101 protein-coding genes, 1 tRNA gene and 1 other RNA gene (2 of these 103 cut by a window edge) are annotated in these 115,343 nt (G+C 54.6%); 40 read left to right on the forward strand and 63 right to left on the reverse strand.

The genetic code is table 11. From position 1 onward, the window contains the following. Nucleotides 1-263 carry the 5' portion of an AsmA-like C-terminal region-containing protein gene (locus O2N63_RS11000; protein ID WP_271054318.1) on the reverse strand. 3,157 nt of this gene lie to the left of the window's left edge, so 263 of the gene's 3,420 nt are visible here — the first part of the coding sequence; the start codon lies at nucleotides 261-263; the stop codon falls past the left edge of the window. A gap of 210 nt (nucleotides 264-473) precedes the next feature. Here O2N63_RS11000 and bcp point away from each other — a divergent pair, with 210 nt between their 5' ends. The 4 genes from bcp to O2N63_RS11020 all read left to right on the forward strand — a co-directional run bounded on the left by bcp (nucleotide 474) and on the right by O2N63_RS11020 (nucleotide 3,842). Next, nucleotides 474-968: a thioredoxin-dependent thiol peroxidase gene (gene bcp, locus O2N63_RS11005; protein WP_271054319.1), complete on the forward strand. Its 495-nt coding sequence runs from the start codon at nucleotides 474-476 to the stop codon at nucleotides 966-968. Between the two features lie 2 nt (nucleotides 969-970). After that, on the forward strand, nucleotides 971-1,813 hold the full coding sequence (locus tag O2N63_RS11010; protein ID WP_271054320.1) for a ferritin-like domain-containing protein: 843 nt from the start codon (nucleotides 971-973) through the stop codon (nucleotides 1,811-1,813). Nucleotides 1,814-2,041: 228 nt separating this feature from the next. After that, entirely contained in the window at nucleotides 2,042-3,355 is a 1,314-nt protein-coding gene (locus tag O2N63_RS11015) for a M23 family metallopeptidase (protein WP_271054321.1), read from the forward strand. After that, nucleotides 3,345-3,842 (forward strand): bactofilin family protein, encoded by a 498-nt coding sequence (locus tag O2N63_RS11020; RefSeq protein WP_271054322.1) that lies wholly within the window; start codon nucleotides 3,345-3,347, stop codon nucleotides 3,840-3,842. Before O2N63_RS11015 ends, O2N63_RS11020 begins: the two co-directional genes overlap by 11 nt. A 74-nt stretch (nucleotides 3,843-3,916) precedes the next feature. Here the strand turns inward: O2N63_RS11020 and O2N63_RS11025 are convergent, their stop codons facing one another. From O2N63_RS11025 to prfB, 3 genes are all read right to left on the reverse strand, one after another. Continuing rightward, nucleotides 3,917-4,705 carry a DUF2189 domain-containing protein gene (locus O2N63_RS11025; protein WP_271054323.1) on the reverse strand — a complete coding sequence of 263 codons (789 nt, stop codon included), beginning with the start codon at nucleotides 4,703-4,705 and terminating at the stop codon, nucleotides 3,917-3,919. A 172-nt stretch (nucleotides 4,706-4,877) separates the two neighbouring features. Next, nucleotides 4,878-5,315: a GNAT family N-acetyltransferase gene (locus O2N63_RS11030; protein ID WP_271054324.1), complete on the reverse strand. Its 438-nt coding sequence runs from the start codon at nucleotides 5,313-5,315 to the stop codon at nucleotides 4,878-4,880. 77 nt (nucleotides 5,316-5,392) lie between these two features. Continuing rightward, a complete protein-coding gene (prfB, locus tag O2N63_RS11035; protein WP_271054325.1) occupies nucleotides 5,393-6,520 on the reverse strand; it encodes a peptide chain release factor 2 in 1,128 nt (375 codons plus the stop codon). Nucleotides 6,521-6,792: 272 nt separating this feature from the next. Between prfB and O2N63_RS11040 the strand changes: the two genes are divergently transcribed. Beyond that, a complete protein-coding gene (locus tag O2N63_RS11040) occupies nucleotides 6,793-7,449 on the forward strand; it encodes an NnrU family protein (RefSeq protein ID WP_271054326.1) in 657 nt (218 codons plus the stop codon). Nucleotides 7,450-7,675: 226 nt separating this feature from the next. Here O2N63_RS11040 and O2N63_RS11045 read toward each other — a convergent pair whose 3' ends face one another. The 3 genes from O2N63_RS11045 to O2N63_RS11055 form a co-directional block, all read right to left on the reverse strand. Next, nucleotides 7,676-8,494 carry an ATP-binding cassette domain-containing protein gene (locus O2N63_RS11045; RefSeq protein ID WP_271054327.1) on the reverse strand — a complete coding sequence of 273 codons (819 nt, stop codon included), beginning with the start codon at nucleotides 8,492-8,494 and terminating at the stop codon, nucleotides 7,676-7,678. Nucleotide 8,495: 1 nt separating this feature from the next. Then, on the reverse strand, nucleotides 8,496-9,620 hold the full coding sequence (locus O2N63_RS11050; protein WP_271054328.1) for an ABC transporter permease: 1,125 nt from the start codon (nucleotides 9,618-9,620) through the stop codon (nucleotides 8,496-8,498). A gap of 114 nt (nucleotides 9,621-9,734) precedes the next feature. Further along, nucleotides 9,735-10,685, reverse strand: a complete 951-nt coding sequence (locus O2N63_RS11055) for a sugar ABC transporter substrate-binding protein (RefSeq protein WP_271054329.1) — start codon at nucleotides 10,683-10,685, stop codon at nucleotides 9,735-9,737. A 196-nt stretch (nucleotides 10,686-10,881) separates the two neighbouring features. Here O2N63_RS11055 and O2N63_RS11060 point away from each other — a divergent pair, with 196 nt between their 5' ends. Further along, the gene (locus O2N63_RS11060; protein ID WP_271054330.1) at nucleotides 10,882-11,889 is read left to right on the forward strand and encodes a LacI family DNA-binding transcriptional regulator; all 1,008 of its coding nucleotides are present in this window, start codon (nucleotides 10,882-10,884) and stop codon (nucleotides 11,887-11,889) included. An 84-nt stretch (nucleotides 11,890-11,973) separates the two neighbouring features. Here O2N63_RS11060 and O2N63_RS11065 read toward each other — a convergent pair whose 3' ends face one another. Genes O2N63_RS11065 through O2N63_RS11075 form a run of 3 tightly spaced genes read right to left on the reverse strand, consistent with a single transcriptional unit; the run spans nucleotide 11,974 to nucleotide 15,147 of the window. Continuing rightward, on the reverse strand, nucleotides 11,974-13,107 hold the full coding sequence (locus O2N63_RS11065; RefSeq protein ID WP_271054331.1) for a Gfo/Idh/MocA family protein: 1,134 nt from the start codon (nucleotides 13,105-13,107) through the stop codon (nucleotides 11,974-11,976). Nucleotides 13,108-13,119: 12 nt separating this feature from the next. Beyond that, on the reverse strand, nucleotides 13,120-14,013 hold the full coding sequence (locus O2N63_RS11070; RefSeq protein WP_271054332.1) for a TIM barrel protein: 894 nt from the start codon (nucleotides 14,011-14,013) through the stop codon (nucleotides 13,120-13,122). 18 nt (nucleotides 14,014-14,031) lie between these two features. Continuing rightward, nucleotides 14,032-15,147 carry a Gfo/Idh/MocA family protein gene (locus O2N63_RS11075; protein ID WP_271054333.1) on the reverse strand — a complete coding sequence of 372 codons (1,116 nt, stop codon included), beginning with the start codon at nucleotides 15,145-15,147 and terminating at the stop codon, nucleotides 14,032-14,034. A gap of 122 nt (nucleotides 15,148-15,269) precedes the next feature. Between O2N63_RS11075 and iolD the strand changes: the two genes are divergently transcribed. The 4 genes from iolD to O2N63_RS11095 are packed head-to-tail and all read left to right on the forward strand — an operon-like array spanning nucleotide 15,270 to nucleotide 19,810. Continuing rightward, nucleotides 15,270-17,138: a 3D-(3,5/4)-trihydroxycyclohexane-1,2-dione acylhydrolase (decyclizing) gene (gene iolD, locus O2N63_RS11080; RefSeq protein WP_271054458.1), complete on the forward strand. Its 1,869-nt coding sequence runs from the start codon at nucleotides 15,270-15,272 to the stop codon at nucleotides 17,136-17,138. Beyond that, nucleotides 17,138-18,118, forward strand: a complete 981-nt coding sequence (gene iolC, locus O2N63_RS11085; RefSeq protein WP_271054334.1) for a 5-dehydro-2-deoxygluconokinase — start codon at nucleotides 17,138-17,140, stop codon at nucleotides 18,116-18,118. The genes iolD and iolC overlap by 1 nt, the downstream gene beginning before the upstream one ends. Nucleotides 18,119-18,140: 22 nt before the next feature. Beyond that, nucleotides 18,141-18,983 (forward strand): 5-deoxy-glucuronate isomerase, encoded by an 843-nt coding sequence (locus O2N63_RS11090; RefSeq protein ID WP_271054335.1) that lies wholly within the window; start codon nucleotides 18,141-18,143, stop codon nucleotides 18,981-18,983. Then, nucleotides 18,980-19,810: a class II fructose-bisphosphate aldolase gene (locus tag O2N63_RS11095; protein WP_271054336.1), complete on the forward strand. Its 831-nt coding sequence runs from the start codon at nucleotides 18,980-18,982 to the stop codon at nucleotides 19,808-19,810. The genes O2N63_RS11090 and O2N63_RS11095 overlap by 4 nt, the downstream gene beginning before the upstream one ends. A gap of 221 nt (nucleotides 19,811-20,031) precedes the next feature. On the opposite strand, the gene O2N63_RS11100 is transcribed toward O2N63_RS11095, so the two are convergent. Further along, nucleotides 20,032-20,973 (reverse strand): carbohydrate kinase family protein, encoded by a 942-nt coding sequence (locus O2N63_RS11100; RefSeq protein WP_271054337.1) that lies wholly within the window; start codon nucleotides 20,971-20,973, stop codon nucleotides 20,032-20,034. A 121-nt stretch (nucleotides 20,974-21,094) separates the two neighbouring features. Here O2N63_RS11100 and O2N63_RS11105 point away from each other — a divergent pair, with 121 nt between their 5' ends. From O2N63_RS11105 to O2N63_RS11120, 4 genes are all read left to right on the forward strand, one after another. After that, the gene (locus tag O2N63_RS11105; protein ID WP_271054338.1) at nucleotides 21,095-21,778 is read left to right on the forward strand and encodes a D-lyxose/D-mannose family sugar isomerase; all 684 of its coding nucleotides are present in this window, start codon (nucleotides 21,095-21,097) and stop codon (nucleotides 21,776-21,778) included. A gap of 624 nt (nucleotides 21,779-22,402) precedes the next feature. Beyond that, nucleotides 22,403-24,337, forward strand: coding sequence for a PrkA family serine protein kinase (locus tag O2N63_RS11110; protein ID WP_271054339.1), 1,935 nt, complete (start codon nucleotides 22,403-22,405; stop codon nucleotides 24,335-24,337). Nucleotides 24,338-24,356: 19 nt separating this feature from the next. Further along, nucleotides 24,357-25,700: a YeaH/YhbH family protein gene (locus O2N63_RS11115; RefSeq protein ID WP_271054340.1), complete on the forward strand. Its 1,344-nt coding sequence runs from the start codon at nucleotides 24,357-24,359 to the stop codon at nucleotides 25,698-25,700. After that, nucleotides 25,697-27,244 carry a SpoVR family protein gene (locus tag O2N63_RS11120; RefSeq protein WP_271054341.1) on the forward strand — a complete coding sequence of 516 codons (1,548 nt, stop codon included), beginning with the start codon at nucleotides 25,697-25,699 and terminating at the stop codon, nucleotides 27,242-27,244. The genes O2N63_RS11115 and O2N63_RS11120 overlap by 4 nt, the downstream gene beginning before the upstream one ends. Nucleotides 27,245-27,321: 77 nt before the next feature. Here O2N63_RS11120 and O2N63_RS11125 read toward each other — a convergent pair whose 3' ends face one another. From O2N63_RS11125 to O2N63_RS11155, 7 genes are all read right to left on the reverse strand, one after another. Continuing rightward, nucleotides 27,322-28,032 (reverse strand): Hint domain-containing protein, encoded by a 711-nt coding sequence (locus tag O2N63_RS11125; RefSeq protein ID WP_271054342.1) that lies wholly within the window; start codon nucleotides 28,030-28,032, stop codon nucleotides 27,322-27,324. A gap of 485 nt (nucleotides 28,033-28,517) precedes the next feature. Then, entirely contained in the window at nucleotides 28,518-28,727 is a 210-nt protein-coding gene (locus tag O2N63_RS11130; protein ID WP_271054343.1) for a hypothetical protein, read from the reverse strand. A gap of 19 nt (nucleotides 28,728-28,746) precedes the next feature. Further along, complete coding sequence (locus O2N63_RS11135) at nucleotides 28,747-28,929, reverse strand: hypothetical protein (RefSeq protein WP_271054344.1); 183 nt, start codon at nucleotides 28,927-28,929, stop codon at nucleotides 28,747-28,749. Nucleotides 28,930-29,469: 540 nt separating this feature from the next. Continuing rightward, nucleotides 29,470-29,838, reverse strand: coding sequence for an Hpt domain-containing protein (locus O2N63_RS11140; RefSeq protein WP_271054345.1), 369 nt, complete (start codon nucleotides 29,836-29,838; stop codon nucleotides 29,470-29,472). A gap of 10 nt (nucleotides 29,839-29,848) precedes the next feature. Then, nucleotides 29,849-30,841 (reverse strand): response regulator, encoded by a 993-nt coding sequence (locus O2N63_RS11145; protein ID WP_271054346.1) that lies wholly within the window; start codon nucleotides 30,839-30,841, stop codon nucleotides 29,849-29,851. 60 nt (nucleotides 30,842-30,901) lie between these two features. Then, nucleotides 30,902-32,011 carry a response regulator gene (locus O2N63_RS11150; RefSeq protein ID WP_271054347.1) on the reverse strand — a complete coding sequence of 370 codons (1,110 nt, stop codon included), beginning with the start codon at nucleotides 32,009-32,011 and terminating at the stop codon, nucleotides 30,902-30,904. Between the two features lie 245 nt (nucleotides 32,012-32,256). Continuing rightward, a complete protein-coding gene (locus O2N63_RS11155) occupies nucleotides 32,257-33,006 on the reverse strand; it encodes an acyl-homoserine-lactone synthase (RefSeq protein ID WP_271054348.1) in 750 nt (249 codons plus the stop codon). 301 nt (nucleotides 33,007-33,307) lie between these two features. On the opposite strand from O2N63_RS11155, the gene O2N63_RS11160 reads away from it, so the two are divergent. From O2N63_RS11160 to O2N63_RS11180, 5 genes are all read left to right on the forward strand, one after another. Beyond that, entirely contained in the window at nucleotides 33,308-34,672 is a 1,365-nt protein-coding gene (locus tag O2N63_RS11160) for a sensor histidine kinase (RefSeq protein WP_271054349.1), read from the forward strand. Between the two features lie 89 nt (nucleotides 34,673-34,761). Further along, nucleotides 34,762-35,826: a PAS domain-containing sensor histidine kinase gene (locus O2N63_RS11165; RefSeq protein ID WP_271054350.1), complete on the forward strand. Its 1,065-nt coding sequence runs from the start codon at nucleotides 34,762-34,764 to the stop codon at nucleotides 35,824-35,826. A 70-nt stretch (nucleotides 35,827-35,896) separates the two neighbouring features. Continuing rightward, the gene (locus tag O2N63_RS11170; RefSeq protein WP_271054351.1) at nucleotides 35,897-36,280 is read left to right on the forward strand and encodes a response regulator; all 384 of its coding nucleotides are present in this window, start codon (nucleotides 35,897-35,899) and stop codon (nucleotides 36,278-36,280) included. A gap of 286 nt (nucleotides 36,281-36,566) precedes the next feature. Then, nucleotides 36,567-38,282, forward strand: a complete 1,716-nt coding sequence (locus tag O2N63_RS11175) for a type I secretion system permease/ATPase (RefSeq protein ID WP_271054352.1) — start codon at nucleotides 36,567-36,569, stop codon at nucleotides 38,280-38,282. A 4-nt stretch (nucleotides 38,283-38,286) separates the two neighbouring features. Further along, complete coding sequence (locus O2N63_RS11180; protein WP_271054353.1) at nucleotides 38,287-39,597, forward strand: HlyD family type I secretion periplasmic adaptor subunit; 1,311 nt, start codon at nucleotides 38,287-38,289, stop codon at nucleotides 39,595-39,597. Nucleotides 39,598-39,815: 218 nt separating this feature from the next. On the opposite strand, the gene O2N63_RS11185 is transcribed toward O2N63_RS11180, so the two are convergent. Next, complete coding sequence (locus O2N63_RS11185; RefSeq protein ID WP_333780735.1) at nucleotides 39,816-41,003, reverse strand: polysaccharide biosynthesis/export family protein; 1,188 nt, start codon at nucleotides 41,001-41,003, stop codon at nucleotides 39,816-39,818. Between the two features lie 88 nt (nucleotides 41,004-41,091). Beyond that, nucleotides 41,092-41,790, reverse strand: coding sequence for a sugar transferase (locus O2N63_RS11190; protein WP_271054354.1), 699 nt, complete (start codon nucleotides 41,788-41,790; stop codon nucleotides 41,092-41,094). Nucleotides 41,791-42,466: 676 nt separating this feature from the next. On the opposite strand from O2N63_RS11190, the gene O2N63_RS11195 reads away from it, so the two are divergent. Together O2N63_RS11195 and O2N63_RS11200 are read left to right on the forward strand one after the other, a co-directional pair. After that, nucleotides 42,467-42,628, forward strand: a complete 162-nt coding sequence (locus O2N63_RS11195) for a hypothetical protein (RefSeq protein ID WP_271054355.1) — start codon at nucleotides 42,467-42,469, stop codon at nucleotides 42,626-42,628. After that, nucleotides 42,621-46,544: an Ig-like domain-containing protein gene (locus O2N63_RS11200; protein ID WP_271054356.1), complete on the forward strand. Its 3,924-nt coding sequence runs from the start codon at nucleotides 42,621-42,623 to the stop codon at nucleotides 46,542-46,544. The genes O2N63_RS11195 and O2N63_RS11200 overlap by 8 nt, the downstream gene beginning before the upstream one ends. A gap of 125 nt (nucleotides 46,545-46,669) precedes the next feature. Here the strand turns inward: O2N63_RS11200 and O2N63_RS11205 are convergent, their stop codons facing one another. From O2N63_RS11205 to O2N63_RS11225, 5 genes are all read right to left on the reverse strand, one after another. After that, nucleotides 46,670-47,986, reverse strand: a complete 1,317-nt coding sequence (locus tag O2N63_RS11205) for a lipopolysaccharide biosynthesis protein (RefSeq protein ID WP_271054357.1) — start codon at nucleotides 47,984-47,986, stop codon at nucleotides 46,670-46,672. Continuing rightward, nucleotides 47,973-49,166 carry an O-antigen ligase family protein gene (locus O2N63_RS11210; protein ID WP_271054358.1) on the reverse strand — a complete coding sequence of 398 codons (1,194 nt, stop codon included), beginning with the start codon at nucleotides 49,164-49,166 and terminating at the stop codon, nucleotides 47,973-47,975. Before O2N63_RS11210 ends, O2N63_RS11205 begins: the two co-directional genes overlap by 14 nt. A gap of 433 nt (nucleotides 49,167-49,599) precedes the next feature. Further along, nucleotides 49,600-51,843 (reverse strand): GumC family protein, encoded by a 2,244-nt coding sequence (locus O2N63_RS11215; RefSeq protein ID WP_271054359.1) that lies wholly within the window; start codon nucleotides 51,841-51,843, stop codon nucleotides 49,600-49,602. After that, entirely contained in the window at nucleotides 51,840-53,207 is a 1,368-nt protein-coding gene (locus O2N63_RS11220) for a hypothetical protein (protein WP_271054360.1), read from the reverse strand. Before O2N63_RS11220 ends, O2N63_RS11215 begins: the two co-directional genes overlap by 4 nt. A 50-nt stretch (nucleotides 53,208-53,257) precedes the next feature. Continuing rightward, entirely contained in the window at nucleotides 53,258-54,802 is a 1,545-nt protein-coding gene (locus O2N63_RS11225) for a hypothetical protein (protein WP_271054361.1), read from the reverse strand. A 429-nt stretch (nucleotides 54,803-55,231) separates the two neighbouring features. Between O2N63_RS11225 and O2N63_RS11230 the strand changes: the two genes are divergently transcribed. Further along, nucleotides 55,232-56,035, forward strand: a complete 804-nt coding sequence (locus O2N63_RS11230) for a WecB/TagA/CpsF family glycosyltransferase (protein ID WP_271054362.1) — start codon at nucleotides 55,232-55,234, stop codon at nucleotides 56,033-56,035. A 392-nt stretch (nucleotides 56,036-56,427) separates the two neighbouring features. On the opposite strand, the gene O2N63_RS11235 is transcribed toward O2N63_RS11230, so the two are convergent. Genes O2N63_RS11235 through O2N63_RS11255 form a run of 5 tightly spaced genes read right to left on the reverse strand, consistent with a single transcriptional unit; the run spans nucleotide 56,428 to nucleotide 60,528 of the window. Continuing rightward, nucleotides 56,428-57,216, reverse strand: coding sequence for an ABC transporter permease (locus tag O2N63_RS11235; RefSeq protein ID WP_271054363.1), 789 nt, complete (start codon nucleotides 57,214-57,216; stop codon nucleotides 56,428-56,430). Next, the gene (locus tag O2N63_RS11240; protein ID WP_271054364.1) at nucleotides 57,213-57,923 is read right to left on the reverse strand and encodes an ATP-binding cassette domain-containing protein; all 711 of its coding nucleotides are present in this window, start codon (nucleotides 57,921-57,923) and stop codon (nucleotides 57,213-57,215) included. The genes O2N63_RS11235 and O2N63_RS11240 overlap by 4 nt, the downstream gene beginning before the upstream one ends. Further along, on the reverse strand, nucleotides 57,920-58,357 hold the full coding sequence (locus O2N63_RS11245; protein ID WP_271054365.1) for a cupredoxin domain-containing protein: 438 nt from the start codon (nucleotides 58,355-58,357) through the stop codon (nucleotides 57,920-57,922). Before O2N63_RS11245 ends, O2N63_RS11240 begins: the two co-directional genes overlap by 4 nt. Before the next feature lie 10 nt (nucleotides 58,358-58,367). After that, nucleotides 58,368-59,336 (reverse strand): YVTN family beta-propeller repeat protein, encoded by a 969-nt coding sequence (locus O2N63_RS11250; protein WP_271054366.1) that lies wholly within the window; start codon nucleotides 59,334-59,336, stop codon nucleotides 58,368-58,370. A 4-nt stretch (nucleotides 59,337-59,340) separates the two neighbouring features. Next, complete coding sequence (locus O2N63_RS11255; RefSeq protein ID WP_271054367.1) at nucleotides 59,341-60,528, reverse strand: ABC transporter substrate-binding protein; 1,188 nt, start codon at nucleotides 60,526-60,528, stop codon at nucleotides 59,341-59,343. Nucleotides 60,529-60,646: 118 nt separating this feature from the next. Here O2N63_RS11255 and pedF point away from each other — a divergent pair, with 118 nt between their 5' ends. After that, nucleotides 60,647-61,354, forward strand: a complete 708-nt coding sequence (gene pedF / locus O2N63_RS11260; protein ID WP_271054368.1) for a cytochrome c-550 PedF — start codon at nucleotides 60,647-60,649, stop codon at nucleotides 61,352-61,354. Nucleotides 61,355-61,359: 5 nt separating this feature from the next. Further along, complete coding sequence (locus tag O2N63_RS11265; RefSeq protein WP_271054369.1) at nucleotides 61,360-62,271, forward strand: substrate-binding periplasmic protein; 912 nt, start codon at nucleotides 61,360-61,362, stop codon at nucleotides 62,269-62,271. Here the strand turns inward: O2N63_RS11265 and O2N63_RS11270 are convergent, their stop codons facing one another. Genes O2N63_RS11270 through O2N63_RS11290 form a run of 5 tightly spaced genes read right to left on the reverse strand, consistent with a single transcriptional unit; the run spans nucleotide 62,272 to nucleotide 67,552 of the window. Continuing rightward, on the reverse strand, nucleotides 62,272-63,156 hold the full coding sequence (locus O2N63_RS11270) for an FAD:protein FMN transferase (RefSeq protein WP_271054370.1): 885 nt from the start codon (nucleotides 63,154-63,156) through the stop codon (nucleotides 62,272-62,274). Further along, entirely contained in the window at nucleotides 63,156-65,237 is a 2,082-nt protein-coding gene (locus O2N63_RS11275) for a 4Fe-4S binding protein (protein WP_271054371.1), read from the reverse strand. Before O2N63_RS11275 ends, O2N63_RS11270 begins: the two co-directional genes overlap by 1 nt. Beyond that, on the reverse strand, nucleotides 65,234-65,839 hold the full coding sequence (locus O2N63_RS11280) for an ABC transporter ATP-binding protein (RefSeq protein ID WP_271054372.1): 606 nt from the start codon (nucleotides 65,837-65,839) through the stop codon (nucleotides 65,234-65,236). Before O2N63_RS11280 ends, O2N63_RS11275 begins: the two co-directional genes overlap by 4 nt. After that, complete coding sequence (locus O2N63_RS11285; RefSeq protein ID WP_271054373.1) at nucleotides 65,826-66,536, reverse strand: ABC transporter permease; 711 nt, start codon at nucleotides 66,534-66,536, stop codon at nucleotides 65,826-65,828. Before O2N63_RS11285 ends, O2N63_RS11280 begins: the two co-directional genes overlap by 14 nt. 56 nt (nucleotides 66,537-66,592) lie before the next feature. Next, complete coding sequence (locus O2N63_RS11290) at nucleotides 66,593-67,552, reverse strand: ABC transporter substrate-binding protein (protein ID WP_271054374.1); 960 nt, start codon at nucleotides 67,550-67,552, stop codon at nucleotides 66,593-66,595. Between the two features lie 149 nt (nucleotides 67,553-67,701). Between O2N63_RS11290 and O2N63_RS11295 the strand changes: the two genes are divergently transcribed. The 4 genes from O2N63_RS11295 to O2N63_RS11310 all read left to right on the forward strand — a co-directional run bounded on the left by O2N63_RS11295 (nucleotide 67,702) and on the right by O2N63_RS11310 (nucleotide 73,627). Next, a complete protein-coding gene (locus O2N63_RS11295; protein WP_271054375.1) occupies nucleotides 67,702-69,453 on the forward strand; it encodes a PQQ-dependent methanol/ethanol family dehydrogenase in 1,752 nt (583 codons plus the stop codon). 74 nt (nucleotides 69,454-69,527) lie between these two features. Next, nucleotides 69,528-70,220 (forward strand): response regulator, encoded by a 693-nt coding sequence (locus tag O2N63_RS11300; RefSeq protein WP_271054376.1) that lies wholly within the window; start codon nucleotides 69,528-69,530, stop codon nucleotides 70,218-70,220. 31 nt (nucleotides 70,221-70,251) lie between these two features. Then, entirely contained in the window at nucleotides 70,252-71,397 is a 1,146-nt protein-coding gene (locus tag O2N63_RS11305) for an FIST N-terminal domain-containing protein (protein WP_271054377.1), read from the forward strand. Further along, a complete protein-coding gene (locus tag O2N63_RS11310; RefSeq protein ID WP_271054378.1) occupies nucleotides 71,390-73,627 on the forward strand; it encodes a hybrid sensor histidine kinase/response regulator in 2,238 nt (745 codons plus the stop codon). The genes O2N63_RS11305 and O2N63_RS11310 overlap by 8 nt, the downstream gene beginning before the upstream one ends. A gap of 104 nt (nucleotides 73,628-73,731) precedes the next feature. Here the strand turns inward: O2N63_RS11310 and adh are convergent, their stop codons facing one another. Next, nucleotides 73,732-75,252, reverse strand: a complete 1,521-nt coding sequence (gene adh, locus O2N63_RS11315) for an aldehyde dehydrogenase (protein ID WP_271054379.1) — start codon at nucleotides 75,250-75,252, stop codon at nucleotides 73,732-73,734. Between the two features lie 219 nt (nucleotides 75,253-75,471). On the opposite strand from adh, the gene O2N63_RS11320 reads away from it, so the two are divergent. From O2N63_RS11320 to O2N63_RS11330, 3 genes are all read left to right on the forward strand, one after another. Continuing rightward, entirely contained in the window at nucleotides 75,472-76,098 is a 627-nt protein-coding gene (locus O2N63_RS11320; RefSeq protein WP_271054380.1) for a pyridoxamine 5'-phosphate oxidase family protein, read from the forward strand. 260 nt (nucleotides 76,099-76,358) lie between these two features. Then, complete coding sequence (locus O2N63_RS11325) at nucleotides 76,359-76,775, forward strand: c-type cytochrome (RefSeq protein ID WP_271054381.1); 417 nt, start codon at nucleotides 76,359-76,361, stop codon at nucleotides 76,773-76,775. Between the two features lie 133 nt (nucleotides 76,776-76,908). After that, nucleotides 76,909-77,256 carry a DUF779 domain-containing protein gene (locus tag O2N63_RS11330; protein WP_271054382.1) on the forward strand — a complete coding sequence of 116 codons (348 nt, stop codon included), beginning with the start codon at nucleotides 76,909-76,911 and terminating at the stop codon, nucleotides 77,254-77,256. A 259-nt stretch (nucleotides 77,257-77,515) separates the two neighbouring features. On the opposite strand, the gene O2N63_RS11335 is transcribed toward O2N63_RS11330, so the two are convergent. From O2N63_RS11335 to O2N63_RS11395, 13 genes are all read right to left on the reverse strand, one after another. Beyond that, nucleotides 77,516-77,605: transfer RNA gene (locus O2N63_RS11335), tRNA-Ser, on the reverse strand. An 89-nt stretch (nucleotides 77,606-77,694) separates the two neighbouring features. Continuing rightward, on the reverse strand, nucleotides 77,695-78,411 hold the full coding sequence (locus O2N63_RS11340) for an alanyl-tRNA editing protein (RefSeq protein ID WP_271054383.1): 717 nt from the start codon (nucleotides 78,409-78,411) through the stop codon (nucleotides 77,695-77,697). After that, nucleotides 78,404-80,923, reverse strand: a complete 2,520-nt coding sequence (locus O2N63_RS11345) for a DUF3772 domain-containing protein (protein WP_271054384.1) — start codon at nucleotides 80,921-80,923, stop codon at nucleotides 78,404-78,406. The genes O2N63_RS11340 and O2N63_RS11345 overlap by 8 nt, the downstream gene beginning before the upstream one ends. Further along, nucleotides 80,923-81,957 carry a cysteine synthase A gene (locus O2N63_RS11350; RefSeq protein ID WP_271054385.1) on the reverse strand — a complete coding sequence of 345 codons (1,035 nt, stop codon included), beginning with the start codon at nucleotides 81,955-81,957 and terminating at the stop codon, nucleotides 80,923-80,925. The genes O2N63_RS11345 and O2N63_RS11350 overlap by 1 nt, the downstream gene beginning before the upstream one ends. A gap of 65 nt (nucleotides 81,958-82,022) precedes the next feature. Continuing rightward, nucleotides 82,023-83,147 carry an NUDIX domain-containing protein gene (locus O2N63_RS11355; protein WP_271054386.1) on the reverse strand — a complete coding sequence of 375 codons (1,125 nt, stop codon included), beginning with the start codon at nucleotides 83,145-83,147 and terminating at the stop codon, nucleotides 82,023-82,025. A gap of 40 nt (nucleotides 83,148-83,187) precedes the next feature. Beyond that, entirely contained in the window at nucleotides 83,188-83,631 is a 444-nt protein-coding gene (locus tag O2N63_RS11360; protein WP_271054387.1) for a TrgA family protein, read from the reverse strand. 70 nt (nucleotides 83,632-83,701) lie between these two features. Next, nucleotides 83,702-84,907, reverse strand: a complete 1,206-nt coding sequence (locus tag O2N63_RS11365) for an SAM-dependent methyltransferase (RefSeq protein ID WP_271054388.1) — start codon at nucleotides 84,905-84,907, stop codon at nucleotides 83,702-83,704. Nucleotides 84,908-85,014: 107 nt separating this feature from the next. Further along, nucleotides 85,015-86,253 carry an aminotransferase class V-fold PLP-dependent enzyme gene (locus tag O2N63_RS11370; RefSeq protein ID WP_271054389.1) on the reverse strand — a complete coding sequence of 413 codons (1,239 nt, stop codon included), beginning with the start codon at nucleotides 86,251-86,253 and terminating at the stop codon, nucleotides 85,015-85,017. Nucleotides 86,254-86,511: 258 nt separating this feature from the next. Further along, the gene (locus tag O2N63_RS11375) at nucleotides 86,512-88,092 is read right to left on the reverse strand and encodes a BCCT family transporter (protein WP_271054390.1); all 1,581 of its coding nucleotides are present in this window, start codon (nucleotides 88,090-88,092) and stop codon (nucleotides 86,512-86,514) included. A 244-nt stretch (nucleotides 88,093-88,336) separates the two neighbouring features. Continuing rightward, entirely contained in the window at nucleotides 88,337-89,329 is a 993-nt protein-coding gene (gene acuI, locus O2N63_RS11380) for an acryloyl-CoA reductase (RefSeq protein ID WP_271054391.1), read from the reverse strand. An 11-nt stretch (nucleotides 89,330-89,340) separates the two neighbouring features. Next, nucleotides 89,341-90,429: a dimethylsulfoniopropionate demethylase gene (locus tag O2N63_RS11385; RefSeq protein WP_271054392.1), complete on the reverse strand. Its 1,089-nt coding sequence runs from the start codon at nucleotides 90,427-90,429 to the stop codon at nucleotides 89,341-89,343. 37 nt (nucleotides 90,430-90,466) lie between these two features. Next, nucleotides 90,467-91,099 (reverse strand): DUF1326 domain-containing protein, encoded by a 633-nt coding sequence (locus tag O2N63_RS11390; RefSeq protein ID WP_408629812.1) that lies wholly within the window; start codon nucleotides 91,097-91,099, stop codon nucleotides 90,467-90,469. 11 nt (nucleotides 91,100-91,110) lie between these two features. Beyond that, the gene (locus O2N63_RS11395; protein WP_271054394.1) at nucleotides 91,111-91,902 is read right to left on the reverse strand and encodes a DUF2182 domain-containing protein; all 792 of its coding nucleotides are present in this window, start codon (nucleotides 91,900-91,902) and stop codon (nucleotides 91,111-91,113) included. A gap of 142 nt (nucleotides 91,903-92,044) precedes the next feature. Here O2N63_RS11395 and O2N63_RS11400 point away from each other — a divergent pair, with 142 nt between their 5' ends. Next, entirely contained in the window at nucleotides 92,045-92,776 is a 732-nt protein-coding gene (locus O2N63_RS11400; RefSeq protein ID WP_271054395.1) for a FadR/GntR family transcriptional regulator, read from the forward strand. A 50-nt stretch (nucleotides 92,777-92,826) separates the two neighbouring features. Here the strand turns inward: O2N63_RS11400 and O2N63_RS11405 are convergent, their stop codons facing one another. After that, the gene (locus tag O2N63_RS11405) at nucleotides 92,827-93,417 is read right to left on the reverse strand and encodes a hypothetical protein (RefSeq protein WP_271054396.1); all 591 of its coding nucleotides are present in this window, start codon (nucleotides 93,415-93,417) and stop codon (nucleotides 92,827-92,829) included. Between the two features lie 189 nt (nucleotides 93,418-93,606). Between O2N63_RS11405 and ssrA the strand changes: the two genes are divergently transcribed. The 4 genes from ssrA to fumC all read left to right on the forward strand — a co-directional run bounded on the left by ssrA (nucleotide 93,607) and on the right by fumC (nucleotide 96,793). Continuing rightward, nucleotides 93,607-93,959: a transfer-messenger RNA gene (gene ssrA / locus O2N63_RS11410) on the forward strand. Nucleotides 93,960-94,108: 149 nt separating this feature from the next. Beyond that, the gene (locus tag O2N63_RS11415) at nucleotides 94,109-94,531 is read left to right on the forward strand and encodes an ester cyclase (protein ID WP_271054397.1); all 423 of its coding nucleotides are present in this window, start codon (nucleotides 94,109-94,111) and stop codon (nucleotides 94,529-94,531) included. 175 nt (nucleotides 94,532-94,706) lie between these two features. Then, entirely contained in the window at nucleotides 94,707-95,231 is a 525-nt protein-coding gene (locus tag O2N63_RS11420) for an SspB family protein (protein WP_271054398.1), read from the forward strand. Between the two features lie 167 nt (nucleotides 95,232-95,398). Further along, a complete protein-coding gene (gene fumC / locus O2N63_RS11425; protein ID WP_271054399.1) occupies nucleotides 95,399-96,793 on the forward strand; it encodes a class II fumarate hydratase in 1,395 nt (464 codons plus the stop codon). 53 nt (nucleotides 96,794-96,846) lie between these two features. Here fumC and O2N63_RS11430 read toward each other — a convergent pair whose 3' ends face one another. After that, complete coding sequence (locus tag O2N63_RS11430) at nucleotides 96,847-97,161, reverse strand: hypothetical protein (protein WP_271054400.1); 315 nt, start codon at nucleotides 97,159-97,161, stop codon at nucleotides 96,847-96,849. A 137-nt stretch (nucleotides 97,162-97,298) separates the two neighbouring features. Between O2N63_RS11430 and O2N63_RS11435 the strand changes: the two genes are divergently transcribed. Continuing rightward, nucleotides 97,299-97,484 carry a DUF4169 family protein gene (locus tag O2N63_RS11435; RefSeq protein WP_271054401.1) on the forward strand — a complete coding sequence of 62 codons (186 nt, stop codon included), beginning with the start codon at nucleotides 97,299-97,301 and terminating at the stop codon, nucleotides 97,482-97,484. Further along, entirely contained in the window at nucleotides 97,481-97,708 is a 228-nt protein-coding gene (locus tag O2N63_RS11440) for a ribbon-helix-helix domain-containing protein (RefSeq protein WP_271054402.1), read from the forward strand. Before O2N63_RS11435 ends, O2N63_RS11440 begins: the two co-directional genes overlap by 4 nt. Before the next feature lie 30 nt (nucleotides 97,709-97,738). Here the strand turns inward: O2N63_RS11440 and O2N63_RS11445 are convergent, their stop codons facing one another. The 4 genes from O2N63_RS11445 to O2N63_RS11460 all read right to left on the reverse strand — a co-directional run bounded on the left by O2N63_RS11445 (nucleotide 97,739) and on the right by O2N63_RS11460 (nucleotide 101,564). Beyond that, a complete protein-coding gene (locus O2N63_RS11445; protein WP_271054403.1) occupies nucleotides 97,739-97,894 on the reverse strand; it encodes a hypothetical protein in 156 nt (51 codons plus the stop codon). 223 nt (nucleotides 97,895-98,117) lie between these two features. Next, nucleotides 98,118-99,503, reverse strand: coding sequence for a cytochrome P450 (locus O2N63_RS11450; RefSeq protein ID WP_271054404.1), 1,386 nt, complete (start codon nucleotides 99,501-99,503; stop codon nucleotides 98,118-98,120). Beyond that, complete coding sequence (locus tag O2N63_RS11455; RefSeq protein WP_271054405.1) at nucleotides 99,500-100,741, reverse strand: hypothetical protein; 1,242 nt, start codon at nucleotides 100,739-100,741, stop codon at nucleotides 99,500-99,502. The genes O2N63_RS11450 and O2N63_RS11455 overlap by 4 nt, the downstream gene beginning before the upstream one ends. A gap of 70 nt (nucleotides 100,742-100,811) precedes the next feature. Then, nucleotides 100,812-101,564 carry a cytochrome c biogenesis CcdA family protein gene (locus O2N63_RS11460; RefSeq protein ID WP_271054406.1) on the reverse strand — a complete coding sequence of 251 codons (753 nt, stop codon included), beginning with the start codon at nucleotides 101,562-101,564 and terminating at the stop codon, nucleotides 100,812-100,814. 78 nt (nucleotides 101,565-101,642) lie between these two features. On the opposite strand from O2N63_RS11460, the gene O2N63_RS11465 reads away from it, so the two are divergent. After that, a complete protein-coding gene (locus O2N63_RS11465; protein WP_408629813.1) occupies nucleotides 101,643-101,906 on the forward strand; it encodes a sulfurtransferase TusA family protein in 264 nt (87 codons plus the stop codon). An 88-nt stretch (nucleotides 101,907-101,994) separates the two neighbouring features. On the opposite strand, the gene O2N63_RS11470 is transcribed toward O2N63_RS11465, so the two are convergent. Both O2N63_RS11470 and O2N63_RS11475 read right to left on the reverse strand, forming a co-directional pair. Then, nucleotides 101,995-105,003, reverse strand: a complete 3,009-nt coding sequence (locus O2N63_RS11470) for a ribonuclease E/G (protein WP_271054407.1) — start codon at nucleotides 105,001-105,003, stop codon at nucleotides 101,995-101,997. Between the two features lie 652 nt (nucleotides 105,004-105,655). Next, nucleotides 105,656-108,196: a penicillin-binding protein 1A gene (locus O2N63_RS11475; RefSeq protein ID WP_271054408.1), complete on the reverse strand. Its 2,541-nt coding sequence runs from the start codon at nucleotides 108,194-108,196 to the stop codon at nucleotides 105,656-105,658. A gap of 245 nt (nucleotides 108,197-108,441) precedes the next feature. Between O2N63_RS11475 and O2N63_RS11480 the strand changes: the two genes are divergently transcribed. Continuing rightward, on the forward strand, nucleotides 108,442-110,265 hold the full coding sequence (locus tag O2N63_RS11480; protein ID WP_271054409.1) for a M3 family oligoendopeptidase: 1,824 nt from the start codon (nucleotides 108,442-108,444) through the stop codon (nucleotides 110,263-110,265). Nucleotides 110,266-110,341: 76 nt separating this feature from the next. Here O2N63_RS11480 and O2N63_RS11485 read toward each other — a convergent pair whose 3' ends face one another. From O2N63_RS11485 to O2N63_RS11510, 6 genes are all read right to left on the reverse strand, one after another. Next, nucleotides 110,342-110,734, reverse strand: coding sequence for a nuclear transport factor 2 family protein (locus O2N63_RS11485; protein ID WP_271054410.1), 393 nt, complete (start codon nucleotides 110,732-110,734; stop codon nucleotides 110,342-110,344). A gap of 301 nt (nucleotides 110,735-111,035) precedes the next feature. Then, entirely contained in the window at nucleotides 111,036-111,701 is a 666-nt protein-coding gene (locus O2N63_RS11490; RefSeq protein WP_271054411.1) for an SMI1/KNR4 family protein, read from the reverse strand. Nucleotides 111,702-111,743: 42 nt separating this feature from the next. Continuing rightward, nucleotides 111,744-112,013: a DksA/TraR family C4-type zinc finger protein gene (locus O2N63_RS11495; RefSeq protein ID WP_271054412.1), complete on the reverse strand. Its 270-nt coding sequence runs from the start codon at nucleotides 112,011-112,013 to the stop codon at nucleotides 111,744-111,746. Between the two features lie 104 nt (nucleotides 112,014-112,117). Continuing rightward, nucleotides 112,118-113,683, reverse strand: coding sequence for a sulfatase-like hydrolase/transferase (locus O2N63_RS11500; protein WP_271054413.1), 1,566 nt, complete (start codon nucleotides 113,681-113,683; stop codon nucleotides 112,118-112,120). 62 nt (nucleotides 113,684-113,745) lie between these two features. Further along, the gene (gene rpoH, locus O2N63_RS11505; protein ID WP_271054414.1) at nucleotides 113,746-114,639 is read right to left on the reverse strand and encodes an RNA polymerase sigma factor RpoH; all 894 of its coding nucleotides are present in this window, start codon (nucleotides 114,637-114,639) and stop codon (nucleotides 113,746-113,748) included. 268 nt (nucleotides 114,640-114,907) lie between these two features. Beyond that, nucleotides 114,908-115,343: the 3' portion of a sugar O-acetyltransferase gene (locus O2N63_RS11510; protein WP_271054415.1), read on the reverse strand. Its footprint extends 122 nt past the window's final position; 436 of the gene's 558 nt are visible here — the last part of the coding sequence; its start codon lies beyond the right edge, outside the window; its stop codon occupies nucleotides 114,908-114,910.

Raw genomic sequence — 115,343 nt, forward strand, 5'->3', positions numbered from 1 at the left:
CCGGTCAGGGACATCGACAGCATGACCAGAAACAGCCCGCCCAGCAGGATCAGCATCACACTCCAGATGCTCAGATGCCATTTCAGACGACGTCGCCTGCGTGCCTTGCGGGCGGCAATGGGACACATGGGACCATCAGGCCCCGGAACCACGCGGGCTGCTGCGGTCGCCGTACCAATGCTGTCTTTGCCGGTAGGTCCTTCACCATCCGGCAGCTCTGGCGGCAAGGATTGCCTGTCCAGCTGATGCGGATCTTCATCCATTTTGCCTTTGGCGCCCTTTTCTCTGCCCGGTCATTCAGCCCAACTTTGCTGGCCCTATTCTCTTCATATTGACAGGCCAGCTTCTTGTGTCGGACGGCACTGGTCAATTTCGCCTTGAACCTGTTGTAAGGCATGGTTTCATATTGCGGTGTTTACCCGTAAAACGAAAGCCTTGATATTGCTAATTCGCATGGGGAAGGAAGCCAAGCAATGGATGCAAAACCTTTGGAAACAGGCTCAAAAGCGCCCGAATTCACTTTGCCACAGGATGGTGGTGATCCGGTCACTCTTGCCCGACTCACCAATGATCCATCAGTCGGACCGGTAATCCTTTTCTTCTACCCAAAAGATAGCACTCCGGGCTGCACCACCGAAGCCAGGGAGTTCTCGACGCTCCTGCCAGAGTTCCACGCCCTTGGCGCACAGGTCTTTGGCATTTCCAAGGACAGCCTGAAACGACATGAAAACTTCCGCGCCAAGCAGGAACTGACCGTGCCGCTCCTGTCCGATGCCGATGCGCAAATCTGCGAGGCTTATGGCACCTGGGGTGAAAAGAAAAACTATGGGCGGACCTATCTGGGGATCACCCGCACCACCTATCTTATTGATAGCAAAGGGGATATCGCGCAGGTTTGGAGCAAGGTAAAGGTCAAGGACCACGCACAGGCTGTGCTGGACGCCACCCGCGCTCTGGTTGGGGCATGACCATGCCCCTAAAACCCCTTGCCCAAATGGCCGAAGAGGTGCTGCGCACCGCAGATGGCCGCGAAAAATGTGCCCTGTCCCGCCGCTATGCCGCCGACTGGTTTGCCGCCCGTGCAGATGGCACTCTGCCCGAAATTGGCACGGCCTCTCCGCCTGACTTTCCCGCGCGCCCCGAAAAACCCGAACTGAAAGATCCCCGTGGCGTGCCAAGACGCCGCCCCGGCAGCCCGGAGGGGCGGATCGCCCTTTTGCACGCTGTGGCCCATATCGAACTGAACGCGGTTGATCTGCACTGGGACATCATCGCCCGGTTCTGCAACGTCAAAATGCCAGCCGGCTTCTATGATGACTGGGTTAAGGCGGCTGACGAAGAAAGCAATCATTTCAACCTTGTATCCGACCGACTTGAAGCACTGGGCAGCCATTACGGCGCTCTTGCAGCCCATGCGGGCATGTGGCGGGCGGCTGAGGACACCAAGGATGACTTCATGGGCCGCCTGGCCGTGGTGCCGATGGTATTGGAGGCCCGCGGGCTGGATGTCACCCCGGGCATGATCAATGTTTTTCGCTCGGCAAAAGATACCGACACGGTGGCGGCTCTTGAGGTGATCTATGCCGAAGAAGTGGGCCATGTTGCCTATGGGTCCAAGTGGTTCCATTTCCTCTGCGGTCGCCATGAGCTTGACCCGAAAGAGGAATTCCACCGCTTGGTGCGCACCTATTTTCACGGCGCGTTAAAGCCGCCCTTCAACGAAGAAAAGCGCGCTGAGGCGGGGCTCCCCCCCGATTTTTACTGGCCACTGGCGGAAGAAACCCCCAAGCGCCCACGCGGCTCTCCGGGTTGATCCGGTCATAATCGTCCACGCGAGGATGCTTCATCATCGGCAGCATCCCGCGTGTTTTGCGCCATAACGTCCCGGCAGACCGAAAATTCTTGCGTGATCGCAGGGTGCAGGGTAAGCACTTCGCGTGCGCTGAAAAAGGGTCCAGCAGAGATTGCAGAGCGGACAAAGGCAGAATGGGAATGGGGGCCCACACAGTCGATAACTGTGGGGCGACAAACGAGGTCTAGTTTGAAGACACGCCTGATAGACAAGTTGAACCACGCGCTTGAACGGTTCTTTCCGGAACAACGCCTGTTCCTTCGCTCAGACGACGGTACGCGATTCATTCGCCTGACACCCCTGGCGCAGTCGGTCGGCTGGACCGGCTCTGCCGCCTTTATCGCATGGTCGATCATTGCCACGGCTGTTCTTTTGATGGACAGCATCGGATCAGGCAACCTGCGCGATCAGGCGCGGCGAGAAAAGCAGCTTTTTGAGGAACGCCTGCAAACCCTTTCCTCTGAACGCGATGCCCGAACCGCAGAAGCCGCTGCTGCACAAGCCCGCTTTACCAAGGCACTTAACGAGATTTCCGAGATCCAGAGCGAGCTGCTGACGTCTGAGGAGCGGCTGCGCGAGTTGGAAACAGGTATCGGCGTCATTCAGGGCACCCTGCGACGTACCCTCGCGGAACGAGACGAAGCCCGCAACACCCTGACGACTGTGATTGCGGAAAATGAAGGAGAGGCCGAAAAGAACGCCCCCCTTTCCCCTGAAGCACGCGACACGATGTCCTTTCTGACCGCCGCGCTTGAAACCACCGCTATTCAACGTGACATGCTGGCCGAGAAATCTGCCGAAGCAGAGCAGTATGCTCAGGAAATTTACTACGAAAACCGCCTGCGCGACGAACGCAACGATCAGATCTTCCGCCAGCTCGAAGATGCCGTGTCGATCTCGATGGAGCCGATGGACAAAATGTTCCGCCAAACCGGCATGTCTGTCGATCATATTCTCGGCCAGATCAAAAGCGGCTATTCCGGCCAAGGTGGCCCAATGACACCATTGATCCTCTCGACCCGAGGGGGGGAACCCGACGCTGACGGGATGCGCGCCAATGAGATCCTGAACAAGCTGGATCGCATGAACCTTTACCGCATTGCGGCGCAAAAGATGCCCTTTGATATGCCGGTCAAATCCGGCTTCCGCTTTACCTCCGGCTTTGGCAGCCGCTGGGGGCGGATGCACAACGGCACCGATTTCGCCGCCGCCGTCGGCACACCGATCTATGCCCCTGCGGATGGGGTGGTCACATTTGCAGGGTGGAGCTCGGGTTATGGCCGTCTGGTCAAGATCCAGCACCAGTTCGGGATTGAAACCCGCTATGCGCACCAATCTGCCATTCGCGTAAAAAAAGGCCAAAGGGTATCGCGCGGTGACAGAATCGGTGATATTGGAAACTCTGGGCGCTCCACCGGTCCGCATTTGCACTATGAAGTGCGCGTCGGTGGCAAACCCATCAACCCGATGATCTACATCAAGGCAGGACGAGATGTTTTCTAAATCCAAGATCAATGAACCGGGCCCAAAAGCCGGTGAAAACGAAGTGAAACCGGCAGCCTCTGAGAAACCGGCAGTTCCGACCCCGTCGGCCCCTCCGGCAACGCCGAAGGCCAAACCCCCGGCATCGACCCTGTCTTCTGATCTGGTGATCAAAGGCGACATCCGCTCGACCGGCGACATCATTGTCGAAGGCACTGTGGAAGGTGACATCCGCGCCCATCAGCTGACCATTGGCGAAGGCGCCACGGTCAAAGGCGAAGTGATTGGCGATGACGTGGTCATCAACGGCCGCATCATTGGTCGTCTGCGCGGCCTGAAGGTGCGCCTGACGTCGTCGGCGCGTGTTGAAGGTGATATCATTCACAAGACCATTGCCATCGAAAGCGGAGCGCATTTCGAAGGCTCGGTGCAGCGTCAGGACGACCCGCTTGCCAAAGGCAGCCGCACCCCCGTGGCGCCTGCTCCGAAGGCCGCCGCCAAAGAATAATCCACCACAACGTGGAAATGAAAAGGCCGCCTCAACGGGCGGCCTTTTCTGTTGGGGCCTCACATTGTCGAAGATCAGTCGTCAAAGCTCATGGTGCGGCGATAGAGATGCCATGTGGCGTGCCCCAGAACTGGAAGCGCCACAAACAGCCCAAGGAAAAATGGCAGCATGCCGAGCACCAGCGCCACGCTCACTACTCCCCCCCAGATCAACATCGGAACCAAGTTCTGCATCACCGCCTGGAAGGAGTGGATCATCGCCGAAATGAAATCCATCTCGCGATCCAAAAGCATCGGCAGACTGCAGACCGTGATTGAGAACGCCACAAAAGCCATCGCCCCGCCCACGATCGTGCCCACCACCAACATGCTTATCCCATTGCGGTTAAGCAACGCGTCTTGCCAGTTTGACATGATGTTTGTCATCGGCTGCAACCCCATGAACAGCATGAAGACGATATGGGCCACAAAGATCCAGAACAGGAATCCCATGATCAGAACCATCGCAATGGATGGAAACTGCCGGTCTTTCTGGTTGAACACCGACCCAAGGATCGCAGCCCAGTCAAGATCGGCACCGCGTTCCAGCCTGCGGCTTACTTCGTAAAGCCCCACCGCAAGAAACGGCGCGAGAAAGGGAAACCCAAAGGCCACCGGAATGATCCAATAGCTTTGCCCCATCACCTCAAACTCGAGATAGAGCACAATCCCGCCCAAGACGTAAAATAGTGCAAAAAACAGACCAAAGGCGGGTGCTTTCAGAAAATCTGCCCACCCTGCCTTGAGCGCGGCGGTGACATCTCCCGTGGTGATTTGATTGATATTCGGAGGGGATGATGCCTCTGGATGTGTTGCGTCACTCATGCTTTCTCCCTGCATGTTTTTATATTTTTTTCGCGCGCAAGAAGAGTGTCGCGGGTGAAATCGCTTCCGTCAAGTTCCTGAACATGTGAATTTGTGGAAGATGGGCAATGTCTTGCAGTTTAAGCGGCATATACGGGGTCCACCATCAAGGCAGGAGCCCTCAACTCCACACTTAAATATCATCCATCATGCCATCCCAATCAAATACCCGAATGTCCGGCGTCTCGCGGCCTTGCAACGAGCGATAAAGACAACGGGCGGGTTGGTTGTCTCCCTCGGTTGCCAACCAGATCCCCTGCGCGCGCCCGCGACGCGCTTGCGACAAAATCCTCGATACAAGCTGCTTCCCGATCCCCTGTTGTCGATGGCTCCGCTCCACGCCCACTTCGTTGATGAAAAACGCAGCCGGTTTGTCTGGATGCAGCAAAAAGCAGCCAGAGGCAAAACCGATCACTTGATCGTCCTTGACTACAAAAATCATTTCATGACCGGGATCGGCCACAAAAGCGGCGAGCTGCGCCGGATCTACAGGGTTGTCAAAAACGGTGGCCCCCAAAAGCAGCTCAGCGGTCTTTTCGGACAAAAGGTAGAAAGACAGTCCAGAATTCATGCCCCAAGACTGAAGCGGCCCGAGGTTGGTTTCAACCTCGGGCCGCCAATTGTCTGTCGACTTTCTGACAATCAGGATCAGTCTTCGGCGTTTGCCTCAGCCCGCGACTTGCCCGCCACATCCTGTGCCAGCACCGCAGCCATGAACGCATCCAGATCACCATCCAGCACACCTTTGGTGTCGGAGGTCTCATGACCGGTGCGCAGGTCTTTCACCATCTGATAGGGCTGCAACACGTAAGAGCGGATCTGATTGCCCCAGCCTGCATCACCCTTGTTTTCATGCGCTTCGTTGATCGCAGCGTTCCGCTTATCCAGCTCCATTTGGTAAAGACGCGATTTCAGCGCCTTCATGGCGATGTCGCGGTTCTGGTGCTGCGATTTCTCTGAACTGGTGGTCACGACGCCGGTTGGAAGGTGGGTGATCCGGACCGCCGAATCCGTTGTGTTCACGTGCTGACCACCCGCACCGGACGACCGATAAGTGTCGATGCGAATATCCGCTGGGTTCACCTCAATCTCGATATTGTCATCCACCACCGGATAAACCCACACCGAGCTGAAAGATGTGTGGCGTTTGGCGGCACTGTCATAGGGCGAAATGCGCACCAGACGATGCACGCCGCTTTCCGATTTCAGCCAGCCATAGGCGTTATGCCCCGAGATCTTGTAGGCGGCGGACTTGATGCCAGCCTCTTCTCCAGAACTTTCAGATTGCAATTCAACCTTATAGCCATGTTGCTCAGCCCAGCGGACATACATACGCGCCAGCATCGACGCCCAGTCACAGCTTTCCGTGCCCCCGGCACCCGAGTTGATTTCAAGAAAGGTGTCGTTGCTGTCGGCCTCACCATCAAGCAGCGCTTCAAGTTCTGCTGCGGCGGCCTTTTCGGCCAGCACCTTCAGACCGGCTTCGGCCTCTTCAACAACTTCGTCATCCTCTTCCATCTCCCCCAATTCAATGAGGTCCACATTGTCCTGCATCTCCTGCGCCATGGCTTTGTAACCATTAACGGAATCCAAAAGGGTCTGGCGATCTCGCATCAGTTTCTGGGCGCGCTCGGGGTCATTCCAAAGATCGGGATCTTCGGTCATTGCATTGAACTCTTCCAGCCTGTGTTCAGCCGTTTCCCACCCGATCCGCTCGCGCAGCAGGGCCAGGGATTTCTCAATGGCTTCTACGTTTTTCTGAGCTTCTGCCCGCATGGGTTTGTCCTCGGTTCAAGAATTCGTCCCTCGCAATATCAATCACGGCGGAAATGGGCAAGTTATCATACGTCCGGTGTCACCAGCTTTCTGATAATAATGGGCTTGTCCGAGGTCTGGAACCGGCACCAGCGGTGCAGCCCAACAGCATTCCGCCACTCGCAGGCTGACGGCGGTTGGCCCGAAGCATGTGCTTCAATTCCCTCTTGCCCTCGTCCAGTATCAAGCAGACAACTGCGGACAAGAATAAACCAGTGAGGGATTAGGGGAAGATGCAGGATTGGGGCGGGTATATCCTTGGATTCATCTTTTTCTTTGCAAGCCATTCGATCCCCACACGCCCCGGGGTAAAATCCAGATTTGTCGATGTTCTGGGGGCCAGAGGGTTCACCCTGGCATATAGCGCCCTGTCCACATTCGCTTTGGCCGTGCTGATCCTCTCTGCCCGAACCGCGCCGCAAATTCCCCTGTGGCATTGGGCCGAATGGCACAATCACCTCGCGCTGACCCTCATGCTGGTCGCGATGATCATCGTCGCGCTGGCGCTGGGTCGTCCCAATCCCCTGTCCTTTGGCGGATCACAGAATGACAGGTTCGACCCCAAACAGCCGGGACTGATTGGATGGCTGCACCATCCGCTTCTCGCGGCCCTGTTCCTGTGGTCCCTCGCTCATATGATCGCCAATGGAGATCTGGCGCATGTGATCATGTTCGGCTGTTTCGCCCTGTTTTCATTCTTTGGTCGCAAGATCATCAACCGTCGAAAAATCCGGCAGTTGGGAGAGGAGGAGTGGCAGCGACTGGCGGCAACACGTCGAGAGATCCTACCCAGCATGAATGGGATGATCCGAGTTTGTTTGGGGGTTCTCCTCTACGGGCTGATCCTGTGGGCACATGAACCGGTGATCGGGATCTCTCCCCTACCCTGAATGGGGAGTTGAAGCCCCTGTTTTTCAGAGGGGCGGCTACGCCGCGCTGGTGTGTTTGATGAAGGGGCTCTGCCCCTCGGGCTGCGCCCTCACCCCGGGATATTTTTGGCAAGAGGAAAAGGGAGCGGGCAGTCTTTCCACGTGACGCTCGCAAATGACCTTTGTCGGAAATGCAAATGCCCCGAGGTCACGACCCCGGGGCATATCGCGTCTTCTTTGTAGCGTCTTATACGGTGCCGCCGAGGCTGCCTTCCAGCTGGACAAGCTCTTGTCCGCCGGCCATCAGGTCCTGCAGTTCTTCGTGCTCGATTTCACCGCGTTTGGCCGTTCCGAGTGTCTTGCCGCGATTAAGCACGGTGAAACGGTCGCCCACCGCCATGGCATGGCGCACATTGTGGGTGATGAAGACCACGCCGATGCCCTGCTTACGCACCTTGTCGATAGTGGCCAGCACATTGGCCGTCTGACGCACACCAAGCGCCGAGGTCGGTTCGTCCAGGATCAAAACCTTGGCCCCGAAGTGAACCGCACGGGCGATGGCAACAGTCTGGCGTTCACCGCCGGACAGGGTGCCCACGGCCTGATCCGGCCCACGCAGGTTGATGCCCATTTTGCGCATCTCTTCCATTGTGACCTGATTGGCGTGGTCATGATCGAAAAACGAGATCCCCGCGAACTTCTTGACCGGCTCGTTGCCCATAAAGAAGTTGCGGCTGACCGACATCAGCGGGATCATGGCCAGATGCTGGTGCACCGTGGCGATCCCGGCGGAAATCGCATCGCGCGGATCTTCGAAGCTCATTGGCTGGCCTTCGAAATAGATTTCGCCTGCGGTGGGTTTATGCACCCCTGACATTGTCTTGATGAAGGTCGATTTCCCCGCGCCATTGTCGCCCAGAAGGCAGTGACATTCACCGGGATACACATCAACCGAAACACCTGCCAGAGCAATCACCGAGCCAAAGTGCTTTTCGATATTTTTCATCTCGATGATCGGCTTGTTTGCGACCGGATCCCCGTGATGGAATTTGCTATCTTCAGTCATATCAACGCTCCCCGGTTATCATGCGGCGGATATAGGTGTTCAGGATCACAGCCGCCAACAGGATCAGCCCGAGGAACACCCTGAAGAGCGAGCTTTCCACGCCCGCGAAGAACAGGCCCTGCTGCACCACACCGAAGATCAATGCGCCAAGGGCTGCCCCGATCACCGAACCATAGCCGCCAGTGAGAAGCGCACCACCAATGACCACCGCAATGATTGCCTCGAATTCTTTCAGAAGGCCGCGATCCGCACCCGCAGAACCAAACTCCATCACCTGGCAGGCGGCAAATACGGTTGCGCAGAACGCAGTGAACATGAACATCAGGATCTTTACGCGGTTCACCGGCACACCCGAGTTGCGGGCCGCTTCTGCGTCCCCACCCGAGGCAAAGATCCAGTTTCCAAACTTGGTTTTGGTCAGAAGAATGTGGCCAAAGATGATCAGCGCAATTGCCCAGACAACCAGCATTGGAATGCCATCAACCACCGGCTGCCCTTCGCGTGACCCACGCGCGAACGTCTCGATCAGGCCGATCTCACCGAACCAACTGAACAGTCCGGTCAGGATTTTGCCACCGAATACAGCCGCCAGCCAATCGCCTTCCGCTACATCCTTGACGCCACCGATGATCGTTTTGCGTTCGATGGTCTGCGGGAAGTAAATGGTAAAGCCGCGCAGGATGAACAGGAACGCCAGGGTCACGATGAAACTGGGCAGTCCGGTGCGGATCACGATGTAGCCGTTGACCGCGCCTAACGCAGTGCAGATCACGAATGTCACCACGATTGCCATCCAAACTGGCCACCCCAGAGTGACCGAGAAAATCGCGATCAACATCCCGGCAAAACCAATCATCGAACCGACGGAGAGGTCAAACTCACCTGCGATCATCAAAAGGCAGGCCCCCACGGCGATAATCATGAATTGTGCCGAAACCTGACTCCAGTTCAACACGCCTTTGGACGAGAACATACCGCTGTCAAAGGCAAACAGAGCAAACATGGTGAAAACGATGATGGTGCCGACAATCCCGCCCAGTTCGGGGCGGATCATCGCTTCGCGAAAGCGTGAACGTTCTTTGATACGTTCATCAACCTTTTCTGCAGCGTTTTGTGCGTTAGACATGATGGCCTCGCAAATCCTCTTTTCAAGTGGCTACACCAACCGATGTTAGCCAACCTTTTTTTGGCAATAAAAAAAGGGGGCCAAATTAATGGCCACCCAAGTCACAGAGAATAATCAGCGATATTCGCCGGCAAACATCTCAACTTTCTCAAGCCCGTCTGCGGTAACAAAACCGGGGCCGGAGTTGATGTTGTTGCCCGGCAGAACACCGTAGCGGTGATAGTTGGTCAAAACGACCACCGGCAGGTAGGCCTGCAGGAACGGCTGCTGGTCGATGCCCCAGTTGATGGTGCCTGCTTTGATGCCCTTCACGATATCTTCACCAAGGTCGAAGGTGCCAAAGTAGATTTCGCCAGCTAGACCTTCAGCGTCCAGAGCCAGCAAGGTCGGATCAGCCGATGTCGGTCCCAGTGTCAGAACTGCATCCGTGTTGGGGTTGGCGGAAAGATAGGCCTGAACCTTGTTCTTGATTTCCGACGGGTCCTGCCCCGAATCGATCATCTGGTTACCCAGATCCACGCCCAGACCGTCGGCAAAGCCCTGGCAACGCTCGGTCGACGATGGCGACGAGATATAGTGGTTCACGCAAAGGAACGAACCTACACCGTCGCCTTTCGCACGCAGACCAGCTGCGTAACCTGCATCATATTCCGGCTGGCCCACATACATCAGAGCCCCCACTTCGCGGGCCTGTTCAGGTGTGCCGGAGTTCATGATGATCACATCAACGCCGCTGTCGACGGCCGCCATGATCGGACCTGACAGAACGTCATAGTCGGACAGCGTGGTGATGATCCCATTTGGACCGGATGCCGCAGCCTGTTCGATGATACGCGCCATGTCAGCAAGGTCACCGGTGGGCGGGTTGCGATATTCAACTTCAACGCCCATCTGCTCACCAGCCAGTGCGATGCCGTTCTTGATGGTGTTCCACCAGCTGTCGCTGTCCGGTGCATGGCTGACCAGGATGTATTTTTCGCCCTCTGCGCTGGCCGTCGTGGCCGCCATAAGGGGCGTTGCAACAAGTGCAGTAGCCAGTGCAAGTTTCTTCATCATCGATGTCATTAGATCTTCCTCCCAGTTTTCACCCATTTGCGGGTGATGAGCGGTTCCTCTCCGCCCTGCGACTCGTGTTAAAGCACATCACCACAAATTTTGCAACCGGTTGCAAATATGGAAATTACAGTTCATGCTGCACCTGCCCCCAGAAACAGATAAAAAGGTCGGAACAGGATACCCAAGCTCCGGAAAGTGATCGAATATGGCCGTTACCCTGAAAGAAGTTGCCGAACGCGCGGGCGTATCACGCTCTGCCGTGTCACGCACTTTCACTGATGGCGCCTCGGTGTCCGACAAGATGCGGCGCAAGGTGGAAAAGGCGGCACGCGAGTTGGGTTATAGCCCCAATGCACTGGCCTCGTCCCTCACCACCGGACGTACCAAACTGATCGGGCTGATCTCAGACAACTTTCACAACCCGTTTTTCCTGAAAGCCTTTGATGTCTTCACATCGGGTCTTCAGGCCCGCGATCTGCGCCCGCTCTTGGTCAACCTGACCTCCATGCCCGATCCGGATGATGCGGTGCAGATGCTCAGGCAATATTCCGTGGACGGGGTGATTGTTGCCTCTTCCACTGTTCCACCAAGCTTTGCGACATTATTCGAAAAGGCCAATATCCCCGCGGTATTTGCCTTTGCCCGCTATCGTGGCAGCGCCAATTCCAATGTTGTCGGCATCGACAACGAATTTGCAGGCGCATTTGCCGCCCGCACCCTGATCGAACGCGGATATCGCAACATCGCCTATCTCGGCGGCCCTCAGGCGGCGGTCTCAACCACGGATCGCCTAAAAGGGTTTTCCGCAGAAATGGCCAGCCATGGGCTTGGCTTCACCCACACATTTTCTGGTAAGTATTCTTTTCAGGCGGGGCGGACTGAAATGCTACGCCTCATCGATCAGGGGGATTTAGCCGAGGTCTATTTTGGCGCGGATGACATCATTTCCATCGGTGCGCTCAGCGCGCTGGAAAGCCGCGGCATTCGGGTACCAGAAGATGTCGGAATTCTCGGCCTCAACGACCTGGAAATGGCCGGATGGGAAAACATCAACCTGACCACAATCCGTCAGCCCATCGGGCAGATTGCGTCGGCGTCTGTCGACCTTATGGTGTCACTGCTTGATGAACCCGGGCGCCACCCCGAAGCACGACTTTTCCCCTGCACGCTAATTGAACGGGGCACGTTAAAACCTTTAAAGATTGGCGCCTGAGATCTTTAAAGAGTTTAAACTTTGACCGTTTGACCTCTTACAAACTTTAAAGAACTGGGGGCGGATGACCGCCCCCAGATGTGATCAGCGAAACATCGGTGGACGCGCATCCACCCAGGCCCCATCCTGTTTGGCCGATTGAACGGCTCCAGAAACAGCAGCCATGGATCGCACGCCGTCTTCCGCATTGGGCAGCCCATCACGGCTATCGCCCCGGATGGCATCCGCCAGATCGCAATAGATATTTGCAACGGCCAGAGGGAACCCTTCCGGGTGAGCGATTGCCACACGAGACAGGCGTGCTGCCTCTTCATACAGCCCCCCTTCGCCCTTTTCGATGATTTGGGTGCGACCGGAAACTGGAGTATAAATCAACTGGTTAGGTTGTTCTGACGCCCAACGTAGACCACCGGTTTCGCCGAAGACCTGGATATCGAATCCGTGTTGGCGACCGATGGCAACGGACGAGGTCCAGAGCCGCCCAACCGTGCCGCCTGCCATACGAAAATTAACCATCGCGTCATCCTCCAGCACACGGGATGGGATGGTCGACGCGAAATCTGCGGACAGGCGCTCCACGTTATCATCACAAATGAAGCTCGCCATGTGCAGCGCATGGATTCCGCAATCAGCAAATTGCCCGGAAATCCCAGCCATTTCAGGGTCATAGCGCCAACGCACCCGCGGGTTATCTGCATCCGTGGCATCGCCATGGTGGCCATGGCTGAAGTTCGTGACCACCAGACGCACCTTGCCAATCTCGCCGTTGCGCACCATTGCACGCGCCTGGCGCACCATTGGATAGGCCGAGTAGCAATAGTTGACCGCGCAGATTTTCCCTGACTTTTCAGCCACTTTCACGATCTCTTCACCCTCTTCCACAGTCATGGTCATGGGTTTTTCGCAGAGAACGTTGAAACCTGCTTCGAGGAACGATTTGGTAATCTCGAAATGGGTCGAGTTGGGCGTGGCAACAGTCACCAGATCGATCCGATCCTCCCGGTCTCGCTCACCGGCAAGCATTTCTGTCCAATCGCCATAGGCACGATCTTCAGCGATTCCGAGGCGTTGTGCGTATTCGCGCCCGACGTCCGGGCGGTGATCCAGCGCACCTGCACTGAGTTCGAACAAACCGTCCGCCAGAGCACCAAGCCGGTGCGCAGGTCCGATCTGACTGCCTTCACCGCCACCAATCATGCCCCATTTCAATTTCGCCATGGCCATCCCTCCTCAGATAAAGCCAATAGATTCAAGATATTCGCGGTTTTTCTTCGCATCCCCCACCGGGTCGGGATCAAGGGTCGGATCACAGTCCTGTTCAACCGTGCACCAACCTTCAAACCCAGCATCAAGCAACACCTGCCGCACTGAGGAGAAATCCACATCGCCGTCACCCAGATTGCAGAAGATCCCCTGCCCACAGGCGTCATAAAACCCAGTGCGGTTTTCGATCACATCCGCTTTCACCTTCGGATCGATATCCTTGAAATGCATGTAGGAAATCCGTCCCACGTGTTTCTTCATGAAGGCCACCGGATCAAATCCAGCATAGGAGTGATGCCCTGTGTCAAAACAGATTTTCAGAATGTTTTCATCGACTTCGTCAAGCAGGCGCTCCAGCTCGGGTTCAAAATCCATGAAGCCCGCTGCATGGGCATGAATGCCCACAGTCAGACCGTATTCCTCTGCCCCGATGCGCGCGCTTTCGGCAATGCGGTCGCGGTAAGCAACCCATTCCGCCTTGCCCATCTGTTCGGCTTCACCGGCCCGCCCTGCGGTGGGTGCACGACGCGGAGAAATACTGTCGATCAGCACAAGATGCTGCGCTCCATGCGCTTTCAGGGCCTTGGCGGTGCGATGCGTGGCATCAAGCACATCGTCCCACGCGTCTGGGTCATGATAGGCACGGAACACCACGCCACCGATGAGCTGCAATTCATGTTCAGCAAGCGCATCACCCAGCACGGCAGGGTCTTCGGGCATGAAACCAACCGGTCCCAGCTCAATCCCTTTGTAGCCCGCTGCGGCACAGTCTTTCAGCACCGATTGCCAAGTTGGATTGCGCGGATCATCCGCAAATTCCACACCCCAGGAACAGGGGGCATTGCCAATTTTGATAGTCATCCTTTGCCTTTCCAAAGCTCAGAAGTCGTTGATATTTTGCCAGTTTTTATCCTGCGAAGACGCCATGACAGCCGCCACAACGCGGTTCACTTCATGCCCATCACGGAAGGTCGGCCAGACGGCTTCGCCGGTTTCTATCGCACGCAGGAAATCGCGTGCTTCGATGATGATCTGGTCCTGATAGCCCGTGCCATGCCCCGGTCCCTGACAGAAAGGCAGATAGTCGGGATGCGCCGGACCGGTCAGGATCTTGCGAAAACCCCGGACCTCTTCCGGATCGTCCATCTTGTAGAGCCAAAGCGCGTTCTGATCTTCCTGATCAAATCGGATTGCGCCCTTTGTTCCCGTGATTTCATAGACATAGCCCATTTTGCGCCCCGTCGCGATGCGCGAGAAATATAGGTGCCCCATGGACCCGTTTTCAAAACGGCACATCATCTGGGCATGATCGTCATTGGTGACATCGCCACCCGGACGAGAGGGGTGAACCGTTTCGACCTCTCCCATCACGCTGGAAATAGGTCCGATCAGCGCGAGCGCCGCGTTGATCATATGGGGCGCCAGATCCCCCATCGTGCCATTGGCATCCCCCGATGTGCGCCACGTCGCAGGGGCGTCTGGATCGGCATAGAAGTCCTCGGTATGTTCGCCGCGGAACCAGGTGATGTCGCCGATCACGCCATCTGCGATCAGCTGCCGAGCAAACTGGCTGGCGGGGGTTCGGATATAGTTGAAACCGACCATATTCGGAAGGCCCGATGCTTCGGCCGCCGCCACCATTGCGGCACTTTCCTCAAGCGATGCGCCCAGAGGCTTTTCGCAAAAGACGGGTTTACCCAGGGCAAAAGCCGCTTCGGCAATGGCGCGATGGGTCGTCTGCGGGCTGGCAATGACAATTGCCTCGACCTTCGGATCGTTGACCAGCTCTTGCCAGTCATGCGTTCCTCGCAAAAACCCATAGGCCGAACGATACGCCTCAGCGCTTTTCTGCGATGAGGCACAGACCATTTCAAGGCGTGGTCGTAACGTGGTATCGAACACTGCACCAACCGAGGACATTGCCACCGCATGAGCCTTACCCATGTAGCCACCGCCCACGATGCCAATGCCGATCTCTGTACCGATCTGGGCCATATCCCACCTCTCATTCGGAATTACGGTTTGCAACCGGTTGCAAAACTTGTATCGTGGGATTCGAAATCTCGCAAGCTGAATCCGGTATGGTGCCGGAAATTCCCAAAGAGGCTCACGCTGACATGACATCTGAAAATCGCACCATTCGCCTAACCACGGCGCAGGCCATAATCCGCTGGCTGGAAAACCAGTTCATCATGATCGACGGACAGGAAATGCGCCTGTGTGGCGGGGGATTTGGCATCTTTGGCCATGGCAATGTGACCTGTTTGGGTGAGGCCCTGTATAACGCGCAAGACAGTCTGCCGCTATATCGCGGGCAGAACGAACAGAGCATGGGGTTTGCAGCTGCGGGCTATGCCAAACAATGGTTGCGCCAGCGGTTCATGTTCTGCACGGCGTCTGCCGGACCGGGCACCTCAAACCTGCTCACCTCTGCGGCTCTGGCCCACGCCAATCGCCTGCCGATGCTGCTTTTGTGTGGCGACGCCTTTATCACCCGCCTGCCCGACCCGGTCTTGCAGCAGATGGAAAACTTCAATGATCCAACCTTCGGTGTGAACGACGCGTTCAAGCCTGTCGTGCGTTATTGGGACCGGATCACCCACCCTGCGCAGATCATTCAATCCCTGCCCAACGCCATCGCCACCATGCTTGATCCCGGCGATTGCGGCCCGGCCTTTCTTGGCCTGCCGCAGGATGTTCAAGGCTGGACCTATGACTATCCGGAAGAGTTCTTTGCCAAAAAGATTCATCGCATTCGCCGGGTAACACCGGATGCAGACGAAATCACCGATGCCATGCGCGCACTTGCGGGCGCCAAACGTCCGATGATCATCGCGGGTGGCGGGGTGCAATACTCCCGCGCTGTAGAGGAGCTCACTACCTTTGCCGAAACCCACCAGATCCCGGTGGTCGAGACGATTGCGGGCCGCGCCAACATGCTGGCCACCCACCCGCTCAATATTGGTCCCATCGGTGTGACGGGATCGGACAGCGCCAATGCCATTGCCGAAAAGGCTGACGTGATTGTCGCAGTGGGCACGCGGCTTCAGGATTTCACCACCGGATCATGGACCGCCTTTGACCGCGACGCTCAGTTCATCTCGATCAACGCTGCGCGCCATGACGCAGGTAAGCACCGCAGCCTGCCGGTTGTGGGGGATGCCAAGCTTTCCTTGTCCGCCCTGACCAACGCTCTGGACTATACCGCACCCTCTGATTGGGTGACTTTGGCGCAGTCAGAGCGCAAAAGCTGGGATGCCTACGTGGCGGAAAATGTGTCTTACGGCAATCGCCCCAACTCCTACGCGCAGGCCATCGGTGTGGTGAATGATCTCTGCGACCCACGCGACCGGGTGGTGGCTGCTGCTGGTGGGCTGCCGGCCGAGGTCACTGCCAACTGGCGCACATTGGACATTGGTACCGTTGATGTAGAATTCGGCTTTTCCTGCATGGGCTATGAGATCGCCGGGGCTTGGGGCGCGCGCATTGCGCAAGCCGAGCGAGAGGCCGACAAGGACACAATCGTCTTTGTTGGCGACGGGTCTTACATGATGCTGAACTCCGACATCTATTCCTCGGTCCTGACTGGCAAAAAGCTGATCATCCTCGTGCTCGATAATGGCGGGTTTGCTGTGATCAACAAGCTGCAGAACAACACTGGCAACGAAAGCTTTAACAACCTGATTGCCGACTGCCCAACGGTGCCTGAACCCTTTGCAGTGGATTTCGAGGCACATGCCCGTGCACAGGGCGCCATTGCCGAGACCGTTTCAAACCTGGCCGAGCTGGGTGAGGTGTTCAAACGCGCTAAGGAGAGCGACCGCACCCATGTGATCGTGATGAATGTCGACCCCTACGAGGGCTGGACCACCGAAGGCCACGCCTGGTGGGAGGTTGGCACCCCGCATATCACCGAAAGCGACCGTGTGCGTGAGGCCCATGTCGACTGGGAAAGCACCCGCCCCAAACAGCGCAAAGGGGTGTGATGGGCATGCTTCTCGATGGAATCAAGAAAAACAACTTCGTGGTGTTCGGCCGCGCGGGCATGGATATGTTCGCAGGCCCCGTGGGCGCAAAGTCGGAACATGCCGAAATGTTTCACGCCGATCTGGGCGGATCATCCGCCAACATCTGCGCGGGGCTGGTGAAACTTGGCGCGCAATCCGCGCTTGTTACATCTGTCTCTGACGACGCAATCGGACGGTTCTGCATCAATCGGCTGAACCACTACGGCGTCGATACGGGATATGTGCGTTCAGTGGGGGGCGAGGCCCGCACCTCTCTGGCCATCTATGAAAGCGTTCTGGAGGATTTCCAGAACGTGATTTACCGCAATGGGGCTGCCGATTTCGAGGTCACTGATGCGGATGTGGATCTGGTTGACTATACGCGTTTCGGCGTCCTGATCACTGCCGGCACGGTGTTTGCAGCGGAACCGTCACGGGGCTCTACCTTCCACGCCATGGAGCGTGCCCGTACAATCGGGATGCCGGTGATCTTCGACATCGACTACCGCCCTTATAGCTGGCCATCGCCAGACGTGGCCGCAGACGTGCTCTCGCGCGCTGGAGAGGCCAGCGATATGATCGTCGGCAACGACGAAGAGTTCGGCTTCATGGCAGGCGGCATCGAGAAGGGTCTTGATAAGGCGCGGGAACTCGCCGCCAAGGGCAAGTTTATCATCTACAAGATGGGGCACGAAGGGGCGATCACCCTCTTTGAGGGGCAGGAAATGCGCACCGGCATCTATCCTGTGACCGCCGTGAAACCCAATGGCGCGGGGGACAGTTTTATGGCTGGTCTGCTGGCCTCGATTGCGGATGGGCATGACCTGCGCAACGCCGTACTTCGCGGGTCGGCCTGTGCCTCGATTGTGGTTAGCCAACCGGGCTGCGCCCCTGCCATGCCGACCACGGAAGAACTGGATGCCTTCCTCGCGCAACATCCCGGCGCGACCACCGCCTGACCGTACGCCAAAAGGATCAAACATGCATATCGCCCCATATGACAACCAGAACAAACCGATCGTGGATGCTGATCACGAACTGGTACCGCTCAATTATTTCAACATCGTCAAACTGAAGAAGGGTGAGCATTTCGACTATTCCGTTCCCGGTTACGAAACCTGCATCGCACCCGCGACGGGCACTGTCGATGTGAATGTTGAAGGCGCAAGCTTTCCTACCCTTGGCAATCGCGGCGTTGACGTCTGGGATGGCGAGCCAGAAGGGGTCTATGTTCCGGTTGGGGCCATGGCGCGGATCACATGTGTCTCTGACGCGACCGAAATATTCATCGCCGGGGCGAAATACGACAAGGTGCTCGAGCCGTTTGATGTGCGCGAAGCAGATATTGACCTGGTGCAATACGGGTCGGACGACACCAAAACACACCGCAAGATCAAACACATCCTTGGGGCAAATCAGCATGACAAAGTGGGCCGCCTTCTGGTGAGCGAACTTTACACCGTGGGCGCGGGTGGCTGGTCTGGCTTCCCGTCACACAAGCATGACACGGATCGCCTGCCGGACGAGACCCGCCATGACGAGACGTACAATTTTCGCTTCAAACCGAATTATGGCTCGGGGTTGCAGATGCTTCAGCGCGAGGATGGCAAGCCCGGGGACGCCTATCACATCGTCGATGGTTCAACGATGCTGATCGACAAGGGCTATCACCCCTGCGCGGTGCTGCCGGGATATGAGATGTACTATTTCACAATCCTCGGCGGTCTCAGCCAGCGTTCGCTCAAGCAATATTTCCAGCCGACCCATGCGGAACAGCTGCACACAATCCCCGGGATCATGGACATGGTGGCAAAGTTCAAATGAGTTTGGTGACACTGGCAGAAGCCCTGCAACCCGCTCTTCGTGGAAACTATGCCGTGGCCGGTCTGGTCACACTCGGGTGGGAAGATATGCGCGCCTATGTGGCGGCCGCCGAAGCCGAAAATTGCCCGGTGATCCTGCAGGCAGGGCCGTCCTGCCGCGAGCACACACCCCTTCCCGTACTGGGAAAAATGTTTCGGTACCTCGCTGAAAACGCCTCGGTTCCGGTCGTGGCACATTTGGATCATGGCTATACGGCAGACGAGTGCCGTATGGCGATCGACAGCGGGTTCTCCTCGGTGATGTTCGACGGATCACGCAAACCGCTTGCAGAAAACATCGCTGAAACCCGCGCCATCGTGGAAATGGCCCATGCGGCGGGGGTGTCTTGCGAGGGTGAGATCGGCTTTGTCGGCTATTCCGGCGGCGAAGGATCGGCAGGAACCGACCCGGAAGAGGCTGCGCAATTTGCCCGCGAAACCGGGGTTGATGCAATGGCCATTTCCGTGGGGAACGTGCATTTGCAACAGGACAAGGAAGGCGGGCTTGATGAGCCGCGCATCCGCGCCATCGAAACGCTGACAGATGTGCCCTTGGTGATCCATGGCGGGTCCGGCGTACCGGTGGCACAGCGCACCGCGCTTGCCCGAGGATCGAAGATCTGCAAGTTCAACATCGGCACCGAGCTGCGCATGGCTTTTGGTCACGCGCTGCGGGACGCGGTAAACGCTGATCCTGATCGGTTCGACCGTGTGCAAATCCTGAAAGAAACGCATGATCCCGTGGAAGCAGCGGCCCGTCGGGTGCTGTCGGCCTTCAAACCGGGGTAGGATTGGGGGCCCTTGCAGCCGCCCTTACTTTGACCAGAGATTGCCCCGATCAGAACCAGCGTAGCTGCTGGATCGCCCGTCTTGTGGAGATGGGAGCTTGAGCTGGGACTGCGCGAGAGTAGAACCTGATGTGGTCAACAAGCCCTCCCTGCCCCTACGCCCCCGGTCGGGGAGGCATTACCGGCGATCTCATAAAGCACCAGATTTACACAAACTCACGCTCAAATGTCCAATTCTGAGACCCAAGGCGGATTGGCCCCAGCGCGGGACACTGTGATTGCAGCCACACGCGCGCCATAAGAAAGCGCTTTTTCCATGTTCTCAGGAGAGACTTTCCGGATCCCTGTCTTGCTCAGGCATCCCAACGATGAGAGCATCGCCAAAACTCCTGCGTTGAACGTGTCTCCTGCCCCAACGGTGTCCACCACTGTGGCTGGCACAGCAGATACATGTACTTCCTGCCCGTCGCGCAGTCGCGCCATGGCGCCGTCGCCGCCTTTTGTCATAAGCACAACAGACGGGCCCATTGATTGCACTTTCTCAAGTTTTTTAGCCTGTGCCATGTCTTCTGGAATGAACCAATCGAGATCTTCATCGGAAACCTTGACGATATCGGCAACGGTCAGCAGTCGTGTCAATCGCTCTCGAAAACGCTCCTCGTCTTCGATGAACCCAGGCCGGATATTCGGGTCAAGCATTACCACCCGTGAGGTGCCTTCACGTTCCGCAAGAGCTGCATAAGCGTCCGCCCCCGGCTCGCAGGCCAGACTGATCCCACCAAAAAACAACGCGGATATCTTTTGGTCCAGGACGGGCATGTCGCTAGGCAAAAGCATCCGCCCCGCCGAGTTTTCATCAAAGAAAGAATAGCTTGCGTGCCCATCTGACAGGTGAACAAACGCCAACGTGGTTGGCCGATCCGTATGAACAATATGCGTCACATCTACCTGGCTTGCAGCGAGGTCTGCGGCGAGTTGTTGGCCAAACATGTCACTGGACAACCCGGTCAGAAGACCTGCCCGCACGCCCAATCGCCCCAAAGCAATGGCGGTATTGAAAACAGCGCCACCAGTGTGTGGAACGAATCCCTCACCACCGCCCTCAACAGCGCTTGGGATCATGTCAATCAGGGCTTCTCCGCAGCACAAGATTTCCAGCGGCATCTTTTCATCCTTAGTTGGTGCTTGATTTTCAGACGCGATAGAGCTTTGTTAGCGCCAACATTACGCATAGACAAGCTAATCCCGATTTTATCCATGAGGGTTCGGCCAAGGTGAGGAAAAGATGAAACGATCACGGATCAATCAGATCATGGCAGAGGCGGATGACATGATCCGCAGCTTTGGATTTGCCCTGCCCTCTTTTGCCTATTGGACACCGGAGGATTTCAAAGCCCGATCTTCAGATGCGGCGCACTTGATCTCCTCTCGTTGCGGTTGGGACATTACCGATTATGGTGCAGGCCGATTTGACCAGATGGGATTGTTTCTTTTCACTCTGCGCAATGGGCGGCTTGCCGATCTGCAAAGGGGCGGCGGCATGTGTTATGCGGAAAAACTGCTGATCTCGCGTCAGGATCAAATTTCCCCGATGCATACACATGTGATCAAGGCCGAAGACATCATCAATCGTGGAGGGGCCACGCTTGTGGTGGAGTTGTTCGGGTCTGACGATCAGGGAGGCTTTGCCGAAGATCGCGGGGGCACCGTCTGGTGCGATGGGATCGAACGTCGCTTTGCGTCGGGCGAAAAGCTGCGTTTAGCACCGGGCGAAAGCGTCACACTGATGCCCGGTGACTGGCACGCGTTCTGGGGCGAAGGTGGCGATGTTTTGATCGGTGAAGTCTCAACCGTGAATGACGATGAGACCGACAATATCTTTCGCGACCCGATTGGCCGCTTTGCTTCGATCGAGGAAGATGAGCGTCCACGCCACCTGCTTGTGAGCGATTACGCCAGCTGGCTTTGAGGCGTTATCAGCCGCCCTTGGCTGCTCGAACAAAAATCAATTCACCAGATTTTCACCGCGACCGCCGATGAGATTTGGTACAGGTCGGTCACTCATATTCTTCAATTTGCATAACAAATATCCCCACACAATAGGGGCTTACCGCGTTTACCCGAAAACATGTCACGGGCGAATTCCCTGATCACACGAAAGTGTTGGGGTGATTGTGGAAAAGTCGACAGCGCACGCCAATCTATAAATCACACCGCCACCGGCAAAAAGAAATGGAAATTTGCCGGATTTTACAGTAGTATAAGCTTATGCGGATCCCGTGCGCACCGCGCTGAGCCAGACGGAAGAATACTCGGCTCAATCCGTATCGAACCGAGCTTGGACAGTTGGAAGAAACCCCGACGAAGGCTGCTCTTCGGCAATTGATCCCGCATGTCACCGGGCAATAGAACCCGGCTTAAAACGGGTTCAAATCAAGATGTAAGAAACAACAGAGCAGCTCTCAGGGAACTCGGCACGTCGGAGACCTTCGTGATTTGCGAGGCGGCGTGCTGGACGTGATTGGAAAAGTCCGGGCGTTTCGCCCCTGTTACTCAGGCCCCGCGAAACGCCTCAATTGCAGGAGGTTATCGCATGGACGACATTATCGAGCTGTTTACAGAACACCACGCCAAGGCCCGTGACAATGAAATGCCTCTGGGTGCATATCTCGAGGCGTGTCGCGATGATCCGAGCATGTACGCCGGCGTCGCCGAACGCATGTTGGCGGCCATTGGTCCCGAAGAGTTGATTGAAACATCGAAAGATCCCCGCCTTGGGTTGATCTTTCAGAACCGCACCTTGAAACGCTATAGTGCCTTTGACGAATTTTACGGCATGGAAGACACGATCGAGCGGATCGTGGGATATTTCCGCTACGCCGCCCAGGGCCTCGAAGAGCGCAAACAGATCCTCTATCTGCTTGGCCCCGTGGGGGGTGGCAAATCTTCTCTGGCGGAACGACTGAAGCGGTTGTTGGAAGACCAGCCGATTTATGTGCTAAAAGCCGGCGATCAGATCAGCCCGATATTTGAAAGCCCGCTGGGTCTGTTCGATCCCAACAAGATGGGAGACATCCTGCTGGACCGTTACGGCATCGCCAAACACCGTCTTCCGGGGTTGATGAGCCCTTGGGCAGTCAAGCGGCTGGATGAGTTTGGCGGCGACATCAGCAAGTTCACCGTCATCCGCATGGTCCCATCGCGTCTTCGTCAGGTTGCCATCGCCAAGGTGGAACCGGGGGACGAGAACAATCAGGACATTTCCACCCTTGTCGGCAAGGTCGACATTCGCCAGTTGGAGCATTTCAGCCAGAACGATCCCGATGCCTACAGCTTCTCTGGCGGCATGAACCGCACCACGCAGGGGCTGATGGAATTCGTCGAGATGTTCAAGGCGCCAATCAAGATGTTGCACCCGATGCTGACCGCCACACAGGAAGGCAACTATATGGGGACGGAAAGCTTTGGCGCGATCCCCTATCGCGGTACGATCCTCGCCCACTCGAACGAAAGCGAGTGGCAGCAGTTCAAGAACAACAAGAACAACGAAGCTTTCATTGACCGGGTGTCGATTGTGAAAGTGCCCTATTGCCTTCGCGTGACGGAAGAGGCGCAGATTTATGAGAAGCTGTTGGAGAACAGCGAGCTCAAGGATGCCTCTTGCGCACCAGAAACGCTCAAGATCCTGGCGCGTTTCTCTGTTTTGACGCGGCTCACCCCGCATGAAAACTCCAACCTCTATTCAAAGATGCGGGTTTATGATGGGGAAACCCTGAAAGACACCGACCCCAAGGCCAAGACCGTGCAGGAATATCAGGATATGGCCGGGGTGGATGAAGGCATGACCGGGATTTCCACTCGGTTCGCCTTCAAGGTCCTGAGCTCGGTCTTCAACTACGACACCGAAGAGGTCGCCGCTGATCCGGTTCACCTGATGTATCTTCTGGAACAGCTGATCAAACGCGAGCAATTCCCGCCAGAAACCGAAGCCACCTATCTGGAGTTCATCAAGACCGAGCTCGCGCCACGCTATGGCGAATTCATCGGCAATGAGATCCAGAAAGCCTATCTGGAAAGCTATTCGGAATATGGTCAGAACGTATTTGACCGCTACATCGCCTATGCGGATGCTTGGATCGAGGAACAGGATTATAAGGATCCCGACACCGGCCAGCTTTACAACCGCGAGATCCTGAATGCAGAGCTGACCAAGATCGAAAAACCGGTTGGCATCTCCAATCCCAAAGATTTCCGCAATGAAGTGGTCAAGTTTGCCCTGCGCCATCGCGCCAATACCGGGCAGAATCCCGCTTGGAACTCGTATGAGAAACTGCGCGATGTGATCGAAAAGCACATGTTCAGCCAGGTCGAAGAGCTTCTGCCTGTGATCAGTTTTGGGTCGAAAAAAGACAGCGAGACTGAAGGCAAACATCTGGAGTTCGTCGATCGAATGAAAGGCCACGGATATACCGGCCGACAAGTGCGGCGACTGGTTGAATGGTACATGCGGGTCAATAAAGCCGGATAACCGGGAAAGGTTCGAGCAGATGCATCATTTCATCGACCGACGCCAAAACCCGAAAGGGAAAAGCCTCGGCAATCGTCAGCGGTTCCTGCGCCGGGTGCGCGGCCGCGTAAAAGAGATGGTCGACAAATCGGTCCGTGACCGGTCGATCCGCGACAACAGTGCAAAAGGCCTTGAAGGCGGCGAGCGCGTGACGATCCCCACCAAGGGGATCAAAGAACCGCGGTTCATCCTGTCCGGCGATACGGGTGCGCGTGATCGTGTGTTGCCTGGCAACAAGGAATTTATCGTCGGCGACAGTTTCAAACGCCCCCAAGGGGGCAGCGGCGAAGGTGGGCGCAAGGCCTCAGAGGATGGCGAAGGAGAAGATCAATTTTCCTTCACCCTGACCCGTGACGAATACCTCGACCTTCTGTTTGATGGATTGGAACTGCCTGATCTCGCGAAGAAAAACGTGGTTGAAACAGAAACAGTCGGGCGCCGCCGTGCCGGGTTGACCACATCGGGCACACCCTCAAACCTCAATCTTGTGCGCACCATGCGCAATTCTCTCGGGCGCAGGCTCGCCTTGCGGCGCCCGTCGCTCTCGGCAATGGAAAAACTCCGGGATGAGATAGAAGCGCTGGAAGAGATAAAAGCCCCCAGCCCGCAAGAAATTGCTTTGCTGGAAGAGTTGCGAGACAAGCTGGCCCGTATGGAACGCAAGCGCAAGATTGTAGGTTATATTGACCCGCTGGACCTGCGCTTTGACACGCATGTGCCTGAAGTCGTGCGAAATTCCAAAGCCGTGGTGTTCTGCCTTATGGATGTATCGGGGTCCATGCAGGAACGCGAAAAGGACCTTGCCAAACGGTTCTTCATCTTGCTGCATCTCTTTCTGGAACGGCGCTACAAACGCACGGATATCGTCTTTATCCGCCACACTCATCTGGCGCAGGAAGTGGACGAGGAAACCTTTTTCTACGCCAAGGAAAGCGGGGGGACCATCGTCAGCACGGCGCTTGAGAAGATGCATGAGGTCATCCTCGACCGTTATCCCACCGATGAATGGAACATCTATGGGGCACAGGCCTCTGACGGGGATAATTTTGGCAGCGACTCCGACAAGTGCAAGTCCCTGCTAAATGAGAAGTTGCTGCCAATCTGTCAGTATTACGCCTATGTGGAAATCGCACCTGTTGATCAGGATGGCAGCCTGCCCCCAGGAGCGCGAGGCGCGGATCTCTGGGAGACTTATCGCGAGGTTCAGGGGGACTGGCCCAATTTTCAGATGCGACATGTGGCGCATCCCGCCCAGATCTATCCTGTATTCCGCGGCCTATTTGCTCCCGGTAAAAAAGCAGCCCGGAAAGGGGTGTCAGCATGACAGAGACAGCCACCGCCTCTGCCCCGTTATTTAATGGTCCCGATTGGACATTTGAACTTCTGGGAACCGTGCATGATGCCATCGAAGAGATCGCATTGAACGAACTTGGCCTAGACGTCTATCCCAACCAGATCGAAATCATCTCGTCTGAACAGATGCTTGACGCCTATTCCTGTGTCGGCCTGCCGCTGATGTATCAGCACTGGTCCTTCGGCAAGCATTTCGTGCGCGATGAGACCTACTACCGAAAGGGTCTGACGGGTCTCGCCTATGAGATCGTGATCAATTCAAACCCCTGTATCAGCTACAATATGGAAGAGAACTCCATGGCGATGCAGACCCTGGTCATGGCGCATGCGGCCTTTGGACATAACCACTTTTTCAAGAACAACTACCTGTTTCGCGACTGGACCGATGCAAGCGGCATTCACGACTATCTGGCGTTTGCCAAGAACTTCGTCGCCCGCTGCGAGGAACGGTATGGCGTGGATGAGGTCGAGGCGATCCTTGATGCGGCACATGCATTGCGCGATCAGGGCGTGTTTCGATATGGTCGACCGCCTCGCCCCACGTCGCAGGAGTTACAGGCCATGCAGCAACGGCGGGACGAACATGCCAGTCAGCAAAGCGTTCTGGACCTGTGGACCGACAGCACAATGGGCGTTGCTGAAGATACCGAAGACACACATCTCCAGGCCCGTCAGATACGGCAGGAGGACCTGAACCTCCCACAAGAGAACCTTTTGTATTTCCTTGAGAAAAACAGCCCAACATTGCAGCCATGGCAGCGGGAAATCGTTCGGATTGTGCGTTTCCTGGCGCAATATCTCTATCCGCAGAAACAGACCAAGGTGATGAATGAAGGCTGCGCCACCTTTGTGCATTACTACATTGTGAACCGGCTTTACGAAAAAGGGCTGATCACCCAAGGCGCGCTAATGGAGATACTGCACAGCCATACCAGTGTTGTGATGCAACCCGACTTTAACGACCCGCGCTTTTCCGGTCTCAACCCCTATGCGCTTGGGTTTGCAATGATGCAGGACATTCGTCGGATCTGCGAGGAACCAACTGACGAAGACCGTGAATGGTTTCCTGAGATCGCTGGTCATTCAGATTGGAAAGCAGTGCTGCGCGAAGCGTGGTCCAACTATCGGGACGAAAGTTTCATCCTGCAATTCCTGTCGCCCCATCTGATCCGTAAATTCAAACTGTTTGTGCTAACGGATGACACCAAACATCCCGAGCTGGTGGTCAGCCAAATTCACAACGCATCAGGTTATCGCAGAATTCGACAGGTCTTGGCGCAATCCTATGACATCGCGCAGGTCGAGCCAGACATTCAGGTGGTCGACGTGGATCTGAAGGGGGATCGTGAATTGAAACTCTGCCATAACATTCAAGATGGTATTCAATTAGATCAAACCGGATGCGCCGAGGTGCTCAAACATGTGAAACAATTGTGGGGGTATGAGGTCAGCCTGAAAGGACGAGACCACAGCAGCGATACTGTGGCCTATGAACTCTCGACAAAACCCAGCTGAGCGGCGTGACATCCCCTGATAGAGCCTTAGAAAGAGCGCAGGTCGGTTCTGTGGAAGAGGGCGAGTTCACCCTCTACTCAAACTGCAAATGCAGCGGCCCGCTCCCAACCGTCACGCTGAGTGTTCTGCACGGTTTCCTCCCAAGACGGATCATTTGAAATATGCTCAAGCAAAAGCTTTGCCTCGGAATGGCTCAACGGGATATAGGGTTTCGCTTTCAGTTCTCCATCAGCAAACGCATCAGTGGCCGTTCCGGCAATGTAGGACGGACAAAAGATTAAGCTACTGCCTTCGGCATAGATAACTTCGTCCTTTTCAAAGTGCAGAGTGACCACCTCATAAGGAGCACAATGATCCAGATGTCTCACGCCCTTAAATCCAGGAAGAGCAGCACTGGGGATAAGGCTGAAGGGATCGCCGAACAGTTTTTCACCTGCATCACTTTCCACAATCACACATTGCTCAGGCAGCAGGACAATGGGTCGACTGTTGCCGAACACCCGTACTGGAATTTCCAGTGGCAAGATCACTCCGTCCTGCCTGCTTTGGCTTCCGAAATTTCGGCCGCGCGTCACGGCTTCGACCCTTTGCATGCCATTGTCGAATGTCATGACAAAATCGCCAACAGCAATGGCCTCAACCGGACGCCATCCCAAATGACTGCCGATCTGGGTCCCCGCATAAAACCCATGCAGATGTTCGATGGCGGTATCATCTAAGTTCTCACGAAGATCATTCCGGTCGTTGTTATTCCTGGTCCCAAACCCATTTCGACCAAAAAACTGCATTGGACATCTCCCAAATGAGTTTCCACCCAGCATAGTTTTAGGTGGCAAACTTCCCCAAGTTGAATCAATTTTTCAGATAACGCTGGCCACCAGTTGGACCGGCTTGTGACAACATCATGGCAGTGTTTATTCAGTCTAAACAATGACCTACTTGCTGTGCGTTTGTTATGCAGATGAGATCTATAGGAACATCTTTTGAGTGGGTTAGCCTCACCAATCCGAACCTCTCTGAGAGAGAGGCAGCCGTCACAAGGCCGGCCATAACCACAATTTTTCCGAGTAAGAGTTATACCCAAAATAGCAAAACCCGCGGAACCGCGGGCCATTTTTCGAAAGATCTGTTGGCTTGGGCAAAAATTGGGAACCACCCATCAACCATTTGTCGCCTTAGCTACAAGCAAAATGAGGCATGATCGAATTGCACCCGAATTTTCATTCTTGCTGCAAGAAGGATCGACCATGCCCCTGCCTGTTATGAAACTGCCTCAGGCTGCCAAACAGTGTCCCTGCGTTTTTTCGCGTTGGGAGGTAAACTGGATATTCGGTCTGTCGGTTGTTTCCGGCATATCGAGACCGAACTGAAAGATATCGTTCTCAGGCTTTTTGTTTTTGTAGGGGGAGTTCAGGGTTTCAAGGGCTGCAAGACGCCCGGCACGTGCTTTTTCGAGAAATGAGGTAGCCATATTAGCCTCCATCCTAAGAGTTCAATTACGTTCAGGCGATATCGCCGGTTGTGCACAGCACATTAGTGACTAAGAACACGCCCTGCGGTGTACGCAGTGGATGAAAGGCTTTTTTCCAAGCACTCATCGCCACGACATTGGTTTGGATCATGGATTTGGCATTGGTCGAACGAGCGACCGTGGAGCCTCTGAATGCTATGATGTTGGACTTCATTTTGTGTTCCCCCTTCTAGGTCACAAATGGCCATTCCTGGCCGTTTGGCAGTTTGTACAAAGCTGTATGCGCCTGACGCATTGCTCTGCGTTTTATTGTTGGCATCAGGGACCGGCAGCGGTCTCTAGCGCACCCGACACTTCAACCTACACGTGCTCACCGTACGTTTGCGTATCTTGCAAGCAATCATATTTACGACAGTTAGAGATCTGTTTTAATTGAGTTTTTGGCAGACTTTTCTGCCCTCTTGTCGTAGTAAGTCTTTGTGACAATTTAATATTTCGCCACAATTGGGGCGGGAATTTTGCCGGAATGTGTCATTTCAGCGGCATTTTAGGTTTTTGCCACATGAAGTTTATACAATCTTCCCATTTCTGACACAGCGCCACCAAGATCCGGGTCGTTCTGGTCAAAAATGGGGAATAATTTGGACGCTGTGATTCTTTAATATTGCTTTGGTGAAACAGGACCTTCTGGCGCTGCGGACACAAAAAAACCGCCCTTGAAGGACGGCCCCACCACACCATGTCAGCTGCACCGTCATGGAGCAACCTGCTTGCTGCATGCATCGCACACTTGGCTGTAAAGCGCACCGATGGCTTCCAGCAATTCAGTGCTCAGCCCTTCTCCGGAGGTGTCGATAACAGCTTCATCAACCAGCTTTTCGGTTCTCGCCGCAATCAATCCCAATTCAGAGAGCTGCATGGTCGCAGCAACACCAGCAATCTTGTGCGCGATCCAACCAACCTGACTAAGACACGCAAAAACATTTTGGTTATTCAATATTCCTTCCACCATTTCCCCCAGGTTGTCCCTGTGTTCACGGAGATTGACGAGGAAGGAAATCCGGATCTTGGAAATTGTAGCTTCGAATTGGCTGAGGCTGTCAGCATCGGGGCCTGAACGCATTTTATTCACCTTAAATATTCAACACCGGACTAGAGCAATTGGTTGCGTTTTTCATTGAATTCGCAGCGGATCGGAAGGGTGAGTTTTGACCCTCACTGGCTTCGAGGGCCTTCTCGATCAGCTTTGATGGAGTTGAAGACGTCCAAAGTGAATGTTTCGCCGGTTTCCCGATCAGTACGGTAGGCTTACACGGCGTGGTATCTTCAAACCGCATGTTCAATCGCGCCAGTCGCGAGTTGATCTGGCGGGTGTGCCCTCCACTCGTCATGGTACTTGTCTTCTTTGAAATGCAGATGAATTCGCCATAACCATTATAGCTGATCAAGGGTGCAGTACGCTCAAGGCTGTCCGCAATGACTTTCGCGACCTCACGAAGGACCGCATAGGCAAAAGCCGGGCTGGCTTTGCGATATATCTCATCAAATTCATTAATCGCAAGGATGGAAACCACATCGTTTTTGCATCCGTCGCCCTGGCTCTCCAGGTAATTTTCAAGAGCAACAGAGCTGATCACACGGTTTAGCCCAAAGATGGGAACGGGATCTTCGATGGTAAAATTCGGAAAACGCTCCTCAGCTTCAAAACTGTGCCGACGCGGCACATCCTGCTTTTTGCGCTCTCGCTCTTCCAGAACCAGTTTTTCCGCGATGCTGACACGAACACCAATTTCCTGCGGGTCGATTGGCTTTGAGACATAGTCTACTGCGCCCACCGCATAAGCTGTGTTCACGCTGATCCGGTCCGACGCTGCGGTGACGAAAATGATAGGAGTGGCCTTATATTCTGGAAAAGCCCGGAGGCGCGCGCAAAGGTCTACGCCATCCACTTCCGGCATCCGATAGTCCAAAAGGAAGCAATCAAAGGGCTGTTCAGCATGTTTGATCGCATAAAACGCCTCGCGGGCAGATGAGGCCAAAGTGATATGTTTAAACCCGTATAGATTAAGAGCGGCCTCGAGCAGGGAAAGGGCGGTGAGGTCATCATCTACCACAAGAATTTTCACGTCTTTACTCCAAAAATACTTCTGTCAAATGCCCCTACCCAGATTCAGCGTTTCACGGTTTTAGCGATTCACGGTCCGAGTTGATTTCGGAAATTCACCTAGGGTCTCGTATTCTTCCAATGCCGCCTTCAGCAATTCGTCATATTCCACGCGCAATTCCTGCTCATCCTGAGCCTGTCTCGTGGGCGGCCAGACATCATCAAAAGTTTCCACCTTATTGGCAGACTCAGCAGTTTTCTTTTCCTTGGCTTTTTTTTCAACATTCGCAATTGCTGAGTGAAGGTTTTCAAGAGAACCAGGGCGTGCCAAGAATTTGGCAACAACCGGCTCACCTACAATAAGAATTGCACTCTCTGGCAGTTCTGGCGGTGCCATCGGATCGTCAGCTTGAAGGTCAACGTTGATTTCATCGCCCAGCGAAGCCAATTCCTTAGCTCCATTGCGCGGCTGGATTCCCACGAATACGCCATCGCCCCGATAGGTCAGGAAGGTATCGAATTCTTCCAGTTTATCCAAAATCACTTTTGCGGATCTGCGCAATACTTCCTTGAATTCCAGAGGAGGAAGACAAGCGTGCAACGTTTCGGCGTCGCGTAATTTGATCGCAAACATACTGCTCATGTGGAAAACCCCACGCGACAGCTGCGTCAGGTAGTTTTCGAAGGCTGGGTAGTTCAGCACATTCTCCACGCCTCTCAATTCGATCGGCGCATCAAGACCGTGACGTGTTGCCTTATCCAACTCCTTGATCAGAAGCTCGATGACGCTTGTACTTTCCGAAACCGCGCGACGTTCTCCGGACAGTTTTTCAACCAATCCAATACGCGCACCGACTTCAAACACCGCATAGGGTTTCGTCAGATAATCCGTCGCACCAGCCGCAAAAGCTTGGTCAATATACCTTTTTTCCGACATCGCGGTGACCATTATAATCGGGACTTCGTCATATTCATGCAGGCCACGCACCTCTTTACAGAGATCGATGCCGCTCATACCAGGCATCTGCACGTCGAAGAGGAAACAATCGAAATGATCAAGGTCATCCAGAATGAGCTCAAATGCTTTTGCGCCGGAATCGCAGGTCACAACATCGTCGTAACCGCAACTCGACAGAGCTTCCTCGAGAAGCTGCAGAGCAATTTTATCATCATCAACAGCAAGAATCTTCATTTCCGGCATCCCTTCGATATCCACCTCGCTGCCGGGTCCCAAGCTGCTTTCCAAGCACATTGGTAACCGGTCGGAACGAAGTAGTTCCCGATAAGAATTCGGTGACAAAATCGGCAATTTCAGGGCAACAGTGGGGCTTTTCCTAAACATTAAAGAGAAGCTTGCCGCCCACTGTTTCCAAAGCGCGCACAATCGAGCGCCCCGCACCCGTTAAGACTTGGTCGAGTGACCACTTGAGTATTCTGTTAGTGGAAGGATTTACGAATTGTGAACAGCGCCGCCTGACTGGACGTCCTGTCGATCTTAAATTTGGATCCCACGGCCACCGCACTCAAATTCAACCGGCGCAACCAGCGAGAAAAGACATAGGGCACAATGCCGATGACGTGGTTCGCTCCGAGTTCGTAAGCGGATTTGCTCATGGCATCCATCAAAATACTCTGTATGCCGTGTCGCCTTTGCGCCGGAACGTCGGACGCAATGAAAAGTCGCGATGCTTCCCAGATCTTCTCATCAACCGGAGCTTCGAAATACAGGACATCCGTTGGAATGTTGTCCAACAACCCCAACTGCGCGTCACGTAGCATGTAGGTGTAAATTCCGCATTTAGCAGTGGTAGGCGCCAACCGCACCCCACCCAATACTTCGCCGTATTCATGGACGATAACCCAACGGCATTCCGGCGTATCATATTGGTCGAACTCCATCCCTTCGGTCTCGGGAAGATCCCAACCAAGCTGATCGATGAAAACAGCTTTTCTCGCCTTCAGACAGTTCACATACAATTCACCATGCTGGTGAATTGTGGAAAATGATAACGTGGTTGTTTTGACATGCGCCTCTGTTTTGGGAATTGGAAAATCAAAATTCCCAGAGGATTTGGAAACTGGTTTCGCTTCGGAAATTTGCGTAACACCACCATCGGCCGGCTCCAGTTCAGGAAATACCGACCATGCCGGAAACACTCCAGCTGTCTTGACTCGTTCTTGCCCCATAACCTGCCTTTAGGGTTATTTTTGTTTGTTTTCAGTATTAAGCTAGAGGTTGACTCGTTCGTCCAGATAGATCTCACAATTTCAACAAAATTTTGCCAATTTTTTTCCTTAAATGGTATTTCAGGCACAATTTGCATCTCATTTTTTGGGATTTTGGCTTAAATATCGCCACTTAACCCCAAGGAAAGCTTTCCGAAAATATGAAAATTGTCCCAAAAAATCCACAATAACGACTGAAAATCATCCTATCTGCGGTGTTACAACTTCACGATGAGTTTCCAATCAGGGGAATGGCAGCAACATGGCATCCGCAGGCCAATCAGAAGCTACTGAAAACAACTGGTACAGCAGCGAACGTCTGGAAAGGCAGCTGCGGGACTATATTGCCATCACCACCAAACTCATCTGGCAACGTCAGGCTATTTTCATCGCAGCAACACTGCTGGCAGCCGCTTATTTCGATCCTGCACAAGCTTTTGCGTGCTACGCGGGGGTTGTTTTCACCGAAGTACTCGACCTCACGCTTTCCCGTCACATGAACAATTGGAAGTCCGGTAGCTTTGCCCAGGCTCGACGGTTTTTGTGGTGGGTGATGATCAACACTGCCCTCAGTGCCGGAGCCATTGCGTTATTCGTTATAACCATTGCAATTCAACAAGGATCAGGTGGGCACTTCACTCCGCTTTTCTTCCTGTTCGCTGCTGCACTTTTTGCCGCAATGAACAACCACCAGCTGGTTCCAGCACTGGTGCTGAGGCTTGCGATTTATGGTGCCACATTTCTGTTCATTGCACTTCTGGATATCATTCGCTGGTCCCCTCCGATTTCGTCTAACGCCTGGTTGGAATTCTTTACCGTCGTCTTTGTGGTCTATTTTATTGTCGACTGTTCGTTTGTTTATCTTCGGCTTTATCGACAGGGCCTGCGCCAATACGAAGCCCTGAAACAGGAACACCAGCGCACTCTGGTGGCCTATGAATTGAAGTCTCAGTTCCTTTCAACAGTCAGCCACGAGCTGCGCACCCCACTGACCTCTATCAAAGGCTCGCTGGATCTGATCAACAGCAATTCCCTTGGAGAAGTCCCGAAAGAGATTGCTCCGGTCTTGAAGATCGCCGGGAAAAACAGTGTTCGCCTCGCCAATCTGATCGATGACCTGCTCGACCTGCAGAAGATTGAAACAGGCGATATGTCATTCGATTTCGACACGATGGATGTGCGCAAACTTGTTCGGGAATCTGTCGATGCAAGCAAAGGGTATGCTGATGCCCTCGGCATGTCTCTTGACGTTGAACTGCCCCAAGAAGAAGCCCTGATCGAGGGTGATCACACTCGCCTCACGCAGGTCATGGAAAACCTGCTTTCCAATGCCCTCAAGTTTTCACCTGAAGGCAGCAAGGTAAAGGTGAGCGTTCAAATCGACGAAAACGCAGTGAAAATCGCCGTTGAGGATAGTGGGATTGGCATACCTGATGGAGCGGAAGATAAGGTATTTGGTCGCTTCAGCCAAGTTGATGGTTCCGACCAGCGCAAAGTTGGAGGCACGGGTTTGGGCATGAGCATTACCAAAGGGATCATAGACCGCCACAAAGGTCATATCGACTACGAGAGTGTCCTGGGTGAGGGCACGACCTTCCTTGCTGTGTTTAACCGGGTAAAAGCCTGAGGTCATGGCCTGCCAACCCTAAAAGCAGGCGACGAGAGTTTTTGAATTTACGCGGTAATTTTGACCGCAATGTAAGTAAAGGTAATAACATGTATGATTTACACCGCACTCCCGCCCCAGATTTTCTGGCTGGAATATTTGCCTGTCTAAGTGACGAAATCTATGTTTACGACCAAACTGATCTAACGCTGGTCTACGCCAACCCTTCTGCGTGCGAAAAGCGCAACTGGGACCAGAATGATTTGAATGGAAAATGTATTTCTGACGTTTCCGGCCGGATGACAGCTCCGCTGGTTCGCAGGCATCTGGAACCATTGAGCAAAGGCCATGCAAACATCGCGCATGTCAGCATCAATGTGGACGGATCGCCTTTCCAAATCACCTCGCATATTGCCACCTTCCCCGGCGTTGGGAATGTTTATGTGAGCATCCTTCGCTCTTCCACCGTAACATTCGGAAATCCGGATGACGAATGGGGGGCCATCTCTGAACTGAGCCACGAAATGCGCACGCCGCTGACCTCGATCAAGGGCGCAATTGGCCTGCTCGAAAGCAAAGCAGTGTGCGATCTCCCCCCCAGCGCCCAATCTGTCTTGCAGGTTGCCTCCCGCAACAGCGACCGCCTTTTGTCGATGGTCAATCGCATATTGGATTTCAGCGCGGTCTCTTCTCGGAAGATCGAAAAGGAACACATTCCCGTGGATCTGGTCAGCCTCGTCAAAACCTCTGTAACCGAAATGCAGGGGTTCGCATTCGAGCATGATGTCAATGTCAAAGTCACGCAGGTCCCGGACCGTGCGCTTGTGATCGGGAATTCCGAGCAACTGACAAGCGTTCTGATCAACCTTCTGTCAAACGCAATTAAGCATGCCCCGAAGGACAGCACTGTAAAAGCGGGTGTGACCTACGCTGAAAATAGCTGGCGCGTAAGTGTATTCGACAGCGGCTCCGGTATTCCCGAAGCCTCCCGAGGCCGGATCTTCGAGTGTTATGCCAAGGGGCAGTCGAAAAAAGGCAAGCGCGGCAGCAGTACCGGGCTTGGCCTGGCCATCGCGAAGAAGATTGTGACATTGCACAATGGCTTAATAGACTTTATCTTCACCCAAAACGTGGGTACCGAGTTTTACTTCGAAATTCCTAAACATTCAGCTTGATGGCTGAAAAAGGAAAGCCCCGCCGGGGTTTCGAACGGTAACGTTGATTTCCAATTCACGGGTGGATCAAATGGAACAGCTTGAGCGCATACTGCATGTTGACGATGACGATGACATTCGGCAGATCGCCAAATTAACCCTTGAATTAATTGGGAAATTCACGGTTGAGCAATACGCATCTGGCCAGGAAGCCATCGATAATGCGCAGGCATTTGCCCCGCAGCTCATTCTGCTTGACGTCATGATGCCTGAGATGAATGGCGAAGCAACCATGACCCATCTTCGCAAGATCCCCGGATTGGAAGAGGTTCCAGTGGTGTTCATGACGGCAAAAGCCGAAGCGCAGTATGCTGAAAAACTGATCAGACTTGGGGCTATCAAAGTGATCACAAAACCGTTTGATCCACAAAACCTGTGTGACCAGGTTCAGGACGCCTGGGCGTCACGTAAGTAATCACGACCCGGCATCATGGATCGCAATCCTGATGTGATCAAGGAATGCCACCCCCCATCCTCTATCTCGATCCCCCACCCTCTCGAGCAAATGCAAAAGGCGCCAGGCTGTCCATTCCGATCAGCCCGACCGACGATGACCAGACGAGAGCAGCCCCCCACATAGCGGCGTAGAATTTCTTAATTTCTCCGCACAAGTTCCTTTACCAAAACAGAAATTATGTATTGCAATGCTGGATGAGGGCTGGTTCACTCGTTGAATAAGTTATTTTTCTGATGAAACGATTATGTCGACAAAAGACTCCAAACACCTTTCCCTAGCCTTGGCCCAAGGCCGTGGGCTGCTTCGACTGTCCTTTTTCTTCAGTCTCTTTACCAATCTGCTGATGCTGACTGGTCCCTTATTCATGCTTCAAGTGTATGATCGAGTGCTCGGATCCCGGTCCGAGGAAACCCTCGTTGCACTATTGGGTCTCGTGACCCTGTTATTTGCACTCTACGGACTTCTTGAATTTGCCCGAGGACGATTGATGGCGCGTGTGGGCGCACGCTTTCAATCGATCATCGGGCCACGTGCCTTTGATGCACTGCTGGAGGCCCATGCCTTCAAAACCACCAGTGCACAGCCAAAATGCTCGCTGCACGATGTTGAGGCAATCCGAAATTTCTATGCTTCCCCGGTTTTGCTGGCAATCTTTGATCTACCGTGGACACCGGTATTTATAGCAGCGATCTTTATCTTCCACCCCACATTGGGGTGGATGGCTGTCGCGGGTGGCGGCATCCTGATCGTGACCGCCATTCTCAATCAGATTTTGACCCATCGGAAAATCCATGACGCTCAGGGCCTGTCTACAAGCGCAAACAGTTTTGCGATGCAGGTCCAGAACGGTGCGCAATTCGTCTGGGCACAGGGCATGGGTCGGACGCTTGGGGAACGTTGGCAACGTCGCCAGAAAGATGCGCTTTTGCGGACGATCGTCGCCAATGACTGGACTGGATCTTTCAGCGCCTTCACCAAAGCTTTCCGGTTTTTCCTGCAATCGGCAATGCTTGGGGTCGGTGCATGGTACGTATTGCAGAACGAACTGACCGCAGGGGCCATGATTGCAAGCTCCATTCTTCTGGGCCGCGCGCTGGCACCGGTCGAGCAGGGTCTGCCGCAATGGCCAATCGCACAGCGCGCGCGCACCAGCTGGCGTAACCTTTCTGCCTTGTTTGAAGCCATTCAAAAGCAAGCAGAACCAACGCGCCTGCCGCCCCCATCAGCCTCACTCAACGCTCGAAATGTCACGCTGATGTTGCCAGACACCGACAGGCCCGTTCTGCATGGCATCACATTCTTTGTCGCCCCCGGAGAAGCCCTGGGGGTCATCGGAAAAAGCGGATCGGGCAAAACAACTCTTGCACGCTTGCTGCTTGGTCTGATGGTTCCAACCCGCGGAGAAGTGCGGCTTGGAGGCGCCACCCTTCCTCAATATGGCGCAGAGCGATTGGGAGAGCTTGTCGGCTATCTGCCACAGGAAATACAGTTTTTTGAGGGAACAATCGCCGAAAACATTGCTCGAATGTCCCTTGAACCCGACGCCGCTCAAGTGGTGGAAGCCGCCAAAAAAGCACGGGTACACGATGTAATCCTGGGTCTTCCCAAAGGATATGACACACTCATCGGTCCAACTGATACGCAGCTTTCAGGTGGGCAAAAGCAGCGGTTGGCGCTTGCCCGGGCGCTCTATGGCAATCCAATTGTCGTGGTGTTGGATGAACCCAATTCTGCCTTGGATGCAGAAGGGTCTGAAGCTCTCAACAAAGCAATCGAAGACATGAAAGCCAGCGACAAAGCCGTAGTGGTCATGACCCACCGACCACGCGCCATCGCGCTTTGCGACCACCTCTTCGTGTTGGAAAACGGCCAGGCCGCAGGCTATGGCCCACGCGACGAAATTATCCAGTCCATGATCAAGAATGCGGACAATGTGAAGTCCGCTATTAAACAGGGGTGATGTGATGCAAGATGCCGATCAAGCCCGAGAATGGAGCGCCCGATGGCCCGCACTGATCGGCTTTCTGGCGGTTCTGATCCTTTTTGGTGGCGTTTGGGGCTGGGCAGTTGGCACGGAAATTGCTGGTGCGGTCATCGCAAATGGTACCGTGAAGGTCGAATCCGACAGACAGGTGGTTCAGCACCCTGATGGCGGCGTTGTGGGGGAAATCCTGGCTCAGGATGGTGACCTGGTCAAAGCCGGCGATATTCTTATTCGCTTTGACGACACTTTCTTGCGCTCGGAGCTGGAAATCATTGAACGCCAATTGCTCGAGATTTTTGCTCGCCGATCCCGGTTGGAAGCGGAACGTGATGAGCAGGACATGTTGAAACTTTCCCCGCCCCCTGATTACGCTCATCTGGATGCGGGTTGGGTCGAGAACCAGCTCAATGGTCAGGTGAATCTGTTCACTGCGCGCCTGGCATCACTCAGTCAGGGAAGAGCCCAACTGGCCGAACAGATTGGTCAGATTGAAAGTCAGATAGAGGGGTTATCGGCACAGCTTGACGCCCTGAACGAGGAACGTGATCTGGTCGAAGCAGAACTTGTCGATCAAATGACATTGTTTGAAAAGCAGCTTGTTTCCGCAACGCGTGTGAATGAGTTGAAAAAAGAACGGGCAAGGCTGTTGGGGCAGATTGGCAAGCTCAAAGCCTCTTCCAGCGAAGCCAGAACACAGATTTCCAGTGTACGTATTGAGATGCTGAAACTTATGGATCAGCGGCGAGAAGATGCCATCGGGCGGCTTCGAGATCTTCGCTACAGCGAAATCGAACTTGCAGAGAGACAGCTAAGCCTTCGCGAACAGCTCGGCCGCATGGATGTACGCGCGCCCGCCGATGGTATCATCTACGGCTCTTTGGTCAGGACTGATAAGTCGGTGGTCCGCGCCGCAGAACCAATGATGTATATCGTGCCAAGCGGTCGCCCGGTCCAAATCTCTGCAAAGGTTGATCCCGTTCATATCGATCAGGTCCATGCAGGTCAGGTTGCATCGCTCCGGTTTTCCACGTTCAATCAGCGCAACACACCGGAAATCTCCGGCTATGTGCTACGCGTATCCCCCGACACAATCCTTGATGAACCCACCGGGACAACCTTTTACGAAGCCATTGTTTTGCCGGATGATCTGGCAGTGGCCGAATTGGTCGATCTCGAAATCATACCCGGAATGCCGGTAGAAGTGTTTCTCAAGACCGACAAGCGCACCCCACTTAGCTATCTTGTCAAACCATTGACCGATTATTTCCGTCGAGCGTTCAGGGAAAGCTGATTTCTTATCCTGTCACATCGACATGCGATGGGGCGGCTTTCGTCAGAACCACACTTGTGAATTGAGGTTTTGGGCATACGCCATCAGCCCCCTCCCCCTTTAACAAATCCGATCTGACATTTGCCGAGCTTCCTGCACCACGGCAGCGCGAGTTCCTATGATGTCTGGAGATCCTTAAATGCCATTGCCGAGTCCGAAGCTGCCAAATCTAATGTGACTTAGTTCGGCAACGAAACGCTGTGAAATTCGACAACATCCCCCGGCAAAAGCTCTGTATCAAAGCCCGCATCCATCCGATCAATTTCTCCACTGTTACGGCGGTAGATATAAATCAAACTGTCTGACTGAGTTTTCAACGCTTTTGAGGGATCAAGATAGGCCAGCCTTGAACTCAGAACAGCAAGTTGCGCTTCCAGATCCTGTACCCGATCTATTTCATTCATCAATTGAGCAAGTATCTCCAAGCGCGTCTCGGACAACTCTACCTGGGATTTTGCCGCCAGTTGTGACATGTCGACCTTGAGCCTGTGAGATGCACCGGAAATCTCCAGCACGCGGCTGGAGAATGACAACATACCGCGTTCGGCCTCAGCAGCGGCGTTCGCGGTTGCAACCCCCCGTTCAGCAAGCTCAGAGACACGTGCAAACTCATCTTCGTAAGTTTGAAGAACCTCAGTGTTTACCGCTTCCAGCTGTCCCAAAATCTGCAATCTCTCTTCCATTTTTTCCAAGGACAAATCGGTGGCTGTCGCTTCAAGATCCCGCAGTTTCGAGCGCGTTGTTAACCATTCCACCTCATCGGGCGTCAAAGCCTCCTGGTTTGAGCTTTCTGACGTGGCGGGGGCAATGGCCTCCTGTGCGGAGAGCTCCAGCTTAAGACGCTTAACATCCCCACGCGCATGTTCCAGCCTTGCTGAAACCAGCATGTGATCAGAGAGTGCTCTTCCGAATTCAGAAGCGGTATTATCCGGCAGCAACACAGTCATCCCACCAGCGCTCGCCAATGCCTGACGGACCGATGTCCCCGGCCGAAACGCAAGGGGACCTACATTCTCAACATCACCGGTGACATATATGGGCCGGTACTCTGCCACCGAGACAAAAACCTTTGTTGCGTCAACTTGAATCCACTGAGTTCCAGTATCGCTTTCAATTTGGAATGGGGCTCGACTCAGGCCCGCGGCGATTTCCTCCTGAAGATCCAGAATTGACCGATCCTCGACATTGACCTGACCAATGATTGGCAGCCTGATCGTTCCATCAGTAGAAACCAATATTTCGCTTTCCAGCTCTGGCAGGCCAATAACTTTTAAGGAAATCCTGTCACCGGCCGCCAAATAGATTTCAGCGTTGGCAGGCAGCGCCCCCAATCCACTGACGAATGCTCCGCAAAACAAGAGCATCATTGTCGAGATTAGTTTTTTCAAACCGTTTCCTTTGTAAGATGCTTAAGTATTCCCAAAGTATATAACAATTTGGTCGCTAAATAATCCCTCAATATCCTGTACCGTGCAAAACGACTTTCACCGTTGACAGAATGACCAAGATGTCAGTTTTTATGGACACCCTTTTGGCATATTTACGGTCATGATCAGAGCGTGCCGCAAATGAGCTTTCATTGCGGTCCGACACTTGCCAAAACCCGGTCAGACCGGGGCGGAACCGATAATAGCTGCGTCCAGGATATAGTGAACGTTGTTCGGGCATCATCGGGCGCGGCCCAACGATGCTCATTTCGCCGCGCAGCACATTCCATATCTGTGGAAGTTCATCGACAGAAAACTTTCGGATGTAGTGCCCAAACCAGGTAATTCTTGGATCGTTTTTGAGCTTCTGGTTTTTTTCCCACTCCAAGCGCGCCGCCCGATCTTTATTAAGAACCCGGGACAGGGTTTCCTTGGCGTTCGGTACCATGCTCCTCAGCTTCCACATCCAAAAGACTTTATTTCCACGCCCCACTCTTTTCTGAGCATAAAATGGATTTGAACCATCGAGCATGACAACACATGCCGATATCGCAATTATCGGAAGAACCAACGGCAAGCTCACCAGCACAATGAAAATGTCGAGCACCCTCTTTCCAAACCGAGAGTAATATCCCGCTTCCGGTTTTGGTAAATCTTCAACGGCGTCTCTATGCGAGATTTGTCTGTGTGAGATTTGATTGTGAAATCTTCTGTATTCAACAGTCATCGTCACCCCAATCGTCTTAATTCAAACGCGGGCGACGTCGCTGTTTAATTAACAGACCTGTCAACAATCACCTTAATTCTGCCATATTTTTGCCATATTCTCGACAACGTGGTTTAAAATGTCAAGTAGACTGTAAGAATTTCATTCCATGCAAAACTCCATCCTTGGATATTGATCCATGGGTCTAGGATTTGACTGAATCTTTCAGAATTTTTTTCCGAAATGGAGAGAATTGACTATTAACTGGGGAACCCATTCAATTAGCCACAATAGAATTGATTAGCCCCTCTGATACAAAGCTATTTTATTGCAATATCACAGCGAAATTCTGACATGGCTCACCCACGGAAATCTTCGACAAAACAACGCTCTGTCTTTCATCAATCCAGGCGATCAATTCCCTCCGACGACTGAAGTGACCACGGCTAAGCAGAAGCTCATAAGCCCGAGCGGCTTCAACTGAGATCAATAGAGATCAGCCTCTTAAAGCACTAAAAAATATTAATTTTTTACACTATCTGCTTTATCAAGACATATTGGACAAGCCCTTCTTATTGCGCTGGTCAAAACGTTTATTGACCATAAGGCTTACCCCCGCCCCACTATTTGCAGTGGGTGAAATATGGTATGTTATTTTTTTACTCTTGAGGAGGAAAGTCGTTAACAGGGGGATAAAATGACAAGTCTTGGAAAGGCATTATTTGCCAGGCTGAAAGCTTGGCCCATCATTATTTTCCGTTCGATTACAACCAGTAAACGCGTCTATTTCCACGCGCCCCCAAGTGCAAAAATCTCCGATTTTTCTTTTGAAATAGAAATGGTTAATCCTGATGTCTGATCTCATCATTAGCTTATACGACACAACCACAGATGAATTACTGTCCCCCCTGGAAGACGGGGCCATTCTGTCATCTTCCACTCTGACAGACACCACGACAATCGTGGTCGAGATTGATCCGGACGGTAGTCTGATCGGACGCAAACGCAGCCTGGTGATGACATTGACAGATGGAACCACCACCTACACCCGGCGGGACAACAATGTTCCATATACACAGTTTGGTGATAGTGGAGACGATCTCCTGAATGGGATTGAGCTTGATCCAGGAGAGTATGAATTTGTGGTGGAAGTTTATTCCAAGCCCGGCAAGAAGGGAGAATTGCTGGGCACATATACCTACACTTTCACAGTGGAAGAGGCTGCCAACACGCCGCCGGTGGCGAATGATGATGGCTATGCGGTAGATGAGGACACGCCCCTTGCGGTGGCGGCGATCTCTGGCGTGCTGGCCAATGATACCGACGCGGACGGCAATCCGTTGACCGCGACGCTGCTGAGTGATGTGTCCAATGGCACGCTCACGCTTAATCCGGATGGGTCGTTCAACTACACGCCGGACGCCAATTTCAACGGCAATGACAGCTTCACCTACACGCTGTCTGACGGCAATGGCGGCACCAACACCGCAACTGTCACCCTCACCGTCAATCCGGTCAATGATGACCCGGTGGCGGTGAATGACAGTGGCTACAACACCCCGTTCGAGACCCCATTGCAGATCACCGAAGCCACGCTCTTGGCCAATGACACCGATACGGAGAATGATCCGCTGTCGATCACCGCGGTGGGCAATGCCTCTGGCGGCACCGTGGTGCTGGTCAGCGGGGTGATCACCTTCACCCCCACCGCCGGCTATTCCGGCCCGGCCAGCTTCACCTATGACATCTCGGACGGCAATGGCGGCACAGCTACAGCGACGGTCTCGCTCACAGTCGGGAACAACACGCCGCCGGTGGCGAATGATGATGGCTATGCGGTAGATGAGGACACGCCCCTTGCAGTGGCGGCGATCTCTGGCGTGCTGGCCAATGATACCGACGCGGACGGCAATCCGTTGACCGCAACGCTGCTGAGTGATGTGTCCAATGGCACGCTCATTCTCAATGGCGATGGTTCTTTCAATTACACGCCGGACGCCAATTTCTACGGCAATGACAGCTTCACCTACACGCTGTCTGACGGCAATGGCGGCTCCAGCACCGCAACTGTCACCCTCACCGTCAATCCGGTCAATGATGACCCGGTGGCGGTGGATGACAGCGGGTTTACCACCCCGTTCGAGACCCCGATCGACATCACGGAAGCCACGCTCTTGGCCAATGACACCGATACGGAGAATGATCCGCTGTCGATCACCGCGGTGGGCAATGCCTCTGGCGGCACCGTGGTGCTGGTCAGCGGGGTGATCACCTTCACCCCCACCGCCGGCTATTCCGGCCCGGCCAGCTTCACCTATGACATCGCCGACGGCAATGGCGGCACAGCTACAGCGACGGTCTCGCTCACAGTCGGGAACAACACGCCGCCGGTGGCGAATGATGATGGCTATGCGGTGGATGAGGACACGCCCCTTGCGGTGGCGGCGATCTCTGGCGTGCTGGCCAATGACACGGATGCGGACGGCAATCCGTTGACTGCAACGCTGCTGAGTGATGTGTCCAATGGCACGCTCATTCTCAATGGCGATGGTTCTTTCAATTACACGCCGGACGCCAATTTCTACGGCAATGACAGCTTCACCTACACGCTGTCTGACGGCAATGGCGGCTCCAGCACCGCAACCGTCACACTCGCGGTCAGTCCGGTCAATGATGACCCGGTGGCTACGGATGACAGCGCCACAACGGGTGAAAATACGGCAGTTGTGATCGATGTGTTGGCCAATGACAGCGATGTTGAAGACGGGGCGCCTGACGCAACTTCCGTTGAGATCGAGAATGCGGATGATGCCAGCGGCAAACTAAAAACTGTTGTGGGTGAAGGTATCTGGAGCGTCGATTCCGTTACAGGTGAGATCACTTTCACTCCTGAAACGGGGTATACCGGCCCCGTCACACCAATCAGTTATACCGTGGCTGATAGCGACGGATTGCGATCAGCACCTGCAAATGTGAGCGTATCCATCACGCCGACCTCAGAACCAAAGGTCGTCTCCATATCCTTCCGGCTGGGAGCAAATGGCTATGATGGTGTTCTGGATACCGGGATCCGCGAAAAATACCCTGATCAAACATATGAAAATGCATTCACTTTACGGGTCGATTCAGGGTCCGGTAACGATGTTCAGGCGCTTCTTTGGTTTGCCAATCTATTTGGTTCCGGTCCAGGCCAAATCCCTCTGGACGCAGTGATATCATCAGCGACACTCACCTTCGAGGTGTCGAACAGTTCGAACAACGGTGGGACCGTGCACCGCATGCTGACCGACTGGGATGGTTCGAGCAACTGGGACACGATGGATAATGGCATCCAGACTGACAATATAGAGGCGGTATCCACTGCCGACTATACATTTGGGTCGGTTGAACTTGGCACGCTCAATGTGGATGTTACGGCAAGCTTGCTGGCCTGGGCTGCGGCTGGTGCTACATCAGAAGAACAGAATGCTGCCAATTTGGGGTGGCTGTTCACCACACCAAGCACCAATGCCTGGGATTTTGAATCGTCTGAAAACGTCAATGGCCCATTGCTGGTGATCAGTTACACTTTAGATGGCTCCGCTCCTCCTTCGTCCACCCCAAATGTGTCGATATCTGAGGGCGTGCCCAATCCGCAAACGGAAGGCAGCACTGCGACGGTCTCATTCATGATCACGCTTGATCAAGCCGGAACCGACACCGTAACCGTCAACTACAGCACAGTTGATGGCACGGCCAAGGCTGGGAGCGATTTTATCGGGGTGACAAATGGGACGATAACGTTCCTGCCGGGCGAGACATCAAAAACCATCGTCATCGCCTTGCTTGATGACAGCGTGGTGGAAAGCCCCGAGGTATTCACGGTACAGATCAACTCTGCCACAAACGCCCTGATTGATACAGCGAGTGCGATCTCTGACATTCTCGACGATGACGGCAGCTATCTCCCGCCTCCGACGCTCCAACCTTCTGTGGTCGATATCATCGATTTGACATCTTCTGCTTTCGCCAGTGTGGATGAGACGGGTTATGGCAGCGGCGATCCCTCAGGGCTGGCCTATGTGCCAAGCTTGCAAACCTTGTTCATCGCGGATTCAGAGCATAACGAAGGCCCCTACTACAGTGACACCAACATGTTCTCGATCGGACCAGGCGGCCTTGTGCAGGGACACAGCCTGAAGGACTTTAGCAAAGAACCAACCGGGTTGGGCTATAATAGCGGGAACGGTTTTCTTTACGTGTCTGATGATGACAAGCAAGAGATCTATTGGGTCGATCCAAGCAATCCCTCTGTCAAACTGGGTTCTTTTGACACCGCAAGTGCTGGCCTGACGGATACGGAGGATCTGGTTTACGATCCGGCAACCGGACATCTGTTTGTTCTCGACGGCGCCATTAAGAAAATTCTTGAGTTTACCGACACTGGCGAGGTGGTAAATTTCATCTCACTTCCGTCGATCATGCTGGACGGTGAGGCGCTGGCATACGATTCTACACATGACGTATTTTATGTCGCGTCTGGCCGGGTGCCTACCATCTGGCAAATAGACCGTAGCGGCGACATTCTGGCTACAATCGACCTTTTGGATGATGACATCTATCTCAATCCGATCAGCGGCGTGAGCCCAACCATCAAAGGGCTTGAACTGGCCCCCAGCAGCGACCCGAATGACGGGGATAAGCTAAGCCTGTATGTGGCAGATTACGGTGTCGACCAAGAGAATGATGGCCGGTTGTTCGAGATTGATCTCGGTTCCGAGTTGCTGTTTGCCTAACATCTGATGGTTTAAACGTGAATGCCAATCAGAGCGTGACAGGCTTCATTGGCCAATGATCCAGCCTGAAGCGGTTGCAGATCCAGACGACGCTTTGAAAGCCGTATACCACTGGGGTTGGCCAATCAGGAGCCGAGTGTCGTTTCAGTTCTGAAATCAGTTTTCCGCTGCTCAGACGTTGCCCAAAGGAAGACGACAAAGCAAATTCCGTTGTTTATGAAAATCACCACCACCGCGGCGATCGCTGCGCCAATTCCACCAAAATATTGCGCAAGAATGTAGCATCCGATGCCATTAAGAACGACGGTGGACCCGGTTAGAATGCTGTAGAATTTCTCGCGACCAATCATCAAAAGGGCCGTCCCACACGGACCCACCGCGGCGGATGCGAGATACCCAAGACCCAGAATGCGCAAGATAGGGGCGCTTTCCTCAAAACCTTCTCCGAACCAGCTCAGCACCCACTGAGGGAAAAGCCAAAACAAGAGAACAAACGGGAGCGCCCCGACAAATGCCAGCCCGCACAGGCGCCAGTATATCGCCCGCAGCTCTTCCCATTTTCCAGCATGGAATAATACGCTGATTTTGGGCGCAGCAACCGGTGTCAGCACGCGCAGAACAAAAACCGTCATGAGTGAGAGCCGTGCCGCCACCTGGTAAAGACCTGCGTCAATCTCGTTGCCGAGACCACCAAGAACAAGCACCGCCATGCGCACAGATAATTCATGACCTGCAGCGCCAACGAGCATCGCAAACGCGGTCAATACCCATTGGCGCGTTCGAAACTCTGGCTTGCTAGTCCAGAGTGATCCTGGCAAGCGGCTAACAATCGAAATTGTAGAAAGCAGGACAAGGGCCGCAACAATAGTGGAATAGACATGAATCGCGCGGCCGACTTCCACAATCGACAACGCCCAGATTGCGATTGCGGAAATGGCTGGTAGCAGAAGAAACGGGTACAGCTCTCCGACATCACCGGCGTTCAATCCTCTCAACACAAATCGGTTCAGCTCAAGAAATGCGAGCCCGGCCGCCAATGGTAAAATGAACATGTAGGCTTCATGGAGTGTGAGTAACTCGAAGCTAACCACTGCGACACCCAACACAACCGCTGCGAAAGCAATGCCAAGCCAGGTCGCAACAATTGCAACAACAAGGCTTCCTTTAAGCAACTCATAACTCATTGTACTTATGAATACGCTGACGAGTCGCGTTGTCGCATTCAGCCATCCCAGCGACGCAAGGCGGGAAACCACGACTGCAATCGCAAGCAAAAAGCTGAAGCTCCCATAACCGGCAACACCGAGTGAACGAGCAAGCGCAATTTCAAATCCGAGCAAGGCGACGATACCCAAGCTGCGAATTATGAAAACACCGATTAAACGTGAATTCATTTTTCCAAACCAAGGTGGCGCGTTTTCTTCCTCTTCAGATTTCCTCATAAGAGCTCTCCTCGCGCCCACTCGCAGGCATCTTTTCCGTGCTCATTGGTCGGTGCGACCGACCCCCAACTTGCACACGCAAACCCTGTTCAATAAAGGCCCACGAAATAAAGATTAGCAACGCTGCAGAGGCAGGAGCATCGATATCCTCGAAACACATCCAGACCCAAATTGCGATTTGAAGGTTTAATAGAATTCGCAACTCAGCCTTTGATCTTCTGATTTTGTCAGTGGGAACCGCGATGATTACAAACCATCGTAGCAATGGCGTAAGCACAAAAAATGCTACGACAAGACTGAATGCGATCCCCCCCCCTTTTGTGAAGAAGGACACAAATGTTGAGTGGGATCCGACGGCAATATGCTTGCCGGCTTCGCGCGGCTTGATCCCAAGACCGAAAACCGGATTTTCGTGGAAGGTTTTTTCAACTGCGTAGAGATAGTTCTCAAAGCGACTTTCAGAACTATAGGCTCGATACTCAAGGGCTTTGCCTGTGTCCTGAGCATAGGGCACAGCGATCAGCGCACATATAAGGGCCGCGCTGGCAAGGATACGACGAATTGGCGTTCCGAATATTAAGTTGGCAACAATCGCCCCCATAACCCAACCACCAAGGACTGATCGTGTGAGTGTTGTGGCGATTGTAACTATAAGCAATATTTCGAAAGCAGGGACGGAAAATCTACGCCAACGACCATGCTTTTGAAGGAACAGCAACGCCATGGATCCCAGCACCGCAACAGTAGCAGCGGTGGCGGTCGGATACGGACCATAAACAGATATACGCGGCATTGGGACGCCGGGCAGACCCCAATCAGGTCTGGTAAAGGTGAGTACCGTGGAATCTCTGATCAACGGTGCGGAATCCGGAACAATTCGTCCAAACAGAAGCCCAAATAAACTCGGCACCTCCAATGCGAACTGGTTCAATGCATAGGCAATCACCACACATGACCAAACAACCGCCGTCATACCAACAAATGCGATGAAACAGCATTTGAGGAGCATCCTGGACACGGCATCGCTCTTGATCTGCTCGCGGACCGCTTTCAGCATTATGAAACCGGACGTCAAGATGAACAGATTATATATCGCCGCAAGGAACCGTGTTGGCTTACCCCCGATCAGCAGTCCGTTGATGTAGGCTGTCAACAATAGGCACACAATCAATGCCAGCATCAGATAGTCCGAGGCCACAAAGCGGCTGTAGGTCGAAAGAGAACAAAAAACCAGACAAGCGGCCAACAGCGGGGCAAAAGCCCAGTCAAGGCCCAACATCCACCAAAGCGGAAGTCCAAGTACAAAGAGCTGTATAAGCACGCGCGAGCGCACAAGCCCCAGTCCAGTATCGGACGCCACCCCCGACATCAGCGGGCCGCCCATGCTGTTTACTCCGGTGTCAACTTGCAACTGACCCATGGATCAACCGCCCTCCCCCAGAAATACTCACAATTCCGTAGTGATTGCCCCAACCAGGCAAATCGGATCTGGCCACGGCCTCCCAAATCACCACGTGTTTCAGTCTATAACCTGATCGAATACATGGGCCTCGAAAGGCGGATCGAAGTGGAAACAGACGATAGGGTTGAAGATAATCGTTCATGGCTCACACTCAGGCCGAATGGTAACGCTTGAACTGGTCACCGTATTGAACGCCATCACCCCGCCCGTAAAGCGACTGTCTTTTTGCGTCGACTTTGGTAAGCACCGCTCCTACAACCTGAGCCTTTGACTGCATCAAGGTCTGGAGCGCAGATGACGCAACATCGCGCCTCGTCGTGCCCCAACGGATCGCAAGCAGCGCCGCATCCGCATAATAGGCAAGGCGACGCGCATCGCTCACACCAAGGAGCGGAGGGGCGTCGATAATGACCATATCGTATTGCTTGCGCAAATCATCAATCAGCCCCGAAACAGCCCCAGACCCGCTCAACTCGACCCCACCGGTCAGGCGCTTGCCAACAGGAAACACGTCCACGCCCGTCTCAGGGTCGCTTCTCGCAATGTCTTTCAGTGTGAAGGAGTGAGACGTGTCATGGCGTAGCATGTCGGAAATACCCGGAGTATCGTTCCGATCCACCAAACCTTCTTCCCGTGAACACCAAAGATCAAAATCCACCAAAGCTGTTAGCATCCCGTCTGACTGATAGGCACAGCAGGCGAGATTTTCAGCAAGAGAACTCGATCCCTCATTCGGCAAAGCAGAGGTGACGAGAACCACCTTCGCCGTAGGCAATGCGATCTGCATCTGCGCCCAAACCGCTCCGACTGATTGGGCAAACGATGACCTCGGCGCCCGGAGAACAAGTGGTGTTTGCCCTGCGGGTTGGTCGCCGATTTCTGGTATGAGTCCCAGACAGGCAACACCCAGTTCCTTTTCAACCTGACGATTGCTGCGCAGGCTGCCATCCATCTGCTCGCGCAGAAACGCCAGAAGCAATGCCAACACAAGGGCAACGCCGAAACCCGCCAACACGATTTTTGCTGGCGATGGAGTGCTCATTTCCAAAGGAGCCGCCGCCGCTGACATAAGGCGCACATCTGGCGTCAGCCAACGCTCCTGAACCTTTGCCTCTTCCTGACGTTGTAAAAGCGCCTCATAGATGGTGCGCTTTGCAATAACGTCACTTTCCGCATTTTCAAGGCGGGTGGCCGTAACGCTTTCCAGGGCGCTAAGTTCTTCAGCCTCTGCAAGTTGTCGCTCAAGATCAATGATCTGATTGGCGATGATCGTGGCTTCATGTTCCACCCCTCCATAGATGCGGCCAACCTCTTCGAACAACTTCCTGTCTGTGGTCTCCAGCTCTTTTCGTATGGTGTTGGTAAGCGCATGCTGCTCTCCGTAGGTCGCAGAAGCCTCTTGCAACCGCGCTTCAATATCCACGATGTGAAGACGAAGCTGGCCAACGACCGGAGAGGATGTAACCTCTGCCAGATCCTCGACCCCTGTTTTATTGGCTTGTATCGCGGCAATGACCTCCAACTTGGCTTTGACCAAAGCATAATTCGCCCGGGTTTGAACAAGGGTGCGTGCGATCTCAGCCGTTTGCATATGAGACACCGGTCCCACGCTTGCAGAAAGAATATTGTGCCCGCGCCGAATTTCTTCGACGGCCTGTTCAGCGCGCCTCAAAGCCAGTTCGGCCACACCCAGTTGGCCCGAAATACCCGCAATTGCCCGCTGAACGGCCGCAGATTTCTCGGCCAATTGCATATCGATAAATTGTTGGGCGACACTATTGGCGATCAAAGCGGCCTTATTGGGATCCTGAGAGGTAAAGTTGATCCGGATCACGTAGGATTGGCTTTGGGGACTGACCTGAAGACGCTCATCAAAGACGGCCATTGGCTCTAGCCGATCAATCGCAAGTATTGTTGCATTCTGGGGATCTTCAGACGACCCACTGCCACTGGGGCTTGGCAGACCAACATTGCCAGATATTGGAATGGCATTGGGGACAAACTCCGGGTCAGAGAACAGCCCAAGGGTTTCCATTATTTGCGACGTGAACGCACTTGAGCGGATCACACTTGCCATGGTCTCAAGATATGCCGGATCAGGTCGCTGGGCTGCTGTCGACACATCTGCAAGCGGATTAATCAGCGGGAGCGGTTCGACCAGAACCGAGGCCACAGCCGTGTATTTCTGCTCTAACCAATACGCAATAAGAGCAACCGGCGCCGTCAGAATGGCAACCACAATTAGTATGAACCGAAGCTGCCTTTGAAATATCCGCAACAGCTCTCTTAAAGAAATCTCTGCTTCACCATCATTGCTGTTGATAGGGGGTGGCATATCACCCAGATCCACCGGTGTGCTTCTGATGAGCCGTTGGCGTAAGAATTCCGTTTTCATTTGCCCCCCCCATTTCCCGATACATTCCAGTCTTCGCCACCGCTCAGGACACGTGAAAGCGACTGCGGGCGCGCAGGCTGCATCTGTTCAGTGTCAGCGGCCCTTGGCGCATAGATGTTCGGTTTTTCCATTTCTGAGATAAAAAGCTCCAATGCGCGTGCAAATTCATTGTCTTTCACCTCACGACGCCCCGCCAAACGGGCTTCGCCATACCAAAGCAGCGACCGCAAAAGGCTCAGCGGTGCCAGCAGATATACCAACTCCGGATTCACCCCCTGCCCTTCAAGCGCACGCCGCCCATGGGTGATCACATGTTGCACTAGATCGGCTGAGACGCCTCGTTTGCGAAGCTCTACGAACAAGATGAACTGGAGAGTATCAACGCCACGCGGCGCATCCGGTTCGCTTCGCTCCCAATCCCAGACGCTAAACGTGCCATCACGGTGTTTAGAAATATTCGGTGGAATCCAATCCCCATGGCTTAAACCGTTTAACATTTCAACTTCCCCCCACCTCTTTTCAATGGCCCTGCGCGCCGATAGCAAATGCTGCCCCGTATCTTCATCGATATGCGGCGCCGTGCGCTCAATCTCTGCCGATACCCGATGCCAAAAGGCGCTTTCACCAAGACGCTCAGGGATTTCAGATCCACGTCCCGGCAATGTCATAGAGGCTTCGATTGAAATGTCGGTGGTTTGCCATGGCGTTGTCCCTTTGGGGTTCACCGGCGCAACCACAAGCACCTCCAGCCCATTCCAATCCCGCGAACAAAGAATGCGCGGCACGCTAATCTTGCGGCCTGACGCCAGTGACGCCAGTTCGCTCAAAGTCTTGGCCTCATTTCGGATCAACCGTTTGGTCAGGCTCTCCCAACCAAACTTTGCATAAGCAAGCACCTCACCTTCGGATGAAACAACCTGAACGACAGGCTTGCTGTTCGGGCGACCAGGAGCGAGACGGAAATTCGTGAAAACGTCGTTTCGCCCCAGAACCTCTGCAAGAAACAAATGCAGCGGTGCTTCGCTGTGCTGCGCTTCCGAGACAATAGCGATGCGATCTCTGAACAGCACATCGCGCAGGCCAAAGAAACTCGTGACCTGAAGCGCACGGGCAATCATTCGGGCTGATCGGCTGGCCGCGCCACGGGCGTGCGGTTCAAGTGCGGCACGCCATGCCGGGGGAGGAGCGTCCAGAGCAAACAAGGCACGCGGATTGTTGAGAGTTGGAATGGCCGCAAAACGAGCGACAACCTGCGCCCCGGCGCGGTTGTTGTCGTGTACCAACGTAAAACGCGTGCTATCGCCCCCGGCGAGAACGCGCAACGCTGGCGCAAATGTGGTGGCCACTTCCGCCAGTTCTTTCATTTCCAGCCTTTCAAGCCCTTCATTCGGCTCTGCTCTGGCCTCTGGTTTTTTTACATCGCGCCCCACACGGCCTTCATCGCATCAACACTCGTATCTTCGATTGATTGAGCGGTGTTAATGGCGACAACAGGTATACCCGCGTAGTGGATGTCCTGTTCCAGCGACCAGCGCCGCCTGACTGAATTTGCATCTGGTCCACCAGTTTTTTGACGTGTCCCATCCCTCTGAAGTGCAACCTCGATAGGGGCTTGCAACCGCAACACTAGGTCCGGCTTGGGCACATCCTGATACATCCGCTTTTCCAGTTTCATCAGATACCGTTTGAATGCGGATCCTTCCTGAGCAATCGCTTCACTGTCAAAGCGATTGCTGTCGATTGCCCCGGCCTGATCCGATGGGTATCTATCTGAAATCACAATGGTTCCGCGTGTGGCATAACGTAAAGCTTTCCGAAGCAAGCTGCGTCTCTCATAAGCAAGCAAAGTCATGCGCAAGATGTAAAAAATGGAATATCGCTTTTTCTTGCGACGCTCCGGTTTTTCGTATTCGCGCAATCTTTCATGTGGCAACAACCGTCTGGCGATGGGCAACAGAAGACGCGGCAGAAAGCCGATCACGGTGACAGGTGGCTTTCCGGCATGAATGCGGATCACGTCCAGGTGCCGACCAAGCCGCTTGGCAAGAGCGTTGGATAGGGTTGATTTTCCTGTCGCCTTCGGCCCAACAAGCGCGATGATCAGACCGCCGGAATGTAAAACACGATCTTTGCGTTTTTGAAATCGAGCGAGCGTGTAGGCCGCCAAACGCCTCACATGTGAGAGCAAACTTAGCGCAGACCCCAAGCGCCGAATATTTCGGAGTTGCCACGCAACACGTACCCCAACACCAAATCTACGTGCCATCGCGTTCTTGGCTGCGACAGCTTCTTCTGCTTCGCGGAACAAGTTCTCGCTGACAGAAGGAAACCACTCCGCGCGCAAGGCCTCGACCCCTTCCCTGTCCGCACGGGTTCTAAGCCAGTTTATTTCATCAACGACGATCCCGTATTTTAGGTTCGCCTTCAGAATTTCGACAGGTGCGACGCTCTTGAGAACTATCCGCAGTACAAACAGTAGATATTCCGCCTCGGGGGACGGCACCGGAACACCAAGAAACCTTTGCCGCCCTTCAAGCAGCGGCTCCACCACCGGAAATCGAAAATTTTTCACGAAACTGTCACCACTTAACACCCAGTGATGCGCGTGAACATCCACAACCTCACCCAATGCCTCATCTAGACCAAGCGCGTGGAATATACCTGGATGATCAGTACCAAATCTCGATTTTGCTAACTTAAAATCGTGTTTGCTAAGTTCCGACAGGAAATCAACCGCGTCGCGCCGATCTACAAGCAAATCGATATCTTCGCGCCCCGCCAACGTATCCGCCAGACGAATATTGCTTTTCCAGTGGCAAAATCGAATACCCTCAGCCTCAAGCTCTTGTAAGATTTGGTACGTATATGTGGCTGTTGAAATGACATTTTCGCCTTCCACCAGTTCCGGTGTTGTTGGCGAAAGTGTCTCAATCGGCATGTCGGTCCAGGATGCGCTCATTGCCCCCCCTTGCTGACAAGCAAACGGCACCCAATTCCTGCCCATCTGCAAGTCCTGCGCCAACTCCACAGCGTTCAAAATCAATAGCCTAGCGCAATTTGGTTTAAATTACGTTCCATTAAGCCGCAAAGCGGGAGGAAACGCACTACATCATCGTGACAGCGAAAATACTAACCATAATGAATATGAGGCTCACATCATACCTCCTATCATGGGCCACCGTTTATCTTATTCGTTTCCTGTCAACGGCGTGCTAGCTTGATTTAATAAAGCAAAATTCTTTTCGATTTCATTATCACCAATGGAAAACGGGTCTCATCAGATTTGAGGCCAATGCACCTTTGGTGAGCTAAATCGCAAACCACAGACGCCTATCGTCAGTGTCTCAGCAGCGACCTGAGAGCTTCCTTGTTTGAAATGGGGTATGACATGAATACCAATTTCCATCCAAAATCACAGCTCTTGCCGGAATTTCCCGTGGAAACAATCGGGGGGATGACAATTGCCGCACTGGATCGACAAGAAACGGCCAGGGTCATGATTGATGCCGTGAAAGCGGCCAGAAGTATTTCCGCACCTCCTTTGTTGTTCAGCTCGAGCAATGGCCAGATCATTTCTCAGGTTTCTGGCGCGTCAGACCGGACCCCCTCCGAACTCATGAAGACTGTAGACCTGATCAGCGCTGATGGTCAGTCGCTGGTTTTTGCATCTCGGCTATTTGGGCGAGGCGGCATTCGAGAGCGTTGTGCAACCACTGACCTGTTTCACGATGTAGCTCGGATCGCTTGTGACGAAGAGGTGACATTTTATATCCTCGGCGCAACTCAAGAGGAAAATGAACTTGCCGTAAGAAACGTGCACCAGCTTTATCCTCAGCTGAAGATCGTCGGTTCCCACCACGGATATTTTTCGGGCCAAGATGACGAGGAAGAAACCATTCAGGAAATCAACGGCTTGAAACCAGACATTGTATGGATCGGAATGGGTTTTCCCCGGCAACTGGAGTTTTGCGCCCGCTGGAGAGATTCTCTGAGAAATGTCGGCGCGATAAAAACCTGCGGCGGGCTGCTGAATTTCCTGTCGCAATCAAGGTCCCGCGCACCGCGGTGGATGCAATCTGCTGGACTGGAGTGGTGCTATCGCCTCGCGCTTGAGCCAAGGCGACTGCTTTACAGATACTTCATAACAAATATACATGCGACTTGGCTTCTCATCAGCCGCACCAGCCGCTAACCCACGATAAGCCATTGTTTTTGCTACCAACCTCTTAGCGTTTCGTACATCCATGTCTTCAAGCAATCAGCCTCACCGTCTAAGTATAGCTTGTGATAACGCCCCCGCTCACCCGCAATACACTGCCTTAAATAGGCGCTTGATCAGAACGAAGTTCCTCGCATTTCCCGAGCCAATGGAATGCAATAGCAACGACAACCCAGGTCGGAAGGGTGGCTGTTACGATCAGCAAGAACAAGCGTGTCCAGATTTTCGGAACAACGAGACCCCATAACTGTTTCATTTTGTGATCAGGAAAGGAAATATCCAGCTAGCATCGCCCCATCGTCACTTAGGTCATTGATGCAATTTAAGTCCTGACAAAACCGTACACCAACATCGGGTGAGATGCGTCACTCACGCACCTTTCTCATGAACATGGATTTTCTGGGATCGTACCCCCACAGACTGAGAAGGAAGAAGCCAATGGTACAAGTGCAAACCCATATCAGGGCATTGAATTCAAGCTTTTGGTACAGAGCAAAGCGAACAAGCTCGATTGCGTAGGTGAAGGGATTCCACTCCACGACCGAAGCAATATGCGGAGCATTTTCCTGCATACGCCAAAGCGGATATAGCGCGGTCGACAGGAAAAACATTGGAAAGATCACGAAATTCATAACCCCGGCAAAATTTTGAAGCCGAGTGATCATGGACGATAGGAACAGACCCATCGCGGCCAGCATCAAACCAATAAGGAGAAGCGCGGGAAGCGCTGCGATATAGCCACCTGGTGGCATACGAATATCAAACGCATAGGCAATGGCGAGAAAGACAATACACTGCAAAACCGAGACAAAGGCGCTCGCAACGAGTTTCGCAAGCAGGATCCACCAGCGCGGCACAGGTGCGGTCAGCAGCAGGCGCATGGACCCCATTTCCCGATCATAGACCATCGAAAGCGAAGACTGCATTGCATTGAACAGCACAATCATCGCGCAAAGCCCCGGCACAATGTAGGTCTCGTACCGAATGTAGGTCTCGTACGGGGGGATGATCGAAAGACCGAGAGCTGCGCGAAAACCTGCGCCAAAGATAAACAACCAGACCAGTGGCCGAACGAGAGCAGCAAGGAACCTTTCGCGTTGGTGCAGAAAGCGCAGCAACTCACGGATCACAATGGCTTTGAAACTTGTAATCATAGCTGAGGCCTTTCATGGCCTGCATAGTGCCGCGACAATCCGGTGGCTCCACCAAGATCGGCAAAGCTGCCATGGCTTACGACATTGCCAGACTGCATGACGATAACGTCATCATCTGGCCATAGCTCATCAAGCAAATGCGTGATCCAAAGAACCGTCACCCCCTGGGCACTCATCGCGTGGACCGCATCAACAATGGCTTGCTTCGACGCTGGATCCAATCCTGTGGTGGGTTCATCAAGCAACAGGATCTCTGGGCTGGGCAGCAGCGCGCGGGCGATCTCAAGGCGGCGGCGGTGACCGCCATTCAAATCGCGTACGGAGCTGTTTTCGCGCCCTTCAAGTCCGAACTGCGAAAGTAGGCGTTCAATCTCAGCTCCGGGTTTCTTCATTCCGTGCAACCCGGCAAAGTAGCGAAGGTTTTGAACAACCGACAGTTCGAGATCCAGAGCAGATTGCTGAAACACCATACCGACATGGCGCAATCCGGCACGGGAGGTTTTGGTCGAGTTGCCCATCACGCGAACGTCCCCGTTATCAGGGAGCAACAGACCTGCAATCAGGTTGAATACAGTGGATTTCCCTGCCCCGTTGGGACCGAGAAGTGCCGAAAATGACCCCACTCCAAGTTTTAGCGAAAACTTGGAAAGAACAGCCCGAGAACCATAGCTCAGGTCTACGCCGTCAAGGGTCACCGCATCAGTCATTTAATCTCGATCTCGATCCTTTGGCTTTCACCCGTGCTTCCCGGAATGCGCAATTCGTATCGGCCCGGTTTGATCGCAACAAACCCGATTTCCATAGTACCCGCGTCATCAAACTCAATTGAATGCAGCGCATAGGGGCGGGTTTCCAATCCCTCAATGACGATCTCATCCACCCAGATAGCCCGGAAAAAATCACTGCCAGACAACCCGATTTCCCCTGATCCATCCGCGGTGATCTCGACCTCGTAGTATTTGCCGGATTTCAGTTCCCATGGCGCATCCGCCAGCGGCTCACCAACTGACAGAATGACCTCTGGCAAATCTACTTTGTTCGAACCAGACAGCAGTCCAGCCATGCCCAGACCATCATCATCGTCATCCGCAAATGCGGGGCTTGCGGCAAGCAGACCGGCGAGGATTATTGCTTTTCTCATTGTGAACTCCTTAATTGGTCGGACGGGCAACCGCTCCCCAAGGGAAACGACCTACTTTGATAGATTTGATGGCTTTGTTGGTTGCGAGGTCGACAACACTCACATCTCCGGAAACACCGTTTGTGGTGAAGAGTTTGGTTCCGTCAGGCGAAAAGGCCATGTGCCAGACCCGACGCCCCACAAGAATGTAATCAAGCACGTCATAGGTCGCGGTATCCACCACGGCGACGTGGTTGGACGGTCCAAGCGCCACATAAGCCAGACTATTGTCAGCATTCAGCTCAACACCAACCGGTTGTACCTTATCAGGGTGAACCCCGGTGATTTCAAATTCGACCTTGGCAATCTGACTTTGGTCGGCTGTATTGAAAACCCCCACAGTCCCGCCAATCTCTGAACTGACCCAGAGCTTTGATCCGTCTGCCGTGAACTCGGCGTGACGCGGACGAGCATCAACCAAAGAGTTGGCGTAGATTGCGTTGGTCTCAGTGTCGATCCAATGCGCCATATTGGTGGTCTCAGACGTGGTTATCGTGGTCTTGCCATCGGGACTGACAGCCATGCCTTCCGGTTCCACACCCACGTTGATTTGGGCAATAACGTGATGGCTTTCGGTATCAACAACGGTTGTCACCGCATCATCTTCATTGGCGATATAAAGCAGCTTGCCATCTGGATGCAGCGCGAACTGCTCAGGATCTTCACCTGATGGCAGTTCGTGGATAATCTTGCCGGCCTCTACATCGAACACCTGCACAGCATCGGAATCAGATGCGCATATGTAGAGATATTTGAAGTCGTTTGAGAACAGAATACCGCGCGGACGTTCTCCGACTTCAAACTCTTTCACGACCTCCAATTGATCAATATCGATGACAGAAATTGTGTCACTTTTTTCGTTTGATACCCAAATCTCATCACCAAAAGCGGCAGCCGGGATCAGTGCGCTCAGCATCATCAAACATGTACGTATCTTCATGGCACTATTCTCCAAATGCAGTGCAGTGGCTTTCCGGTGCATCAACACCAAGACTGTCAAGTTCGTTGCCAGCGTGAAGGAAACCTTCAAGTGGAGCCATCGCGACAAGCGCGGATGCATGGGTCAACCCGACTGGCTGTCGCATCTGTCCATTCCAGTTTCTGAAGGACAGCGGGCGCCCCTTGAAACCCGCCAGTTCGACACCATCGAGCAAAAAGCCGCGAATATCTTCGGGGCTTGCGAAATTGGTTCGAAGCTGCGCTTCATCCACGGCGCGCAATGCGGCCCAGGCGGCGTAGTCAATATCTTGCATGTTGCGACCTGCCATCTCTTGAAACCGGCTTTGCAATTGGGCCGCGCCCCATTGCTCATTCACCCGATCCCAACCCGTCGCACGCAACCCGTCGCCACCCAGCACAGGCCGGGCACGCCATGTATTGTAAATAAGGTAGCGGGCAAAATCATTGTGCTCATCAGCTACAAAAAGCACATCGTAGTCGCCGAGCTTTTGGGTCAGCAAAGGCACCTCGGCTCCCGCCTGTCGGCGCAGGTCTCCATCGAGAACCCACTGCTCTTCTGTCGCAAAGCTCATGCCGAACTTGCGAGATGATTTGCGAAGCGCATCTGCGAAATTTTTGTCTTCAGGAGTATTCCCAACAACAAGCGCCATCTCGCCCCAGCGCTTTTTCAACACGAACTGCATAAGCGCGTCTGCGCGCATCGAGTAGCTTGGTAACGTATGCAGAAGCGATGCACGGCACCCATCTGCCCTGAGACTGTCATCATAGGAACGCACATTGAAAAAGAGTTGTGTCTCATTGCCGTCTACAAGGCTCATGATCTCTTCTGCGTTCATGTCTAGAACAACATACGGCGCATTGCTGGAACGCAACGCCTGCCGTGCGCCATCCAGATCACCCTCTTCCAGATCAACTGCCTCCATGACAAAGCGATATCCCATGAAGCTACCGGTTGTATTGTTGTCATCTAGTGCAAGTTTGGCACCTGTGAGGCCAAGATCTTCGGGAATTGGATCAAGATTTGAATAGGTCGGGCGTTCAGGTGTCGCGATCCTCAGATAGAGAATTTCAACGTCGCGCAATTCACTTGCCATGCTCACGCACGTTGAAAGCATCAACGCAACAAAAGCGCCCAGAAACACCTTCAACTTGTTCGCCATCTGATCCGTCATCTAATCCTCCCTTAGCGCAGCTTGGATCATCTGAGAGATTTCTAGAAGTTGGACCAAGGTCGAATAGTGCCGTCGCGATCCGCCGATTACAAAGTTGGAAAAGTTTGGAGGAGACGCGATGAAACTCTCAATACAATCCCTCGTGCCACCATTTGTTCTGGCTTCCGCAGTTGCTTTTGCACATGGCGACGTTGCCCCGCAGGCCGTCGATACAGCCGGATTACCCAGTCTTGGTGAAGAATGGCTTGAAGAAAATCCCTGGCGGGACCCAGCCAATGAAAATTGGCAGACCGCCATCGATATTGGTGCATCAGGTTACAACCAGAACTGTGCCCGCTGCCATGGGCTGGAAGTGGTCTCAGGTGGATTGGCACCGGATCTGCGTTACCTGAGTGCAGATTGGGACGGCGACGAGTGGTATCTTGAGCGTTTTCGTCATGGGATGACCCAAAATGGCATCACAAAGATGCCAGCCTTCGGTGATCTGCTTGGTCAGGAAGCCGCCTGGGCGATCCGAACCTATGTGGAAACCCGGCCGGACGATGGGGCTTTTGATGATCACCAACCCCGCCTCTCCGCGATCCGCGACCTGCTGACCAGTCGTGCAAATGAAATTCAGGCAGGCACGGATGTGGCCTCTCTGGGTGAAGAAGTAGCAGCGCTGAAGACCGAGCTGACAAGCATCAACGCGTCGGCAGTTACAGGATCTGATGCACCGGTTGCGGAATCCGCGGTATCCCGTGCGGCACTTGCGCTTGACGGCAGCGCCGAGAGCTTTGCAAAGGCAGCCGAACTCCTGACCATCGGCTTGTCAGCGGCGCGCTGATCCTCATGCGCTTAGGGTTTCATATCGCTTTGGTTCTTGGCCTGTTGGCGGGCTCTGCTCAGATGGCCTGGGCAAGGTGCGAAGACTTGGCCAAAGGCTATGGCGATGTGATCCCCAAGCGATCAGACACAAGGATCAATGTCGGTCAGGACTATGATACGATCCTTGAACGAGGTTTTCTGACCTTTGCTGTCTATGAGAACTTTGCCCCCTTCTCTTGGGAAGAGAACGGTAAACCCTTGGGGATCGACATTGAGGTCGCCCGCATCATCGCTCAGGATATTGGAGTCGAGGCCCGTTTCAACTTTGTGGCTGCAGACGAGAACGTGGATGCCGATCTGCGCAATCAGATCTGGAAAGGTCCGTTGATCGGTGGACAGGTCTCTAATATTATGATGCACGTCCCCTATAGCAAGGACCTGCAATGCCGGAATGAATTTGTCGTTTTGAACGGCCAGTACTTCAACGAAACACTCGCAACGGCTTATCGTCTCGAGGTATTTCCAGACGATCCACCAACAACCCCCTATTACCGGTTTCACAAAGTTGGCGTTGAAAACCACACGATATCGGACTTTTATCTGTCGAATTTCAATGGCGGCATGCTTCTGTCCAACATTTTGCACTATCCCGAGCACGAAGATGCTTTCACCGCAATGGAAGCGGGTGAAGTTGATGCCGTGATGGGCGTCAAAAGTGTTTTGGAGCATCTGGACCAAAGCGATGAAATCGAGGTCGCCACTCCACCTTTGGTGAATTTTTCGCTCGACACATGGACGTTGGGCATTGCAGTTCGTCACAACTTTCGCGAACTGTCTTACGCAGCTGATTACGCAATTTCCGATGCGATTGCTGATGGGCGTATCACAGAAATATTTAGGAGATATGGTGTAAGCCACGCCGCTCCCGACTATTAATCACACCCTGTTTTTGGTGACCACACCATTTTCGTCTTCCAGCCAAACCTTTGTTACCCCAAGGGATTTCAGGTCGAGACGATCGATCTGCGACTTGGGCATGAGCGTGAGCGCAGTGGAAAGCCCGTCTGCCATTGCTGAACTCCGTGCTTCAATTGATACCGTTGACCACATTGGCGCTTTACCAAACGGATGGATAATATGAGCTTCGCCGTTTGCTCGTGTCAAAGCGCTCGGTGAACTCGTCGCCAAGCCGAGGTTTTGCAGATCTGTATGTGCCAATCTTTGAGCCTGATCGTTTTCGATTGCCAGTCGCCAGGCGCCTTCACCAGCAGCAAATTCACCCAGATTTATCAGGTGCTCCGAGTGACCGTGACGATGCAACATTTGTGCCAGGCGATCACTTGCGTAACCCTGAGCGATCCCGTTGAGCGTGAGAGCCATGCCGGCGTCCCGGAAGCGGATTAAATCCTTTCGAATTTCTACGTTCTCAAACCCTAACACTGCGTTCCGAGCGGGCTGATTTACACGCCAGACAGATTGAACGGTTGGGTCAAACAGCCCTTCCGTTGTCGACCAGATCAGGCGGGACAGCTCAAGCACCTCGACCAGTTCAACTGGCGGATCATCCAATGTCCCGTCGCGGTTCAACTGAGAGAGGGATGAGTGTGGGCGAAACAAGCTGAACACATCTTCGAGCCGATCAACCTCGTGTTCAATTTCGGCAAAGGTTTGCTCCGTGTCTCCACCACTGTCATGGAAGGTTACGGATAGGTCAGAGCCAAAGCCCCTGCCCTTCCAAACCCGACGACTGGGTTCATATCCCACCAGCGCCATCGCGCCCAGTGCCGCCGTTCCCAATCTGAGAAGAGTTCGTCTTTGCATCACGCCACCCGAGCCTTGCGTTTCTCAGAGACAACCAGCGGGACACATTTGTTGCGGTCTACATAAATGTCGACGCAATCCAAACAGCCGAAACACTCCGAATAGTCGATGGCCCCTGAGGTTTTGATAGCGCCGTAGTCGCATTTGACTTTACACAGCTGACAAGGCGATCCGCATTCACCTCGGCGCTTGATCCAAGGCGACAGGCGAAGCCATCCGCCGATAGCCATCAACGCACCAAGTGGGCAGAGGTATCGGCAATAGGCTTTGAAAACGACCGATGATGCGAGCAAGCAAAAGACAGCGTAAAAGACAAAATACCATTCGCGTTGGAAGAAAACCGAGATTGCTGTTTTGAAAGGCTCAACCTCGGTGGCAGCCTCCACATGTTCCGGAGCATCCAGTACAATGAGAAACAGACCACTCAGCACCAGATATTTTACCACCTTCAGACGCTGATCCCACCTATCAGAGATCTTGATCTGCTTTATACCAAACCGCCGCGCTACAAGGCCTACGAACTCCTGCATGGCGCCAAAGGGGCAAAGCCAGCCGCAATACAGGGCACGACCCCAAATAAGAAAACCAATGATAGCTGCGCCCCAGAGGACAAGCGAAAATGGATCATAAAGCAGGAAGCTAAGTGACTTCCCCGCGAGCATGGCAGTCAGGGTCGCAATCGGTGTCAGGATTGAAAGTTGACCCTGCCCCCACCAGCCTACAAATCCCAATGTGATTACAAGAACTGTATATCGCATAAGGCGATATCTGCGATGTCTCACAAAACTTCGGTTTAACACCATAATGGTGCACACGAGCACAATAAATCCCGCGAGAAGAACGAGGTCGGTGCGCCGATTTAGCACCGTACTCTCGAACGGTGAGAGCGGTTTAGGCGGGATCAAAACATCAAAAAATCTCTCATCCGATTTGACCGTCCAGGTGAACCGTGCCTGTCCTTCTTCGGGCTGGAGCATCCCGTGATGGCGAACGGCCAGCAGACTAAGCTGCCAATCGCGTACCGGATTAAAACCCAGACGACGATCGAGCCTTATGACCATCGCCTTTCCATCTGGCACATCTTCTTTCAGATCAATTAACAGATCTGCATCTCTTGATGAAACAGGGAATTCATCCTGAGTGACTTCAATCCATGATGGGGCGGTATTGCGAATAAAATTTTCAGATACAAGACCGTGATCCCCAGCTTCAATCAAAAGAATGGTCTGGTCGTCGGGGGAAATGTCGCCAAGTCGTTGCCAATCGCGATACATCCGGTCGTTCATGATTGCCCGCGCGATGGATGGGGCCGTGACATCCAATATCCACAGATCAATAAAGTGATCATCATCCGCTGCATCGGGAAAAGGGTCATCACTCTGCCACAAAGTTCCGGAAAATTTTGCCCGCACTTCGCCATGTGTGGTCTTCACTTGCCTGGCATTGCCCTGCTCGACCAATTCATCCCATGTGAGAGAAAGCTCTAACCCTTGCTTTGGAACAACTTTCACTTGCGGACGCGCAATACCCTTGAGCTTTTGACGCGCCACCTCGCGTGCCGCTGCCATGATACTCTCATGGGCGATCCTGACGGATGCGGTCGCCTTGGTCACGCCATCCAGATAGACCAAGGATCCACTGCCGCCTGAGCCGTAGCTGCTTCCAATGGTGATCGGTGTATTGATCGACAATCCGCGATATTGCTCAAGGAATCGGCGCAATGGAGCTTCACCCAAACCGGATACAAAAATGGGCTCGCTTTGGTTCAAAAGCTTCACGTCAATGAAGCCCCCCTCAAGATCCAGCAACACCATCATATTGATTACCGCACCCGAGAAACCAGGAAGCGGTGAGATGGCTTCTGACTGAATAACATACCCCTCTTGCGCACCACTGCCATTCAACAGCTGCCAAACCCCAGCGATATCCGTTGGGCTCCCAAGACTATATGGGGCAATTACTGCATCCTTTAGCTCGGTTTCATCGACAAGTTCTGCTGCCGCCTGAGGCGTGCACGCAAAGACCAAGAGCAAAGCAATGATGGATGTAAAAGCTAGATCAATACATCCTCTCCAGATCATATCGCTACAAGCTCCGCGCTTTTCTTCTTTTCACTGAAAAGCTGAAAACACCTTGCGCCCAGTGCAATTGCCTCATCGTGAGAATGAGTGACCAGGACCATGGTGCTATTTGATTGATCCAGAAATTCTCGCGTGAGCGACAGCATCTCACTTCGCAGGCTTGGATCAAGAGAGGTGAAGGGTTCGTCTAGCAACACAAGAGGTGCAGCGGTCAAAAAGCAGCGCGCCAGCGCAAGGCGCCTCTGTTGCCCCACAGAAAGCTGCTGGGGATAGTGGCTGGCTTTCTCTTCCAATCCGACTTGCTTGAGTGCCTGTCGCACCTCACGTTCGCCAGCATCAGGATGAAATATTCGTAGATTTTCCTCGGCCGTGCGCCAATTCAACAGAGTTGGATTTTGAAACATCAACGCAATCTCATCGGGCGTTTTCCGGACACCGCGAAACCGAGTGTCTAACCCCGCGATAATTCTGAGCAGCGTTGTTTTTCCAATGCCTGAGGGACCCATGACGGCAACCCGATCACCTTGGCGTAGGTCCAGATGAATGTCTTCCAGAACGGAATGCCCAGCAAATGATTTACAAAGAAGATCAAGCTTTAGCATTGGCCCGCCACCTTCCCATACGCTTTTCACTGGGCTGCATGATCGCGAATTCGATGAAGAGAATGCAGACAACAAAGCTCAGTGCGTAGGCAAGAACACCCGTGACATCGAAGAGAGAGAACTGCGTGTGAATCTGCCGGCCAATACCGTTCGGGCGTCCCAGAAACTCAACGACTAGAACAATCTTCCAAATCACGGAAAAACCCGTTCTTGCGGCCGAGACTATATGGGGGAACAATTCAGGCAAAATGATGTGGCGCAACCTGGTCAACGCCGGCAGACGATACACAGTTGCCAGATCGCGCAATTCCCAAGAGGCGTTTCGCGCACCTTCCCGGATGATTGTAGTGGTCATCGGTACCTTGCTTAGGGTAACCGCTAACACCGCAGCAAATTCATTCAGTCCAACCCAAAGATAACAAAGCACAATCAGGACGAGGGCTGGAAGGTTCAGAAAGATGATCAACCAGGGATCCAGCCAGGCATCCAACTCATCGGACTTGCCCATCACATATCCAAACGCGCCACCAATGATCATCGCCAGCCCAAATGCGGCAAAGACGCGCCAGCCGGTCGCAATGAGGTTTTCCTGCAGCTTGCCCTTTTGCCACAGCGCGCTCATCTCCATTAGAACTTGTGATGGTGACGGTAGGATCTGTGGGTCACTCAAAAAGGCTGAAAGGCTGCCCCAGAACAACAGGAACAGCCCCAGAGAGAAAATGCGTATGCCCGTATCCCGGCGCATTGTCTGGCTTAGCTTCCGACGAATAGACCGGCAGGCACTGATGTCGCCTTGCCAACAAGCTCTTCCCCACCGAGTTGCCCCATGAGGCTGAGCATTTCTTCTACGGCATCAGAATCGATTTCAGCACTTTGAGGAATGCCTGCGATGAACCCGGCTTTCAGAGCATCAAACTGCGCATCAGACTTGGGTTTCATACGGGGGCGCACAACCTCCCAAGCCGCATCTTCTTCGCGCAGAATATCCTTGGCTGCCCGTGATGCTGTGTAAAGCGCATTGGCAAGATCCGGGTCCATGTCACCAGAGACAATATACCCCAAGAGTGGAGTTGTCGCACTCAGGCCGAGCGCTTCCGCCGCATCCTGTACCGAGACGAGTTCAACCAGTCCGGCAGCTTTGGCCTTAGCCTGGAAATGCCAAAAATTGATAACCGCATCGACTTCACCAGTGAGGGCCGATTTGAACATCAAGGGCGGCGCACCAAACTCTTGTTTCGATATTCCCTCAAGCTCGATGCCACTGGTTTTTTCTGCATAAGCCTGCAAAATAAGCCAGCTTTTATCGAGCGGACCTCCAGCGATACCAATTTTCTTGCCTTCCAACCCTGCAAGGTCGGTGATGCCACTTTCGGGCTTGACCATGATGCCACCAACCGCAGTTGAATAGGGAATGAATTTCAGGTCTCGCCCTTCTGCGCGCTGGCGTGCTGCCCACACTACATCCGATACCATTGCGTCAATCTCGCCGCCTAGAAATGCGATGTCTGAGGCGTTTCCACCCCCCATCGGTACGACCTCAAGCATAAAGCCATTCGCTTCGTCGAGGCCATTGTGCTTGATCGTATCAAGCTCCCAGTTGACGGTGCCGTAAGACAAGGCGCCAAGACGAATGACAGGCAAATCGGCAGCGACAGAAATCTGCGCCATGCAGGCGAGTGCGGCACCAAGCGCGACTTTCTTTATTCCAAACATAACAGTCCTCCCTAGTTACCCAAAGCCTAAGCAAAGAGGGGGTGCGCAACATATACGACCAATTGGCAATACCGCTTACCGCCACTTTCCGCGACGTTTCTTCACAACAGAAATCAGACGTTTCTGTGGTCTCGGAATGGGAGGAAAGAATGAACAAATTGCTACTGACGACGTCCGCGATGTTGATCGCTGCGACGGCGTCGATCGCTGGCGTGACTGAAGAAGACATTGCCAATGATCAGACCATAACCAATCAAATTGTCACGAACGGGATGGGGCGTCACCTACAGCGCTTTAGTCCTTTGAAAATGATCAATAAAGATAATGTCCGACACCTGGTTCCGGCATGGTCATTTTCAATGGGTGGCGAGAAACAACGCGGTCAGGAAACGCAACCACTGATCTATGACGGGATCATGTATGTGACCGGTTCCTATTCGCGTCTTTATGCGATTGATGTCGAAACCGGTGAAGAGATTTGGCAGTATGATGCCCGGTTGCCTGAAGGTATCCTGCCATGCTGTGACGTGATCAACCGTGGCGGTGCGATTTATGGCGACAAGATTTATTTTGGCACCCTCGATGCCCGGATTGTCGCGCTTGACCTGAAAACGGGCGATGTGGTCTGGAAAGACAAAATCGCTGACTACAAAGCTGGTTACTCATATACTTCGGCCCCGCTTATCGTGGACGGTCTGGTGATCACCGGCAACTCAGGTGGTGAATTCGGAATTGTGGGCGAAGTGCAAGCGCGTGATTCTGAAACCGGCGACGTGGTATGGACACGCCCTGTCATCGAAGGGCACATGGGCACGCTGAACGGCGAAGAAAGCACCATGACCGGCGAGCTGAACGCAACCTGGCCCGGTGATCTTTGGAAAACTGGTGGTGGTGCAACCTGGCTTGGTGGATCATACGACGCCGATACCGACACGCTTGTGTTCGGCGCTGGCAACCCTGCTCCGTGGAACTCTTGGTTGCGCGATGCAGGCGACAAAAACGACGGATCTGGTGATAACCTCTATGCTGCTTCGCGTATCGGGATCGACCCGGCGAACGGCGAGATCAAGTGGCACTTCCAGACCACCCCGCGCGAGGGTTGGGATTTTGACGGTGTGAATGAAGTTGTTCCCTTCGTCGACGCTGAGGGCAACAAGCGCTATGCCACAGCGGATCGTAACGGCTTCTTCTACGTCCTGAACCGTGAAGATGGTGCGTTCGTGTCGGCTTCTCCTTTCGTGAAAGATATCACATGGGCGGAAGGCATCGATGAAAACGGTCGCCCGATCTACAACGAAGAAAATCGCCCCGGCAACCCGGCTGACGCTGCTGACGGTGGCAAAGGCAATGTGGTGTTCTCGGTTCCGTCCTTCTTGGGTGGTAAGAACTGGATGCCGATGGCGCACAGCCCGGATAATGGTCTGTTCTTCGTTCCATCGAACGAATGGGGCATGGATATCTGGAACGAGCCAGTCAGCTACAAGGAAGGTGCTGCCTACCTTGGTTCCGGCTTTACGATCAAACCGATCTTCGAAGACTATATCGGCTCTCTGAAGGCGATTGACCCGAATACCGGCGATATCAAATGGGAATACAAGAACGATGCACCGCTTTGGGGTGGCGTAATGGCAACCGCTGGTGGTCTTGTGTTTACCGGGACACCCGAAGGGTACCTGAAGGCATTTGATGCTGATTCAGGTGAAGAACTGTGGAAGTTCCAGACCGGTTCAGGCATCGTTGGGCAACCCGTAACCTGGGAACAAGACGGCCAGCAATATGTTTCCGTAGCCTCCGGTTGGGGCGGCGCCGTTCCGCTCTGGGGTGGTGAAGTGGCCAAAAAGGTCAACTTCCTCAACCAAGGGGGCTCGATCTGGGTCTTCAGAGTTCCGGTCATGAACTGATCAGCAATTGCTTGCGGAGCCTGTACCTTGCAGGCTCCGCATTTTCGTTATTTAATTAGGAGGCGTTGGAGCAAATGGCTGAGGTCGTCATGCCGATTGTCGGAGAAACAAACCAATTGAAGCTGTTGTTGATCGACGATCACCCGTTGTTTTGCGACGCCATGGCGATGACTGTCGGAGAGATATTCGACGCCCCCATCATCCAGACCGCCGCTACGCTTAAAGAAGCGCTGGTGAGAGTCGACCACACCTTGCCCGATCTCATTGTTCTGGATTTGAACCTGCCTGATGTAGATGGAATTGATGGTCTGATCAGGCTCAAACAAGCCTCGCCTGACGCGAAAATCGTCGTTGTTTCATCCATATCGGACAATCGCATTACAACAAGTGTTCTTGATGCAGGTGCCGTTGGCTTCGTTCCTAAAGGCAGCCCGCGGAACGAGCTTGTTCGTGCGTTCCAACTTGTTGCCGACGGCGAAATTTACACTCCCGAAGATTTTGTGGTTCCTCAGGGTGGTTTACGATCGCAAGCAAGCCATGACGTCGTAGAGAAACTTGCAAGCCTTACACCGCAACAATCCGTAATCCTGAACCTGATCTGCGAAGGCAAACTAAACAAGCAAATCGCCTTTGACCTTTCAATTGCCGAGACAACGGTGAAAGCCCACCTCACCGCGATCATGCGCAAGCTTGGTGTCCAGAACAGAACGCAAGCGGTGTTGTTGGCTAAGAAAGTCAGTTATGCTTCTTTGTCAGGGGAGAGCTAAAATAAGCCGGCTTTTCAGGGAGGAGTGTTGATTGGACGAGCTTCACGCGCGCATTGTCGCAACCGTGTCTATCGATGTTACGGATGAAACGGATCCAGGTTCAAAACTGGTTGAGGCGTTAGGGGATACCCCCTTCGCCTGTGTGATTGTTTTGGCATCTCCAGACGTGGATCTGGAAGCTTTCACTGCAAATCTGCAAGGCAAAATCAACGCCCCACACATCCTTGGTGCGCGGACCGCCGGAGAAATTTGCGACGAAGGATACAGCGAAAACAAAATCGTCGCCCTTGGCTTCCCGCAGACCCATTTCGCCGCAAGCGCCCGCATGTTTGAGGCCATTGATGACCCCGATGAAGTTGCAAGGGGTCGTGACGTTCTTGCGCTGCGCCACGCTGCCCAAGCGCAGCGGCAGGACTTCGAGAACGAATTTGCCTTCCTGCTTGTTGACGGCATGTCCCGACGCGAGGACGCATTTGTCCTGAATATCTCGACGGCCCTTGGTTCGACGCAATTGTTTGGTGGTTCATCAGGAGATGGACTGCGGTTCGAAAGTGCGCCGGTATTTTACAACGGATTGATCAGGAACAACGCCGCAATTGTGCTGATCGTTCGCAGCAATTGTCGGTTTAAGGTTTTCCGAGAAGATCACTTCGAACCATCGGATAAACGGTTGGTAGTGACCGGTGCAATTCCGGAGCTGCGCCTTGTAACTGAAATAAACGCAGAACCCGCGGCCCCCGAATACGCAAGGATCGTTGGTATCGATCCCAACCAATTGTCTCCGTTTATCTTTGCATCGCACCCGATTGTTGTTTCTGTGGGAGACCAACACCATGTGCGCGCCATCCAACGGGTCGAAGAAAACGGGCATCTCAGGTTCTTTGCTTCGATTGATGAGGGAATGGTTCTGACTGTCGCGAATGCAAGTAGTATTACCGATCATCTTCAGTCAGTGCTCGAGAAGCTGTCCGAAGAACATGAACCTGAATTAATTTTTGCGTGCGACTGTATCCTCAGGCGTCTGGAGGCCGAACAGAAACAAGAAATCATCAACATGTCCGCCCAGCTAAAGAAACACCGTGTCATTGGGTTCTCCACCTATGGGGAGCAGCATAACATGCTGCATGTGAACCAAACATTGACAGGGATCGCAATATACCCGCCAGCCTATGAGTGAACCACATTCCACAGATGGTCTTCTAAAGGCCTCCGATAGCCTTGAACGCGAAAATGAAAAACTCAAGGTGATCGTCGACAAGCTGATGTCGCGTGTTGAGCGCGAGACAGTGGACCGCGCGCAGGGTTTTATGCATTTCGAGCGAGCAATTGCCTTGGAAGGTGAAGTGCAACAACGCACGCACAAACTCGAAGAAGCGCTTGATGTGCTCCATGCAACCAATGCAACGCTTGCGGTTGCTCAGCGGGAAGCCGAAAAAGCCAGACGAGATCTCTCAACATCAGTTGAATCTATTCAGGAAGGATTTGCGATCTTCGACGCCAACGAGAAGCTCGTGATGAAAAACTCGCGCTTCTCAGCCTTGTTCGAGGATGTCGTAAGTGAGATCAAACGGGGGATCAGCTTCGAAGACTACATCCGCCTGACCGCAAGCAGCGAGCATTTCTTCCGGCCGAAAAACCTGTCAGTGGAAAATTGGGTCAATCGGCGGATCGAGGTTCACAAAAGCAATTCTGTGAACTTCACACTCGAACTTAAAAATGACCTCTGGCTGCAAATCAGCGAGCAAAGCACCCCCGATGGGGGCACCATCGTCCTGCAAACCGACATCACCGACCACACGCGCCTTGAGCGAGAGGAGCGTGCAAAAATTCTGGATCAACAAGCAAAGATCGTCAAAGCGACGCTCGAACACATTGAACAGGGCGTTCTGATCTTCGATGCGGATTGCAAACTTGTTGAGTGGAACCATGCAGCCATTGAAATCCTGAAAATACCCCGCCGCCTGGCACGTGCCGGAATGCGTTTGACCAGGTTCGAACATCTGTTTGTGCCGGGCTTTGTATTCTTCGCAGATAACCAGCCGCAGGTCGTGTTTGAATGGGCCTGTTTCGGGAAAGGGCGTGAAGTTCTACGTTGTGAATTAGAAGCCGTGAATGGCTTCCAATACGATGTGATGGGGCAGGAAATGGCGGACGGGTCTTTCCTGGTCTCCTTTAACGATGTCACCAAATTACGTCAGACCTACAAAGATCTGCATCAGGTCAACGAAACACTGGAACAGCGTGTTGTTGAACGAACCGACGAACTACGCGCTGCCCGTGATTTCGCAGAGCGTGCAAACGCGTCGAAATCGCGTTTCGTTGCAGCTGCCAGCCATGACTTGCTGCAGCCGGTGAATGCCGCAAAACTGTTCATTTCATCCCTGGAGCACACAGAGCTCGACCAGAAGCAGAACTCGATCGTAGGAAGAATATCAAAGAGTTTTCAATCAGTTGAGTCGATATTGGGTGCCCTACTGGATATTTCAAAGCTGGATTCCGGGCAGGTCAACCTCAATATTTCTGACTTTTCGCTGGATCAGATATTTGACCGGCTACTGGATGAGTTTTCTGACGCCGCAGCGGAAAAGGGGTTGAAACTGACAGTTGTACGCTCGTCGGCGCGTGTAAACTCTGATCCGGTTTATTTGCGCCGCATCCTGCAAAATCTTGTTTCAAATGCGATCAGATATACCGACACGGGTCGGGTATTGGTCGGCGTTCGCCACCACGCCGACAGGCTTGATGTGCATGTGATCGACACTGGCATCGGTATTGCACCCGAGGAGCAAGAGCTCGTATTCAAAGAATTTCACAGATCCGATCCAAGCCAGTCCTCGGAATCTGCAATGGGTCTGGGGCTCGCGATCGTAGAGCGCGCCTGCCTGATGTTAGAACATGATCTGGCTTTGACCTCAGTTGTCGGAGAAGGAACATCGATTTGTGTCACCGTCCCACATGCCAAGCAGGATGAACTTCCTGTCGACACCATAGAGCCAAACCGGGATCTCCCAAGCTCGCTCCAGAATGCTCTGATCATGGTGGTCGAAAACGATCCTTCGGTGCGCGATGCTATGGAACGAGTGCTTGAAACCTGGGGAGCTGCACCCATCATTGCGGCCTCTCAGCAGGATGCCGAGGCGCAGATCGCCGAGCTGGGACTGATCCCGGATATATTTCTTGTAGATTACCATCTCGACGAGAACAAAAACGGGCTTGAGTTGATCAAGAACCTGCGTGCCCAGCACGGACCTTTGCTGGCCATTCTGCTGACTGCGGACCGCTCGACAGAATTGGAACGTAAAGCCCACAGCCAAGGTGTGTTTTTGCGCCACAAGCCTCTTGATATCGTGGACCTGCAAGAGCTTGTGGGAAGGCTCCTTGCACGCCGTACCCCCTCGCAGCCATAGCGAACCTGCAACTGCTATCGGGAACAAGAAAGCCCGCCTCCGAAGAGGCGGGTTGGACAGTCTGTCACGGCAAGCGGGGAGAGAATTCCGTGACAGGTTGCGTCCTAGAAGAAACCCAGCTTATTGGGGTTGTAGCTCATCAAGACGTTTTTGGTCTGCTGGTAGTGATCCAGCATCATCTTGTGAGTTTCGCGGCCAATGCCCGACTGCTTATAGCCGCCGAAGGCTGCGTGTGCCGGGTAAGCGTGGTAGTTGTTTACCCATACGCGACCAGCTTCGATGGCGCGGCCGAACCTGTAGCAGCGGTTCGCATCGCGCGACCAGACACCGGCACCAAGACCGTACATGGTGTCATTGGCAATTTGCAGCGCTTCTTCTTCGTCCTTGAAAGTAGTCACCGACACGACCGGTCCAAAAATCTCTTCCTGGAAGACGCGCATCTTGTTGTGGCCTTTCAGGATGGTGGGCTGGATATAATAGCCACCCGAGATGTCACCGTTGAACCGTGCAGCGTCACCACCAACCAGAACTTCAGCACCTTCTTCACGACCAATAGTCAGGTAGGACATGATCTTGTCCTGCTGTTCCTGACTGGCCTGAGCGCCGACCATCGTATCAGCCAGACGCGGGTCACCCTGCTTGATCGCTTTCACGCGTTCGATGCAGCGCGCCATAAACTCTTCATAGATGTCTTCTTGAACAAGCGCACGGCTTGGGCAGGTGCAAACCTCGCCTTGGTTGAAGGCAAACAGAACGAAGCCTTCAACGGCTTTGTCCAGGAATGCATCATCTTCGGCCATAACGTCCGAGAAGAAGATGTTGGGCGACTTGCCACCCAGCTCCAGGGTCACCGGAATAAGGTTTTCAGTCGCTGCTTGCATGATCAAACGACCGGTTTCAGTCGAACCGGTGAATGCGATCTTGGCGATGCGGCTCGAACGGGCCAGTGGGGCGCCAACTTCTGCACCGTAACCATTGACGATGTTCAAAACACCATCCGGCAATAGGTCTGCGATGATTTCGATCAGTACCATGATTGCAGCGGGTGTCTGCTCAGCCGGCTTCAGAACGATACAGTTGCCAGCAGCCAGCGCTGGGGCCAGTTTCCATGCCGCCATCAGGATCGAGAAGTTCCACGGAATGATCTGTCCAACCACACCCAGAGGTTCGTGATAGTGATAGGCCACGGTGTCTGCATCGATTTCCGACATCGACCCTTCTTGGCTACGCAGAACGCCTGCAAAATAGCGGAAATGGTCAACTGAAAGCGGAATGTCTGCAGCAGTGGTCTCGCGGATCGGCTTACCGTTGTCCCAGGTTTCTGCAGTTGCGATGGCTTCGAGATTTTCCTCGATCCGATCAGCAATTTTCAACAGGATGTTCGAGCGCTCAGCAACCGACGTACGTCCCCAGGCTTCTTTCGCAGCATGGGCAGCATCCAGTGCCAACTCGACATCTGCCGCATCGGAACGGGCAACTTCACACACCACTCCGCCAGTGATCGGGGTGGTGTTTTCGAAATACTTCCCATTAACCGGTGCAACAAACTTACCGCCAATATAGTTGTCATAACGCGACTTGAAAGGCGAAGCGAAGGTGCCTGCCTCTTGTGCCATCTCGTTCATAACGTCTCCTCCCTAGATGGTGATTGAAATTTGGATAGAGGGAGCATGGACACTAATTTTCCATTCAGCATCCCCGACTTTGGTAGGAGACCCGACTTGAGTGAGATCGCTTAGAATGTAGGCTATGCCATTCTTGGGAAAGTAACGGCTGCTCGGGTTGTCGGTCTTCTCTGAACGATTTCCCGATGTCACGATCCAACCTCAGACAGGAGCAAGAAAATGGAAGACTACGCTGAGCTGATGTTTCGAGGGCAGGTCGCTGAAATCCAGAAAGCCAAGGGATATCACGATATTCACAAGAGCAACTATCAGCGTCGAACTCAGTCTGCGCTTGGTCCTGATGACGTAGCATTTATCCAATCGCGCCAAAGTTTCTATATTGCGAGCGTAAATTCAGACGGATGGCCTTATGTTCAGCACCGCGGAGGGCCTGCGGGATTTTTGAAAGTGATCGGTCCCAACCGCGTCGCCTGTTTGGATTATGTCGGCAACAGGCAATTCATCACCATGGGGCATGTCGCCGAGGACCCAAGAGTGTCATTGTTTTTGATGGACTACATGCGCCAGACACGGATGAAGCTTCAGGGGCGCGCGAGTCTGACTCCTCTGGATGAGGCTGACCCTTCGATTATAAACCACTTTTCTGCGGCCGGTACACCTGCTGAACGGCTTCTTGTAGTTGAGGTTGTTGCCATGGATTGGAATTGCACCAAGTACATCCCACCCTTTGTTCCCGTTGAAATCGCAAATGAAGCAACCGAACGTTATACGGCCGAGCTTCAAGCTGAGAATGCGGCACTCAGAGCAAAACTGACGGAGTTGAAGACGGACGGCGATCAGGCCTGATCGGGAAATGTCCACGGCCCGAGTATTACGCTGCCAATGCCATTCATCAGCCACAGGCGCACGCATCTTCAGGTCCTTGTGCGGGGCACTTTCCGTATAATCTGAAAAGCGTTCGCCCCGCCTCACAACACCCGAAAGCCCTGTTTTTACAATCTTTCTACGACTAAAGTCGTAGAGAAATAGCCTCGTTTTATTGACCTGCGTCAAAACAGTATCGACTTAGCAGATCCTATCATCCGGGTATAAAATCGGAGGCTCCAATGAAATATCTCTCCCATACTCTCAGCGCAATATGTCTCGCGCTTATGACATCCCCTGCCGCAGCAGAATCCACCTTTGACAAGGTCAAGATCGAAGCAGGTGAAAAACTCTACAACTCCGAATGCCGCAAGTGTCATGCACCGGATTCTTCAGATCCAAGCTATGGTCCACCGCTTGAAAACGTCGTTGGGCGTGGCGCGGGAACCATTCAGGATTATGACTATTCTACCAGCTTGGAGGCTTCGGGCATCGTATGGACACCCGCTGCTCTTCGCGCATGGATGGAAGACAATGCCGGGTTTATGCCGGGCACGAAAATGCGCCATGTCGGTATTGAAGATCGTACAGTTCAGGATTTCATTCTCGCGTATCTGGGCAGCATCACCACCCAGGACAATACCAAGGTTTCAGAGTGATCCACGTTCCAGAAACCGCGTCTCAAGATCAAATCTGATCCAGTGCAACCTTACACGCTCTGAGACCTTTGTCGCATTCTATTCCCTGTGTTGCCGCGTTACGCTGACGTGGCAACACAGGGAGATTGAAAGGATGACCTCATCAGAAAAAGTCGTTGTAACAGATGCAGCTCTTGAACTTCTCGAGGAGTTGAGGGCTGAACATGGCGATGTCCTATTCAAGATCTCAGCAGGTTGCTGTGATGGTACGGGTCCCATGTGCTACCGCACCAGCGACATCATAATAGGCGCAAATGAAGTCAAACTCGGCGATGCAGATGGTGCAGGAATATGGGCCTCTCCATCAATCGCAGACATCTGGAAGAATTCTCAATTGATCCTGGACGCAGGCCCCGGGACCGGTGCCGGGTTCAGCCTGGACAATGGGCGAACGACCCATTTCCTGACCCGCGCTCGCATATTGTCGGACAATCAACGTTAATCTAGGACAAATTTGCCGGTGGCAACAGTTACGACTGACCAACTGTCGGCCCTCAAAGCCACAAGGCTGTAGACTAGAAATTCAATAGATTACGATAGGGTTTTCGCGGTTCCTAAATCATGGGAAATACTTTGAACCCGAACTCCCCCCACCATTCCGTTTCGCGACTGCAATCCGCTTACGTGCACTGGCGTCATACCAAACTCAGCCGCATAAATCCGTTGAATCAGCGCCATAGATCATCTTTTGAAAAGTTAAGTGGCGGAGCGGAAGGGATTCGAACCCTCGAGACGGTTCCCCGCCTACACACTTTCCAGGCGTGCGCCTTCGACCACTCGGCCACCGCTCCGCCGGTGTAGCTACTAAGAAAGTCTGGGGGTTTCAAGCATCTTTCTTACATTTGGTGAAAAACGATGGCGGGATATTTATCGATGCCAATCAATCCACCAGATGCAGGGCAACTCGGCGATTGAGTTTGCCTTTTTTCTCAATCTTTCCAATGCGAATTTTGCCGATTTCGCCACTGCGTGCCACATGAGTGCCGCCGCAGGGTTGCAGGTCGATCTGCTCATCATCCAGACCGATCCGCACCAAACGCACTTGCCCTGCCCCTTTCGGCGGCTGGACCGACATGGTTTTTACCAGCGATGGATTGGCAGAAAGCTCATCATCTGTAATCCATTGATCCGTCACCGAAAGGTCGCGGGCGATCAGAGCGTTCAGAGCGTCTTCCAATGCCTGTTTGTCTTCTGGAGGCTGCTCCATCGCGAAATCCAGACGCGACTTCTCGGCGCCTATTTGGCCGCCAGTAACTGGCAGCGGGATCACGACAGAAAGAAGGTGCAGGGCTGTATGCATGCGCATGTGACGATAGCGCAGATCCCAATCCAGCCTCTGGGTGACTTCAGTCCCCACCGGAAGCAACGCTTCGCCTTCGGCTGGCACCAAAACGGGTCCTTCTTCGGATTTCACTGTGTTTGCAACGGCCATTTCGCCGCCCTTCCAGTTCAGGCGCCCGGTATCTCCTGGCTGCCCGCCACCTCTTGGATAGAAAAGACAGTGATCCAGAAGCACCCCGCCCTGCTCAGTATGCCCCAACACGCGCGCCGGGGCGTCCCTTAGATAGGCATCCTTCGTGTAGAGCGCTTCACTCATCTGCATCTCCGACCACACCGTCATCCGCGGTGTCTTGCATATCCTCTAGCGTAAAGGAGTCCGTGACGGTCTTTTTCGCTTTCGTTTCGGAGGGCGGTTTCTCGCGGGGCCCTTCTGGACGCAGCGCTTCGGGGTTGCGGATCCACAGATCGCGCTGTGCAAACGGAATTTCAAACCCTTCTTCAACGAAGCGACGGGCAATTTCATGATTCAGTTCACTTTTCACTGACAGCGAAAAGTTCACGTCCCTCAATATTGCGCGGATTTCGAAATCGAGTGAATCGGCGCCGAACCCAACAAAAAGCACAGAAGGCGGTGGTTCGACGGTCACCATCGGATGGGCGTCGACGATTTCGCGCAGCACCTCTTCAACCCGTTTCGTATCGGTTCCATAGGCGACCCCCACCGGCAGGATGATCCGGCCGATCGAATTTCCGCGGGTATAGTTGGTGACAACGCCTGAAATCAGGTCAGAGTTGGGTAGGATCACGTCAGAACGATCAAAGGTCTCGATCCGGGTTGAGCGCACAGAGATATCGCGCACATAGCCCATCTGCCCCCCAACCTCGATCCAGTCCCCCTCAGAGATCGGACGTTCGACCAGAAGAATGATGCCGGAGATGAAGTTGGATACGATGTTTTGCAGACCAAACCCTATGCCCACCGAAAGAGCGCCAGCGACTATGGCCACAGAACTGAGATCCAACCCCGCGGATGTGATCGCGATCAGTGCCGCAAGGAAGATCCCCACATATCCGACACCTGCAGAAATCGCATTCTGCCCGCCGATGTCCATCTTGGTTTTCGGCAGGATCGATGTTTTCAGCATCGACTGCAGCAAGCGGGTGAGCGTGTAACCCACCACAAAAATCATGGCAAACACCATGAAAGTGCGCGGGGTGATCCGCGCATCGCCCAACTGGATCCCCCCCATCACAATCGTCCAGAGTTCGGTCAAATCCGTCGTTCGCGCGCCCCAGATCAGCGCCAGAAGGGGCAAGGCCGCGATCGCCACGATAAATGAAGTCAGGATGGGCCATAATGCCAGACGAGCCTCCGTCTCATCCTGGCCGCGGATCGTGCCATATATCGCCACAAAGAAGCGGTGCAGGACCTCAAGGAGGGCAAGAACCCCAAGGGTCATTATCCATGGGAACAGGAAGGCAGCCGACAATTTGGAATAGCCGACTGCGGCCAAAATCGGCCCTGCAAAGCCCACCAGCGTTGTCAGCGTGCTGACCAGATGCATCACATTGGCGCGGAAATTTCCTGCCTGTTCTTCCGGCAAATTCATCTTTGCATGCAGATGCAAGAGGCGCCCCATACGCACCAAAAGAACCCCAACAAGAACCAAGATCGGGAATTGCAACACAGCCCGCGTCTCGGCAGCATAGGTTTCATGATCGGACAGCCGGGTTAATACCACCCAGATCGCCAGCATCACCCCCATTAACGCCACATTGGCCTTGGCTTCGGCTCGGGCGACGGAGGTGGGCATCTCGATCACGGTCCAGCTCGCACCTTCAATCCCGAACACCCTGTTGGCCAACCAAAGTGACCCGAAGACAAACGCTCCTGCTGCGGGCAAAGCATCGGCAATGACCTGCCCGCGCAATCCAAGAATGCCAGAAAGGTTCAGGGCCTCGATCAGCGCATAGATCCCCAGAAGGGGGGCTGCCACCTGACCCAGCGACACCACAAACCCCACAACACCACGCGACGCCCCATGGCGGCGGCGGCGCAGATAGGTTCCGGTCTGCATGACCCAGTGACGAGCACGTATCAAAAGCACGAAGCCTACGATCAGCAACACAAGCGTGATCGGAAAGTCCTGTTTGAAATCCTTGAGCTGTGCATCGCTGCCCCAAATCGCACTTAGCTCTGTGCGGGCAAGGTTCAACGAAGTGAGCAGATCAGACAGGGCATTTCGCCAAAGGGCCGGATTTAGAGGCGTTGGCCCAAGCTCCAGCAAAAGGTCGGCTTGACGCGAGCGCATCAGGCTGTCGATTTCGCGAATTAGGACATCCGCACGCGAATAGGCCTCTTCTGCGATTTCCACCGGGGCTTGAGCCGCGTTAAGCTCTTCCGTCAGCTCTGCGCGGCGCTGTGACAGAATTGTAGGCTCTACCCGTTCGTCTTCAGGTACTGGACCAAGCGTGGTGATCTGGGTTTTGAGCGTGTGTATTCGCACAGAATGCTGGCTTTGAGCCTTTGAAAACAATGCCCGCCACTCGTTCAACTCGGCGCGCAGGTCGCGCAACACCTTGTCTGAGGCCCGTCCGACTTCCAACGCCTGCTCTACTCGGGTGGCCAGTCGTCCCCAGGAATCATAGTCGGGGCTGCCATCACGGGTCAGGACATAGGCAGGTGGCTTTTCATTTTGGCTGGTTTGGGTCAGCCCAACAGAAAGAGGCGTCCCATTACCTGAGACGCCTTCTTGTGCCATTACACCCGCAGCGGACCCGAAAAAGGTCAGCGCCACAAGGCAAAGGGCCAAATAGTTTCGCAACATCAAACGTCCTCGAAGACCTCAGGCAAGAGCGAAGGATCACGATCCAGCCACTCTGGAACCGGCAGATCTTTTTCCTTCAGGAAGGTCGGGTTGAATAGTTTCGACTGATAGCGAGAGCCGTAGTCGCAGAGCATCGTCACAATGGTATGGCCCGGCCCCATCTCTTTCGCCATGCGCACGGCGCCTGCGATGTTGATCGCCGAAGAGCCCCCCAGAACCAGCCCTTCACGTTCCACCAGTTCAAAGACATATGGCAGCGCTTCGGCATCCGGAATTTGGAAACACATATCCGGGGTGAACCCTTCGAGGTTGGCCGTTACACGCCCCTGCCCGATCCCTTCGGTGATCGAACCGCCATCGGCCTTAAATTCGCCCGTGGTGTAGAAGCTGTAAAGCGCGGCCCCCATCGGATCAGCCAGGGCGATTTTCACCCCTTTGGGCTGCAACACTTCGGCCACACCTGCAAGCGTACCACCCGAGCCTACCGCACAGGTAAACCCGTCGATCTTGCCATCGGTCTGCGCCCAGATTTCCGGGGCCGTGGTTTCCACATGGGCCTGACGGTTGGCCACATTGTCGAACTGGTTGGCCCAGATCGCGCCATTGGCTTCGGTCTCGGCCAGCTTTGCAGCCAATCGCCCTGAATAGCGCACATAATTGTTTGGATTGCGATACGGGGCTGCGGGCACCTGCACCAGTTCGGCACCAGCCAGACGCAGCATATCCTTCTTTTCTTCGGATTGGGTTTCCGGGATCACGATCACCGTTTTAAAGCCCATCGACGAACCAACCAGTGCAAGACCGATGCCGGTGTTGCCTGCCGTGCCTTCGACAATTGTGCCACCCGGTTTCAGATCCCCGCGGGCCATTGCATCCTTGATGATGTAGAGTGCCGCACGATCCTTGACCGACTGGCCCGGGTTCATGAATTCAGCCTTGCCGTAAATCTCACAACCAGTGGCCTCACTGACCGCATTCAGGCGGATCAGGGGCGTGTTGCCCACCGTTGCCGCAAGGTCCTGTTTGATGTCCATGATGCCCCCTAAATGTCGCGCGTGGGTTTGAGTTTTCTCATGTGTAAGTGCCCACGCCGCCGACTTCAAGAAGGCCCGCGCAAACGATCGCGATTTTGCATGAGCCAATAGGCAGACAGAAGCAATGGCGCATTGTCGGCCTCGCCGGTTCGCACCAGCTCCATCAGCCGTTCAAAAGATATGACATGACTGCGGATATCCTCTGCTTCACCAAGCATTCCCCCCAGTCCTGCTGCATCTTCTGGCAGATCACAAAGGGCCACGTAAGAATAGAGGTATTCGGTGACGGCACCAGGGGTCGGATAGTAATTCCCCACATGCTCCAGATCACCAATTGTCAGATTTGCCTCTTCCACTGCTTCGCGGCGGGCTGTCTCTTCTGGCCCCTCACCCGGATCAATGCGCCCGGCGATGGGTTCCAGAACCCAAGGATGCAGATCGCCGCGCATATACGGGCCGATACGGAATTGTTCGACCACCAGAACCGCATCGCGTTTGGGATCGTAGGGCAACACCGTGACCGCATCCCCGCCGACAAAGGCGGCACGATTGACCAACGGACTCATCGCGCCATCAAACCGCGGAAAAGACAGGTCTTCCTCTTCGAGCGCAAAATAGTTGGTGTATGGTCGGGAACGATGGGCCACCTGAACCCTGTCCGGACCCCATGAGCTGCGCAGATCAGCAGGAGAAGGAGTGGCGCGTGCACGCACCTTCGAGGCGGCCCTGAGCCGGATCATCTGGAAACGATCAGCCACCTCTTTGACGGACAATCGGCCCATGTAAGAAATCACCTCTTCCGCCGCTACCAGCGTGATCTCTCCCCATTCCGCTGCCCAGTCCTCAAGCGACCATGGCACACCGGGAGACCACAGCCCCTCTTCCGGGAAATAGACCTCTGCGTCATGCCGTCCGTCGTTACTTTCCACCTGCATAGTGGCCAGCTGATAGGCAAATCCGCCCTCATAATGATCCAGCCGCGCAATCGCTTTTTCTGTCAACCCGGTGACCAGCATCCCCGCTGCATGCGCGCCCGCTTCGGGGCGGATCATTGGAAAAATCTGATCTTTGGCCCAATAGACCGCGTGATCCGCCAGATTGGCTGGGCGCGCCGAATGCGCCGCCCCCTCCAGCACCAGATCAAGCAGGGGGCGATAGCACAACGTGCCATAAAAAAACAGGTTTCTCATGGTGTTACCTTAGATCGGGCCGAATGAGGCCAACTGATTATCAAGACCAGCGCGACGAGGTGATCCGTGTCAACCATCCGCCAAACAGGCTGCCCAGAACAAGAGCGACCATCACATCTGGTTGTGGGGCAATCAACAGCACATAATCCACGGCGATCCCAATCATGCCCTTCATTGCTTCAACCGGCCCATCATAAGCCTTCCGCATTGACATGCGCACCATTTCATATCCAGAAAACAGGATCAGCCCCCAAAGGCACAACAGAAATCCCGAGGACAGTCCGATGCCGACCACCGTGCCCAGCCCTCGGCCAAGCCGCTGCCCGGTAAAGCGCCAGCCAACCAACAATCCAAGTGCAGCAAACGCAGGTGAGAAAGCGGCGTAGGACCGTCCATCGGGCAGATACGGCTTGATCATGTCCGCAAGAAGATAGGCCAATGCCGCGAAAAATACTCCGGCAACAAGTTTTGCAGCGGTGGGCATACTCGATCTCCTCTACGAGTTGAGGTCCTCTTGCGGGACCTTTGTCATCTATGCCCCATATATCACCCGGTCACGCCGGTTTTTGCAAGGTCACTTGCACCACATCACAATTGCCCGAGTGAAAGGCGGCCGCACATGAGGTCAGATAGAAATTCCACATCCGGCGGAACCTGTTGTCAAATCCAAGGCGCGCAACACGGGACCATTTCTCGTTGAACACGTCATGCCAGCGCCGCAGGGTGACCGAATAGCTTTCGCCAAAGGTGATCTGGTCACGAAACGCCAGCCCCGCCTTGCTGATTTCTTCCTGCAGCCGTGTCTTGGAGGGCAGCATCCCCCCCGGAAAGATATATTTCTGAATGAAGTCAACACCTTTTCGATATTGCTCAAAGCGACTTTCGGTGATGGTGATGATCTGCAAAACGGCCTGCGCACCGGGGCGTAGACAGTTGCGCACCGTATCGAAATAGGTGGCCCAGTATTTCTCGCCCACCGCTTCGAACATTTCAATCGAAGCCACCCCATCATAGGTGCCGGTCTCGTCACGATAATCCTGCATTCGGATCTCAACCAGATCAGACAGCCCCGCGCGGGCAATCCGCTCCACAGCAAAATCATGCTGCTCCTGCGAAATGGTCAGGCCGGTGACACGCACCCCGCGGCGCGCGGCAAACTCGGCAAAGCCACCCCAGCCACATCCGATCTCAAGCACATGGTCGCCGGGTCCCACCCCCATCTGGTCCAGCATCGAGGCGTATTTCTGTTCCTGTGCCCGCTCCAGGCTTTCCTGCCCGGACCGAAACAGAGCAGAGGAGTATGTCATCGTGTCATCCAGCCACAGCCGATAGAAATCGTTGCCCAGATCATAGTGGTGGCTGATGTTTTTCCTGGCCTGCTTTTTCGAATTCGAGTTCATCAGATGGCGCAGTCGCTCATAGGCCCGTACAAAGATAAGGCCCGGAAAGCCGTCATAGATCATGTCGTTATCATCTTGAATCCAATCAAGAAGGGCCTGCAAATCCGGGGTGGACCAGCCCCCTTCAATATAAGCGTCGGTGAACCCCAGATCCCCTTCGCGGATCAATCTGGCAAACACATCCGGGTCATGCACATGTATTTCGGCCACTTGCCCGGCGCGCGCGCCAAAGGCCCGAAATCTGCGCCCGTCCGGCAGGACAAAATCTATCTGTCCGGTATTCATTTGGCCCGCTTTCTCAAAAACACGGGCGAAATAGCGGGGCAGATCAGCCTGCCCTTTCACATCTGTCAGGATCATGGTTCCCCCCGAAATCCATGTTTTCATTCCCTAAATGCTAGGCGGTTCAGGGGGGAGCGGACAAGGGGGCGGTTTTGCGGGTGCAGAAACCGCCCCTGCTTGCGGGCTTACAGAACGCGATCAAGTGCTTCGATTAGCTTGGTCACTTCGGCCTCATTTGTGTAATGGGTGAAACTTACCCGCAGCACACCATGGGCCGGGTCCACACCCTGCGCTTCCAATGCCCGCACCGCGTAGAAATCCCCACCTCCGGCCATGATGCCATGGGGGGCGAGTTTGGTTGCAAGCTCTTCACCGGGTATCGTTGAAGCCAGCGCCACCGTGGGGGCGCGGTTTGCGGCCTGATCTGGCCCCAGCAAACGCACCGAGTTCTTGGCTTTGGCATAGTCCAGCAGGGGTTGCAGCAAGCGCACTTCATGCCCCCGCATCAAATTATGTGCGGCGCGTGCCGCAATTGCGCCCTGCTCTGACACTCCATGCTGTGTGGCCAGCGCCTCCATGTAATCCGCCATGCCCGCCGAAGCGGCGATCTGGGCATGATCCGGCCCGGCAGGTGTAAAGCGTTTGTAGAGTGAACCCGCATTGAAATAATGCGCCTGATTGGGCAGCACCTCACCAAGCGCGCGGCGGATCACCATGATCCCCTGATGTGGGCCATAGGTTTTGTAGGCGGAGAAAAGATAGATATCCGGCCCCAACTCGTCCACATCCACAAACCCATGTGGCGCATAGCTGACCCCATCGACGCAGGTGTAAGACCCGTTCGCGCGCGCCTTGGCACAGATCGCCTTCACATCGTTGATCTCCCCCACCACGTTGGAGCAATGCGGGAAACAGACCAATTTCACTTTCTCATCCAGAAGGCCATCCAGCGTTGCCGGATCCAGATGCCCGGTCTCGGGGTCGATCTGCCATTCGCGGATTTCAAACCCCTCTTCGGCTAGGCGCCGCCACGGGCCGGTATTGGCCTCGTGATCCTGGTTGGTTACGATGATTGCATCGCCCGGCGAGAGGTACTGGCGAAAGGCATTGGCGAGAACATAGGTGTTCTGCGTGGTCGACGGACCAAAGGACAGCTCGTCGGTCTCAACCCCCATCATCGCCGCCAGGCGGGTCCGCGCCTCGTCCATTTCGGCGCCTGCAAGCAAGGACGCCTCATAGGGTGCATAAGGCTGGACTTTCCGCTGGATGTAATAGCGCGCCAGCCGGTCGATCACCGGTTTACAAGTATAAGACCCACCCGCGTTTTCAAAAAAGGCCTGCCCTTCGAGCACAGGTTCAGCAAAGGCCGGAAACTGGCTACGCACCCAGCTCACATCAAGGTTGGTGTTTTCAAGATCTTTCATCTCTTGCTCCCACTTCGCGGCACTCAACCACCGCATTTCGCTTTTGGGAGCATCAGACCGCGGTCCGGGTGCTCCCGTTCCGGCAGGTCCTCCAGCCAGCCACGCAGGATGTCTCTCTGCGGGCAGCCATGCGCAGGTGGCACATGACATATTCACGGGAATTGCTAGCCAGTGATTGCAAAACGGTCAAGAGATCAAATTAAAAGGGCCCCCGGTTGGGAGCCCTTCCAATTGGTAAATCCAGTGTGGATGATCCGTTTATTTCTTACGCTCGCTGCGCAAGCCGAGGAAGATCGACACGCACATCAGCATCAGCACAATCGCGAAGGGAAAGCCCGTTGCAATCGCCGCTGCCTGAAGGGCTGCCAGACCGCCGCCAAGCAAAAGCGCGATGGCGATGGCACCTTCGAGGATACACCAGAACACACGCTGTGCTGTGGGTGCGTTGGTCTTGCCGCCCGCGGTGATCTGGTCGATCACCAGCGAGCCCGAGTCCGACGAGGTCACGAAGAACACAATGACCAGCACGATGCCGATGAAGCTGAGGATCCCGGTCATCGGGAAGGCGTCAAACATGGTGAACATTTTCAGTTCCAGAGACGCACCCGACAGGGCTTCTCCTGCCCCCGACATCACCTGATCCAAAGCAGCACCACCAAAGACCGTCATCCAGATTGCGCCCACAACTGTGGGGATGATCAGAACGCAGGTGATGAACTCGCGCACAGTACGCCCACGCGAGATGCGCGCGATGAACATGCCCACGAAAGGGGACCAGCTGATCCACCATGCCCAGTAGAAGGCTGTCCAACCCTGCATGAAGTTGGTGTCTTCACGGCCGATCACACCCGACAGCGCCGGCAGGTTCACCGCATAGGCCCAGATGTTGTCGAAGAACCCGGTCAGGATCGCCAGTGTCGGCCCCACGATAATCACCAAGATCAACAGGACAGCCGCGAGCACCATGTTGACCTCGGACAGGCGTTTCACACCTTTGTCGAGACCTGCCACAACCGAAATGAGGGCAAAGGCCGTGATCGCGATGATGAGGAAGACTTTCATGCCGTCCGAGACCGGAACATCAAAGAGATAGTTCAGACCGGCAAGCGCTTGCGATGCCCCTAGACCCAACGAGGTGGCCAGACCAAAGATGGTGGCAAATACAGCCAGCACGTCGATCACGTGACCGGCAAAACCCCAGGTGGCTTCCCCAAAGATCGGATAGAACACCGACCGCATGGTCAGCGGCAGGCCTTTGTTAAAGCTGAAGAATGCCAAAGCCAGAGCCACCACCGCATAGACCGCCCAAGGGTGTAGCCCCCAGTGAAAGATCGTCGCGGCCATCGCCAGATCCCGTGCCGCTTCCGGGTTGTCGACTGCCGCCCCCAACGGCGCCCAGTCGGTGCGCGCGCCCGCTTCGGACGCAACGCCACCCAGCGAGCTGCCGTAATGTGAAATCGGTTCGGCAACACCCCAGAACACCAGGCCAATGCCCATGCCTGCGGCAAACAGCATCGAGAACCAACCCATATAGCTGTAATCCGGTTTTGCATCCGCGCCACCCAGACGGATCTTACCGTAGGGGCTGATCACCAGGATCAGTGAAAACAGGACAAAGATATTGCCTGCCAGCATGAACACCCAGTCAAAGGAACTGGTCAGCGCCGGGCGCAACCAACCAAAGAATTCCGACGCCCCATCCTGAAACACCAGCGTGAAAAACACGAAAGCCAGAATGACCGCTGCGGAAATCCCGAAAACCGGGTTGTGAAAGTCGAGACCAAAGATCTGGACGTTGTCCTGCCCGACCTCATAATCCGTTTCATTTTCTTGTACCATGGGCACCCTTCCTACTTGCCTAGTCGGGGGCACCCTGTCTTGGTCTCTGGCTAACGCATGAGTTCAAAAGACCCTTGAAGAGGCAAATGCGACACGCATGTCGCAAACAAATCCTGAAGAGTCTATTTTGATCGCTGCTTAACACATGAATGATATCAATGCCTTGGATAGTTGTTGCCAAGTGAAACAAAAAGCGGCGCAGGATCGCTCCGGCGCCGCTCCAATCTGGTTTGTCTGAGGCGGATCAGCCGTTCACATCAACGACAACGCGGCCTTTCACCTGCCCTTTCAGGATATCCGCACCCAGTGCTGGCAGATCTTCCAGCTTGGCCGGATTGATCATCGCTTCCAGCTTGTCCATGGGCAGATCCGTGGCAACCCGCTCCCAGGCGCGCTGGCGGTTCTCAAATGGCTGCATCACCGAGTCGATGCCCAAAAGGTTCACACCGCGCAGCAGGAAAGGAATGACCGTTGCCGGAAGCCCAGCACCGCCGGCAAGCCCCACGGCAGAAATGCTTGCGCCGTATTTCATCTGCCCCAGAACACGGGCCAGCATGTCGCCGCCAACCGCGTCAACACAGCCTGCCCAGGTTTCTTTCTCCAGCGGGCGCTTGGTGGTTTCGTTCAGCTCTTCACGCGGCACGATGGTAGTGGCGCCAAGCGATTTGAGGTAATCGGCCTGATCCGGGCGACCGGTGACAGCGGCGACCTCATAGCCCAGGTTGGCCAGAATAGCCGTGGCAACCGAGCCAACGCCACCTGCGGCGCCAGTCACAAGAACAGGGCCGTTGCCCGGTTTCAGGCCGTGATCTTCCAGTGCCATCACGGCCAGCATGGCGGTAAAGCCAGCGGTGCCGACGGCCATCGCCTGACGGGTATCCAGACCAGCGGGCAGAGGGACAAGTTTATCAGCGCTGATCCGTGCCTTCTGAGCATATCCACCCCACGACGCTTCTCCGACGCGCCAACCGGTCAGAACCACTTTGTCGCCGGGTTTGTACCGGTCATCGTCAGATGCTTCTACGGTCCCCGCATAGTCGATCCCCGGCACATGAGGATAGTTGCGCACAAGCCCGCCGCCTTTGGCCGACAGGCACAGCCCGTCTTTGTAGTTCACGGTCGTGTATTCGACTGCGACCGTTACGTTGCCCTCGGGCAGCGCATCTTCTGAGATTTCTTTGATCTCGGCGGATGCCAGACCCTCATCGTTCTGTTCCATCACAAGAGCTTTGAACATCTTGTCTCTCCTCAAATCCAAAATTTATCGCGGACATGGGCAACATGAGCCCCATCCAGTGTTTCGACCCGCAGCGTGGTGCCGGGCGCCCAATGGGCGGCCTCGACCATGCCAATGGCCACGTTTGTATTGAAATCAGGGGACCGCGCGGCAGAGGTCACGTTCCCCACCTGAGTGTCCCCCGCAAAAAGCGGCCATGCCCGATCACAGGGGGGCAGATCGCCTTCGATCTCGATCGGCCGTATCATCCGATCCGGATTTGCCCGTGCAGCCAGCCCGGCTTTTGCCAGGTAATCCCCGCTTGCGTTCACAAACTTGCCAAGCCCCGCCTCGAACGGCGAGTTTTCACGGGTCATATCGTTGCCAAAAGACAAAAGCCCACCTTCGATGCGTTCGATCAGGTTGGGGCAGCCTGCCCACACATTCAGATCCTCGCCCGCAGCGAAAAGCGCATCCCATAGCGGCATGGCCAGATCGGCACGGTCCACATAGATCTCAAAGCCACCCTGTTTCGAATAGCCCGAACGGGCCACCACGAAGGGATGTCCCTCGAAGGTCAGTTCCTTGTAGCGGAAGAACCGGATCTCGCGCACTTGATCCCCAAAGACCCGTGTCATCAGATCGTCGGCTTTCGGTCCTTGTATGGCGAGCGGGCAAACATCCGGTTCGGTGATCTCCACGTCGAGCCCCATCCCGTCCGCAACACCCAACGCATATTGCAGGAAGTCACCGTCGGCAATCGAGATCCAATAGTGATCATCGGCACGCTTCACGGCCACCGGATCATTGAGCATCCCGCCGGCCCGGTCCACAACCGGGATATAGTAGCACTGGTCGTCCTGCATTTTCGACAGGTCGCGCGGGGACAGAAGCTCCATCATACGACGGGCATCTCTCCCTCGGATAGAGACCTGCCTCTCGCAGGACACATCCCAGACCTGAACAGCCGTCTTCAGGTGACGATAGTCTTCTTCCACCGACCGAAAGACGGTCGGCAGCAGCATGTGGTTGTAAACTGTATATCCCTTCACCCCGGCGGCTTCGACACCAGGGGTAAAGGGCGTGCGCCGCAAGCGGCGGGAAGGGGAAATCAGGGCCATTACGAGGCGTGCTCCCTTGTCAGAACCTCCGGTCGCTTCAGCGACCGGGGCCTTTCCAGTCAATTTGGCAGATCTCTGCGGATTTGCCGTCAAAGTCCCACACGCGACCAAAGGCGCGTACCTTGGCCACATTGGCCTTGGCGACGGTGATATCCGGTCCCATCCAGTAGTTGGTATTGGTGATCACCTGATCTGCCCCGCCCTTGCCAGGCACCGGTTCGACTTCGCCCTTGATGGCTTTGCCGACGATCAGGCGGCGCTTGTTGCCTTCAGTTTCAAAGGTCACAGGCGCGCGCTCGGCACCAAGGAACTCGCTGACCAGCATCTTGAACAGACCGGTGGTGCCTTTGGCCGCCCCGGTAAAGATGTGGCAGAGCGCTTCAAAAGCAGCATCATCCGAACGGTCATCGATATAGGCAGCTGCTTTCCAGTTGCCACGACCCATCCGGCCCGGGATCTCCAGCAGCAGGCCCACATTCAGACCCGACAGATCGACGTCGCCATAATTGCCGCTGTCGATACGGATGCCGGCCCAACCCATGCAATACCCTTCGGTGGGCGGGTGATCGCCCAGGCTAACCACACAGGGGCAGAACACCGTGCAGTTACAGTTGAGGATCAGTTCCCCCTTGATGGCCCATTCCACTTGGCCCAGTTGCGTTCCGTCCATTTCCATTCTCCCTAGATCAGCGTCAACACGCCATTGGTCATAATCGCCAGCCCGAGGATCATCAGTCCCCAGCCCAGCGGTTTGGTGATATGCCGCCCCAATTCAGGCAGCTTTTCGAAAATCATCACAAGAGTAGCGAGCCCCATGAAAGCAATGTTCATCACACCGCCCACAAAGCCCAAAAGCATCAGGGCCCAGCAGCAGCCGAGGCAGACCGCCCCAAGGCGCAGGCCGAGTGCAACCGCGTTCCAGCGGGTATCACGCCAATATTGCATGAAGAATCCAATTGGCTGGCGGCATTTAGACAGGCAGGCGTCTTTCAGGGCCGAGAACTGGTACAGCCCTGCCCCGATCAAAAGGGCACCTGACAGCCAGACCGACACGCTCTGCCCCATAGGTGACAACAGGCCCAGCTTATAAAGGCCAATCTGAGCGCCCGCCGCCAGAAACGAAAAGCCAAGCCAGATGGCAAGATAGCCACCAATCAGCTCGGCAAACCCCTGTTTGCTCGCCGCACCCGAAGCAATCATGTCATCATAGGTGGTCAAAGCAGGCAGCGCCGTCGGGGCCATCATCGCCGCCGACATGATCGCCCACATCGCCGTCAGCCCCCAGAACCCGGCATTGTCCGGGGAAACGACACAGAGAGATCGCCAGAACTCGGCTCCATAGATCTGCGCCAGCTCCAGTTGGTCTGCGGGCACAGCCATCGCATAAAGCAACACCCAGCCCGCCGCCACGAGGCTGAACAGCGCCAACCAATGGGGCGCAGCCATCTGTCTGATCCGGGCAACGATCTGCATTTCTGTTCCAACCTGAGTCGCAATTGTCTTACAATTAAATCTACTCCGAGGATCAATTGTCTGACAAATGAAATTTCATCCCGGAAAAAAGTGACGCGGCGTCCTGTTGACCAAACCACAGTTTGCCCCCTACACAGATGGCATGAGTGACAGGAAACCAGAGACCCAAGACCTTTCGGCGCAGATTGCCAATGACATCCGCGATGCAATTATCGCCGGAGATCTGATTGTGGACCAACGCCTGCCATCAGAATCCGAAATGGCGGACCAGTTCTCGGTCTCCCGCCCCACCGTACGCGAGGCCTTGAAACGGCTGGCGGCCCAGAACCTCATCCGAACCCAACGCGGCGCCACCGGCGGGGCGTTTGTAAACCGGATGTCGTTTGAGGACGCCTACGGTCAACAGATCACCACCTCGACGCTTTTGCTGTCGATGAACTCTGTCAGCTTTGAGACCGCCTGCGAAGCCCGATATGCCCTTGAACGAGCCTGTGCGCCCCTGTCTGCCGAACGGCGCAGCGCCGATCACCTCGCCACCATGCGCGCCGAGATCGTTCGTCAATCGCAGCCCGGCCTGACCGACGAATCCTTCTGCGCATCAGACGTGGCGTTTCACCGTGCCTTGGTGGATGGCGCGGGAAATCCCGTGCTGTCCTATCAACTTGCCGGAGCCGTCGAGGCGATGCAGCCGCTAATGAACATGATCACCTTCACCACACGCGACCGCAATCGCATCGTGGGATTGCATACCGAGATTGCCGATGCACTGGAACAGCGGGATGGCCAGCGCGCCGACGAAGTGCTGGACCAGCTCTCTTGCTACACCAGAACACTGGCCCGCGAAGCATTGGACCGCCGCCGCAAGTCAACGTGATCGCAGATCCTTCCCGAACCCGGCCTCCACGGGCCATGCGCTGAGATCGCTCAGCTGCTGTGATGTTCACATGTCACTGCGGGGTTGAACGGCATAAGAGTTCCCGCTGGATTGTCGCGGAAGAGCCAGACATGCTGGTCGAAATGCGGTTCAAAGTGATGGGCTTCGTCCGCCTCGGTCGCAGGGTCATCAGCCATTGCATCCCAGAGCCGTCCGTTGATTTCCGGATGAGGCTTTCCGGTTTCCGCCCAGGCGGCCTGCCAGACCAGATTTTCAACTCCCACAAGTTCGAGAGAACCATCCGCCTGCGGTTCATAGAGCAGAATTGCGGGCTTCATCCAATCCGTATGGGTTCCATTTCCATTCACCCGTGGCTCAGCACCGGTTATGCCAAGCATGGCCGGACTGATGTAATGGATGCCCATTGCACCCCATTCAGCGGGCAATCCCTCAGCCGCTGCAGAGACGCATTGACCTGCGGGGTCCCGGATATAGCCATCCGCGAGTGCGACGTTGACATCCGTGTATTTTTCAGTGGCTGCGCGCATCGCATCCAGATCGACATCTTCTGCAAATCCGATATTTGCGGTCAAACAGGCAATAGCCACGACACTGCAATACTTCAGGGAACCAGTAATCATTTATTCACTCCCCCATTCAATGTTTTGAGATTTGGCGGGTGTTCGCGTACCGCCATAAGAAGCGTATATACACCAAAACCGCTTTATTTTCCATGTTGGGGCCGTGACGGGCCTTGGCCAAAGCCACCGAAAAGCGGACGTTTCACTACGGAAGCCATCTGAATCACCGCTGATACAATTCATCAGATCCGGCTTGCACATCGCCTCGGCACCACTTATCTCTAACCTGTCCCTTCGGGGACTATGGACATAAACGCGCTCGTAATAAGCGGATCGGACCCGGGGGCGGTACCCGGCGTCTCCACCAATCATCCTTCATTTGGGGATCATGGGGACGAAATAGGATCGACGGACGTCTAAAGGGGTTAGCTTTGTTTCGGTGAGATACCACCGTTATCGGTTCACTTAAGCTAGTTGCAAATGACAACAAAGCTCCGGCTATGGCTCTGGCTGCGTAAGCAGTTCGGGTTGCCGAAACTAAGTCCCTTGGCCTAGCCGCCTTGGGCGGGGTTCGCAGGCACCTGGCAACAGAAGCCTGCACTTCCACTCCTCCGACAGTATGAGCCCTTTGGCGCAAGGGTGCCCCTGCAAAACCTGTCTTAAAAGACAGGGCCCGCGGCAAAACTTTGTTCATCATTTTCCTTCAGAGTTCTCACAGACACCTGAGAAACGCTGAGAAATGGAGAGCAAATTGTCAAATCTGGACATCCTGAGAAATTGGTATGATCGCGTCTGGGTCGATGGAGATCTGGAGAGTGTTGATACGTTTTTCACCCCTGACACCGAAGCACAGGGAATGATGGAATTTGCCATGGGCCCTGATGACTTTAAGGCCGTGGCCGCCGCCGTGCACGAAACCATCGAAGTTGTGAAAATCAGCTTTGATCGCGTGGTGGAGGCAGACAATTGGGTCTGGGCTCAAATGTCTGCCCATGCCCAAGCCAGACTGGTGGATAAGGATGTCGTTGTTGCTGGTCAGGTCATGTGTCGTTTTGACAACGGAAAAATTGTCGAAGCCTACAATCAGTTTGATTTCCTATCTTTCTTTGAGCAACTCGGATTGCTTCCTGAACATACATTGGCGTTGTGCCTCGCTGGCGAAACCCTTGGTTGAACACAACTGCCTGCCCCTTTCCGAGCCGCAAAGCCTGTCCAGAGCATTTGGTCATGGACAGGCGACACTTTCCTACACGAAACCTTTCGGCGAAAAGCGTTCAGATTTTTCACTCTCCGCTTTATTTCAAATGAATTTCCCTTATGCTCAAACCAAAGAACAACTAGGGTAAATCATGACCGGCTCAATCGATTATGGAAACCTCATGCATGATGCCATGCGCGGGCTGATCAAGACAGTGCTGGACGATGTGGCTGCCGAAGGGTTGCCCGGACAGCACCACTTTTTCATCAACTTCAACACACGCCATCCGGATGCCGAACTGGCAGAGTGGATGTATGATCGGTTTCCGGAAGATATGACCATTGTGCTGCAACATTGGTTTGCCGATCTCGAAGTGGATGACGATGGGTTTGCGGTCACTCTGAATTTCGGGGACAGCCCCGAACCTCTCTATGTGCCCTTTGACGCGATCAACACATTTGTGGATCCCTCCGTCGAATTTGGCCTTCGCTTCGAAACTCAGGAGAGTGAAGAGCATCATGCCAACCTGCACCTTGCCAGTGAGGATGAACCGGATGATGTGAGCGAAGAAGAGGTGGCCAAGGCAGAGCCCGCATCCGTCGAAGAAGAAACAGAGGAAAAGGTCGAAGAACCCCATGACGCGGATGTTGTCAGCCTGGACAGTTTCCGCAAATAGTCGTGGATAGCAGGGCGCACGGTGCCTTTTCCCGCCCAAACCGGTCAATTGTGCACAATTGCATGCAATGTTGGCGCTACCCTGCGCATTTCACCTCTTATGCCCATTGAATTTGGTGCGCATTCGGGTAGAAAAGCGTCGGTTTCCTTAACACGAAGGCGCATGACATGACCGAGACCCGCACCGAATCCGACAGCTTTGGCCCGCTCGAAGTTCCCACAGACAAGTATTGGGGCGCACAGACCCAACGCTCGCTGATGAACTTCCCGATCGGCTGGGAAAAACAACCGGTCGCCATCGTGCGCGCCCTTGGTGTGATCAAACAGGCCTGCGCCGAAGCCAACAAGGCCTCGGGCGACATGGATGCAGAGATCGCAGATGCCGTCATTCAGGCCGCAGGCGAAGTGGTTGTCGGTAAGTTCGATGACAACTTCCCGCTGGTCGTCTGGCAGACCGGCTCCGGCACCCAGTCGAACATGAACGCCAACGAAGTGATCGCCAACCGCGCGATCGAGATCATGGGCGGCGTGATCGGGTCGAAAGATCCGGTACACCCGAACGATCACTGCAACATGGGTCAGTCCTCGAACGACACCTTCCCGACCGCGATGCATATCGCCACCGCCATGTCGGTGCGTGACGTACTGCTGCCGGGTCTCGAGAAACTGCTCGCGGGTCTTGAAGCCAAGGAAGAAGAGTTCAAGGACATCATCAAGATCGGCCGCACCCATACTCAGGATGCAACCCCGCTCACCCTTGGTCAGGAATTCTCGGGCTACGCCCACATGATCCGTCAGGGCATTGCCCGTGTGAAGACTGCCCTGCCCGGCATCTATGAACTGGCGCAAGGCGGCACCGCCGTTGGCACCGGCCTCAACACCAAAGTTGGCTGGGGCGAAGAAGTGGCCGCCAATATGGCCCGCATCACCGACCTGCCCTTCGTAACCGCACCGAACAAGTTCGAAGCGCTCTCGGCCCATGACGCGATGGTCTTCATGTCGGGTGCCCTCGCGACGGTTGCTGGCTCCTGCTACAAGATCGCCAATGACATCCGTTTCCTCGGCTCCGGCCCGCGTTCGGGTTTGGGCGAGTTGATCCTGCCGGAAAACGAGCCGGGCAGCTCGATCATGCCGGGCAAGGTGAACCCGACCCAGGCCGAGGCACTGACCCAGGTGGCCGCTCATGTGATGGGCAACAATGCCGCCATGACCTTTGCCGGATCGCAGGGTCACTTTGAGCTGAACGTCTACAACCCGATGATGAGCTACAACCTGCTGCAGTCGATCCAGCTGCTGGGTGACGCGGCCGACAGCTTCACCGAGCGGATGCTCAACGGCATCAAAGCCAACGAGCCGCGCATCGACAAGCTGATGAAGGAAAGCCTGATGCTGGTGACTGCTCTGGCCCCGACCATCGGTTACGACAACGCCACCAAGGTTGCCAAGACTGCACACAAGAATGGTACCACCCTCAAGGAAGAAGCCATTGCGCTTGGATTTGTGGACGAAGAAACCTTCGACGACGTGGTGCGCCCGGAACAGATGATCGGCCCAAAGGCCTGAACAGATCTCTGAAAAAGACAAAGACGCGGCTGTGATCAGCCGCGTCTTATCTTTTAGTCACGCACCCGAAGCACTTCCCATTTCGAACTGCCGGACACGACATAGTCGGACATCTTCTTGCCCCACTCTGCGTGAATTTCGACCTTGCTGATCAGTTCAAAGAATTCATCAAGTTCTGCGAGGTTTTCAATCTCCATCTCGGTCTGGAGCACAGCCTCCTCCATTCCGATATGACCGGTCAAATAGCGCGCGTGTTTCATAACAAAACCGGATTGCTCGGCGACTTCCTCATCCCACTGTTTCATCAGGTCCAGAACATCAGACTGGTGGCCAAACTTGCTTTTAACTTGCCATCTAGCAACAAACATCACTTCACCCCCATTTGCTTATCTCAAGAACGCTCGATAGGGTGCGTGCAGAATGTAAAACCAACCACCCCCAGTCTAACCCGCTTTCGAAACGTACACAAACACCGCGGGGTCATCAGGGAGCCGAAGAACGTCAAATGGACGATAAGGTGATCAATCTGCGCCAGCGCCGCAAACAGGCACAGCGGCGCGACAAGGCGCGGCAAGCGGATGAGAACGCGGTCAAATTTGGGCGGAGCAAGGCAGAGAAAATGTTGGACGCAGCGCAGAATGAGAAATCGGAACGCGACCTCAATGCACATAAGCGAGAAGATGACAGGTGAGTACGCGGCCGCAAAAACACTCGCTCACCCTGCATGGACATCGCACTTCGGTATCGCTGGAACCGGAGTTTTGGAAAGCGTTTCAGGAGATAGCGCAAGAGCGTGGGATTGCACTCAATGCCCTGGCCGCAGAAGTGGATGAGGGGCGTGGAATGGACCGCGGTCTGGCCTCCGCCATTCGCGTTTATATATTAAATCACATAAGGGAAAAGGCGGCGTCCTGAACCCTTCCCTGATGGGCAATCGCCCTTGGATCAATCTTCTTTGGGATACAGAGCCACACGTAGCCTTTCCGCCCGAACCCGTTGAATTCGCTCTTCTTCGCTCATCGGCTTACCCGCCTTCCCGGGTTTTAGAACGTCGCCAAACATCTTTTCCATCTCGTCACGTGTTACCATTGGATCAGACATATTTCCTCCTATGGATGATGCTTTTTGTGATGGCTTTTTCATAGCACTTTAATGCTCCCATTTCGGCACCATTTGGTCACGTCAATCCGTTTTCACGAATTCAACATGCCGCCCCCTTCTGCGTACAAAAATGGACCACGTGGTCATATAGATCTTGGGGAATAGTTGTTAAGTTCTCCCCCCCCTCTCCCAGAGGGAGGGGAGGAGTTCAAGCGCTACTTCGTCAATGCGCTGATCGCGGGGTCAGCCTGAGCCAGATGCCGTCTTTGCCCCGCACCGTCAAATGGGCAACCGGCATGGCAGGGCGATCTTTCACCAGCTCAAACCGATAGGCCCGCACCATTAGTGACAAGATCAACGGCCCCTCAATCATTGCAAATGCGGACCCCGGGCAAACCCGCTGGCCGGAGGAAAACGGATAGTAGGCCACGCGCATGCTTTCTTTGCCTTCAGGGGTCGAAAACCGTTCCGGATCGAACTCATCCGGCCGGTCCCACAACCGCTCATGGCGATGCGCGTGCCAGGGACTGAGCACAATCTGGCTGCCCTTCTTCACCTTGCGTGCCCGAAATTCCTCTGGGCAGGCCGCCTCGCGTACCATCATCGGAACGGGTGGATAAAGCCGCAGAGCTTCGCGAAACACATCGCGGGACAGGTTCAGCTTCGACATGGTCGAAAAATAGATCTTCTCTGGATCAATTGCCGCCTCTGCCTCTTGCGCCACGCGGTCCTGCCACTCGGGATTAAGCGCCAAAAGATAAAGCGCCCAAGCCAGTGCCGATGCGCTGGTCTCATGCCCTGCAAGGAAGAAGATTGCCACCTGATCAACCATTTCCTGCGTATCAAACCGCTTACCGGTTTCCGGATCTTCCGTGGTCATAATCTTGGTGGCGAGGTCATCCGGTGCGCTGCCCGCTTTGATCTGCTCCATCCGCTCAGTGGTGAGCTGTGTGATCAAGGCGCGGATGTCCCGGGCGGTTTCCCGGGTCTGGCGGGAATGGAATCGAGGAAACCACTTTGGCAGGGGCAGAAGCGCCCCCAAATTGACCACCGGCTGTGCGCGCTGATGATCCCTGAACCGCTCGAACACCGCCCCGGCAACCTTGTGTTCGATGGGGATTGAGAACAGAGTGCGAAAGATCACATCCGCCGCAGCGTGGCTGGTTTGTATTTCAATTTCGACAGGTTTCCCATCCGCAAGCGGCGCCAGTCGTTTGACCGCGGCCATGCCTGCCTGCCACATGGCGGGATAGATCTCACGGAGCCGCCCCCCTTCGAAAGCGGGATCGATAATGCGGCGCTGCCGCTTCCATGTCTCGCCGTTGGTGATGAATACCGAATTCCCCAAAAGTAGTGCAAGACCTTCACGAATCCGATCAGACTTGGGGAAATCATCAGGCCGCCCTTTCAGCACCAGATCAATCAGCTCGGGATCATTGCACAGGTAGCTACGGAAAAACGGTGTGCGAAATTCCGCCATCCAAGCGCGATAGAGCCGTGCAGGCTGGGCTGACAAAATATCCTTGCGAAACAGCTTTGTATACTGGCGCAGAGACACTCGCCCTGCCCGTGATGGGGGTTTGGGGGGCAGATGCGGGCAATCGCTCATGGGGCCATACTCGTGTATTTCGATACGGAATGGTCAATGCGGCTTTTTGAGGGTTTTCGGTTTTTATACCGTTCTGACAGGCTTTTGGGACCCGCAGTGATTCGGAAATAATCATAGTCACCGGGCTTGTCGAACGCACAGAGATACTGGAAATGCAGACGGAAGAACCGCCATCTGAGGGTTTTCCAGCGCGCCGGGCTGAGGGTCTGAGAGAAGGCTGCCGAGAACACGATGGGCCATCGTTTCCCCTCTGGCGCAACCCCCGACACCGAAACCGGATCGCAAAGCGCGAAGGCGCAGCCATCCCCCGGAGCGGTCACGTCAATCCAGGTGATCTGGTCCGACTGGCTCAGATCATGCAGGTCTCGGCGCAATCGCCAGGCGTCCGGCAGGAAGCTGACCATCGGCACCACTTGACCAAGCGTGAGAAATCCCAGCTTCGGTCCGTTTACCGGCAATCGGCCATCTCGTAACAGATCCGCCAGAATGGACACGCCCAGATGCGCGCCAGAACTGTGACCGACAACCAGAACTTCATCCACGTCACTTTGCAGGGCGGTTGCGATCTGATCGGCAAACTCCGCCATCCGTGCCTCCAACTCGGGTGGGTTAGCCCCCTTGGTCGCGGCCGAATAGCTGTAGTCATGCATCAGGTAGTAGACGTAAAGCCTGTTATCGATCCCGCGAAACCAGCGCAGGGTCACAATCACGATGGCGAGCCCGAGTGCAAGCCCCACAAGCCCGCTTGTGGCCCCGATCCACGGCCTCAGACCCAAAGCCGTCACCCCACCAAGAATCCACCCCGCAAGCAAGGCCAGCATCAGTTGCAAAAGCAACATCCCAACCGGGTAGAGTGCGGCAATCACAGGCCCTTTGCGCAGACGCATCAAGCGCCAAAGCGCGCCGGACGCGGTATATGTCCAGGCGGTGCGCAGCATCATCAGATAGGTTTGCACAATGTTGGTGTTCATGCTGTCACGAACGATATCGGACCAGACGAGCACGTCAAATTCAGCTTCGGTTTCAAAGCCATCCATCCGGCCCGTGACCTGCCACCCATAGGTGCTGGTGCCCTGACGTCCAATCAGGTCAACCTTATAACCAGAAATCTTACCCTGCCGGGCGCTTTCCGTGCGATAGAGTTCGCGATAGCGGCGGGGATGAATTGGGTCATAGCCGGGAATGTAAAACACTCTCCGTCTGTGGATGTCCTGCCCGTTCAACACATTTGTCACCATCTACCGGCTTCTTCTTCAGGCAGAGGATAGCGATGGAACACCGTGGAGGTAAGCCCCGATTGAATTTGGGTCAGCCCAAAATGGCCAATGCGGGGAAGGTCTCGAGCAGCCAGTAGGAGAAGGACGAGAAACCACCGGTGAGAATCAGCAGCCCGATGGTCCAGAGCAAGAGCCCCATGATCCGCTCGATCCGTTCCATATTGCGTTTCATGAACGCCATCAGCGGCCCCATACGCGGGAAGAAGGCAGCCACCAGCAGGAAGGGAATACCAAGGCCCGCAGCATAGACCGCAAGCAGGAATGTGCCATGCGATACGGATCCTTCGGTCGCAGCCAGTGACAGGATCATACCCAGCTGTGGCCCGATGCAGGGCGTCCAGCCAAAGGCAAATGCCAGCCCCAGAAGATAGGCACCAAAAGCGCTTCCGCCCTGATCGCCTGCTTCAATCCGAGCTTCGCGATTCAGGAAAGGGATATTGATCACACCCAAGAAATGCGCTCCGAACACCATCACAAGAACTCCTGCGAAAGTGTTGAAATAGCTCTGATTTTGCAGAAAGAAAGAACCAAAGACAGATGTCGTGAAACCCAAAAACAGAAACACTGTCGACAAGCCGAGCACAAAAAATCCTGCTGTCAGGATCACCTTGCCATGTCCCTTGCGCCCATCGTTCATCTCGCTCATCGATACGCCCGACATATAAGCCAGATAGGGCGGCACAATCGGCAGCACGCAGGGGCTGAGAAAAGACAGGACACCGGCCACGAGGGCGACGATCATTGCGGGTACGAGCGATGCGTCTATAAGATCAATTCCGAACATAGTCTTCACATAGGGCAATGTGTGAAGAGTGTCACCTGCCAGATGGTCACATAAGCGCGAACGTGATGTGTGTGCCTTATGGACAGCGGGACGCGTGCGACTTATGTGAAAGACATGACTTATGACGACACTCTTGATGCCATTGGGCTGCTCTGCCCCCTGCCCGTCCTGAAGGCGCGCAAGCGTTTGAAATCCATGGACAAGGGTCAAGTGTTGCGGCTTGAGGCAACAGACCCCGCAGCGGTGATCGACGTGCCGCATTTCTGTGCAGAGCAGGGACATGATTTTCTGGGGGACGAGAGCCAGAACGACGTCACACATTATTTCATCCGCAAAGGCTGACAAATCGTCTCGATTGTGGGGCGTGCAAACGAAAAAAGCCGGGCAGATCGCCCGGCTTTTCTGATTTTCAGTTAACGCCTTCGTCAGGTCAGCGGTTCAGCGACCACCACCCTTTGCGCTTCGGCTTGGGCGGCTCATCCGATTTTGCCTCTTCCACCGGTGCAGGCTCGACAGGGGCGGCCTCGGCAGGCGCGGCATCCGCAGTTTCCAGAACCGGCTCAGGTTTAGCCTCTTCCACCGGAGTTTCAGCGACAGCCTCGGCAACAGGTTCCGCAACAGGGGCTGGCTCGGCTGGCGCCTCAGCGGCCTTGTCCGCCACAGGTTCAGACGCAGCGACCTCTTCGACCTTTTTCTTGCGAGGCGCACGCTTGCGCGTGGTCTTCTTCGGCTTTTCTTCTTCCGCAGGGGCGTCTGACGTGGCATCGCCGTCGGTCTTGGCCTCTGCCGCCGCGAGATCTTCGCTAACCGGTTCCTCGACCTTTTTCTTGCGCGGAGCGCGCTTGCGGGTCTTCTTCGGCTTTTCTTCCTCAGCAGATGCCTCTGCGTCAGCGTCAACAGGTTTGGCCTCTTCTGCAGCAGCTTCACCTTCCGGCTTGGCCTCTTCAGGTTTTGCCTCTTCCTTTGCCTCTTCGGACTTTTTCTTGCGAGGCGCACGCTTGCGCGCAGGCTTCTTCGCGGGTTTCTCCTCGGCCTCCGCCTCGGGTGCAACCTCTTCGCTATCTTTCACCTCTGCCGGAGCATCCGCGGCCTCAGCAGGCTTGTCCTCAGACGCCCCATCCTCGGCGGCGTCAGCGGCATCAGAAGCCTCTGCATTGACCTCAGCCTCTTCACCATTGCCTGAACCACGGCGACGACGGCGACGACGACGACGCTTCTTGGGCTTTTGTTCCTCTTCACTTGCAGCGGCTGGGGTTTCTTCTGCAACCACTTCCGCGTCTTCCACCTCGTCGATCTCGCTCATCAAGGCAGCATCGGCGGACACCACCGGGGCCGCAGCCTCGGGCACCACACGGGTTGCCGTTTTGAACTTCTCGATGGCGAAATCAGGTGAAATCAGGAATGGATCGGCCTCGATCCGCACCGACATGCCATAGCGTGCTTCGATCTGGGCAATATGCTCGCGCTTATTGTTCATCAGGAAGTTGACGATACCGACGGGCGCCTTGACCAAGGCTTCACGTGAGCGACGACGCACCCCTTCTTCTTCCAGCTGACGCAGGATGTTGAGCGCAAGGTTATCATCCGAACGAATGAGACCCGTGCCGTGACAGTGATTACAAGGCTGTGTCGTTGCCTCGATCATGCCGGGGCGCAGACGCTGACGCGACATCTCCATCAGGCCGAAACCCGAGATACGGCCAACCTGAATACGGGCGCGGTCTGTCTTCAGCTTGTCCTTCATCCGCTTTTCAACGGCGGTGTTGTTGCGGCGTTCATCCATGTCGATGAAATCGATCACAATCAGACCCGCAAGGTCGCGCAGACGCAGTTGACGTGCAACCTCTTCCGCTGCTTCAAGGTTGGTCTTAAGCGCGGTTTCCTCGATCGAACCTTCTTTGGTGGCCCGACCCGAGTTCACATCAATCGCCACCAGCGCTTCGGTTACACCGATCACGATGTAACCGCCTGATTTCAGCTGTACCGTCGGGTTGAACATGCCCGACAGATAGCTTTCCACCTGATAGCGGGCGAAAAGCGGCATCGCGTCGGTGTAATGTTTCACGTTCTTCGCGTGGGACGGCATGATCATTTTCATGAAGTCCTTGGCGGTGCGATAGCCCGCAGCGCCTTCGACAAACACTTCGTCGATCTCACGCGAATAGAGGTCGCGGATCGTGCGTTTGATCAGGTTGCCTTCTTCATAGATCTTCGCAGGCGCAATGCTCTCCAGCGTGAACGAACGGATTTGTTCCCACAGGCGTTGCAGATACTCATAGTCGCGTTTGATCTCAGTCTTGGTGCGTTTGGCACCGGCAGTCCGAATGATCAGACCCGCACCTTGCGGCACGTCGATCTCGGCGGCAATGTCCTTGAGTTTCTTGCGGTCAGTTGCGTTGGTGATCTTGCGGGAAATCCCGCCACCGCGCGCGGTGTTGGGCATCAGCACACAGTAACGACCAGCAAGCGACAGATAGGTGGTCAGGGCGGCACCCTTGTTGCCACGCTCTTCTTTCACAACCTGCACCAGCATGATCTGGCGCACTTTGATCACTTCCTGGATCTTGTAGCGTTTCGGGCGCGGCTTGCGGCGCGGACGGATCTCTTCCGAGCTGTCATCGTCGGCAACACGCTCGATCTGGTCATCCTTTTCGGAGGCGTCCAGCGGGCTGTCCTCGTCTTCGTCCTCGTCATCATCGTCGCTGTCATCGGAATCCGAAGCAGCGTCGGTGTCGCCGGCGTCTTTGCCATCAGCTTCAGGAGCTTCTTCTTTCGCGTCGTCAGCTTTGGGAGCGTCAGCCTGATCATCCGCAGGCTCTTCCGAAGATGCATTCTCGTCTTCTGCAGCAGGGTCTGACGTTGCTTCCGCGGGCGCCTCTTCAGTCTTAGCCTCTTCTGAGACGTCGTCCTTGGGTTCCGCTACCGGGGTATCTTCGACCAGATCCATTGGCGAATGGCCCTCAAGCGTGTCGGCGCCACCTGCATCCAGGTCGATCACATCCATGCCGGAAACAGCCTCATCTGCCGGGGTTTCCACCTCTTTGGTGGCCACAGCATCTTTCGACTTGGTCTCCTCCGCCTTCGACTTGGACCGCGAACGGCGGCGGCGGCGGGGTTTGGGTTTTTCGTCTTCAGCGGCCTGCGCTTCGGCATAGGCGCGTTCTTCTTCTAAAAGCGCCTCACGATCCGCGACCGGGATCTGGTAATAATCCGGGTGAATTTCTGAAAACGCCAGGAAACCATGGCGGTTTCCGCCGTAGTCCACAAAGGCCGCCTGCAAGCTGGGTTCAACCCGCGTGACCTTTGCCAGGTAGATATTGCCTGCTAGTTGACGTTTATTTTCCGATTCAAAGTCGAATTCCTCGACCTTGTTGCCGTCGACCACAACAACGCGGGTTTCTTCCGCGTGGGTGGCGTCGATGAGCATCTTTTTAGCCATAATGTCTTTCTGCACCCGTCATCTGGCGCACGTCCCAACCTGTTACCGGGGGGGCGCGCGTTTCGGGAGGGGTGACTTGTAAGGGCGAATTGATGCAGGGGAAATGGCAACGACAACAGGGGCATCTGCCCCTGATCCGATTTTTGCTCTGTCCTCACACGCATCATCGCGTTTCTTCTCCGGCGCCGACGGCCTGCCCGGTTGCGGTCTTGCCGCCCGGTGGCCCGCCCGGCCCCAATTTCAAGCCGCACCCGTTTCTGCGGATGTGGCGATGTATCCGACCGGAGCACGTTCCATTTGCCGTGCGCGTTCCCGATCTTCAATTCCTACCACGAACGGGGGGTATTCAGCTTTTTTCAGCAAACCTACCCAGACGTGGCGCTCTCGGTCCGTTCCTTCCGGTTTCCCGACCCGAGGCATGTTCTTGCCCGATTGGCCTGACCTTTGGAGGAACAGCGAAACTGTCATGTGGGGGGGCGCAAAACAGCGGCCCTCCGCAGATTGAACATATGGGGCATGGGGGGGGAATGACAATGGGCAAAATGCAGCGAATGGGTGCATTTCACCATTTACGTGAACACGGGGCACGCGATGCGCCCCGTTACACGTCAAATTCACCTGAAACCTTCGCCGAGGGATCAGAATTGCGTGATCAGTATTGCCCACCGGAAGACAGCGAGCCGAAATCGGCCTTGTCCGGCACCACCACCTTTGTTCCGGTGGAAGTGGTCACCACGGACCCTTGATTGTTTTCGGTCGGCGCAAAGAGCGGCAGGTTCGATCCCATCGCGAAGCCACCATCAAACATAACCCCAAAGAGCGGCTCTTCTCCGTCGCGGAAATATTCTGCCACCACGTGTTCACCCGATGCATCCTGAGGCAAACGCGCGCCGGTCAAACGGTCAATCTTGATGAAGTGCCCCCCTTCGGGCACTTTGAAGGCACCGCCGCCATATTCCTTGATCGCTTCTTTCATGAAGCTGTTGAAGACCGGGCCGCACATGCCGCCGCCAGATGCCCCGGGCATGGTGCGCGGACGATCATAGCCAATGTAGCAACCTGCCACGATGTTCGAGGTGAAGCCAATGAACCAGACATCACGCGCATCATTGGTGGTGCCGGTTTTGCCGGCGGTTGGCACACCCAGATTGACAGTCCGCGACGCGGTGCCCCTGCTGACCACCCCGGTCATCATCGAGGTCAGCTGATAGGCGGTGATCGCATTCATCACCCGTTCGCGATTGGACTGGATGCGCGGGGCCGATCCATCAGCAAGGCTTGGATTGGCGCAATCCACACAATCGCGCTGGTCATGGCGATAGATCGTCTTGCCCCAGCGATCCTGCACCCGGTCAACCAGTGTCGGCTCTACCCGCTCGCCGCCATTGGCAAACATCGCGTAAGCCGCGACCATCTTGAACAGGGTAGTCTCTTCAGAACCAAGCGAGTTGGCAAGGAACGGGTTCATATCATCATAGACACCAAACCGCTCAGCATAGGCGGCCACCGTATCCATGCCGATTTCCTGCGCCAGTCGCACGGTCATCAGGTTTCTCGATTTCTCAATACCGGTGCGCAGCGGGGTCGGTCCGTAAAACTTGTTTGACGCGTTTTTAGGGCGCCACACCCTGCCACCGCCCACTTCCACTTCAATCGGCGCGTCAATCACAATCGTTGCTGGAGAAAACCCGCTGTCCAGCGCCGTCGCATAGACAAATGGTTTGAAGCTTGAACCCGGCTGGCGCGTGGCCTGCGTGGCGCGATTGAAAACACTGTCCTGATAGGAAAAACCGCCCTGCATCGCAATCACCCGGCCGGTGTTCACATCCATCGCCATGAACCCGCCCTGTACTTCGGGCACCTGGCGCAGGGTCCAGCGCAGGAATTTACCCTCTTTGTCGAGCATCCGCCGCACATGTACAACATCGCCCGCTTGCAGAAGGTCTCTCGCCACACGCGCCTTGCGCCCAAGTTTGCCGCTTTCAGGATCGCGACGCCGCGCCCAAGTCACATCCTTGGCAGAGATCCAGTGGCCATCTTCATCATCTTCAACGCCCTCAATCCCGATGCGCGCGTCCTTGTCGCCCAGCCGGAGCACAACGGCGGGATACCAGCCCTCAATGTCGCGTGGGAATTTGGTATCGGCAAGAGCCGCACGCCAAGCAGACCCATCCTCAAGCTGATCAAGAGGGATGGTCACGCCTGTCGGGCGCCATACGCCTTGATTGCGGTCGTATTTTTCAAGTCCTTCACGCAGCGATTTCGCGGCATTTTTCTGTAAATCCGGGTCCACGGTCGCACGCACCGTCATGCCGCCGGTAAAGAATTCCTCTTCCCCGAAATCGCGCGACAACTGACGGCGGATTTCATCACTGAAATAGTCGCGCGCGGGCAGCGCCTGACGGAAGGACGGGAAATCGCCATTTTGCACGGTTCGAAGCGGCTTTTCGATCTCGGCCTCATAGGACGCCTGTTCGAGGTAACCGTTCTGATTCATCTCACGCAGCACATAGTTGCGCCGCTTGGTCACACGATCCTTGGCCCGGACCGGATGGTATTTGCCCGGCGCCTGCGGCATCGCCGCCAGCGTTGCTGCTTCATGCGGGGTCAACTCATCCAGCGTCTTGTTGAAATAGGTCTGGGCGGCGGCGGTCACGCCATAGGAATTCTGCCCCAGAAAGATCTCGTTGAGGTAAAGCGCAAGGATCTGATCTTTATCCAGCGAGTTTTCCAGCCGCACCGACAGGATCAACTCTTTGATCTTGCGCTCGGCAGACCGTTCCGAAGACAGAAGGAAGTTCTTCACCACCTGCTGCGAAATGGTTGACGCCCCGCGCAAACGCCCGCCCCGCGCCGCTTCGATCGCCGCGGCCACGATGCCGCGCATGTCAAAGCCCTTGTGATTGTAGAAATTCTTGTCTTCAGCCGAGATGAACGCGTGCTTCACCAGATCCGGGATCTCGTCGGCGGCTGTAAACAGACGGCGCTCCTTGGCAAACTCATCCATCAGGTTGCCTTCACCGGAATAGACCCGGCTGATCGTCGCCGGCGTGTAGTTCGACAGCTGCTCATGGCTGGGCAGATCCTGAGAATACATCCAGAAGATGCCGCCAATCACCAAGGCTCCCACAAAAACACCAAGGGTGATGAATGTGAAAATTGAGCCAAAAATGCCAAGAATGAATCGGATCACGCGCGCCTCCGGGGTTGTGCACATCTTCCTATAAAGGGCGGCTGCGCGGGGGTCAAAACCCCCGAGGGGGGAAAAATCGGCCAATTTACGCCCCTTTGATCGGATTTCTGCCACCGAAGCAAGCGCTTGCCCTTAGGTTAACTTGCAACTTTCAATTCCTCCGCGATCCCCTTCCCGAAAAAGGGGCAATTGCATCCCCCAGCCCCCACGCCTATGTCTTGATCAACAGATTTTCCGGAGGTTTCATGTTCCATCCCCTTCCCTTCCCCGTTCTCGATGCAAACGCTGGCTCTGGCGACAATGCATTTGGCGACCTGCCCGACTGGGATTTGACCGACCTTTACACTGACCCAGATGCCCCCGAACTTGCCCGCGACCTTGACTGGATTGACACGACCTGCGCGACTTTTGCCGAGAAATATCAGGGCAAGCTTGCCGATCTGGATGCCGCCGGGATGTTGGACTGCGTTCTGGAAGATGAAAAAATCACCATGATCGCCGGGCGCATCATGTCCTTTGCTGGCCTGCGCTATTATCAGGAAACCACCGATGCGGATCGGGCGCAGTTCTTCCAGAACTGCCAGGAGCGGATCACTGTGGGCACCGCCCCGCTGGTGTTTTTCACCTTGGAAGTTAATCGGCTGGACGACGACCTTCTGGCTGGTTGGTTCAATGAAAATGATGGGCTCGCCCGTTACAAACCGATCTTCGACCGGATGCGTGCCCTGCGCCCGCACCAACTGTCCGATGAGCTGGAACAGTTCCTGCACGACAAGTCTTCGGTGGGATCGTCGGCGTGGAACACGCTCTTTGACGAAACCGTCGCCGGGCTGATGTTCACCGTGAATGGCGAAGAGCGCAATCTTGAAGCCACCGCCAACCTGCTGACCGAACATGACCGCCCCACCCGCGAGGCGGCGGCCCGCGAAATTGCGCGTGTGCTCGGTGAGAGCATCAAGCTCTTCGCCCGCGTGCACAACACGCTCGCCAAGGAAAAAGAGATCGAAGATCGCTGGCGCAAGATGCCCAGCCCACAAACCGGCCGCCACCTGTCAAACCATGTGGAACCGGAGGTGGTTGAGGCGCTGCGCAATGCCGTGGTTGCTGCCTACCCGCGCCTCTCACACCGCTATTACGAGCTGAAGCGCAAATGGCTGGGCCTCGACGTGATGGAAGTCTGGGACCGCAACGCGCCCCTGCCGCTGGAAGACGACAAGCTGGTGACATGGCCCGAGGCCGAGAAGATCGTGATGGGCGCCTATGCCGATTTTGATCCGCGCATGGCTGAGATCGCAAAGCCGTTTTTTACTGATGGATGGATTGATGCAGGTGTGAAACCCGGCAAGGCCCCCGGCGCCTTTGCCCATCCCACCGTCACTGACGCACACCCCTATGTGATGTTGAACTATCTCGGAAAACCCCGAGATGTCATGACCTTGGCCCATGAACTTGGCCATGGTGTGCATCAGGTTCTGGCCGCAGGTCAGGGCGAACTCCTGTCCTCAACCCCGCTGACACTGGCCGAGACCGCATCCGTGTTTGGCGAGATGCTGACCTTCCGCAAACTCTTGTCCGAGGCGAAATCCAAGGAAGAGAAGAAAGTGCTTCTGGCAGGCAAAGTTGAAGACATGATCAACACCGTGGTTCGCCAGATCGCGTTTTACGATTTCGAATGCAAATTGCACGAAGCCCGCGCCGGGGGAGAACTCACCCCAGATGACATCAACGCCCTGTGGATGTCAGTGCAGGCCGAAAGCCTCGGTGGTGCGTTTGACTTCATGGACGGTTATGAGACCTTCTGGTCCTACATCCCGCATTTCGTCCACTCACCGTTCTACGTCTATGCCTATGCCTTTGGCGACGGCCTCGTGAACGCGCTTTATGCGGTTTACGAAGAAGGCGACGCAGACTTCCAGGACAAGTATTTCGACATGCTCAAGGCGGGTGGCGCGAAACACCACAAAGACCTGCTCGCTCCGTTCGGGCTCGACGCCTCCGACCCGAAATTCTGGGACAAGGGCCTTTCCATGATCGAAGGCTTCATCGATGAATTGGAAGCGATGGAGTAAGCTCACACCCCGCAAACGCCCCGCGGCTTTGACTGTGGGGCGTTTCGCCTGCCATCACCTGTCGCCCTACCGGGGCTCAGAGCCCCTCAACCTGTCGCGCATAATCCTCGGCATTGAACCACCCCCGAGAAGATTTGACCTTCAGCGCGTCATCCAACTCCCATTCCTCCCAGCCCCGAATGGTCAAATGATGGCCTGTTGTTGCGTCATGGCCCGCAAAGGTCCACACGAAAACAGCGTGTGAGCCGGAAAGCCGGATATCATCACAGCTGAGTATCAGATCAGGCACATCGGCATAAAAACCCTCAGCCATTTCCTGAACGCGCGCGCGCCCCCTCCAGGGTTCACCTCTGTTGATTATGATCTCACCGTCTTCGGCAAAAAAAGACGCCACGGCCTCGGCAGATTTGGAGTTCCAGGCCGCCGTATAATCAGCCGCTATTTTGCTTACCGCCATTAGGTCAATCATCCGCCCCTCCATCTGATGACTTCGACGAGTATCGCATGACGGGGCAGATTCACCAAAATGGGCTGCGATCCCTTTGCAAAATGCAATCATTCCTCACGTGCAGAAAGAAGGCGCAGGATCATCTGGTGGTGTATTCCGTGCTCACGCCACCTTAAAAATCACATGTCGCTTCTATCCGATTAATAACGACATCTGACTTTTGCTTTGCTAGATACTCAGTTCGTGGCAACAGTTGCTTTGCCATTCGCAGGGGAGCCACAGGCGCGCAATATTTTACCTGAAATAATCCCTTCAACTTTCTCTATATGCCATCAGAATATGCGCGTTCCTTGTCAGCTTCTTCAGCCAAAGCTTCCCAGCCATCCGTCTTTCCGGGAAGGTGTTTTACACCAGTAAGCAGCTTCCCTTGCGCGTCATAAAGTGACAATTGGCGTAAAACTTCGCTTTGCAGGAAGTCCTCAAACGACACCCATCGAGCACCGATAAGGTCGGCATCTCCATGATACATTTCCACTTCACCGGTTGATGACAGATAAAGCAGTCCTTGCGACGACCGTTGACCGCTCACCGCTCCTATTCCTAAATGCCCAGCGGGGACATATTCAGGACGCTCATATACGTTCTGATACACAAGGCTAATAGGTTGACCAATCCCTGGACCTGACGTGCACGCCGAGCTGTAAGTCGTCCCATGCAAACTCAGTTCTCCCAGCCTCATGCCATTTGTTTGCAGCAAGAATGCTCGGTAGGCTTCGGGGATAAACCGATCACTCTCAGCTTCTGCCAATTCAATCCCTTTGTCATCCAAGCCTGCATAAAACGTGGCGAGATAGGCAAAGGGCGCAACATGGGGAACATGACCGGTTTTAATCGCCCCATTCGCTCCTTCGACATGCCCCAATGGGTCAAGTTTACCACGAATTTTGGATTTCATCTCTAAAACGATGTCGGAAATACTATTGGTCATGGGGTAAAATTTCTCAGAAAATTTTCACTAAAACGCCGGGCATCACTTCAATTGGCTGTCCTTCGACCCGCGACGATTGAATCCCGGACGCGCATTGAAGGCCGCGTCGCGTTCGCGCACGCAGTCGATGCAAAGTTTCACACCGGGAATCGCTTCACGCCGCGCTTGGGGGATTTCTTCTTCGCATTCGGCGCAATGGGTAAAGCTTTCACCCACCGGCTGCGCGCGTGTTTTCATCCGGGCCAGTTCATCCGACACCGACGCTTCGATCTGTTCGCTTACCGCGCCATCGCGCGCCCATCCGCCAGCCATAACACTCTCCATTCCTGATACGTCAAATCCTGACACATCAAATTCCTGCGGCCTGAGCTAATGTTGACGAAGGTTCGGTGCGATTTCAATGCCTGGCTTTGGTGTCAGTCATTCGCAACCTGATCACCCCCCCACAAATGGCTGACCAGATCGGCATCCATGCGCAGGCGCTGGCGCATGAGCCAGTCGCTCTGGCCCTCTACCCAACTAGGGTTTTCAGACAAAAGTGACACCCCAAGCCCAGCCCGGTGGGCATCAGATGGCAAATCCATCATTTCCAGCAAGGTAGGAAATGCATCGATCATGGCGCCTTGTTTGCTCACCTCGCCGGGCGCGATACCTCCGCCCAGAACCATGAATGTATTTGTGCGGTCAAACTTGCTCAGATCCCAATAGGCACTGACCTTTGGATGCGCCAGATGATCCGACAGCAGAACAATCAGCGTGTCCTCGGCGGAAACAACGTCCTGAGCGGCCTTTACGAATTGAGACACCAGCTCGGCGGTGCAGCGCACACCCTCCAGAATATCATCCTGCTCGATCGCCGTGTGCTCCCCGCGGCATTCTGATGCCAGTTCCGCAGCAGGACCATGGGTGCCAACCGTCAGCAGTGACAGAAAATAAGGGGTGTCGGTTTGTTCAAGCTCTGACAACCGGTCCAGTGTGGCGTCCAGCAATTGACCATCAAGGACCCCCCAGTTGCCCAGATCATCTGCGCCACCCGCAATAAGCTCGTCGATGTCATGAATATGCCCAATCCCATGTGTTTCGAGAAAAGACCGCTTGCCAGCAAAGCTGGCGTCGGACCCCAGAAACATTTCGGTCACATATCCCCGTTCCGTCAGAACATCACCAAGACAGGTCACGCCGGGCATGTAAGATTGCGCATTATCAATCCGGTTGCGACTGGCAAATCCGCGCGGGACTAGCGGCACACCGCATTGCGACGCCACCAGACCGGCGCTTGTCCAGGCGGTCAGCGGCATCTGCGCCACACCAGTGAAATTCAGGGCTTCAGGGGCAAGCTGCGCGATCTTTTGATAGGCATTCTCAAATAGGTCAGGCTTGTCATATGTTGCTTCGATCCCCTCGAGATAAATCAGCACAAGGTTCTTGCCAGCCGACGGCTGCGACACCCTCACCGGTGCAAGATCAGACAGCACGCGGGGTTCTTGCCCGGACACAACAAAATAAGCATACATCCCAGCAGATTGAACAAAGGGGTTTACGGCCACCAGCCCCGTTGCTGCGAAGGACAGCCAGGCACCAGCTTTGGGCAATCTGCGAAATAGAAACCAGACCGAATGTAAAAGACACGCCACCACCACCCCGCCTGCCAGAACCGGAAGAATGGTGCCTGCGGGCATCCCTTCCTGCACACCTTCCTGCATGTGGTAAAGCAGCGCTGAAAGAGAAAACCCACCGAAATACTGACGCAGCACCAGCCATGGGAACAAGAACAACGCCCCCACGCCGTAAAAGATCACGGGCCAGCGGCCAATCCGTTGATGGGTGGGATGAAGCGCCAGCAATGCGCTGCCGTAAATTACCGGCAGCACGCCCCCTGCAATCATCAGGTGTTGCGGCTCCACCAGATCCGCCAGAACCGTGGCAACAATTCCAACGAGAAGGGTGAAGACTACGCCGGTATATCCTGCAAAACGGATCAAGGTCTTCCCTCATGACAGCTTTGTGGCCCGCATCACTTACGGGCCATCAATGAGGGACAGGTTTATCCTTTAATCAAACCCTTTTCCAGAGCCAGTTCCTGCATCCGTTTCTGCAGTTTTTCAAACGCGCGCACTTCGATCTGGCGGATCCGTTCGCGGCTCACGTTATAGACGCCGGACAGGTCCTCCAGCGTCACCGGGCGATCCTTCAGGCGGCGCTGTGTCAGGATATCCTTCTCCCGATCATTCAGAACCTCCATCGCCTCAGTCATCATGTCACGACGCACTTCCAGCTCGTTGGCTTCCGCATAGTCGCCCGCCTGATCGGCGTCTTCATCCTCAAGCCATTCCTGCCATTCCATCGCCCCTTCGCCGTCGGCAGAAACCTGCGCATTCAGCGAAGCATCGCCGCCGGACATGCGACGGTTCATCGAGATGACTTCTTCTTCCGTCACATTCAGATCGTTGGCAATCCGGGCTACATTCTCCGGGCGAAGGTCGCCATCTTCCAGCGCACCAATACGTGCCTTGGCCTTGCGCAGGTTGAAAAACAGTTTCTTCTGTGCCGAGGTCGTACCCAGTTTCACAAGCGACCACGAGCGCAGGATATATTCCTGAATGCTCGCACGGATCCACCACATGGCATAGGTGGCCAGACGGAAACCCTTTTCCGGGTCAAACCGTTTCACCGCCTGCATCAGACCCACATTCGCCTCGGAAATCACCTCGGCCTGTGGCAGGCCATAGCCGCGATAGCCCATGGCAATCTTGGCGGCGAGACGCAGGTGCGAATTCACCATCTGGTGGGCGGCATCCCGGTCCTGATGATCCACCCAGCGTTTGGCCAGCATATATTCGGTTTCCGGTTCCAACATCGGGAATTTCCGGATTTCCTGAAGATAGCGGTTCAACCCCCCTTCGGGCGTTGGTGCGGGTAGATTTTTATAGTTGCTCATCGTCTTTATTGGCCCTCCTGGCCACGTATCGACCTGAAAATCAGGCCAAACTCTTCCTGTCAGCCCTCGAATGTATCAAGGCTTAACATCGAGATAGTGCGCGCTCTTTCATCTTTCAAGTGCGCTATACAAATTATGTTAACGCTATATGACGCGCCACGCACTGGTTGTGAAGCACTCTCACGGCTTCGTGCATAAGGTTACAGGAAACTAGGTAGGTTCGGTTGATCAAATAGGACAATGGACGATCCCGCTCATGGTCCGGCCATCACGCCTTTCTGTCGATCGGTCGCGCCGGGTTGCCGACAACGACCTGCCCCGCCGCCACGTCTTTGGTGACGATGCTTCCCGCGCCAACAACCGCCCCCTTACCGATTGTGACACCCGCCAGAATGATCGCCCCACCACCGATCCAGACTTTCTCGCCGATCCATACGGGCCTTGCGATCTCCAGCCCTTCAACACATCGCTTCACGGGATCCTGATGGTGTTCGGCGCAGTAGATCTGTACATTTGGCCCAAGCGCACAATGATCGCCGATCTTCACCGCAGCAGTGTCCAGAATGGTACAGCCCGCATTCAGGAAAACCTCTTCCCCAAGCTCGATATTGATACCGTATGCGCAGTGAAATGGGGCTTCGATAATGGCACTTTTCTTAGCCGTAATAAGCTGCCGAAGTTTCGGGCCTACTTTGCCACGAGTG

Origin of the sequence: Aliiroseovarius salicola (assembly GCF_027891095.1) — a bacterium.
Classification (GTDB): Bacteria; Pseudomonadota; Alphaproteobacteria; order Rhodobacterales; family Rhodobacteraceae; genus Aliiroseovarius; species Aliiroseovarius salicola.

Coding starts and splice junctions, on each gene's coding strand:
- bcp (WP_271054319.1), top strand. CDS start 474: ATGGATGCAAAACCTTTGGAAACAGGCTCAAAAGCGCCCGAATTCACT.
- O2N63_RS11010 (WP_271054320.1), top strand. CDS start 971: ATGCCCCTAAAACCCCTTGCCCAAATGGCCGAAGAGGTGCTGCGCACC.
- O2N63_RS11020 (WP_271054322.1), top strand. CDS start 3,345: ATGTTTTCTAAATCCAAGATCAATGAACCGGGCCCAAAAGCCGGTGAA.
- O2N63_RS11025 (WP_271054323.1), bottom strand. CDS start 4,705: ATGAGTGACGCAACACATCCAGAGGCATCATCCCCTCCGAATATCAAT.
- O2N63_RS11030 (WP_271054324.1), bottom strand. CDS start 5,315: ATGAATTCTGGACTGTCTTTCTACCTTTTGTCCGAAAAGACCGCTGAG.
- prfB (WP_271054325.1), bottom strand. CDS start 6,520: ATGCGGGCAGAAGCTCAGAAAAACGTAGAAGCCATTGAGAAATCCCTG.
- O2N63_RS11040 (WP_271054326.1), top strand. CDS start 6,793: ATGCAGGATTGGGGCGGGTATATCCTTGGATTCATCTTTTTCTTTGCA.
- O2N63_RS11045 (WP_271054327.1), bottom strand. CDS start 8,494: ATGACTGAAGATAGCAAATTCCATCACGGGGATCCGGTCGCAAACAAG.
- O2N63_RS11050 (WP_271054328.1), bottom strand. CDS start 9,620: ATGTCTAACGCACAAAACGCTGCAGAAAAGGTTGATGAACGTATCAAA.
- O2N63_RS11055 (WP_271054329.1), bottom strand. CDS start 10,685: ATGACATCGATGATGAAGAAACTTGCACTGGCTACTGCACTTGTTGCA.
- O2N63_RS11060 (WP_271054330.1), top strand. CDS start 10,882: ATGGCCGTTACCCTGAAAGAAGTTGCCGAACGCGCGGGCGTATCACGC.
- O2N63_RS11065 (WP_271054331.1), bottom strand. CDS start 13,107: ATGGCGAAATTGAAATGGGGCATGATTGGTGGCGGTGAAGGCAGTCAG.
- O2N63_RS11070 (WP_271054332.1), bottom strand. CDS start 14,013: ATGACTATCAAAATTGGCAATGCCCCCTGTTCCTGGGGTGTGGAATTT.
- O2N63_RS11075 (WP_271054333.1), bottom strand. CDS start 15,147: ATGGCCCAGATCGGTACAGAGATCGGCATTGGCATCGTGGGCGGTGGC.
- iolD (WP_271054458.1), top strand. CDS start 15,270: ATGACATCTGAAAATCGCACCATTCGCCTAACCACGGCGCAGGCCATA.
- iolC (WP_271054334.1), top strand. CDS start 17,138: ATGGGCATGCTTCTCGATGGAATCAAGAAAAACAACTTCGTGGTGTTC.
- O2N63_RS11090 (WP_271054335.1), top strand. CDS start 18,141: ATGCATATCGCCCCATATGACAACCAGAACAAACCGATCGTGGATGCT.
- O2N63_RS11095 (WP_271054336.1), top strand. CDS start 18,980: ATGAGTTTGGTGACACTGGCAGAAGCCCTGCAACCCGCTCTTCGTGGA.
- O2N63_RS11100 (WP_271054337.1), bottom strand. CDS start 20,973: ATGCCGCTGGAAATCTTGTGCTGCGGAGAAGCCCTGATTGACATGATC.
- O2N63_RS11105 (WP_271054338.1), top strand. CDS start 21,095: ATGAAACGATCACGGATCAATCAGATCATGGCAGAGGCGGATGACATG.
- O2N63_RS11110 (WP_271054339.1), top strand. CDS start 22,403: ATGGACGACATTATCGAGCTGTTTACAGAACACCACGCCAAGGCCCGT.
- O2N63_RS11115 (WP_271054340.1), top strand. CDS start 24,357: ATGCATCATTTCATCGACCGACGCCAAAACCCGAAAGGGAAAAGCCTC.
- O2N63_RS11120 (WP_271054341.1), top strand. CDS start 25,697: ATGACAGAGACAGCCACCGCCTCTGCCCCGTTATTTAATGGTCCCGAT.
- O2N63_RS11125 (WP_271054342.1), bottom strand. CDS start 28,032: ATGCAGTTTTTTGGTCGAAATGGGTTTGGGACCAGGAATAACAACGAC.
- O2N63_RS11130 (WP_271054343.1), bottom strand. CDS start 28,727: ATGGAGGCTAATATGGCTACCTCATTTCTCGAAAAAGCACGTGCCGGG.
- O2N63_RS11135 (WP_271054344.1), bottom strand. CDS start 28,929: ATGAAGTCCAACATCATAGCATTCAGAGGCTCCACGGTCGCTCGTTCG.
- O2N63_RS11140 (WP_271054345.1), bottom strand. CDS start 29,838: ATGCGTTCAGGCCCCGATGCTGACAGCCTCAGCCAATTCGAAGCTACA.
- O2N63_RS11150 (WP_271054347.1), bottom strand. CDS start 32,011: ATGAAGATTCTTGCTGTTGATGATGATAAAATTGCTCTGCAGCTTCTC.
- O2N63_RS11155 (WP_271054348.1), bottom strand. CDS start 33,006: ATGGGGCAAGAACGAGTCAAGACAGCTGGAGTGTTTCCGGCATGGTCG.
- O2N63_RS11160 (WP_271054349.1), top strand. CDS start 33,308: ATGGCATCCGCAGGCCAATCAGAAGCTACTGAAAACAACTGGTACAGC.
- O2N63_RS11165 (WP_271054350.1), top strand. CDS start 34,762: ATGTATGATTTACACCGCACTCCCGCCCCAGATTTTCTGGCTGGAATA.
- O2N63_RS11170 (WP_271054351.1), top strand. CDS start 35,897: ATGGAACAGCTTGAGCGCATACTGCATGTTGACGATGACGATGACATT.
- O2N63_RS11175 (WP_271054352.1), top strand. CDS start 36,567: ATGTCGACAAAAGACTCCAAACACCTTTCCCTAGCCTTGGCCCAAGGC.
- O2N63_RS11180 (WP_271054353.1), top strand. CDS start 38,287: ATGCAAGATGCCGATCAAGCCCGAGAATGGAGCGCCCGATGGCCCGCA.
- O2N63_RS11185 (WP_333780735.1), bottom strand. CDS start 41,003: ATGATGCTCTTGTTTTGCGGAGCATTCGTCAGTGGATTGGGGGCGCTG.
- O2N63_RS11190 (WP_271054354.1), bottom strand. CDS start 41,790: ATGACTGTTGAATACAGAAGATTTCACAATCAAATCTCACACAGACAA.
- O2N63_RS11195 (WP_271054355.1), top strand. CDS start 42,467: ATGACAAGTCTTGGAAAGGCATTATTTGCCAGGCTGAAAGCTTGGCCC.
- O2N63_RS11200 (WP_271054356.1), top strand. CDS start 42,621: ATGTCTGATCTCATCATTAGCTTATACGACACAACCACAGATGAATTA.
- O2N63_RS11205 (WP_271054357.1), bottom strand. CDS start 47,986: ATGAGGAAATCTGAAGAGGAAGAAAACGCGCCACCTTGGTTTGGAAAA.
- O2N63_RS11210 (WP_271054358.1), bottom strand. CDS start 49,166: ATGCTGGCATTGATTGTGTGCCTATTGTTGACAGCCTACATCAACGGA.
- O2N63_RS11215 (WP_271054359.1), bottom strand. CDS start 51,843: ATGAAAACGGAATTCTTACGCCAACGGCTCATCAGAAGCACACCGGTG.
- O2N63_RS11220 (WP_271054360.1), bottom strand. CDS start 53,207: ATGAAAGAACTGGCGGAAGTGGCCACCACATTTGCGCCAGCGTTGCGC.
- O2N63_RS11225 (WP_271054361.1), bottom strand. CDS start 54,802: ATGAGCGCATCCTGGACCGACATGCCGATTGAGACACTTTCGCCAACA.
- O2N63_RS11230 (WP_271054362.1), top strand. CDS start 55,232: ATGAATACCAATTTCCATCCAAAATCACAGCTCTTGCCGGAATTTCCC.
- O2N63_RS11235 (WP_271054363.1), bottom strand. CDS start 57,216: ATGATTACAAGTTTCAAAGCCATTGTGATCCGTGAGTTGCTGCGCTTT.
- O2N63_RS11240 (WP_271054364.1), bottom strand. CDS start 57,923: ATGACTGATGCGGTGACCCTTGACGGCGTAGACCTGAGCTATGGTTCT.
- O2N63_RS11245 (WP_271054365.1), bottom strand. CDS start 58,357: ATGAGAAAAGCAATAATCCTCGCCGGTCTGCTTGCCGCAAGCCCCGCA.
- O2N63_RS11250 (WP_271054366.1), bottom strand. CDS start 59,336: ATGAAGATACGTACATGTTTGATGATGCTGAGCGCACTGATCCCGGCT.
- O2N63_RS11255 (WP_271054367.1), bottom strand. CDS start 60,528: ATGACGGATCAGATGGCGAACAAGTTGAAGGTGTTTCTGGGCGCTTTT.
- pedF (WP_271054368.1), top strand. CDS start 60,647: ATGAAACTCTCAATACAATCCCTCGTGCCACCATTTGTTCTGGCTTCC.
- O2N63_RS11265 (WP_271054369.1), top strand. CDS start 61,360: ATGCGCTTAGGGTTTCATATCGCTTTGGTTCTTGGCCTGTTGGCGGGC.
- O2N63_RS11270 (WP_271054370.1), bottom strand. CDS start 63,156: ATGCAAAGACGAACTCTTCTCAGATTGGGAACGGCGGCACTGGGCGCG.
- O2N63_RS11275 (WP_271054371.1), bottom strand. CDS start 65,237: ATGATCTGGAGAGGATGTATTGATCTAGCTTTTACATCCATCATTGCT.
- O2N63_RS11280 (WP_271054372.1), bottom strand. CDS start 65,839: ATGCTAAAGCTTGATCTTCTTTGTAAATCATTTGCTGGGCATTCCGTT.
- O2N63_RS11290 (WP_271054374.1), bottom strand. CDS start 67,552: ATGTTTGGAATAAAGAAAGTCGCGCTTGGTGCCGCACTCGCCTGCATG.
- O2N63_RS11295 (WP_271054375.1), top strand. CDS start 67,702: ATGAACAAATTGCTACTGACGACGTCCGCGATGTTGATCGCTGCGACG.
- O2N63_RS11300 (WP_271054376.1), top strand. CDS start 69,528: ATGGCTGAGGTCGTCATGCCGATTGTCGGAGAAACAAACCAATTGAAG.
- O2N63_RS11310 (WP_271054378.1), top strand. CDS start 71,390: ATGAGTGAACCACATTCCACAGATGGTCTTCTAAAGGCCTCCGATAGC.
- adh (WP_271054379.1), bottom strand. CDS start 75,252: ATGAACGAGATGGCACAAGAGGCAGGCACCTTCGCTTCGCCTTTCAAG.
- O2N63_RS11320 (WP_271054380.1), top strand. CDS start 75,472: ATGGAAGACTACGCTGAGCTGATGTTTCGAGGGCAGGTCGCTGAAATC.
- O2N63_RS11325 (WP_271054381.1), top strand. CDS start 76,359: ATGAAATATCTCTCCCATACTCTCAGCGCAATATGTCTCGCGCTTATG.
- O2N63_RS11330 (WP_271054382.1), top strand. CDS start 76,909: ATGACCTCATCAGAAAAAGTCGTTGTAACAGATGCAGCTCTTGAACTT.
- O2N63_RS11340 (WP_271054383.1), bottom strand. CDS start 78,411: ATGAGTGAAGCGCTCTACACGAAGGATGCCTATCTAAGGGACGCCCCG.
- O2N63_RS11345 (WP_271054384.1), bottom strand. CDS start 80,923: ATGTTGCGAAACTATTTGGCCCTTTGCCTTGTGGCGCTGACCTTTTTC.
- O2N63_RS11350 (WP_271054385.1), bottom strand. CDS start 81,957: ATGGACATCAAACAGGACCTTGCGGCAACGGTGGGCAACACGCCCCTG.
- O2N63_RS11355 (WP_271054386.1), bottom strand. CDS start 83,147: ATGAGAAACCTGTTTTTTTATGGCACGTTGTGCTATCGCCCCCTGCTT.
- O2N63_RS11360 (WP_271054387.1), bottom strand. CDS start 83,631: ATGCCCACCGCTGCAAAACTTGTTGCCGGAGTATTTTTCGCGGCATTG.
- O2N63_RS11365 (WP_271054388.1), bottom strand. CDS start 84,907: ATGATCCTGACAGATGTGAAAGGGCAGGCTGATCTGCCCCGCTATTTC.
- O2N63_RS11370 (WP_271054389.1), bottom strand. CDS start 86,253: ATGAAAGATCTTGAAAACACCAACCTTGATGTGAGCTGGGTGCGTAGC.
- O2N63_RS11375 (WP_271054390.1), bottom strand. CDS start 88,092: ATGGTACAAGAAAATGAAACGGATTATGAGGTCGGGCAGGACAACGTC.
- acuI (WP_271054391.1), bottom strand. CDS start 89,329: ATGTTCAAAGCTCTTGTGATGGAACAGAACGATGAGGGTCTGGCATCC.
- O2N63_RS11385 (WP_271054392.1), bottom strand. CDS start 90,429: ATGGCCCTGATTTCCCCTTCCCGCCGCTTGCGGCGCACGCCCTTTACC.
- O2N63_RS11390 (WP_408629812.1), bottom strand. CDS start 91,099: ATGGACGGAACGCAACTGGGCCAAGTGGAATGGGCCATCAAGGGGGAA.
- O2N63_RS11395 (WP_271054394.1), bottom strand. CDS start 91,902: ATGCAGATCGTTGCCCGGATCAGACAGATGGCTGCGCCCCATTGGTTG.
- O2N63_RS11400 (WP_271054395.1), top strand. CDS start 92,045: ATGAGTGACAGGAAACCAGAGACCCAAGACCTTTCGGCGCAGATTGCC.
- O2N63_RS11405 (WP_271054396.1), bottom strand. CDS start 93,417: ATGATTACTGGTTCCCTGAAGTATTGCAGTGTCGTGGCTATTGCCTGT.
- O2N63_RS11420 (WP_271054398.1), top strand. CDS start 94,707: ATGACCGGCTCAATCGATTATGGAAACCTCATGCATGATGCCATGCGC.
- fumC (WP_271054399.1), top strand. CDS start 95,399: ATGACCGAGACCCGCACCGAATCCGACAGCTTTGGCCCGCTCGAAGTT.
- O2N63_RS11430 (WP_271054400.1), bottom strand. CDS start 97,161: ATGTTTGTTGCTAGATGGCAAGTTAAAAGCAAGTTTGGCCACCAGTCT.
- O2N63_RS11435 (WP_271054401.1), top strand. CDS start 97,299: ATGGACGATAAGGTGATCAATCTGCGCCAGCGCCGCAAACAGGCACAG.
- O2N63_RS11445 (WP_271054403.1), bottom strand. CDS start 97,894: ATGTCTGATCCAATGGTAACACGTGACGAGATGGAAAAGATGTTTGGC.
- O2N63_RS11450 (WP_271054404.1), bottom strand. CDS start 99,503: ATGAGCGATTGCCCGCATCTGCCCCCCAAACCCCCATCACGGGCAGGG.
- O2N63_RS11455 (WP_271054405.1), bottom strand. CDS start 100,741: ATGGTGACAAATGTGTTGAACGGGCAGGACATCCACAGACGGAGAGTG.
- O2N63_RS11460 (WP_271054406.1), bottom strand. CDS start 101,564: ATGTTCGGAATTGATCTTATAGACGCATCGCTCGTACCCGCAATGATC.
- O2N63_RS11465 (WP_408629813.1), top strand. CDS start 101,643: ATGGACAGCGGGACGCGTGCGACTTATGTGAAAGACATGACTTATGAC.
- O2N63_RS11470 (WP_271054407.1), bottom strand. CDS start 105,003: ATGGCTAAAAAGATGCTCATCGACGCCACCCACGCGGAAGAAACCCGC.
- O2N63_RS11480 (WP_271054409.1), top strand. CDS start 108,442: ATGTTCCATCCCCTTCCCTTCCCCGTTCTCGATGCAAACGCTGGCTCT.
- O2N63_RS11485 (WP_271054410.1), bottom strand. CDS start 110,734: ATGATTGACCTAATGGCGGTAAGCAAAATAGCGGCTGATTATACGGCG.
- O2N63_RS11490 (WP_271054411.1), bottom strand. CDS start 111,701: ATGACCAATAGTATTTCCGACATCGTTTTAGAGATGAAATCCAAAATT.
- O2N63_RS11495 (WP_271054412.1), bottom strand. CDS start 112,013: ATGGCTGGCGGATGGGCGCGCGATGGCGCGGTAAGCGAACAGATCGAA.
- rpoH (WP_271054414.1), bottom strand. CDS start 114,639: ATGAGCAACTATAAAAATCTACCCGCACCAACGCCCGAAGGGGGGTTG.